We start from the raw sequence: 115,343 nt of genomic DNA on the forward strand, positions 1-115,343 counted from the left end.
AATCATTAAATACCTTTTCTTCAAACAAACTATCCGTTTTGCAGCCAATGACCAGCATATTGCCATCATCACCAAACTGCTTTTTAAAAGCCAGGTATTGTTTGTACAGTGGATTGTCAACAGGAATGGTTCGCACAAATTCGTAACTGATGTGCACCTGTAATGCGTGGTATAACATGAAAGCCGTGGTAGCGAACAATGCAATTAACAAAACCAACCGATAACGTAATACAAACCGCCCGAGCTTTTGCCACATGATAGTGTTATTGAATTTTACGAAAATGCAAAGAAACTTATTTTTTTGGGGGGGATGGGTATTTTTTTAAATGCTGTAAAGTTATCAGCGGTCAGCTTTCAGCAAAGCAAACATCGGAACTATTAGCTGTTAGCCATCAGACGGATACAATTCTTTAACTAAACACCTACTTACTACTTACCACTTACCACTATCCACTGTCTTCACTACTGACGGCTGAATGCCGATCAACTTACCACTTTTCTGGCTTAGCTTTATGCCTTATCATTCATCGGCATGGTTCACACCACAAAAGGCATTGTATTGCGCACTGTTTCCTATGGCGAAAACTCTGTGATCGTTCTGCTGTATACCGAATTGTTCGGGTTGCAATCCTATATTGTGAATGGCGCACGTACTTCTAAAAAAACTGCTGCAAAAAACAATTTATTTCAGCCGGCCTGTATACTGGAACTGGAAGTATACCATAATGACTTAAAGAACCTGCAGCGAATAAAGGAGGCCAGGTGGCACTATCTTTACCAGGATATTTTTTTTAATATGCCTAAAAATATGGTTGCCCTGTTTATGACAGAGCTCCTGCAAAAAGTTATACGGCAGCCTGAGCACAATCCCGACCTGTTTAATTTTATTGAAGACGCGTATATACAATTAGACAAAGCGGATATAAAAGTTACCGCCGGTTACCCGTTATTTTTCGCACTGCAGCTTACTTCGTTTTTTGGTTTCAGCATAAGGGATGATTACACGCCAGTCAAAAAAATACTGGACCTGCGTGAAGGAGAATTTGTGAAGCATCTCCCTCAGCACCCTCATTACTTAGAAGAACCGGCAAGTGCTGCCATATCACAACTATTAAAAGTAATGCAGCCCTTTGAGCTGCACCATATCGCTTTACCCCTGGCAGTAAGGCGAGAACTCCTTGGGTCCATATTACAATTTTACGCCCTGCATATACAGGATTTCGGCGTTATGAAATCACTTCCCGTGTTACAGGAAATATTGTCGTGAACCGCTTACTATTTTAAGACGGTAAGACGGGTAAGATGGTAAGACAGGCAAGATCGCAAGACAGGCAAGATAGTAAGATCATAAGATGCACCTTTCTGCCATCCTGCTGTCTTATTTTTAATCGTACAAATTTGACAACATTTTGCTATTTTTGGATACAAATGTCCTGAAAAGGGATTCTATATATAATGTTACAGAATTTGTGAGAGCGATTGAAAGTATTGAAAAAAGCGTTTATTTTATTTCAATATAGTTATTCTGGGTTTAGTTGTTATTCGTTTAGTGTATAACAATTTATTTATACAGGAGCCCAAAACCGGGCTGTTCCTCAACAGGATAATAGTGTGCATTTTATTTACTGTAACATCATTCCCTTTAACCAGGCATTATTATTAACTATTTAATATATGCCGAAATATGAGTTGTACAAGCTGTGGAACGGAAACCGGGGGTAAACCTAACGGATGTAAAAGCAATGGTGGTTGCAGTACGGGTGGTTGTAACCGGATGAATGTACACGACTGGTTAACCAATCTTCCTTTGTCTGATGAAGATAGCATGTGCCGGGTAATTGAAGTTTCTTTCAATCATGGCAGCAGAAAAGATTTTTACCGCAACAGTACCGTTCACCTGTTTGAGAAGGGAGATTTGGTGACCGTTGAAGGAGTGAGTGGCTTTGATACGGGAGAAGTGAGTTTATCGGGAGAATTGGTACGCCTGCAATTAAAAAAGAAAGGTGTTGAAGAAAATAATCCTGAAATAAAAAGAATACTGCGCAGGGCAGGCGATCGCGACCTGGAGCTGATGAAACAGAATAAGGCCCGCGAGCCACAGGCGCTGACGCGTGCCCGGTCTATTGCCAGGCAATTGAAATTAGAAATGAAACTTGCGGAAGTGGAATTCCAGGCAGATGGAAGAAAAGCTACTTTTTTTTATACGGCAGATGGCCGGGTGGATTTTCGGGAACTGATAAAAATATACGCTTCCGAGTTTAAGGTAAAGGTAGAAATGAAGCAGATTGGTGCGAGGCAGGAAGCGGCAAAAGTAGGAGGAATAGGCAGTTGCGGCCGCGAGCTCTGTTGCAGCACCTGGCTCACCAGCTTTAAAAGCGTTACCACTATTGCGGCCCGGTACCAGAACCTGAGCATTAACCAAACGAAATTAAGCGGGCAATGCGGACGACTTAAATGTTGCTTGAACTATGAACTGGATACCTATTTAGATGCGCTCCAGGGCTTCCCGGACAATGCCGATATATTAGAAACTGCCAAAGGAAATGCATTGCTTATTAAAAAAGATATTTTCCGCAACCTCATGTGGTATATATTGCCCGACAGCAATAAACAATATCCGCTTTCCATTGTTACTGTACGCAAAATAAAAGAAATGAACGCAAAGGGCGTAAAACCCGAAGCATTAGAAACAGAGGAACTGGTAAGCAGTAAGCCCAAAGAAGTGGAGCCGGATTTTGTAGATGTAGTAGGGCAAATTAGCTTGCGCAGTTTAGAAAAAAATGATAAGAGAAGGAAATTCAAACAAAGGGAGCAAAGAGATCAGCAGGATAGAAACCGCGGTAACGCCAAAAGTGCTCCACGCCCGCCGCAGCAACAAAACCAGCCGAGGCCAACGATCAGGAAAGACAGGGACAAAGGGAAAACGAATTAGGGTTGGCACAAAATCAGGTAATGATATCGTAGTGAGAAGTGAATAGGCAATAGTGAATTCACATCTCAACTCGTGAAAAGATAAACGAAAAACGATTCACCATTCACAACCTTTCACTTCTCACGCCAGCCTGCCGACTGGCAGGTTTCACATTTGACACAACACTATGTGATTGTGATCAGTTGATCGGTTGGATAGTTAACCGGGCTTACCTGTAACCTGCAACTTGTAACATTTTCCCGCTTCCGTTTTTATGTCCTTTTAATTTTATACCCTTTCCAACCATACCATGCTACCACAATAAAGCAAAGCAATGGTATAATATATGCCTGCGCCGTGCCCTTTTCCGACAATAGCCCCATAAAATAAGGCATTAGCGCTCCTCCTACAATGGACATGATCTGGAATGATGATCCTTTTTTGGTATGATGCCCCAGGTCTTTAACTCCTAAAGCAAAAATGGTTGGGAACATAATGGATTCAAAAAAGAAAACACTCATCAGGGAATATACAGACAGCCAGTCTTTACCCCAAACCACTATCACACAAAGAACAATATTGACCAGTGCAAAAATGGTAAGCAGCTTATTTGGCGCAACCTTTCGCATGAGTGCCGTTCCTACAAACCTGCCTATGGTAAAAAGCAATAAACTAATAGAAAGCAGATATGCCGCTTTTGAATTGTCAATTTCGTTTTTTGCCTCGGTACAATAATTTATAAAAAGAGCAGCTATACCTACCTGCGCGGCTACATAAAAAAATTGTGCAATAACGCCATATACGAAATGCGTGTGTTGAAACAAAGGTTTTTTATCCTGCAGCTTATCAGAAACAATTTCGCTTTCTTTAATCTCCGGTAAATAGGTTCTCCAGAACAATACAGCGATAAATAAAACAACTATGGCGATAATAACATATACTAATTTTACGGAATCCAGGTTGCCGCTATCCTTTCCGGATGCGTCATTAAAAAACACATTCGCGGCAATAATAGGTCCTATAAAAGAACCCACACCATTAAAGCATTGCGATAAATTGAGGCGGAATTCGGAGGTTTCGGGCTTGCCCAATACGGTTACATAGGGATTTGCAGCCGTTTCCAGGCAGGTCAACCCGGAAGCCAATATGAAAAGCGCCAATAAAAAAAAATCGAAGCTGGCCATTTGTGCCGATGGGAAAAAAAGAAATGCACCGGTTGCATACAATAACAATCCAAGGATGATGCCTTTCTTATACCCATATTTATTCATAAAAAGGCCTGCGGGCAGGGCGATTAGAAAATAGGCGCCAAAGTAAGCGGCCTGCAACAAAGTAGATCTTGCTTTTGTTACATTCATCGCATCCTGGAAATGTTTATTAAGCACATCTAATAACCCATACGCCAATCCCCATAAAAAAAATAAGCTCGTTACTAAAATAAGCGGGAATAAGTAATTCTTATCATTCCGGGAGGTTGTTGCAACAGGAGCAGAAGTTGAAGTTAAGGCCATGCAATCTTGAATTAAATATATAATTTATTGTAAGGATCTGTCTAAATGCGTATAACCACCATCAACATAAATAATTTGCCCGGTGGTATGGCTCGACCTGTTGCTCAGCAGAAACACTGTCATGTCTGCAATTTCCTCCGCTGTGGTCATTCTTTTTTCCAAAGGAATCTTAGATACAATTTGCGCCAGTTTTTCCTCCGGGTTGGGAAGCGTTTTTATCCAGTTTTCATACAGCGGTGTCCATACTTCTGCCGGCAGCACGGTATTTACCCGTATGGAATAAGGCAATAATTCAACAGCCCATTCCCTGGTGAGTGCATTAACCGCTCCCTTGGAAGCAGCATAACCCGATGTATTGCCCTGCCCTGTAACCGATACTTTAGACCCAATGTTTACGATATTGCCTTTTGTTTTTTTCAGGTAAGGCACTGCAAAATGAGCCAGGTTATAATAATGACTGAGATTTTTTTGAAGGGATTGGAAGAATTTTTCAGGCGATCCTTTTTCAAGTCCCACGCCATCGTTTATACCCGCATTATTAATTAAACCGTCAATCCGTCCGTATTTTTCAACAGCAAAATCAATCACTTCACTACAGGTTTCCGGAGCAGCGAGTTCTGCAGTAAAATAGCTGGCTTTCCCACCGGCTTTTATTATTTCATCTGCAATGGCCTGGTTATCTGTTTTATTTCTTCCTGCAATTACTACTATGCCTCCTTCTGCTGCAATGGTTTTGCTGATAGCGGCGCCAATGCCTTTAGCGCCACCTGTAACGATAAAAACTTTATTGCCAAGGTTCAGGTTCATATTGTGTATTTAAAATAAAAAAAGATTTTCAGCATCAGAGAGGCGAATGCCGCTGCCATACTCTTAGCTTAAGACAATCAGAGGTTGTAAAATTGTATGGCATTTAGTCCAAACACTTTCTCCCGTTCTTCTTCCTCATAGTTTTCCATATATTTCTCCAGCAAACTTTTCCATTGCACATACATACCCGAAACTAAAATAACCGGCCAATCGCTGCCGTACATTAGCCTGCCGGTACCAAAAGCTTCAAATACCACATCAAGATAAGGATAAAAATCGCCGGCGCTCCACTCTTTCCAGGCGGCTTCGGTAAATAATCCGGATAATTTACAATACACGTTAGGATGACTGGCAATTTCCTTCATCCCTTTAGCCCAATCATCAATGGCTTTATGCTTAATATCTGGTTTGGCACAATGATCAATAACCAGCTTCTGACCGGGAAACAACGACACAAACTCCATCGCAGGCTGCAACTGGTGGTGATAGATCAACACATCATACGTATAATTAAAAGCCTTTAATGCTTTGACACCACGCTGAAAATCCTTTTGCAGCAAAAAATCGTTGGGCTCACCCTGCACAATATGCCGGTAACCTTTTACAGCAGTATATTCCGAAAAATGCTGTAATCTTTCTTCCACGTTATCAGCCCGCAGATCTATCCATCCCACTACCCCTTTTATAAAAGGATGCGTTTTGGCCAATTCGCACAAAAAACGGGTTTCTACTTCCGACTGATCAGCCTGCACAGCTACACATCCGTCTACATCATTCCGCTTTAAAGTAGATTCTAATGTTTGGGGAATATAATCCTGCTGTAATACTTTCATATTATCCATCCAGGCATCCCGCTTCCTGTCGTATTTCCAAAAATGAACGTGTGTGTCTATGCAAGTCATAAAGTAGTAAGTGATTAGTGGTAAGTGATACCAAACAAGCCTGAACAAATTTATTTTACTTCAATTTTACTTTGTACGGATTTAGTTAACCCTACAATAATTTTCGTTACTTCTTCACAAAAGAATAGCAAATCATTCTTTTTTGACACTTCAATATGCTTTAATCGCTCTGCTAAATAACACATAGACTTTACTTCATTACTGGAATTTCCGGCTATTCCCAAAAAACACATAAATTCTCTTTTATGTTATAGCATCACAATGTACACCCTCACTTACCTCTTACCCTCTTACCTCTTACCTCTATTTGATATACCCCCAAAACTGTTCTGCCAAAAACCTGTTGCCATCATCGTTCATATGCACGCCATCTGTAGTAAAAATGCCTGAATTTTTATCTTCAGGATTATGCTTATTGATGTAGTCAATAATATTTTTATGCAGGTCTATAAGCTCAACATTTTTATTTTTAGCGATCCTGCGTACAATCTCTGCATATTTATTCAGGTCGCCGTCCAGTTCATTAACAAAGCCTTTTTTTTCACCAACCACCGTAGGCGTGCAAATCACTACTTTGGCGCCTGCCGCCTGTATTTTTTCAATGATCCGGTTGTAAAATTTCTCAAACTTGTCCGGATCTGTTCCTGTTCCAAAACTTCTTTTATGCCATACATCATTTATCCCCACATATATAAAAACCAGGTCGGGTTTTTTAGACAATACATCCTCCTCCAGCCTTAAATAAAGATCATACACTTTATTGCCGCCAATGCCGGCACCCACCAGGTCAAAAGCCTTATCCCTGCCGTTTTTTACCAGCATTTGCTGTAACAAGGTAATATAGCCATTGGGCGCTACGCCTGCCTGAGTAATGGAATCACCGAAAAAGATAACTTTCTTTTTTTGCATAGTAAACGCAGATAAAGAAACTACAGCAAAAATAAAGGAGGAGTATAACAGTAAGCGTTTCATACAATTGTTATTAAAATATATACGACATTCTTCTTATTGTAATTCAAATATCTTTTCCATCATAACCCATTTTTCACCGGGTTTTGCCCAGGGCAGCGCCTGCTGAAAGGTCCACATAAAATTTTCCCACTCCTGTACCCTGGGGTTGCCCGCATCAGACGCGTTTTTTTGCTCAAAGGAAAAATCATTATTCACTTCCATTATCATGAACAGCCTGTTTCCGGTAAGGTAAATATCCATACCCGTAATGCCATCGGCCTTTATCCTTTCACGGATATCCGGCCATATATCCTGGTGTATCTTTTTATATTCAGCTATAACAGCAGGATCGTCTTTCAGGTCCACCGCCAGGCAAAATCGTTTCATGATTTTCAATTTAGCTCTTCCGTTAAATTATTTCTTCCAGCTTATCAATGTTTGTTTGGCCTGTCCCAAACCATCAATGCCCAGTTCCACCACATCACCGGCTTTCAGGTAAACAGGCGCCGGCTTTTGTCCTAACCCCACACCAGCGGGCGTACCTGTTGTAATAATATCACCGGGCAGCAAGGTCATAAATTCGCTGAGGTAAGCGATCAAATAAGGTATTTTGAAAATGAGGTTTTTACTATTGCCATCCTGCATGGTTTTACCGTTAACAGTAAGCCATAACCGAAGATTATTAATGTCTTTAACTTCATCGGGTGTTACCAGCCAGGGGCCGATAGGAGCAAATGTATCACAGCTTTTTCCTTTCACCCATTGTCCGCTTCTTTCCAATTGAAAGGCTCTTTCACTGTAATCATTATGGAGCATGTATCCCGCCACATAATCCATAGCATCTTTTTCTTCTACGTAAGAAGCTTTTTTACCTATCACAACGGCCAGTTCTACTTCCCAATCGGTTTTAATACTGTTTCGCGGAATAACCACGTTGTCATTTGGACCGGAAATAGCAGATGTGGCTTTAAAAAATATGATGGGCTCCACTGGCAATTGCATATTACTTTCTGCTGCATGGTCAGAATAATTAAGTCCTATGCAAATGAGTTTGGAAGGGCGCTTCAATGGCGCGCCCAATCTTTCACTATCAGGCACTACAGGGCAGGATGACTGGTTTGTTTTCAACCATTCTTTTAAACGGTTTATTCCTTCTGTATTGAAAAAATCTTCCGTATAATCTTCTCCAAAAGCAGAAACATCAATGCGTTTTTCATTTTCCAGCTCTATTCCGGGCTTTTCTTCTCCGGCCTTTCCAAATCGAATTAATTTCATATAGATTATCAATTTTTTGCGTGGACTAAACTACTCCCATTTTTAATGTGAGCCAAACCATTTTTTGTGCAAACGATTGAAAAGCTAACGGGCATTAGGATTTGAATTAATTTTAGGTCTTTGTAATATCAGCGAATATGAACAATAAACCAAACAATAAGATTCGTATCGTAACGTCAGCAAGCTTATTCGATGGTCATGATGCAGCCATAAATATCATGCGCCGGATACTGCAGAGCAAAGGCGCTGAAGTTATTCACCTCGGCCACGACCGGTCGGCACACGAAATTGTGGAATGTGCCATTGAAGAAGATGTGCAGGGCATTGCCCTTACCAGTTACCAGGGCGGGCACATAGAGTTCTTTAAATACATTAAAGATCTGCTTGATGAAAGCGGATGCGGTCATATTAAAATTTTTGGAGGCGGTGGCGGCACTATCCTGCCACAGGAAGCAGAGCAACTACATCAGTATGGCATTACAAAAATATATAGTCCTGACGATGGCCGAAAAATGGGACTGGAAGGCATGATAGAGGAGGTCATCCGGCATTGCAGTTTTTCACTCACGGCAGCGTCTGAAAGCTGGACTGATGCATTGCCTTTAGGAGAGAAGAAGGATATCAGAAAAATTGCCAGGGCTATTACCCTTGCGGAAAAAGGGGAAAGCTATTCAACTATTTTAGCGCATATGAAAGGTTCGGACCGGACTGATATTCCGGTTATTGGTATCACGGGAACGGGTGGCGCCGGAAAATCATCTGTAACCGATGAAATTGTACGCCGTTACCTGGGTGCTTTTACTGATAAAACCATTGCTGTTATTTCGGTTGACCCGAGCAAGAAAAAAACAGGCGGCGCTTTGCTTGGAGACAGGATAAGAATGAATTCCATTTCGGGACCACGCGTTTATATGCGTTCGCTGGCTACCCGCGAAGACAATACAGCCATAAGTAAGGTGGCAAAAGATGCGATAGCCATTTGCAAAGCAGCAGGATATGACTGCATTATTCTTGAAACAGCGGGCGTAGGCCAAAGTGACATGAGCATTGTAGATTATTGCGACTTAAGTGTATATATAATGACCCCTGAATACGGAGCGGCTTCCCAACTGGAAAAAATTAACATGCTGGATTACGCGGACATTATTGCTATTAACAAATTTGATAAAGCAGGGGCAGAAGATGCATTAAATGACGTAAGAAAACAATACAGGCGCAATCACCTGTTGTTTACAGCCGCTAATGATGAATTGCCGGTAACAGGGATATGTGCCAATACATTTAATGACAAAAGAGTGAATCATTTCTTTGGCTTACTGCTTCAAAAATTAAAAGAGAAAACAGGGGTGTTATGGGACGATGCTTTACCAAACAGTTCCCACGCTGAAGACGGAAGACAGGATGCAATTGTTATACCACCAAGGCGTGTTCGTTATCTCAGCGAGATCAGCGACAGTGTGCGTGCTTACAATGCCCGGGTAAATGAACAAAGCGATATTGCGTCACAACTCTACCAGCTAAATGGTGCAATTCAAATATTAAAAACACTACCTGAAATGAAATAAAGAAATTCCTACGCAAAAACAAGCACCTCAAAAAATAACAATAACTCATGCAATCCATATTACAAAAACAATACGAGGCACTCGAAAAAAAACTAAGTCCCGAAGTAAAAGAACTCATGGGCAAATGGAAAGAACTGAAAAATAAATACGAGGCAGATTTTTTTGAATATACTGTACGCGGTAAAGTCATTAAACAGCAAATCAATACCGTGTCTTTAAGCGGCACAAAAATTCCAAAAGTTGTTTTGCCTGCTTATAAAGACTGGGGAGATATTGTACAATGGCAAATGCAGGAGAACGTACCAGGTGAATTTCCCTATACCGCCGGGGTGTTTGAACTGAAACGGCAGGGAGAAGACCCAACAAGGATGTTTGCAGGCGAAGGCGGACCCGAACGTACCAACAAACGTTTTCATTATGTTTCTGCCGATCAGCCGGCAAAAAGGCTTTCCACCGCTTTTGACAGTGTTACATTGTATGGACAGGATCCTGCATACCGTCCCGATATTTACGGTAAAATTGGGAATGCCGGGGTTAGCATTGCAACGGTGGATGATGCTAAAAAACTATACAGCGGGTTTGATCTGTGCGATCCTTCCACCTCTGTAAGTATGACCATTAACGGCCCGGCACCGGTGATACTTGCATTTTTTATGAATGCAGCTATTGATCAGCAATGCGAAAAGTGGATAGAAGAAAACAAATTGTGGCATGAAGTAGAAAAGATACGAAAAAAGAAATATGAACATCAGCCTCCGCCTGTGTATTATAATCCTTCTTCTCCCGAAAGGCTACCGGATGGCAATAAGGGGCTGGGATTAAAATTATTGGGTTTGAGTGGTGATGAAGTATTGCCACGCGATGTGTATGAAAAAATTAAGGCCGAAGCATTGCAACAGGTACGTGGCACAGTGCAGGCAGATATACTAAAGGAAGACCAGGCGCAAAATACCTGCATTTTTTCTACAGAATTTGCATTAAAACTGATGGGTGACGTGCAGGCATTTTTTATTGAAAATAAAGTACGCAATTTCTACAGTGTAAGCATCAGCGGGTACCATATTGCAGAAGCGGGAGCCAATCCCGTTACCCAACTGGCATTTACCCTCGCCAACGGTTTTACCTATGTAGAGTACTACCTGAGCCGCGGCATGCATATTGATGATTTCGCTCCTAACCTTTCATTTTTCTTTAGTAACGGCATGGATCCTGAATACAGTGTGATAGGCAGGGTGGCAAGAAGGATATGGGCTAAAGCCATAAAATATATTTACCATGGCAATGAACGCTCCCAAAAATTAAAATATCATATTCAAACCAGCGGCCGCAGCCTTCATGCTCAGGAAATTGATTTTAATGATATACGCACTACACTACAGGCTTTATATGCTATTTATGACAACTGCAATTCATTACATACAAACGCATATGATGAGGCCATTACCACGCCTACTGAAGAAAGTGTGCGGAGAGCCATGGCCATACAGTTGATTATTAACCGCGAACTGGGCTCGGCAAAAACAGAAAACTTCATACAGGGAAGTTTTGCTGTTGAAGCATTAACCGATCTTGTAGAAGAGGCCATACTTGCGGAATTTGACCGCATTTCCGACAGGGGCGGTGTACTCGGCGCCATGGAAAGAATGTACCAGCGCAATAAAATTCAGGAAGAAAGTTTGCATTACGAAAGCCTCAAGCATTCCGGGGAGCTTCCTGTTGTAGGCGTAAATACTTTTTTAAATAAAAAGGGAAGCCCAACCCTGGTGCCTGATGAAGTGATCCGCAGTACTACGGAAGAAAAAGAACAGCAGATCGAAAATATGAAAGCATTCCAGAAACGAAATGAAGAGAAGTCAGCCGAAAAATTAGATGCGCTTAAGACAGCCGCAGGCAATAATGAAAACCTGTTTGAGGTACTGATGGATACGGTTAAATATTGCAGTCTCGGGCAAATTACCCACGCCCTGTTCGAAGTGGGCGGTCAATACAGGAGAAATATGTAGTTGTACAACTCTATTTTAAAACATCAAAAGTTGATCTGACCACTGGCCGAAAGCCCATGTAAATAAAAAATGTAAATAATTGATTATCAAAATAATATATACCTATCATGCCCAAAACCTTCCACTTTTAGACAATTCCAAATTTTATCCTGAGTCTCAATTGCACCCCTCCTTCCTAAGTGCCTGTAAATTGTTTTTGATTTTGTTTTCTTCTGTTCCTAATATTTCAGAAAAGCATCGTACAGCACCTGCATATAAGCCTTGCCGGTAGTAAGCAGGCTGTCGGAATGAAAGCTGGTGATTTCTTCCGAAGGATACATCAGCCTTTTGGCGCGGTTATCAAATATCAAAGTATCTTTCGCAGATAACCATGCAAATCCATCATCGAAGGTATAGAAAGCAAATGCGTTGCGGCCGGGGTTGAACAAATCATTTCCCCATTTAAAAGTAGTATCCTTTATTTGCAATTGTTTAAGAAGGGTAGGCGCAATGTCGGTTTGCGATCCTATGCCGGCAATTTTCTTTCCCCGATACGCTTCTTTTAATACCTCTCCAAAAAAAAGAAGGGGGATGTGATAACGCGCGGGTTCATTAAATCTCCTGTCGCGCGGGAGATGGTGGCCATGATCGGCCGCTAAAACGAACAGGGTATTTTTATACCACGCTGTTTTTTTTACCGCTTCAAAAAAAGCTCCCAGCGACCGGTCGGTAAAATAACATGCATTTTTAAATTGCTCGTTCTGGCTATTGCCCTCAAAAACAGTTGGCATAGGCACTGTGAAAGGCTCATGACTGCTTGAAGTAATGACGTAAGAAAAAAATGGCTCTGCCGGGTGCTGCATTTCCTTTACATATTTATCAAATAAACTCTTATCATCAGCACCCCATTTATTAAATAAGCCTGCATCAGAAAAATCCTTCAATCCTACAATACGGTCAAAACCCGCACGGTATGCAATCGTATTAAAACGCCCGAAACCCAGTTCGCCGCCGTAATAGAATGCATTATGATAATTTTCATTTTTTAGTGCCAGGGAAAAAAACGGCAAATGCTCAATTTTTTCGGGCTGATTGACAATGTTGGTTTGAGGTTGTGCCGGAAACCCACTCAGCATGGCTATAATGCCCTGGTCTGTACGCACCCCGCTTGCGTATATATCTGTAAATAAAATGCCTTCTTTGATCAGCTTACTCATATTGGGCGCCACACCACTGTCGCCGCCAAGTTCTGCAATAACATCGGCAGTAAAACTTTCTAACTGAATAAAAACAATGTTGGGTCTTTGCTGTGTTAATACAAACAGGGTTGAATCTTTGCTGTTCGTTCTGTATAAATGGCTAACCAGTTCAGTGGCTTCAGCATCTGGCAAATAGGCGTATATATTCTTTTGACCGCTATGGCGGTTCTTTAAAAAACTGCTGCTCAGATGCCAGGCCGTATTTACGGCTGCATGATTGGCGACAGGAAAAGAGCTGAAATAAGCCGTGCTTTCATTAATGGGTATTTGCTGCCATCCACCACGGATGGTTAAAAAAATGAGCCCTGCAACAGTGATTAGCTGAGCGGTATATGAAACTTTTTCATTGTTTATTAATTTGGCCGTGGGTATGCTCATCCGCGAAAGCAACAGCCTGTACAAGAATCCTGCAATAATAATTTCAGCCAGCATAATAATGAACAACAAAACCAATGGTGAAGATTTACTGGTTTCAATGGCTTCGGCCGGATGAGCAAGCATTGAAATAGCACGGTAGTTTAATTTTACACCCCAGTTTTCATAAATACCCAGGTCGCCGCCCGAAATGAGTATGGTTACCACAAGCAATACCCATGTGTATATTTTTAATGCCTTTTTAAAAAATGAAGCTTTTATAAGCTGCTGAACAATAAACAACAGCAGTGGTATAACAGCAAAATAGCCTGCCATGGAAAGATCAAGCCATAAACCATATACAAAGCTCTGTAATAAGCGGGTTGACCCGGCTGAAGAAAAACTGCTGTAATAGTATAGAACAAATACAAGGCGTTGCACAAAAAAAACAAGTACCCAAAAAAGGTAGTACCTCAGGAAAAATACAAATGGCGCCGTTTTTCGCCAGTTCAATAAAGGGCTATTCATGAATTCCTGCAATTCTTAACTTAAATTAAATATAAGCTTTGCAAATTAAGTGTTATTATGGATTTCTCCGGCTATTGTACGCACCGCATCGCACATGAATATAATTTCTTCTGGAACAATCCATTATACACCCAAATCACAAAAGCAAACCTGCTTACCCGCAGGCAGGACTGTCCATCCCTTACGGATAAACCTCAAACTCAAAATCCGGTAGAGGCTATCAGCTAAGAGCAGTAGAGGAAGAATATACATACTACCCCTGACTGCTGATACCTGATTCTACCCGTAAGCAAATTCATCAACCGTAAACCTTTGTATATCTTTGCGCCAATGCAACCGGCAAAAAAACAAAATATTCGTGATTTAGACCTGGAGGAAATACAGCAATATTTCGAAAAAGCAGGTGATAAAAAATTCAGGGCCAACCAGGTATATGAATGGCTATGGCAAAAACACGCCCATAGCTTTGAGGAGATGACCAACTTAAGTAAACCATTGAGAACCAGGCTAAGTGAAGATTTCAGTTTACCGGCTTTAACGATAGACGCTTCCCAGTTTTCGGCAGATGGCACCATTAAAAGCCGGTTTAAGACGGTTGACGGACACCTGGTGGAAGGCGTTCTTATTCCTACGGAATCAAGACAAACCGCCTGCGTATCTTCCCAGATCGGTTGTAGCCTGAGCTGCAAGTTTTGCGCTACAGGTTATATGGACAGAAAACGCAATCTGAACTTTGATGAGATTTATGATGAAGTGGTATTGATCCATCAGCAGGCGGAAAAAACATATCAAAAGAAACTGAGCAATATTGTTTTTATGGGTATGGGAGAGCCGCTGCTCAATTATAAAAACGTATTAAAAGCTATTGAACGCATTTCATCGCCCGATGGACTGGGAATGAGCCCCAGACGCATTACCGTTTCTACCGCAGGCGTAGCAAAAATGATCAAGCAACTGGGAGATGATGAGGTAAAGTTCAAACTGGCGCTTTCGTTACACGCAGCCAATGACAAAAAAAGGCACGAGATCATGCCTATCAACGATACCAATAATATTAAATCGCTGATAGATGCTTTGAACTATTTTTATAAGCAAACGCACAATGAAATTACACTGGAATATATTCTCTTTAAGGATTTTAATGATTCGCTGCAGGATGCAGATGAACTGGTAAAAGTATACCGGCAGATCCCGGCGGATTTAGTAAACATCATTGAATATAATCCTATAGACCTCGCCAGTTTTTCAAAACCCGATGAAGCTACTACTGAAAACTTTATGCAATACCTTGAAAAGAACAGGGTGAATGCAAGATTAAGAAGGAGCAGGGGAAAAGATATTGACGCCGCCTGCGGACAATTAGCCAACAAAGAAAAACATTGATCTTTCACAACCATTACTGTATTGTACAGTAAACTTTTTAACATGAGCAGAAAACCATTCGATAAATTCATTAACAAAGTAGAGAGCGGCGCAAAGAAAAAAGAAAGAATACGCCAGGAAAAAAAGAAGATCAGGGCGGAGAAGAATGCATATTTTGATGAGCAAAAAAAATTGGCGCGGGAAAGAAGAGCGGGGAATAAGTTCCAGGATACAAGTTCCAGGTTTCAGGGTGCGGCAGGCAAGGTGCAGGGCAGAGGGGCAAAGACAGAGGAGAGGGGGCAGGGAACAGAGGGCAGAGGACAGACGACAGAGGACAGACGACAGAGGGCAGGAGGGCCGGGAAGAAGTTCCGGTAAACAGCATTCCGCTGATAAAAGAGACAATAAAGGGTACAGGGCACAGGGTAGAGAGGAAAAGACAGAGGAGAGAGGGCAGAGGATAGAGGAGAGAGGACAGAGGGCAGGAGGGCCGGGAAGAAGTTCCGGTAAACAGCATTCCGCTGATAAAAGAGACAATAAAGGGTACAGGGCACAGGGTAGAGAGGAAAAGGCAGAGGAGAGAAAAGAGAGGACAGAGAACAGGGGGCAGAGGACAGGAGGGCCGGGAAGAAGTTCCGGGAGGCAAGACACAAGGCATAAGCCGGATGTGAAAAAAGAAATAGTACATAAAAACAATAGCAGCCAACGCGATAATACTAACCCGGCAAAGATTTTAAACAAAAGAACGGCTCAGCCAACACAGAAACCAATACCCGGTAAACCATCTTCAGCCAATGGCGATCCGGCTAAAGATCAAATGCCCTTAAACAAATTTATCGCATGGAGCGGAGTTTGTGGCAGGCGTGAAGCGGCCGATCTGATTAAAGCCGGCAAAGTGATCGTAAACAACCAGGTTATTAAGGAGCCGCCTTTCAGGGTAAATCAAAGTGATAGCATAAAAGTAAATGGCAAAAAAATAACCATACAAAAAAACCTGGTCTACATCCTGCTTAATAAACCCAAGGATTATATTACCACCACCGATGATCCCGAAGGACGTAAAACGGTAATGGACCTGGTTAAACGGGCAACTACGGAAAGAGTATTCCCGGTAGGACGGTTAGACAGGAACACAACAGGTGTATTATTGCTTACCAATGACGGAGAGCTGGCACAACGCCTTACCCATCCCAAATATGAAGTAAAGAAAATTTATGAAGTTCGGGTAGACAAACCCGTTACCAAGCAGCAATTGGATAAAATTGCCAGTGGTATTACGCTGGAAGACGGATTTATTCAGCCGGACGCCATAGCTTACGCCGACTCAAAAGACAAAAGCATTGTGGGCATAGAAATTCACAGCGGACGAAACAGGATTGTAAGACGCATTTTTGAACACCTGGGATTTAAAGTAAAAAATCTTGACAGGGTGATGTATGGCATCTTTACCAAAAAAAATGTAGACAGGGGTAAATGGCGCCTGCTCACGGAAAAAGAAATCCGTTTATTGAAACACCTGAATACTTCTTTCGCTAACAAAAAATCTTCCTGATACTATCGTGCAAAAACTAAAACCGGAAATCATTTTCGAAAACGATGCTTTTGTGGCGATTAACAAACCGTCTGGCTTATTGTCGGTACCCGACAGGGAGGGAAAAGAAATCGCTCTAAAGCAATTATTGCAACAGCAATACGGACAAATATGGACAGTGCACCGCTTAGATAAAGATACCAGCGGCGTCATTGTATTTGCAAAAGATGAGATCACCCATAAGTTTTTATCAAAGCTGTTTGAAGGAAGGGAAGTAGAAAAATACTATACGGGCCTGGTACATGGTGTTCCTTCCGCGGAAAATGGTTCAGTTGATGCAGCCATCATGGAGCACCCTGTAAAAAGGGGGCTGATGGTAATCAATAAAAAAGGCAAATCTGCGCTTACAGATTTCACACAATTAGAAAGTTTTGGCAAATTTTCGCTGATGCAGTTTCGCATACATACCGGCCGCACGCACCAGATACGGGTGCACATGAAACATATCGGCCACCCCATAGTGTGTGATCCTTTGTATGGGAATGGTGAGCCTATAATGTTGTCATCCATCAAGAAGAAATTCAATCTTTCAAAAAAAGAAGAAGAGGAAAAACCATTGTTTAACCGGCTTGCATTGCATGCGGAAAGATTACAATTCACCGATGCCAAAAAACAAAAGCATAATATAGAAGCCCCACTCCCCAAAGATATGCGGGCCTTTTTACAGCAATTGAGAAAATGGAAAAGCTGAATGCTCCGCCTGTTGCCCCTTCTTCCCGGCTTGCTGTTCAATTTGCATGAACAGCACCCCGATCTTTTACATTCCGGGACATTTTGTGTATTGATGAATTTCCACTTTTAGTAAACAGGCATCCCCGTATAAATGGTAATGTTGCTATTGATAGCAGTAAATAGTAACCGTTAATAAAAATTAATTCATCATGGATAACAAATCAGAAGCCGGAGCGCTGGATGTGCGGGTGCTTATTCCTATTGAAAGACATAAAACATTAATACAACGCTTCAGGGAACTGCCTGTTGACGATAGCTTTATCTTTATCAACGATCATGATCCTCTTCCACTCTATTATGAATTCCGCTCCATTTACGGAGATGTGGTAGGCTGGGAATACCTCAACCGGGGTGGAAGAGAATGGAAGGTGAAAGTTACCCGTACGGAAGCTTCGCAGGGCAGGACATTTACGGATATATCTACCCTGCTCGATCTTCGGAAAGCTCATGAAGGGGAGTGGAAACAAATTGTATTCCATCGCTATGGCATGATGGAGCAGGGCGATACGATGGAGATCATCGCTGAGAAAGACCCTAAAGACATTCATGGAATTTTCGTTAATAAGTTTGAAGGAAAGCATTCCTGGATCTACAAAAAGCAGGAACCCGGTGAATACGTTGTGCACATTACAAAAAAAGTGAAGAGTGGTCTGGGAGAAGATGGTTTCTCGGTAGTCAATGAGTTTGACATCCGGCCCTTTCCACCAACAGAACGTCATGAAATGTTTTATAAAGCCTTTGCCGATATACAACCGGGGGAAGCTTTTGAATTCATCAACGACCATGATCCGAAACCGCTTTATTACCAGATGGAAGCAGAAAGCAAGGAACCTTTTAAATGGGAATACCTTCAGAAGGGACCCGAAGAATGGAAGGTGCGAGTGATCAAAACAAAAGGATAGCTGCTTGCCGCCGGCAGGTTGGTTTCTTGTAATTTGCTATCTGGTGCTTTGTATTTGCTTCGGATTTCGGACTTCCGGCTTCGGATTTACTTTATTTGTCATTGACAGTGCAGCACACGCCACCCTATTCGTCATTGAGCAGACCCCTTCGCCTGCCTGCCGGCAAGCTGCCTCAGGGTGACAAGCGCTAGTGCGTGGTTGAGCTATAGTACCAAAGCTGAAACATTATTCCCCTGCCTGTCATGCTGAGGAACGAAGCATCTAAGAAATGATCATCTGTGCAGCGCATGCTACTCCATTCGCCACTGAGCAGACCCTTCACTGCCTCAGGGTGACAAGCAGTGGGTTGTTTAATTAGTTTTGTTGTAAATGCTCGATACGGTTACTACCGACCTGCGGATAGTACTATGATGCTGAAGAATGAAGCATTTGTATCCACCTCGTGGACAGACTTTATTTCTCTTTTGTTTTTTGTCACTTTTTTTGCGGAAAAAAAGTAACCAAAAAAGCCCCGCCCGAACGACGTTCAGTCGGACGGGCGCCGGAAAACCCAGCCTGCCGGCTGGCAGGGGATACCCCTCGTTTTCCGGGAGGAGCCCTGATGGAACTTTTGTGCTGCTGTGATTTCAACTTCATTTCGCTGCTGCTTTCTCATTTTTCAATAGTCCGCACCATCGCTATTATATTTGAGCATTGAAATTGCGTTTCGTTTCGGATGTTGGATTTGAAATTTTAAATTTATCCGCCCCGGCGGACAGGCCTGCCTGCCGGTAGGCAAGTTTGTTTCTTGTAATTTGCTATTCGGTGCTTTGTATGGCTTCGGATTTATTTTATCTGCCATTGGCACGAAGCTCGCCTGCCTGCAGGGAAGCATCTGTGCAACATATCCGAAATACTAAGCGCTGCAGGTTACGCAACCTTCTTCCATACTGCACGACTGCCCCGCTGTTTCGCTTTCGTCAATCATTTGCGTGCCTGCCGCATTTACCAATGGCTCAGCCATTTTGCCTCCCTGTTTCTCTACCGTAAACTGCACGGCCTGCGAAGCAGCCTTGGTACGCAAATAATACATGCCTGTTTTTAATCCTTTTTTCCATGCATAAAAATGCATTGAGGTAAGCTTGCCGGCATTGGGGTTGTCAACAAATAGATTAAGCGATTGCGACTGGCAGATATAAGCGCCTCTTTCGGCCGCCATATCAATAATAGTACGTTGTTTGATTTCCCAAACGGTTTTATATATTTCCCTGATATGACCCGGTATTTCTTCAATTTTTTGAACAGAGCCATTGTGTATCATGATCTTGTTCTTCATATCATCGTTCCACAAATTCAGCTCTACCAGGTCTTTCAGCAAATGTTTATTTACCACCACAAACTCCCCGCTCAAAACACGGCGTACATAAATATTAGAGGTATATGGCTCAAAGCATTCGTTATTTCCCAGTATCTGCGATGTAGATGCGGTAGGCATTGGCGCTACCAGCAAAGAATTCCTAACTCCATGTGTTATTACTTCATCTTTAAGCCGGTACCAATCCCAGCGCATCGTAGGTTCTACACCCCACATGTCAAATTGAAATACTCCTTTTGATACAGGAGAGCCGGCAAAAGTTTCATAGGGACCCTGTAGTTTAGCCAGGTCTTTACTGGCAGTCATAGCTGCGAAATAAATGGTTTCAAAAATTTCAGCGTTCAGCTTCCGGGCTTCTTCACTTTCAAACGGGAGGCGTAATAAAATAAATGTATCGGCCAGTCCCTGTACGCCCAGTCCTACGGGGCGATGCCTCATATTTGAATTCCTGGCCTCTTCCACAGGATAATAATTATGATCTATGATCTTGTTCAGGTTTTTGGTTACCTCGTAAGTAACCTCATACAGTTTGTCGTGATCAAATACGCCGTTGTTTACGAATCGTGGTAAAGCAAGGGAGGCCAGATTACATACCGCTATTTCGTCGGGAGAAGTGAACTCCATTATTTCGGTACAAAGATTGGAACTTTTAATAGTGCCCAGGTTTTGCTGGTTCGATTTCCGGTTAGCGGCATCCTTGTACAATAAGTAAGGCGTACCGGTTTCAATCTGTGCATCCAGTAAGGCAAACCACAGGTCCTGCGCCTTCACTGTTTTTCTCCCCCTTCCTTCTTTTTCATATTGTTCATACAGATTTTCAAAGGCTTCACCCCAGCATTCATGCAGGCCCGGCGCTTCATGCGGACAGAATAAACTCCAGTCTCCATTGGCTTCCACCCTTTTCATGAACAAATCCGGTATCCATAAGGCATAAAACAAATCTCTTGCCCGCATTTCTTCCTTGCCATGATTTTTCTTCAGATCTAAAAATTCAAATACATCTGCATGCCAGGGCTCAAGATAAATGGCGAATGCGCCTTTTCGTTTACCCCCGCCCTGGTCAACGTAACGGGCTGTATCATTAAACACACGAAGCATGGGAATAATGCCATTGCTGGTTCCGTTGGTGCCGCCAATATAGCTGCCCGTAGCGCGGATATCATGAATGGATAATCCTATGCCACCGGCACTTTGAGAAATCTTTGCCGTTTGCTTCAGCGTATCGTAAATGCCGTCTATACTGTCTTCCTTCATCGTTAATAAAAAGCAGGACGACATTTGCGGCTTTGGTGTTCCCGCATTAAAAAGCGTTGGCGTGGCATGCGTGAACCAGCGTTCGCTCATTAAATGATAGGTTTTGACAGCGCTTTCAATATCATCTTTGTGTATGCCAATAGCCACACGCATATACATATGCTGCGGACGTTCCACAACCTTGCCGTCTATGCGCAGCAGGTAAGACTTCTCCAGGGTTTTAAATCCGAAATAGTCAAATCCATAATCACGGTCATAAATAATAGTAGAATCAAGCAGTTCAGCATTGTCATGAATTACTTTCCAAACATCATCGGCGAGCAAGGGGGCCGCTTTACCGGCTTTTGCATCTTTGCAGGTATACAATAACTGCATGGTATGCGAAAAACTTTTGATGGTGTTTTTATGCAGGTTGCTTACCGCGATGCGACTGGCAAGCAATGCATAATCCGGGTGTTTTACCGTAAGTGAAGCGGCTGTTTCCGCAGCCAGGTTATCGAGCTCTGTGGTGGTAACGCCATCGTATAATCCTTCAATCACTTTTTTTGCTACATCAATTGAATTTACAAAGCGCCTGTCTAACCCGTAGCAGAGCTTTTCAATACGGGCGGTTATTTTATCAAATTTTACGGATTCTCTCTTTCCGTTTCGTTTTATTACCTGCATGGTGTGTGTTTTAATAAATTAATATTTCAATGTGAAAAGTGAAAAGACAGAGGGTGAAAGAGAAATACAGCTTCTACGTTCTTTCAACCATTTTGGTTAATAGTGCAAAACAGGAATTAAGAAGTGATCTCAATTCATTCAACGCATCCTTACTTAAATAATCAAGGTCTACCATTGCCTCGGCTGCCGCATCAATTTCAATTACTGATCCACAACTGATTTCCCAAAACCGTTTAGGTTCTGCTGCTGATCTTCCTGACGCACCTTCATTAATATTCAACTTAACTGAAAGCGCTGCCCGCCTGATCTGCTGAACAAGATTAAATTTTTCTTCCGGAGGAAGCTGTAATGTAATCCTGTAACAAACTTTCATTAACTGTCGGGAAATAGTATATACCTGCAGGTTCTTGTGACCAGGATTTAAAAATATAGGTTAGTATTTTGAGGTGAGGAAGTGATCGCATTAAAATTACAAAATACTTTTCGACGAAACCCTTCTCCCCTCTCACTTCTCACTTCTGATCTCTGACCTCTGATTTCTCCCTCTCACCTCTTACCCCTCCCCTCCTAAAAATCTTCTTCCAAACTAAAGGCCTGCGCCTCTTTGCCTGCGCCCAGCACACCGGATTTCTGGTAGTCTCCAACGCGTTTTTCAAAAAAGTTGGTTTTGCCTTCCAATGATATCATCTCCATAAAATCAAAAGGATTGGCAGCATTGAATATTTTATCATATCCCAGTTCCACCAGCCAGCGGTCGGCCACAAACTCAATGTATTGCTGCATGAGTTTTGCATTCATGCCAATAAGCGCAACAGGCAAAGCTTCTGTTATAAACTCTTTTTCTATTTCCACAGCATCTTTAATAATGCCATGCACATCCTCCTGCGATAATGTATTGCTGAGCATACTGTACAACTGGCAGGCGAATTCGCAATGCAGTCCTTCATCACGGCTTATCAATTCATTGCTGAAAGTAAGTCCCGGCATTAAACCCCTTTTCTTCAGCCAGAAGAGCGAACAAAAACTACCGCTGAAAAATATGCCTTCTACCGCGGCAAAGGCCACCAGTCGTTCAGCAAATGAACCGTTTTCAATCCAACGCAGCGCCCATTCCGCTTTACGTTTCACTGCCGGTATGGTTTCAATAGCATGAAATAAGCGGTCTTTCTCTACAGGATCTTTTATATACGTATCAATCAGCAGCGCATAGGTTTCCGAATGAATATTTTCCATCATGATCTGGAAGCCGTAAAAGCATCGGGCTTCCGGCAACTGCACTTCGCTCATGAAATTTACCGCAAGGTTTTCATTTACGATACCGTCGCTTGCAGCAAAAAAAGCCAGCACATGCGAAATAAAATGACGTTCGCCATCATTGAGGTTAGCCCAGTGCTGCAAGTCGCCACTGAGGTCAATTTCCTCTGCCGTCCAGAAACTGGCTTCATGTTTCTTATACATTTCCCACAGTTTGGGATAATTGATAGGCAGAATAACAAACCTGTCTTTGTTTTCTTTCAATAAGAGTTCTGTTTCCATGTAACATTCGTTTAAGAAATGAAAAATAAAATAATAGGACTAACGAAGACAAGGCAGGAGAAGACAAGATTACATATAGCGATAAAGATGCCTGACCCACCCTTGCTTTTCCTCCGAAAGCAAATAGTGAAACAATGCCGCCTGGCAGGTCTTCTGGCTTGGTTTACTGCTGAACACCTTCCCGTGGCGCCGGGGCGCCACAGTGGTATGAAGATTCAGCAAGTGAGAGGTGAGTAGTGAATAGTGAGTGAGAAATACACACCGACTTTTACCTACTGCCAACTCACAAACCTTACAGCTACGGGGATAGCACCGGATTTACACCGGCTTCCCTTTTAATCTGCTACAAAATAATTTTGTATTTGAACCAATGCGGACATCAAATATAGAAACGAAACAACCGCTCTACAGAAAGACTTATCAACAGGTGTGCAAAACCATCAGGCCCGCAGGAGGAACGCCGGCAGAAGCCATCTAACAAAACTTTGAGGAATCATCTTACTGTATTCTTTTACGGTAGCCCTTGTTGGCAAAGTTTTTGTCTGGATTTGGGCCGGAAAAGAATTGACGCAATTTTAATTGGCATCCGGAACAGTAGAGAGCAGGCAAAAACAAACCCAAAATAGATCGAACAACTATGCGCACTATACTTTTTATACTCACATTTTTTATATGTGCCACAGGCATCGGGCAAAGTGACGCTCAAAAATTAATCATTACACCGCTCACCAAAGACTTTTACATCTATACCACATTTGGCGATCCCGGAAACGGGTCCCTGTATCCTGCCAACGGAATGTACCTGGTAACCAGCCAGTGCGCTGTTTTGTTTGACACACCCTGGGACACAACCCAGTTTCAGCCACTGCTCGACAGCATACAAACGAGGCACAATCAAAAAGTGATCATGTGCATTGCCACACATTTTCACAGCGACAGAACAGCCGGGCTGCATTATTACAAACAAAAGGGCATTAAAACGTATACGACAAAACATACGGACGACCTGCTGAAAGAAAAAAACGGGCCCAGGGCCGAGTTTTTAATTTATGGGGATACCACTTTTAATGTTGGGCGATACGCTTTTGAAACATTTTATCCCGGCAAGGGACACAGCCCGGACAATATTGTACTCTGGTTCGGCAGGGACAGCATTTTATACGGCGGTTGTTTTATAAAGAGCATTGAAACCAACAGTCCGGGCAATTTGTCGGACGCCAACATTACCGAATGGATAAGATCCATAGAAAATGTTCAAAATACATTCGGAAACCCGGCTTTTACCATTACCGGGCACCAAAGCTGGGCAAGCAAAAAATCTTTATCCCATACCTTAAAGATTTTAAAAGAATACAAAAGCGCAAACAGCAAATAAGTCCGCTACAGCAGGGCTTGCACAGCCTGAACAAAAGGAGATCATCGCGAACTGAATATTTTACCTGTTAAAAAAATAGCCATGGTATAAAATTATGCCTATAGCATTATTCGATATGGGTAAAGGCTATACTTTATTTTCGAAAAGTGATTACAAAAACACCAGGCATGCGCATTACGCCATTGAAGTGGTATGCTGCACAGATGGCGCATTTCTATAAAATGTTCGGCATCTATCCTTTTTTTGTGCTGAAAACTTAGCAGGTTTATACAAGTTTCCCGTTTCCTGTTTATGGAATTTTGCTGCATCGTTTCAGGAAAGATTCAAAACTAACCCCTGTTGTATAAACCAGGTCATTTATGAATAACCATTGTTGCCGGGCAAAGTGTTCAACCACTTTGCCGGCGGGCAACATCCCGGGTGCGGAGATGGCTGTGTGCCCGGTATTTATTTATGTATAGAAGCCTTTCCATTTTATTGCACAGCCTGTAAAATAAACAAAGGCAAAGAAAAAGAAGATGACATAGGTAACCACCGAATGCGTTGAGAATACAGTATTATCCTGCAAAATAACGTACACCGCGAAGGAAACCAGCATCGCTGTGCTCAGCGTGGAAAGCATGAAATTGATTTTCCTGATATCTATAAGCGCTGAGAAGATTAGATATCCTGCGGATACCAGCGATGCAAATGATAAAATAAAAGCGGAAGGATCGCCTTTTACACCTGATCCGATTCCCATCAGTAAAATAAAAAACATAGGCAACGCCAACTTTTCGCCAACCACAAGAATACAAAAGAAGCTTATAGCAGTACCAATTTTAATAATGGATAAAACCGTATTTGACATGCGTTGCACTTTATATTATCCCCGAATTAAAGGTAGTCGTTTTGTTTGAACAGGATATTCACAGCCTTGCTATTGAACGTACGGCAAAGCCCAACGCCTGTATATTTTCCCTGCATGCTTTTGACCATCACCGCCCGCAGCGTGAAGGGAAATGCCTGCGGGATTTTTGTAAGAATAAAATAATCTCCTTACCTTGAAGGAGCATTGATCCATCATTCTACAAACAGCCTGAACCCGTATTTTCATCATTCAGCGTCTTTTTTATGTACCCGTATGCAACGCCTGTTGTGGGCTATGCAGCCGCATGACTGTGACTGAGATGGCGAAGCGCTGCCCGCTTATCCGCGTATAAGGGCGGCTTAGAAACGTTTAAAAACGGATAGGAGAAATTGTACTGGTGCTGTGACGTTTGAAAACTGCCCTTTTGGTAGAGCACTAATCAGGTTACCGGGTAAATTAAATTTAAAGTGATGACCAGGTAGGGGGAGGAAATATAAATGTTGTATGCAACCTATAGGACCACAGGTTTCTTTTCGTGGTGGGAACATTATACAGGAAAGTGTTTTGTTTTTGTAGGGTTGTTGGGGTTGACAACATGTAAGAAAAGATTAGGATTGACATTTTATGACAATAGGAGCAGTTAGAATTTTATCATTTTTAAAAAATAGCCAACTTTCAAATAATATTGATGTTGATATTGCTGTTGGCGTAAACCTGACCGTAAGTGAAGTAATACACTTTGCTTCAAACCTTGAGCAAGAGAAATACATTATAGATGTTAGCAATGAATATCAACAAAATTTAGGAGTAAAATCTTGGCTAATAACGAATGAAGGAATTATTAAATTAAAAGAAATCGAATCTATTCCCCAAAAAGAAAAACTTGATAAAATATCAAAATCAGATGGGACATTTATTTGCAGACCAGCAAACCAAGATATTACTCCAAAAGCTTTTGAAGTTAATCCCGTAGTAATGGTAGCGGGATTTGAAACACCAACTGAAAGGAGAATGCTTTGGATGATTGCCCATTACCCATATTTATTAAACTCTTTTTTCTTAGACGACTTGGGTAGAGATAGCTTAAAACTGAAACATTATATAAAGCAATCGGAAGATAACATAGCTTATTATATAACGATAAAAGGGCAACTTCATAGGCTGACAAGTCATCCACAATGGATTTTTATTCAGCTTTTATTAGCCGCATTTTTAGCATTGATTGTAGGGATTATTATAAAAAAATGGTAATAATAAAAGCGATAAATATCAAAATAATGCATGCCCATGTGGATAATCGTTTATTTCTCTCTATAACTTCATATCTGAAGTTTTTGTATTTTGGCTAGACAAAGCGTAAATAATGATAGTACTTCAAGTATGCAGGTTGTGACAAAATGTTTTGTTGGACGAAAGGCTGCATACAACACGCTTGGCAAAAATGCGGGCAGGACGGAATACGTTCGTCGACTTTTGGTTCTTCGTTTTAGCTTTTGTTCCGGCGGAATGCAGTCGGCAAAAATTATAACTTGTACTTTAAGTAAATAATCAACTTCGGTAGCCCGGCAGGACGGATCGCTATTACCCGCACTTCGCCAACCTGTACCGTTATGTGTCACCCTATTGAACATCCTACACATATACAAACACCCATGACTTTGCCGACACGACCCCACGCTATTTTTAGCACATTGCAAGGCGCACAAACCTTGACACAAAGCAAATCCCGATTACAATCGGGACAAAGAGCTAAAAATGCCAACGCACAGCCCACCCACCCTGGCTGACGAATATCTATCATCATTTGTTCGACACACTTCAGCAATAAATCTTTATTCAGCACCCAAGCCCACCCACCACCCAGCGGACGGAATTCTTTTGAGCTGCATCTCAACCATCAACAAAATAACTACTGTAGACAGCCCAAAAGTTCAACACTATCCTTACTTTGACAAAGACCTATAATTCATCCATCCAATTGAGACACTTTTATATTTTAACTTGTATATTTGACAAAAAAGTCCAAAATAATTTGTCTAAATGAATAACGAAACATTTGGTGAATACATAAAAAAAGCAAGAGAGGCAATAAAACTGCCTCTCCGAAAGGTAGCTGCACATCTTGATATTGACACTTCAACATTGAGTAAGGTTGAACGAGGCGACAGACCGGCATCGCCAGACTACTTGCAACCTCTTGCAGAAATTTTAAAACTGGACATAAAAGAAGTTCAAACAAAATTTATCGCAGACAAAATCAGTAAAGACTTTGGAGGAATGGAACATTTAACAGAAGGATTAAAAGCAGCGGAAAAACAAATTAAAAAATCAAAAAAGTAGATGGCAACCAAATTCTTTACAAATAAAGACAACAATACATTAATAAGTAAGTTCGAAGGCATTTTCACAAATACCCAGGTTCATTATTTTGATGCGTTGGTAGGTTTTTTTAGAGCATCTGGCTATTTCAGAATAAGACCATTGTTAACCAATACATCAAAAATCAGAATACTTGTTGGAATTGATGTTGACCATTTGATAAGTGAAGCAGCAAGAAAAGGACTTGAATTTAATTTCAATACTGAAGTTACAAGGGAAGAATTTTTGGCAGAACTAAAAAACGATATACAGAGTGCATCATACCTTAGGAAGGTAGAAGAAGGGATTTTACAATTTGTAAATGACATTATTGAAAACAAAATTGAAATTAAAGCACATCCCAGCCAAAAGCTCCATTCTAAAATTTATATTTTCAGGCCTGAAAATTTCAACGAACATCATTCAGGCTCAGTAATTACAGGTTCAAGTAATCTTTCTGAATCAGGACTTGAAAGAAACTTCGAATTCAATGTTGAACTACGGGACTTTGATGATGTTGCCTATGCTTTAAAAACATTTAATGAATTATGGCTGGAAGCAATTGACATATTACCATCTTCAATTGCAGCCTTAAAAACAGAAACTTATTTGAATGAAGATTTTACACCGTTTGAAGTTTATATCAAATTCCTGATTGAATATTTTGGAAAAAGCATTGAGTACGACCCTGAATCTGTTTCTGATTTACCAAAGGGCTACAAAAAATTACATTATCAAATTGATGCAGTTAATGATGGCTACAATAAATTAATGCAACACAATGGGTTTGTTTTAGCAGATGTTGTGGGATTAGGCAAAACAATTATTGCAACTATCGTTGCAAAGAAGTTCTACTTCTCCAACGGTTACCGGACAAAAATATTGATTATTCATCCGCCAGCATTAAAGAACAACTGGGAGAGAACAATCAGAGATTTTGAAGTTCCAAACGTAACTTTTATAACCAACGGAAGTTTACATAAAATTACTCACCCTGAATACTATGATTTGATTATTGTTGATGAAGCCCATAAGTTCAGAAGTGATGAATCTGATATGTTCAACTTGCTGCAAAAGATTTGTAAAACACCAAGAAAAAACCCGGCGCCTGATGGCAGCAAAGAGAAACGGGTAATCTTAGTTACTGCAACACCTTTAAATAATCAGCCAGCAGATATAAGAAATCAATTATACCTTTTTCAAGATTCAAAAACATCAAGTTTAGAAATTGGAAATATTCAACATTTTTTTAGAAGGCTAATCGATGATTATGATAAACTTAAAAAGCAAAAAGATAAATCAATAATAGCCAAAGAGGTTAAACGTATATATGATATTATCCGTGTAAAAGTTTTAGAACCTATTATTGTTCGCAGAACAAGAACCGACATAAGAAATACTGAAGAATATTGGAACGATATAAAAGCTCAGGGTTATACGTTTCCAGATATTGAACCACCCAAACAAATTCTTTACCAAATGAATGAAGAGTTAAGTGATTTATATGATGAAACCCTGAACAAGTTAAAAGATACTAAAAATGGCCTTCGATATTTCCGCTATCAAGCCATTAAATATTTACCTGTAGAAATAAAGGAGAAATTTTTTAATAAAAATGCCGACATCATTTCTGATTCCTTGGCTAAAATAATGAAAACCCTTTTGGTAAAGCGTATTGACAGCAGCTTTGAAGCTTTTAAAATAAGTTTGAAGCGATATTATGACGCTAATACGGCAATGGTGAAGATGATTGAAAATGGCAGAATTTACATTGCCCCTAAATTAGGAGTAAGCGAATATATTCTTAACGATGATGAACAAGCATTACAAGACATCTTAGCTGAATCTGATGACCCGGATTTGATTCAGGCATTTTCTGTTGAAGAATTTGATAGCATATTTATTGAAGGTATCCATCACGACCAAAAAGTATTGGAAAAGCTGTTTACTAAATGGAAAGAAATAAAACAAGACCCGAAATATGATGAATTGGTTTACCGGATAAAAAAGGAATTGATGGATAAGTCTATTAACGACAACGGAAAACTAATTGTATTCAGTGAATCTAAAGAAACAACAGATTATTTAGCTAAACGGTTGAAGAAGGACAACTTCACAAGACTTATTTCAGTTGACAGTTCCAACCAAAAAGATTTAACCGATATCATAGAGGCAAATTTTGATGCTAATATAAAACTCGAAGATCAATTAAATGATATTGACATTATCATTACAACTGAAGTATTAGCTGAAGGTGTAAACTTACACCGTTCAAATATTATTTTGAATTATGATATTCCATGGAATGCAACACGACTGATGCAGCGTATTGGCCGTGTAAACCGTATCGGAACGCCATCTAAGAGAATTTATATTTATAACTTTTTCCCTACTTCTAAAACAGACAGTGAAATTGAATTGAATAAAAAGGCTTACATAAAATTGCAAGCATTTCATTCTGCATTAGGTGAAGACAGTCAAATTTATTCAGACGAAGAAGAATTTGGAACGTTCGGCCTTTTTGAAAAAGTGCCAGAGGAAGAAAGAGATGAAAGATTAGTCTTTTTGAATGAGTTAAGAAAATTCAGGGATGAGCAGCCTGAATCATATAAACGTATCAGAGATAAAATACCAAGAAGAGCAAGAACAGGCAGAAGTGACAAAAGCAGAAAAGACACTTCTTTGGTTTACATCAAAAATCAAAAAAGAGACAGCTTCTACTATATTGACAATGGTTTGAAGTTTGAAGAACTAACCTTTATTGAAGCTGCCAGGATATTTAAAGCACATATAACCGAAAAGCCGGTTAAACTTCATCATTCACACCACGACCAAATTGGCATTGCGTTACAAACGTTTCGTGAGGAAGAAAACTTGGCCGCGTTAGGTGACAAAGGCAAAGTAAAACTGGGGCCAAACGACCAACGAGCCTTAGATTTTATTCACCCACAAATAAATTTAGATTTTGTGAGCAATGATGAAAAAGAAATTTTAAATGCTGCTAAGTCTGCCATTATAAAAGGTAAGTTCCAAAAACTACCAAGAGAAATAAACAAACTGGCAAAGGAACGAAAAACACAAAGCGATGAAGCCAAGAAGAACCCGAATATTAAACCCATGAGTAATGTGGATGCGTTTCAGCGGCTAATTAAAATCTTAAAGGCCTACCCATTATTAGATGTATTGAGAGAAGATGAGCAAGAAGCAAAACCGAAAAAGATTGAAACCAAATACAATGCACCACAAATAATCATTTCAGAATCATTTGCAGGATAATGACAAAAGAAGAATTACACGATAAGCTAAGAGCAACTTACAAAAGGGATAACTGGAAACAGATTGTGAATGACATTTTCCCTAACCGTGAGTTTTTTGCTACCGAAGAATCTGTTGAAGTAACAACACAATCACAACGGGATTTAACGCAAAATATCATTCGGTTTGGTAACATTAAATTAGATGACGGCAATGCTTTGGCTTTATATGAAGTGGAACTAAAACCAAATGCTTCTAACGTTTCCCGAAATAGAGTTGGCTTACGTAATTTAATTACATCAGAAGTTATTCCCGGCATCGTTGACGGGGCATTAATTGTATATCACCAAAAAGAGCATGACGATTGGCGTTTTTCTTTTTATTCAAAATCTAAGTACTGGGATGATGAAGGCAATGAGATAAAAAAAGAAACACATCCCAAACGATATACTTATGTTTTAGGTGAGGGCGAAACCTGTGTAACACCGAGAGAACGTTTTTGGCATTTGGTAGAGAAAAGAACCCGAACGATTAAAGATGTGTTAGAAGCCTTCTCAGTTGAAAAAGTATCGAAAGAGTTTTTTGTAAAATACAAAAAACACTATCAAGCCTTTGTAGATGAATTAATGAAAGAAGATAACTTTCATGCCAGGGCTATTTTTGGAGCTGATGCAAAGCTGGCCCGGGATTTTACAAAGAAAATGCTTGGCCGGATAATTTTCCTGCAATTCCTGCAAAAGAAAGGCTGGCTGGATGTTGCCATTGATAAACAGTACGGTCAGGGAAACAAAAGCTTCGTAGCAGAATTTTTCTCAAACAACAATAATGATACCTTTTACACCACTTGTTTAGTTCCGCTTTTCTTTGAAACACTCAACAACCCGAAGAATGAAGTTTTTAAAGTAACCGGAACAAAGTTTCCTTACTTAAATGGAGGTTTGTTTGAAAGGGACGAAATTGAGAAAAAACCAAAAGCAGATTTTATTGTTTTTAGTAAAATGCTTTTTGAAAATCTATTTGCCTTTTTAGGAGAATACAATTTTACCATTGATGAAAGTACACCTGACGATTTAGATATTGGTATAGACCCGGAAATGCTGGGACATATTTTTGAAAACCTGCTGGAAGACAATAGAGAGAAAGGTGCATTCTATACACCTAAGCTCATTGTGCAGTATATGTGCCAGGAAGTGCTGATTCAGTATTTGGAATTACACCTGGGCAAAAATGCCGCTATTGAAAAATTCATCCGGTACAAAGACCGGGGCGATGAAAATGATAAACATAATTTCATCCGAAAAAACGCTTCAAAAATAAGCCGGTTATTAGACGATGTGAAAATTTGCGACCCGGCCATTGGTTCGGGTGCATTCCCTATGGGTTTGCTGCAGGAAATATTTCATGCAAAGCTTGCATTGGATTGGACATTGTTAGATAAAAAAGGCGATGTAAAAAGAGCTATCATCCAAAACTCTATTTATGGTGTAGATAAAGACAAAGGTGCTGTTGATATTGCCCGTTTGCGTTTTTGGTTATCGTTGATTGTAGATGAAGATGTAGAAGAAGGAGAAAAGCCGCAGCCATTGCCCAACTTTGACTACAAAATTATGCAAGGTGATTCTTTGCTGGAAAGCTTTAAAGGCTATTCATTAAATTACCATGAGGTACAACAAGAACAGGGGCAAAAGGATTTGTTTAATGTGGAACAACAAATCAATATTTTCAAAAAAACCCATACCGATTTAGCTGCATTAGAGAAAGATTTTTTTGACCCAAAGAACAACCACCGTAAAGAAGAAATCAGGAATAAAATAGACGAGCTGGTAGCATTTAGTATAGAACAGTCTTTTAAAGATTTAGTAAACGAGAAGAAAAAAAATGCTGCCGCACTTAATAAAAACATTGCTCCCAAGGGTTCTAAAGAAAGAGTGAAACAAGATAAGGTTTTAGCGAAATTAGAAACTGAAACTGAGCAAATGCAACAGGCTTTAAAAGACATAAAGCCATTGTTGAAAAAAGATGAAAAACCCTGGTTTTTGTGGCACTTGTTTTTTAAAGATGTATTTGATAAAGGCGGCTTTGATATTGTAATAGGCAACCCGCCTTACATACGACAAGAAAGCATTACCGATATTAAACCTTATTTAGAAAAAATTGACGGCAAGCCAAACTACGAAGTGTATAACAGCACCAGCGATATCTACACTTACTTTTTTGAATTGGGGCATAAAATATTGAAAGCAGATAAGGGTGTATTCTCCTATATCTGTTCTAAAAAATATACCCGCGCCAAATACGGACAAAATCTAAGAAAATATTTATTAAGCAAAACCCAACTGAGCGGTTATGTTGATTTTAATGAGGTGCAAGTATTTGGAGCTACTGTAGATACTTCAATTATATTTTTTCAGAAAAAAACTAATGTTATTTCTGACTATACTTTCTTGTTCTGCCAAGTCGGTAACGATATTCAAAAGAATGAGCCTCTAATCGAGTATCTCAATAGAAATGGCAGCCGATATGATAGAAAATATTTGAATGATGACAATTGGACATTTGCTGATAAGCCCAGCAATACGCTTATCGAGGACATACGAAGCAAAGGACGAAAGCTCAAGGATTGGGATGTAATAATAAATTTTGGAATTAAAACTGGGCTTAACAAGGCCTTTTATATCAATGGTGAAACAAAAGAAGACTTAATCAGAAAGGATTCTGCAAGTAAAGAAATTATTTATCCAATACTCAGAGGAAGAGATATTGGCAAGTATGAATACAAACACAATGACGTTTGGGTAATTTTTACAAAAAGAGGAATTTTAATTGATAAGTATCCCGCTGTAAAAGAGTTTTTATTTGATTTTTACGAAGACCTAAAACCAAAAGAAACAAAGCAAGATAGGAATGGAAGAAAACCAGGTCCTTACAAATGGTACGAAATTCAAGATAATGTGGCCTATTATAAAGATTTCTTGAAGCCAAAAATCGCATGGATTGAGTTATCTGATAAACCGCAATTAGCCTTCGATGAAAGTGGCTTTTTTGTTGATGCGACATGTTTTGTAATGACCGGGGACCACATAAAATATCTTTTATCGATTCTCAATTCAAAACTTTCAGATTGGTATTTTAATTTTAATACTACGAGTTCTGGTGTGGGCACAAATAGATGGAAAAAAGCTTACATCGAAAATATTCCAATCCCCGAAATCCCGAAATCTGAAATGCGACCATTTGAAATATTGGTAGATTATGTCACCTTCATTAAAAAATACGAAGACCGAATAAGTCCATACACCCCAAACGACCACATGGCAGCCAACTTTGAAGAACTGATTGATGCCTGTGTGTACGAGTTGTATTTTAAAGAACATATGCAGGAAAAGGAAATTACAGTTATAAAAGAAGTAAGCGAACTCTTACAACCTATTGACCACTTAGATGAAAAAATACAGGCAACAAAAATTATCAGCATCATCAATAAAGTGTATGATGAATACAAAAGCACCGATAATATTATCCGCAGGCGTATTTTAGATTTCCCTGTAAAAAGTGCCGACATCATCAATGTAATCCAAAATGGCTAAAAAATATTTACATAGCATAGAGTTGCAAAACTTTAAAGCGTTTCCTGAATATGAAATCATCAATATTGAAGGGAAACATGCCATTATCTGGGGTGTAAACGGAAGCGGTAAGTCTTCTGTATTTTGGAGTTTATATACTTTTCTTCAATGTGCAGGTAAAGCAGCCGATGATTACAAAAAATATTTCGATGGTGGCGACCAGGATTTAAAAAACATTTTTGGCGGTACTACCGCCCCATTTGTAAAACTTGCTTTTGCAGAAAAAGATGCAAAAGGTAATGTGCTTCCGGCAACAAAAGAAACATTTGTATTAGACCTTGCAACTGATACAGATACAAGAAAGGAATTAATCCGTTCTTACTATCTGAGCAGCGAATTTATTTCTCACAGACTGTTGCTTAACTTTTCAAATTTCCGAAACAGTCAGGCTCTGAATCTTTGGCCATATTTTGAAAGAGATATTCTTCCTTTTTTTAGCAGTAAAGGAAAAAATTTGTATGACTTACTGAAAGAGTTCAGGGAAAAAATTAATACTGAGACTACCAAGGCGCTCAACACAATGAGAGATGATTTTAACAATGGGTTACAGGATTTGATTCTGCCGTTGGTAAAAGTTAATACCGGCAAAGCTCATAATGTGCTGACAGAATATTACAATGATAATCTTTCGGAAAAGAAGGAATTTTCCCAACTTGACATATTTAATCCCACCCTTTTAGATTATACTGGCAGCAAGGGCAAAAGAGCCGTTATTAATCCTGAAATTACCCTGAAGGCAAAATTTGGGAGGACAGCAGCAACACTAACTGACATTAACAAACCTCATATTTTTTATAATGAGGCAAGAATTAACGGGATAGCCTTAGCTATTCGTTTTGTGCTGATGGAAAACCGAACCAATAAAGCCCAAAACAATTTGCTGTGTTTAGATGATTTGCTGATAAGCCTTGACATGCACAACAGAAGAAAGGTAATAGAATTGTTGCTTTCAAAATACACTGCGGATTATCAGTTGCTATTATTTACCCATGAGAAAGGATTTTTTAATGAATTTCAGCGTTCAGTAAAAAATAATGAGAAGGATTGGAAGGCAATCATTTTCAGAGAAACACCCATTGATAAAAATCCAAAGGTTGAAGAAAAAGGAATCCAGACCTATTATGATAAAGCCAAAGAATTCTTTGACAACAACGAATATGAAGCTTGTGCATTGTTTTTAAGAAAAGAAGCAGAAAGACTTTTAGCAAAAGTGTTTGATCCAGCATTGGATTTTGTGTGGCGTTCAGATTTGTTATTGACCTTAGGAGACTATGTTGGCAGAGCGAGAGGAGAAGACAAACAAGATATTTCAGAACTTAAAAAAGCAGTTCTAAATCCGAATATTACAGATGCAGCGTTGAACAAAATATTTGACGATGCTATTGCTGGATTAGGAACAACAATTCCAGAAAAGAAACTGAAAAGTCACATTAAATCTTTGAAGCAAAGCATAAAAACTATGAGGACGAATGCCACAACTAAGGATAAACTGAAAGTTGTGTTAGACAAAGTTGATGCTGCAACCGGAAGAACGCTTAATCCAGCGGCACATTTTAACGAAGAACCATTTTTCAAAGATGAAATGGAAGAAGCATTAAAAACTATTGATGAATTGAGAAAAGCAGTGTAATAATGAAGTGCTATTATAATTGCATAAAATTCTAAACCAATGCCCGAACAACAAAACATAGAATACAAACAAAGCTGGCACGATGATTATCTGAAATGGGTTTGCGGTTTTGCCAATGCACAAGGTGGTGTAATATTTATTGGAAAAGATGATAATGGTAAAGTAGTTGGCATTAACGATTACAAAAAACTGATGGATGAAATACCCAACAAAGTGAAAGACCTGATGGGTATTTTGGTTGATGTAAACCTGCATGAAGGAAATGGCTTGTACTTTCTTGAAATTATTACGCAGCCCTATGCAGTGCCTATTTCTTTACGTGGCAGGTATTATTACCGCAGCGGGAGTACCAAACAGGAATTAATTGGCGCAGCACTCACCGATTATTTGCTTCGCAAAAGTGGTAAGACATGGGATGAGGTTAGCGAACCCACAGCTACCCTTGATGATATTGACGATGCCAGTTTAAAATCATACATAGCAGCTTCACTTCATGCAGGCAGAATTGCAGATGTGGAAGGGTTGAGCAAAGCAGATTTGATTGCCAAACTTCGTTTGACAGATAATACCAGTAACATTAAAAGAGCTGCTATTGTTTTGTTTGGTAAGAACCCGGCAAAGTTTTTTAATAATTGTGTTGTAAAAATTGGCCGCTTCGGAAAAGACAGCAGCGACATTAGATTCCAGGAGACAGTGGAAGGCAATATTGTTTATTTACTGAAAGAAGTGATGGAACAATTAAACCGGAAATTTTTTACCCGTGCTATTTCATTTGAAGGTATGCAAAGGATTGAGAAAGGTGAATATCCTATTGCAGCACTTCGTGAAATGTTACTCAATGCGTTGGTGCATCGAAATTACTTAGGTTCTTCGGTGGTGCAGATGCGTATGTTTGACAACTACTTTAACATCTGGAATGAAGGTGAATTGCCTGCCGGTATTAGTCTGGATTCACTCAAACGGCAGCATCCATCACGACCAAGAAATTTGCTGATAGCTGATGTCTGTTTCAAAGGCGGCTATATTGATGCATGGGGAAGCGGCACATTAAAGATTATCAGTACCTGCAAAGAAGCAGGATTGCCCGACCCCGAAATCATTGAGCAGGATGGTGGCATATTAGTAACCCTGTTTAAAAACAAGTATAGTGCAGACCAGTTGCAGAAATTGGGATTAAATGAGCGGCAGGTAAAAGCGGTACTGTATGTGGTGGAGAATGGAAAAATCACAAATAGCGATTATCAGGAGATGAATAAAATATCAAAAAGAACTGCAACTAATGATTTGACTTCACTTGTAACAACTTTTAATTTATTTGAAAAGTCGGGAACTTTTGGTGCAGGAATCTCTTATCAACTAAAAGGGCAATAATAGGGAAAATGGGGCAATGATAGGGCAAAAAAGGGGCAAAATATTCGACTCAAACGACTCATGAAGGACTCATAATTGACTCAATCCGATGTTGGCTCAGTTGGCTCAATATATTGGCCGCTTCTATAACGAAAAGAAATATGGATGAAAATTTCTCTAATCAAATTCAACTCTTCAAATCTGTTTTTAAAGGCAGAGAAGATGTATTTGCGGTTCGTTGGGAGAAAGAAACTAAAAGTGGCTATATACCTGCCTATTTCTATGACCCGTATATGTATCGGGCTCATAAAATAAAGGGTGGCACTTTCCAGAATTATAAAGACAAAGCCTACCTGAAACTTACTGATAAAGAAATTGCAAAGCATCTAAATGGCGAACAACTTATTGGCATTTATCCTTTGCTTTCAGATAACTCATCGTGGTTTTTAGTTGCCGATTTTGACAAAGAAAATTGGATAGCCGAAGCCAAATCGTTTATAAATTCTTGTGAGGCTAAAGGGCTTCCTGCAAATTTAGAGCGTTCCCGTTCGGGAAATGGCGGTTATGTATGGCTATTCTTTGAACAACCATATCCGGCAATAAGAAGCAGGAAACTTTTCATTTCAATACTTGAAGCGTCAGGAGCATTTTCTATGTTCGACAAGAGTTCCAGTTTCGACCGATTATTTCCCAATCAGGATTTCCTTTCGGGTAAAGGTTTAGGAAACCTGATTGCTTTACCGCTTTTCAAAAAAACATTTGAACAAGGGAATAGTTGCTTTATTGATGCAGACACTTTAGAACCACTAAAAGAACAGTTTGAATTTCTGAAAAATATAAAGAGGATTTCCATTTCAGAATTAGACAAATCTTATCAGTTAGTTTCGACATCTGTATTTCTACTCCACCTAAAGCAAACAATGGGAAGCCTTCAATTGCATTAAGCAACGAAGCAAGAATCAGTCGTGAAAGAATGACAACTCCATTAATAAATTTCCTGAAAGAAGAATTAAATTTTGCAAGCACAGAGTTTATCATCAAAAAGAAAATAGGTAAAAATACTTTCGGGACTGAACGCTATTTCAAATTTGTAGGAGAAACGGAAAACGAAGTTTTTGTTCCAAGAGGCTTCATTGGAAAATTAATTCGTTTTTGCAGGGAGAATACAAAGGGTTTATTATTTGGAAAGATTTATTGGAAGAGCAAATTGTATGACACAACAGCCAATAATTGCATCATGACTTGAAGACAATAGGCGAAGTGTCTAATAGCCAACGCACCAAGTCAGGCACATTTGCAAGGCACACAAAGCCGACACACAAAAGCCAATCCCGAAAGCCATCGGGACAAAAGAGCCTGCCTTGTTCCTACGCTTCCGGGACACACCCTGACACGGTAGATACATACCTTCAATTTAAGTTACCAAGACGAAGGGCGCACATACAACTGGGGGTTTGCTGCTATGCTGGCTGACGAATAAATCCTGATCTTTTTGTTCATCATCGGCAGCGGTTCGGTCAAACGTAATTCTATTGGGCTTCAGTTCCGGGTTGCTTCTATACATGCTTTGGCAACACAAAAGGATGACGATGCTCACGGGTCAGCATTTCGTTCGCTTCTGCATCGCTGATGAATTGCATCTTCACCCGATCAAAATCAAGACTGCGCCCCAAACGATAAGATATATTGGCCAAATGAATAAGCGCGCATGAATAAAAACCTTCGCGGATATCGCCTTTCGCAACACGCTGATCATTGGCGCGTATGGCATTGATAAAATCCTGGTAGTGATCGCCCAGTCCGCTTCCCTTTTCGCCCGGCTCACGGTCTTTTCCCATAAACGTCTCCCATTCATTCACATTCTTGCTCATAAATCCCCTGGATCCATAGAACAGGTTGCCCACCGTATTGTCGGCGCTCATCATGTAACTGTTGCCCGCCTGCGGCGTTTCGCTTTTTACTCCCTCGCGGTTGGTGATCCAGTGCCGCACTTCAAATTGCAGGATCTTTTTTTTATCGCCGGCGCCGTTGCTATTGGGGAACTCAAATATCGCCATCATATCGTTGGGCGTTTGCTGATCGTCATCAAACATAAAATGGCCGCCCACAGCCGTTATTTTTGAAGGCAGGGTAACGCCAAGGCCCCAGCGCGCAATATCCATTTCATGAACGCCCTGGTTGCCTATATCTCCATTGCCATAGTCCCAGTTCCAGTGCCAGTTGTAATGAAAGCGGTTTTTGGAGAATGCCCGTTTGGGCGCGGGGCCCAGCCACAGGTCATAGTCAACGCCGGCGGGAACGGGCTCATCCGGTGTCTTACCAATGCTGTCGCGCCATTTGTAACAAAGCCCCTTTGCCAGGTACACCTCGCCCAGCTTCCCGGAATGCAGGAAGCCTGCCATGGTTTGCGCGCAGGGATTGCTTCTTTGTTCAGCGCCATCCTGAACAATAACCTTATACTTTTCAGCCGCCTCCACTAATTTCTGTCCTTCATAAAAATTATGACAACAGGGCTTTTCCACAGATACATGTTTGCCCGCCTGGATGGCCCAGATAGCGGCAAGGGCATGCCAATGGTTGGGCGTTGCTATTGAAACCGCGTCAATATCTTTATCTTCATAAAGTTTTCTCAGATCGGTATATGTTTTGGGGGCGGGCAACATTTTACCGGTAAAATGTTTTTTGATCCGTTCGTTAAACAAATTACTGTCTACATCGCATAGCGCACTTACGCGGGTATCTTTTAACCCGGAGTAGGCTGCGATATGATTCTGTCCCATGCCGTGTATTCCTATTACTGCAACGTTTACCCGCTCATTGGCGCCAAGGATTGAAGCATACGATTTGGCGCTGAGGGCTGTACTGCCCATGCCTATTCCGGCCGCGCCCATGATGGTTTTTTTAATAAACTCTCTTCTTGCTGTCATCTTTTAAAATTAATGCTTAAAAACGAATGCCCTGTTTTTTCCGCGGATTTTCAATGGATAAAATCAAATCTGTTTTTTACACGACTTCACGAAACGGGCTGCTACTGCTTAAACCCGGCATCGCCTGTATGTAAAACCATTTTTGCTTCCAGGATGGATTCATCCGGCATGGGTTCGAAAGGCGTATAGCAGGAAGGATGCTGCTCTTTGTAGGGTTTGTTTTTTGCCAGGTTGAAGGTAGATATTAAGGACCACCTGGGCCCGGCGCTGGTATTTTTATCGGAACGGTGCAGCAGGTTGCAATGAAAAAATAAGGTATCGCCCGGTTCTAATTCAACATAAACCAACTCCAGGCGCTCCAGCGCTATATTTACCTTTTCCATATCAGCCCCCTTCTGACCTCCCGTTGTGCCATGTTCTACCCTTCCCATTAAATGAGATCCTTTTAAAACCTGTAAACAACCATTTTCACGGGTGGCTTCTGTTAACGCAACCATTACGCTGATCATACAGGGAAATAAAAACCCATCGCTATACCAATAACCATAATCCTGGTGCCATTCCCAGGCGCCGCCAACAAAAGGCTCCTTTTGCATGAGCTTGGTATGAAAATGAGCCGGTTCGCCATTCAGCAATAAGGATACACCGTCGGACATCCTGCGCGACCGGGCAAACAGGCTGTAAATATTATCGCCCAGGGTATACCATAAAGCCAGCTTGGTGCTGTTGCCATCCTTGTCCTTTCTGCCATAAGTGTTGCGTTGGATAACCTCATCATTTTCCGCAGCCTGCATCAAAAGATTAATTTCATTTTTTGTATAGAGTGACTTCACGATTGCATAACCATTCAACTCAAAAGCAGCTTTATCTGCAGCAGACAATTTTATAAATTGTTCCATCTTATTTGATTTTGTATTTAGAATTGGTCGTTTAAGTTGTGGATTGCTTTGTAAATAATGATTTTGTTGGCAACTTTCATGATTTTTTGTTTCACGAGACCCAGAGCCCTTCGAAAAAGGCCGGCGAGTTTCAACCATTTATTTGCACTAAAGGCTGGTTACCACCTAGTTGAAACCAAAAGTTCTCTAATATCAACCTTCAGATAAATTATTTCCCCGGCGGGTCATCTGGGCTTTACTATTGAATGCATAGTGGCACCCCGGCGAGACCAAAAAACACGGACTTAAGAAAGAAAAATGTAAATTTAAACAACAAACGACAGCACCAGGGGAGCAATAACCACCCTATCGCGGAACTTGGGGACAGAAGCGAATTCATAATTTTTATCCCACGAGGCTATTAAGACCCACAAAAAGAGTTTGTAAATATAAAAATTTATGCACTCTAAAGACTGATCATCCCTTGGTTGAAACCAGAAGTTCTCTAATATCAATCTTCAGATACCTGGCAATTTCATAAAGGGTTTTTATGGAAGGCTGTTTGCTATTGGTACACCAGGCCGAAACAGTTTGATCCGAAACCTTAATTTTTTTTGCCAGTTCGTTATTGGCAACACCTCTTTCAGCCAATACTGCTTTAATTCTGTTGTAGGAAATTTTACTCATTAAAATAACGGATGTCAGCAAATATAATCACACCGTAACTAATTGATTTTTAGTTATAATTAAACTATTTAATTAATTATTTTAATTATTGTATGTATAAATTATGTTATTAGATTAATTTTAGTATATTTGTAAATAGGCTAATTAATTTTTAGGGTTTAATTTATTTTTGCGATACTTCGAAAATAATTGGAAGCATTCGCTTTGAGTCTCGCATTAGAAACGTCGGAAATTTCAATGTCACGGGATGATAAGTAGGATGCCCACGCTACGGCGTGGGCTCTTCTTATACGTGGCAAGGCCTCCGACGGCCTCTAATGCGGTAAGTTGAGTTCCGCGCCATTTTTTTTATATGGCGGTACCATCATCTTAAAGACCATACCATTCAAGGCCATTAATGTTGGAAGGATGCATCAAACTGCTGCTATAACATTCGTTTCTTCTGCACCATATACAAATAATGGTGCAGGCTACCAGCCTGCACAGTTGCCCGCTTTTTATCACTCCTATATCCTGCTGTTCGCCTGTAAGCCAAAGAACCCTGTGTAACCATTATGCAATGGGCCTTTACGGGCTGTGCGGATGGTTGCTTTTTTCTCTTGTTTTCTCATGTTTTATAAAAACCGCCGGCCCGGGCCCGTTGCGCAGCATATTTATAGTATAACTCTTCTGTTCATCATTCAATTTTCCGCTATGAGAAAATTAAAATGCGGGGCACTGGCATTGCTATGGCCGGTTATGAGCTGCTTTGCACAAAATGCTCCGCCACAAATAAAGCCCCTTACCATTGGCGATACTGTGCCCGACCTGGTGTTGACCAATGTAATTAATTACCCCGTTTCTGAAATCCGATTATCTGATCTGAAAGGAAAGCTGGTGATACTGGATTTTTGGGCTACCTGGTGCGGGGCCTGCCTGGCTGGTATTCCCAAAGCTCAAGAGCTACAAAAGCAATTCAAAGACAAGGTTCAGATTGTGCTGGTAAATAGCGATACCAGCGAAAACGCTGCAAAAGTTGCCACTTTTTTAGATAGGCGAAGTAATAAAACCGGGCAGAAGCTAACGCTACCCTACGCCGTTCAGAACGCCATCTTTAATGACTATTTCCCCCACAAAGAAGTGCCGCACTATGTATGGATAAATGAGGCAGGCAAAATAAACGGCATTACAACTGCTGATGAAGTAACCCCGGAAAATATTTCTGCTTTCTTAGAGGATTCTTCAAAAATACTTTATACTAAAAAAGACCACCTACGCTTTAACCCCGATAAGCCTTTGCTCATTGATGAAAATGGCGGCGATAACCCAACAGGGTTCATCTATCGTTCGATTTTTACAGGATTTAAAGAATATTTAGGCGCATCATTAGGAAGTGTGTTGGAGCAAGAAGATAAAACGATACGTTATTTCATTTTAAATTCCAACCTGTCTGTTTTTCTTCAAATTGCCTACCGGGAGATTTTTAAGGATTACGGGCCAGAAAGAATACATGTGGAAACTCCCCGGTATTCAAGAGAAAGTATTCTTGACCCTGCAATAAGTCAGCTTCCTGAAAACAGGTTTTGCTATGAAATCATTTTGCCAACAGTTTCGCAGGATGAAATTAAAACGTATTTGCAGCAGGACATTATGCGAACTTTCGGGATTACAGCAAAAAGTGATAAGCGAACACTTGATTGCTATGTAATGAAAGCCGGAAAAGCTGCACATAATCTTCGCACGAAAGGAGACAACTCAAATATTGATATTGCTCCGACCACTTTAAAAAAGCAGATCACTAACCAGCCTATTAACGCATTAATCAATGTATTGCAGGCAACCTTCGGTTCGGCAGTAGTTGATGAAACTGGTATTGATTACAATATAGACATTTCTTTTCCTTCTGATTTTCTGGAATACAGTAGCTCCGATACAAAAGCTTTTTTGGAGAAAAAAGGTCTTACACTATCTCCATCTAAGAAAGAACTGGAGGTAGTGGTAATTACAGATAAACAATAACCATTTAACCACTCAAACTGCATTCAAATGAAAAAGTATATAAAACTGTCAATGCTTATGCCCTTGCTACTAAGCTCTTTGCTTTGCTTAGCTCAGGTAGTACAGGATAAGACAAGTGTCATAAATGTCAAAGGCAGGGTAGTTGATGAATCGGGCAATCCGGTATCAGCAACTGTAACTGTAAAAGGCACTACAATTGCCACTGGCACAAATGCCGGCGGCAACTTTGAAATTAAAAATATTGACGTTAATTCGATACTAACCATTACGGGTGTTTCAATAGAAACGCTGGACTTCCCGGTAGAAGGAAGATCCGATCTGGGGATAATAAGCATTCGCCCAAATTTCAAGGCTGGGGAAGAAATAATAGTGGAAGCCAACACAGGATACCAGCGGGCAAAGCCAAATGAACTTAATGGTTCCATTGTGGTCATAGACAATAAGACACTGAACCAGCAGGTTGGAACAAATATTTTGAAACGTCTTGACGGGGTTACAAGTGGACTGTTGTTTACCAACAAGCAAAATAACAACCTTGAAAGTGACTTAAATATTTCTATCAGAGGATTAAGTACAATCAACGGGCCTTTGAATCCAATTATAGTATTAGACAACTTTATTTATGAAGGGAGTATAAATAACATTAATCCGAATGATATTGAATCAATATCCATCTTGAAAGATGCAGCAGCAACATCAATTTATGGGGCACGGGGAGGAAACGGTGTAATAGTTATTACTAGCAAAAAGGGCAAATTTAATCAGCCTGTTAAAGTTAACTTTAATAGCACTGCAATTCTCAGTGAAAAACCTGACCTATTCTATCACTCACAAATATCTTCCTATGATTATATAGACGTGGAGCAATTCCTATTCCAGAAAGGATTCTACAACAGCCAAATTAATTTTTCTTGGTACTATAGGAAACCATTTTCACCAGCTTTGCAGACTTTTGTTGACAAAGACAATGGGTTAATAAGTGCTGAGGATTATACAGCACATATAAACGAACTAAAGAGCTACGATGTACGCAATGACTATGAAAAATATCTTTATAGGAAAGCACTTACACAACAATATTCAGTAAACGTAAGAGGTGGATCACAGACAAACAATTATAGCTTTTCAGTGAATTATGACAGAAGTAAAGGCTCACTGCACGAGCAGTTTAATAAACTTAATATTCATATTCAAAATACTTACCAACCACATAAGAAATTACAATTAACTCTGGTAGCGTACTACACAAATAGTCTATCAAAATCAGGAAAACCTTCATCTGTTCAACTTGACAGCAAACCAATACCATACTTACGGCTTGTTGATGATGAGGGTAATGCCGAACCCATAGCACTATATCATTCAGGATATACAGATACCATCGGCATGAGTAAACTTCTCGACTGGAATTATTACCCTTTAGATGACTACAAACACAATACCCTAAATACCCGTATAGAGGATATAGTTGCAAACATTGGGATTAACTACAAGTTGATGCCGGGAATGGACATAGACCTTAAATACCAATACCAGCGGCAAAGGAACGAAGCGAATAGGTATGCAGATATCGAAAGTCTATATGCACGGGACTTGATAAACCGGTTTACACAAATTGATCATACCAGTGGAACTATAAAATACATTGTTCCCAATAATGGGATCCTAATGCTGTATAATAACATAGTAAATGCTCAGAACTTTAGGGTACAGGCTAATTACAACAGACAATGGGATCAACATACCGTAAATATCATTGCCGGATTTGAGGTGCGGGATATTATCCGCAATGGGAATAGTAGTACTCACTATGGGGTTAACAAAGACCCTCTTACTACTGCTAATGTTGACTATATTAACCAGTATCCAACTATACCCTTTGGAAACTTAGGAACTGTTTTAGGTGCTCCCACAATATCCCTCACAACCAGCCGCTTTATTTCTGCATATGCAAATGCCTCTTATATTTTCAAAAGCAAATATCAGCTATCAGGAAGTTTACGAAAAGATGGCGCAAACATATTGGGAGTAGCAACCAATGATAAATGGAAGCCTCTTTGGTCGGTAGGGGTAGGCTGGAATTTGTCAAAGGAGAGCTTCTATCAATCTACTCTATTTCCCTCGCTAAGACTACGGGCCAGTTATGGCTATAGTGGGAACCTCGATATAACAAAGACCGCATTGCCCGTGGCTGCCTATGGAACCAATCCGATAACCAATCTACCATATACACAAATCTCCACTCTAAACAATCAAAATTTACAATGGGAGGAATCTCGGCAGGTAAATATTGCCGTTGATTTTAAAATAAAAGATGGAACTCTAATAGGGACAGTTGAGTTTTATACAAAAAAAGGAAGCCAACTGTATGGATTGGCCAACTATGACTATACCACTTGGGGATATTTACAGCAAATCACAAAAAACATTGCCGGAATGGCTGGCAGAGGCATTGATGTTTCTTTGACCAGCAAGAATATAAACAAAAAAATGAAATGGTTTACTGAACTTCTTTTCAACTATAATGAGAGCAAGGTTACGGAATATTACTCTACAGATGCTGAACAGGGAACTGGTCTTTTAGGAAATGGGATGACTATTACTCCCGTTATAGGAAAGCCTCTATATGCAATTGCGGCCTACCGCTGGGCTGGGTTAACCAATCAGGGAGACCCACAAGGCTATTTGAATAATCAGCCATCAACAGACTATGAAAGCATCTTATATTCCACTTACACTGATGGCATTAAGAACAACTCCAGCATAACTTATATTGGCTCCGCTGCACCAGTAATCTTTGGTTCTATAATAAATACTTTTGCTTTGGGTAAACTATCCGCATCTATTAACATCTCCTATAAATTGGGTTACTATTTCAAAAAACCCTCGCTCTCATATGGCACTCTGTTCAACTATGGGATTGGGACAAAGGATTATAGTATTAGGTGGAAGCAGTCCGGGGATGAAAATATTACCAATGTGCCAGCAATGGTCTATACTGATTATCCGCAATTTTCTTCCAGGGATGATTTTTATAACAATGCTGAAATTAATGTGTTACGAGCTGATCACATTAGATTACAGTATATCAACATAAACTATCTGATTAGGGAATCTGGGCCAAACTCAAGGATTGGACTAAGAGCTTATGTCAATTTCTCCAATTTAGGAATTTTATGGCGGGCAAATAAAGAAAGTATAGATCCCGATTATCCTTATTCTTTACCGCTTCCCAAGTCTTATGCAATTGGATTGCAGGTGACATTTTAATCACTAAAAAATTAGAGTTATGCAGATCGCTCACAAGCATTATAAAACATTAGGTATAATAATCGTTATTTCAACAACTCTGTTTACTTCTATGTCTTGTAAAAAATTTCTCGCTGAAAAACCTGATGCTTCGTTAACTGTGCCAAAAACACTAACGGAGTTGGAAGGTTTGTTCAATGACGCAGAAAGGATGAACTTTAATCTTACACCATCAATGGGCGAATCTTCCGCTGACGACTATTTTCTGTTGCAAGAGACCTATGATGCTCTACCGACACAGTGGCAACAGGTCTACAGTTGGTCACTTAAAGAATATCGCTTCCAAAATGATTGGAGTGCAAACTACATTCCGGTTTACAATGCTAATTTTGCCTTAGAATCGCTGTCAAAAATTCAGCGCACAGCGAGTAATGAAAGACAATGGGACAAAGTCAAAGGATATTCGCTCTTTTTTCGAGCTTACAGCTTTCTGAACCTTGTGTGGATATTTTCAAAAGCGTATGATTCTTCTACTGCAAGCACAGATTTAGGTATTGTTCTGAGGCTGGGAGCGGATTTCAACCAACCATCCCACCGCTCATCTGTAGAACAGACTTACCATCAAATTATAAAGGATACTAAAGAGGCGGCCAATTACCTTCCCGAAATGTCATCAAATGTACTCCTACCCTCAAAAGCAGCATGTTACGGTTTGTTGTCACGAACATACCTTTCTACGCGCCAATATGATAGTGCTTATAAGTATAGCGATTTGTGCATTCAGTTGACAGATGATATTCTTGACTATAACACGATTCCGGTTACCGATGACATACCTTTCCCGAGACTGGATAACCCCGAAACTATCTTTTACTCGGAAATGAATACATTTAACACAAACCACTACTCGTTCTCCGGATTTGTAGATTCTACGTTGATCCGCCTCTATAATGCGAATGATCTAAGATTAACTGCATTTTTTAGTCCACAAAATAATTTACATAGGTTTAAAGGAGCATATACCGCCAATAGCATTTTGTTATTTACAGGACTTGCAAATGATGAAATCTTTTTAATTAGAGCAGAGTGTTCTGCAAGAAAGAATATGATTAGTGGGGCAATGAATGATTTGAATACTTTAATGAAGAAAAGATGGAATAACGATTTACCCTATTTGGATTTTATCGCCATCGACAGAGAACACGCAATTACTCAAATATTGGCAGAGCGCAGGAAAGAATTGTTGATGCGGGGAATACGATGGAGTGATATAAAGAGATTAAATAAAGAAGGGAGAGAAATTATTCCTAAAAGACTAATAAATGGAAATGAAATTTCGCTACCGTCCAATAACAGTCGTTATGCATTACCTATTCCAGCAGATATAATCAGTATCACAGGTATGCCTCAGAATTAGCCTTTTTACATGAAAGAAGCAGGAAGGCTTCCTGCTTCTTTATTTACTCTTTGCTACGTTTCGCACCCGATTTTGTTGAAAGTCGTTTAATTAGCCTTATTGTAAATTGTCCCACCACCTGAAGGAATTGCACTCACGTAGTGAACACTGCCGGTATATAATGAGGCAGTAATAGAAAAAGACGTGCTTAATGTGTTATCAGGATTGATAAATGATGGGTTATCAGTTACCTGCATTTCGCACGCCTTTTGATTTACATTTGTGGGACAGTTTTGCGAAGTTGTTACATATTGCCACTTACTTTTGTCTTCTACATTTGGTTTTGAATAAGGATTCGATGACGGAGGATTGTACCTAAACAGTTTGGTAGCAAATTTTTTCTCAGGCGCTTTAAAAGATATGGCTGCAAAAGCCAGTGCTATGGCAAATATGCCAAATAAATAACGTGTCATGATGATCGTTTTTAATTAAGAAATGGTTTTGTGTTTGAAAATTCTATTGTTTTTTAGGTGGAGATTTATTCATCATTCCTTTATGTTTATTGTATAATAAAATGCTGGTTATAGAAAGAACAATCAGCGACAGGTTAAAAACGATATGCTGCCTCCACGATAACTCAGCCAATACCCCACCACAGGTACAGGGAAGTTTCGGCATATAAAGAATCATATACCCAAGATATATTGTAAAAGCTGTGATTACTGTTGCTGATACCCACAACCCGATACGGCGAAATGCAGGTATAAACAATAGTACTGCAATAGCAAACTCAGTTACTGGCAACAGCCAGGCAATTATACCTGCTAAAGGCTTCAATAAGACGGATTGACTCAATGTATATCGGAATTGCTCATAATCCATTAGCTTACTCCAGGCTGTATATAAAAAAACAAGTAATAACGCCCCGCATATAAAATCAGCCGACAGTATCTGCCAGTTAATTTTTTTTCTCCACTTGTATTTGAGCGTAATTCCCACTTTTCTATTTGATAAGGTTAATAATATCTTCAACAGCGCTTGCCACTATTCACTATCCCATCCGTTCCGGGAGCTGCTATTGATTTACGCTGATGTAAAATTCTATATCCTCAGCGAGGAAACATTGTATAAACAGGTTGTATTGTAAATTGTATATTCAGACCTATTGATCCTCCTGGTTTCTTTTGCGGAATGCCTGGGGCGTATACCCAAACCTGGCTTTAAAACATTTTATAAAATGAGGCGGATCTGAAAAACCCATGCGCAGCGCGATGGTATATACGGAAAGCTTTGTAGTTACAATAAGCTTCATGGCAGCCCGCAGCCTCTGCTCCTGTATATAACGATGAATGGGCTTATTGAATAAAATACGAAACAGCTTCTTCAGCACGGCAGGGCTCATGTTGAAATCTTTTGCCATAGCGCTTATGGTAATGCTGTCGCCCAGTCCGTTTTCAATATACGCCGCAAATGTTTCTTTGTTTTTTTCGAAATGGGCCGGCTCAGGTAGCGGCGATTCAAGATGGCGGGCGCAAAGCGACAGCAACTCCTTTACACGCGCCTGCAGGTACAATTTTCGTTCCGTACTTTCATGAGTGGATGCTGTAATTTTGAAGACCAGTTGGCGGATGCGGTGGTTAATGCTGCCTACCCGGAGCCGGAAACCATTGTTCGACAAGGAGCGGGCATAATGGAGCAACTTGTACACCGTGGCAAATTTGCCTGCCAGTTCACGTAAATAAGAAATATTCAACTGCACTAAAAACCATACATGCTCGCCCTGCTCAAACCATAGCTTATGCCGGCCTTTGGGAAGATACAGCAGTTGATAAACATTCTTTTCGATTTTCCATGTATCTGCTTTCACTTTCATATCGGCCTTCCCTTTAAATGGATAAACCAGGTATATTGTCGCCCGGGGGTTGAGAGCGAAAAGGATCGCTTTTCCCGGCATAAAAAAACGTATCTGCTCAAACTCCAAACCACCCCATTTGCTTTTCTGCGCTAAATAACTTCCAAATTTTCCCTGGCAATAAGTGGGTAGTGAAAATGGTGTGCGCCATTTTTGTAATGGTTCGGGTATGTCGTACCCGGTAACAAGGCTCTCGGCAGCCTTATCGCCAGGAAAATATTGCATAGGAAAAGCGTTTGTTGGCAGGGCAAATTCATGATTTTTTTTTCGTTTTATCAATTGCATCCTTTTAAGCTACCTTATAAGGCCGCTTATAAAAATTTCATCCAGAAATAATTACAATCTCAAAAAAACAGGTTATGATGGAGTGTTGTGAGAACGGATGCTCTTCCTGTTTGCCAGCTTTATTTTTCTTAAAGCCGAAAGCATGTCATTAAGAATTTGTTCCACTTTGTCAATAACATCAGGCGCGGATTTTGAAATACTGTTTTTAAGGTGCTCATCAGAGAACTCATCACCGGGGTTCTTTCCTACGGTTACAACATTTCTTGCCATAAATTGGGTAAGCTCACGCATGCTCTTTATGCGAAATATACCGGTTTCAATAAACAATCTGATGATCAATCCCAACTGGCTGATGGTAAGGGTAGTTACGATCTTTCGCGTATCTCTTCCATTACCGTTTCCGTTCAAAAAAAATTGTTCCTTCCATTCTCTCTTTTTAAACTTAACAAGATCGTGGAGATTATCGCGAAGCATAGTGGAAACGGGCTCCCGTTCATGGTTCCAGGCATATCCCGCTACAGGTTTTAACCTTTCAAAGAATTTCCCGGCACGCGAATAGCTGTAAATGGCATCTTTGCCGGCAGGCATTTTCTGAATTACCCAATTACGGCAGAATTTATAAAAGACAAGACGATTAAAGTTAAGCCTGCACAGGTTCTCTATCAGTTGCTTGGTAATATCCAAAGGATATTTCCGGTGTTTTGTACGCCCGGCCTCATGGATTATCATCTTCCCGATATCACGCATCATATAGAGCTGGCCGTAAGTAAGCGATTCACTATCTGCATTCAGCAAAAATTCAAAGCTGTTTGTTATCAGCCTGCATAAATGAATGTCTGGCTTCAGCAGTTCCAACCCGTCATCTATAAAAGGAATCGCCGCCCGCAATTCATTTATAATCTCCTGCTGAGTTGAATATGCTGCCGGGACATCCATTCGCATATCTTCGGCAAAATGAACTTCTACTATTTTCAACAGGGAGTGTATTTGGCACAAGGCCTCATTATACAACGGCCATGTGGCGTTTGCTGTAAGTCTGCGTTTATGCATCAGCATATACTGATGCAGCCTGCCGGTTATGTCAAGCAAATGCATTTGATGGTAGCGGATATACCGTCTCCGCATTGCTTCGGAATAATTGCAAAAAAGTACGGAAAGTAATTTTTGTTCGGCCTGCGTACGCTCCTGTTTCATTTGGGCTATCAGCGGCTGCAAAACATTCGTCTCCGGTTTATCGTTGTCGTCAAGCAACTTCAAAATGATGTTTTCTATGCGTGATAATTCATATTGCATACGGTAAGCTTTATTATCAAAATTAATTGTGCAGCCACCCAAAGAAATACCGGCTACTTATATACGTCACTTTAATGTGCTTGCTGATATATACAATAAGGTAGTTGGTATAAAATATTTTTGGGAATGATAAGCCGGGTAAGCCTTTGCCAGGCCATCCTTAACCACGGCAACCTTCAGCACCCTCTGCACGGCAATACACCATTTCGTATAGTGCAAAACATTTTTTGCATAACAGTTTTTCCCGCTCTCCAGATTAAAATGAGGTTTGAGGTGTAAACAACACAGTTGAATCGTAAACCATATTGTAAACACATTAAACTGCCGCATCATGAACAAAAGTGAAAGCATCTTCGGTATTTCTTTCAGTATTGAGGAAGTTAAAGACATGTTTAAGAACACAAGCTCAGCTATATATGAATTGCTGAGCGGGGAATCCTGTATTGTTGTTACTCCGCCCTTACCGCCGGGAACGTAATTGCAATACCGCATTGAGGTTTTGTTTCACCAGGAATCTTTAACAGGATTCCTTTTTTGCGGGTGAGCACCTGTTTACCTGGCGTTTTCGATTTGGACTTATTGCATATGCTTCCACTTTCTCAGTGATTTTAAAATAACCTGTATGAAGAACAAAGAATACCTGGCAAAAAGAGATGAACTGGTTTCTTTTTTTTCCGGGGACAACCATTTAAAAGATGATGAAAAGCTGGGCATCCAGTTCAATCTTGTAAGTGCCAGCCTGCTTAACTACCTGCCCGAAATAGCGTTTCCCCATCATGAGGATATTTATAAAAACATTTTGCTTCATCAGCATCTCAGCAGGCTTGAAGAATCATTTTATGGTGCGCTGGATTATGTAACCTGCGAAAACTTAAACAAGGATATACGATCGGTGCTGCGATATAAGCCTTCTATTATCTGTACTTTTCATACCGGCTCGTACCGGGTAATTAATCTGTGGTTAACCAAACATAATATCCCGTACGTGCTGGTTATTGCCAGAAACGTGATTGCCGCCCAGGGCGACCGCTTTTTGCAATCTTATAACCAACTGCCAGGTTCACATAAAGCGCATTCATTTTCATGGATTGATGCCGAATCGCCATCGTCGGGGCTAAAAATGTTACGCGAAATTAAAAACGGTAAAAATCTCTTACTGTACATAGATGGCAATACAGGCTCTGGCAGTAATACAATGAGTAATCACAATCATTTGACAATTGATTTCTTCGCCCGCCAGATCTTTGCAAGGAAAGGCATTGCGCTCCTGGCGCATATTGCACATTCGCCCATTATAACCGTGGCTTCCTACCGGAAATCCATAGCCGATATAAGACTTCGTTTCTTTGATCCGCTTTTTCCTGACGCAAAACAGGAGCGGGCCGCTTTTGCAAAGGCAACCACTCAAAAAATATACAATATGGTTGCGCCCATAATAAAGGCCCACCCCCACCAATGGGAAGGCTGGATGTACCTGCATAAATCGGCCCGTATCACTGTCACTGATGAAAAATTAGCCGGTAGCGCAAACATGAAACCAGTTGCCTGTGAGCGTGTATTATTCAATTCTGCAGGATTTGGTATATTTAAGATAGAGGATAATGCATTTTTATTCCAGAAAAACAATTACAGGTTTTATCCTGTTAATAAATCCTTGTATCATTTATTGTCTGGCTGCATGTTGCAACCCGTGAGCAGAAAAAATATTGAGTCCGGCTTATTTTCCCTGTTATACGCAAAAAAAGTGCTGGTGAGCGTTTAACAGCCTGTAAAGCAATTTATATGCAAACGATAGTTTATGCATCTATTTTTCAAATCGGGATATAAGAAAATACATCCTGCTGTTATTCATACCTGCGCCTGGATAGCTTATACCGGTTATATTTATATTGCCAATTACCTGTCTAACCCGAAGTTGAGGATAATTGATACCATCACATTTCTTATTCCCTATTATATTACTTTTTATGTAGTGCTTTATTTCCTTAACCTCTTTAAAAACAGGGGCCTTGCCTGGAGCATTGCGTCTTTTTTTATTGTTTTTGTGTTAATGTCGGTGTTCGGCTATTGCTTTATTTACTGGCTTTTGCCGTTAATGGGTTTAAAGCTTTACAAAACAGGGGATTTCCTTCTTTTCCTGCAGGCGGCTGTATTGGGATATGTGCAGTTCTTCACCTATGCCATGCTCTATTTTTATTTTTATAAAACCATCAGGAAGGAACGCGAATTACGAAAACTGGAAGAGGAAAAATCAAAGCTCGAACAACAGAAAATACAGAAGGAACTGGAAAATGCAATATTGAAACAACAGGAGCTAAAGGCAAAACAGGAAAAGCTGGAGTTTGAATATGCTTTCCTGCGATCCCAGATCAACCCTCATTTTCTGCACAATACGCTGAACATTCTCTTCTCGCAGGCAATGAAAGTATCGCCCGACCTGGCCGATAATATCGGGAAACTGAGCGACATGATGCGTTATTCAATGGAAAGCATGGAATACAAAAGCGGCGTTGTCTCCGTTCAAAAAGAATTAGACAACCTGCAAACTCTGATAGAGATCAATAATATGCGCTTTGCCCAAGCGCATGCTGTAGACTATTGCGTGGAAGGCGAAGTGCAGGGACAGCTTGTGCCCCCGCTTTGTATGATAACGATTGTTGAAAATGCCTTTAAATACGGTGATAGTAAAGATGCTGCCCACCCCGTTCAGATAAAAGTGAAGCTGCGTACAGGACAGGTTTATTTTTTTTGTCGCAATAAAAAAAAGAAAAATAATATCGAGCTTTCCTCCCATAGCATAGGAATAACCAACCTCACTAAGCGCCTTGATGCTGTATTTAAGGACAGGTACAGGATTGAAACAACCGATGAAGAAATGTTTTATACTTTCGAGTTAACCATAAACACCACCTGATATGATTAAATGTGTAGTAGTAGATGATGAATTACCGGCTATTGATGTACTGGCAACCTATATCAACCAATTGCCCGGCATTGAACTGGCGGGGACTGCCACAAATCCTTTGGAAGGAATTGAAATCATTAAGCAAACGCATCCTGATGTAGTGTTTTTGGACGTTCAGATGCAGGAGATGAACGGACTTGAATTGATGCAGCTTCTTGACAAAGAAACACTCGTTGTATTTTGCACCGCCTATTCGGAATTTGCAATAAAGAGTTATGACCTCCGCGCCGTGGATTACCTGATGAAACCTATTCGCTTACCGCGCTTTATGCAAGCCATTGAGCGTGTAGCTGATATGATGTCAGCCAAATCAACCATCGTGCCGGAAGCGATCCCGGATGATTATCTTTTTGTAAAAACAGAGCATAAAGGGAAGATGATAAAAATTGACATGCAGGATATTGATTTCGTAGAGGCGTTACGTAACTACGTGGCATTTTACAGGGGAAAACAGAAAACACTGGCTTATATTTCCATGAAAGAACTGGAAAACCGTTTACCCAAAAGCCAGTTCGTCCGTGTGCACAAATCCTTTATTGTGGCAATAAAACAGGTCAGCTCTATGGAATACAGCGAACTTATACTGAAGAATACTTCAAGGCATATCCCGATCGGTAATAATTACAAAGCCCTGTTTATGGATCTGTTAAAAGATAAGTTGCTTTTTTGGGGAACGGTTGCAAGCATAATGTGCGAAGGGACCGGGTAGCAGCAGTTTTGTAAAAAACCTTTTTAAACGAAGGCGGTAAATGTCCCGCGAGATCCCTGGGCCCCGCGAAAAAACCTATGATTGCCCGTACAAAGGCTTCACAATTTTGATATCTGTAAAAATCATTGCAACAGCAGCCGGCATTCTTTCAGCAGTGCTTCTTTATCTATGGCAGCAGTGCCCACAATTTCGCATACCAGCCCTCCGGCTATATTGGCTGCTTCCGCCATCAGGTGAACGTTGCGGGTAGCGGCATACACCAGCGAAGCCACCGCTATCACTGTATCGCCGGCGCCGCTTACATCGGCAATATCGCGGATATGTGAAGGCACAATGGCGCCTTCATCCTTTTGCTTATAAAAAACACCTTTTTCGGAAAGCGTAATTAAGGAAATTTGATGACCCAGCTTTTCGGCCAACGCATCATGAATATCGTGGAGTAATTTTTCATTCACTTCACCGGCAATGATATTCAGCCCTTCCATCGCTTCTTTTAAATTGGGCTTAAAAATATCTACACTTTTATAGGCGAAAAAGTTTTTACGCTTGGGGTCAACGGCAGTAATGATATGGTTGTGCCTGCACAGGTCAATTACTTTTTGTATTACCAGTTCCGTAAGCACCCCCTTGTTATAATCTTCCAGAATAATTACCTGCGGCTTTTCCTGCGCTATATAATGCTGCACGGCCAGTATCAATCTGTTCTCATCCTCATAACCCAAATCATCGGTAACTTCATGATCCAGCCGCATCATTTGCTGGTTGCGGCCAATAACGCGGATCTTGTTGGTAGTGATTCTTTTTGAACTTTGCAATATAAAACTGGTATCAATGCCCTGCTGCGCAAACATTTTTTGCAGGGCATGGCCATCATCATCATTACCCGTTACTGATATTACCGATGCCCTGGCGCCTAAAGAACAAATGTTCAGCGCCACATTGCCTGCTCCGCCTATACGGTATTCTTTTTTATTTACAGCCACAATAGGCACGGGCGCTTCGGGCGAAATACGGTCAACCTTACCCCACATATAGGTATCCAGCATAACATCGCCCACAATACCTACTTTTATATTTTTAAAGGATTCAAAAAGATTTGCTATATCGTTCATGCCTTAACGGATTTGGAATTTGAGATTTTAGATCTGAGATTGAGGCAGCAATCAGATTCAGCGCTCAACCCTCAGATTTGGATTTGGAAAGTTTATTGTTTTTGATTTCTTGTTTTATTCTTCAGATTTCAAGCTTAAGGCTTCGGATTTGTCAATTGAAATTTCTTTGGTTCTTGTCTTTTGTCATTTGGTGCTTTGCATTCCTCCCTGCAACATGCAACTTGTAACCTGTAACCTGCAACAATTTCCACATTTTCAAATTTCCAAATTCTCAAATTCTCATCCTGCTCTTTGCAATATAATACACCGGTATTCCCAGTAAAATAATGCCCAGCCCCGGGAGCGTGTAGTTGCTTTCAAAAATCAGCAGCAATATGGCCAATGCTGTGGCTGCCAGTATGTAAACCATGGGCAGTACCGGGTAACCAAACGCCTTATAGCTGCGCGCAATATCAGGCCGCTTCCTGCGCAATATGTATATACCGGTTATGGTAAGCACATAAAACACCAGCACGCCAAATATTACCATAGCCAGCAAATCATTATAGCTCCCTGTAAGGCATAAGGCCGATGCCCATACGCATTGTATCCACAACCCGCGACCCGGAACGCTGAATGCATTTAATTGTCCCGCCCCTTTAAAAAACAGCCCATCCTTTGCCATAGTATAATAAATACGGGCGCCCGCCAAAATTAAGCCGTTGTTGCATCCAAATGTAGAGATCATGATCATTACCGCCACAATGAGCGAACCGTTGTTGCCAAAAATTTTCTCCGCGGCCGCCACACCCACCCTGTCGTTTGCGGCAAAAGCAATTTCATTAAAAGGCAACACAGCCAAATACATTACATTAGCCGCAACATAAACAATGGTAACAATAGATGTTCCCAGGAACAATGCCCTTCCTATATTTTTTTCGGGGTTTTTAATTTCAGCAGCAATAAAGGTTACATTATTCCAGGCATCGCTGCTGAATAAAGTACCTTTCATTGAAACTGCAATAGCGCCAAATAAAGCCAATCCCGACAGCAGCGTAGTAACCGTTTGGCCATTTACATTTGCAATATTCGAAAATTGCCAGGCATTTTGCCAGTTGGCATTCCATACTTCCGCTTTGGCGCCGGTTAAAAAACCAAATACAATTAAACCCAATAAAGAAAGGATCTTGGTAAGCGTAAAAGTGGTTTGAATGATCTTTCCGTTTTTAACTCCCCGGCTATTAATATAAGTAAGAAGAATAATTGAGATGATAGCCAATACCTGTGCTCCGGAAATTTTAAACCATGCAATATGAAATAATACATTTTGTTCGCTAAACGCCGGAATAAGATAGGCTGTGAATTTTGCAAAGGCAACCGCCACTGCGGCAATGGTACCGGTTTGTATTACGCCAAACTGCGTCCATCCAAATAAAAAGGCCACAAACGGATTGTAGGCTTCCCTGAGGTAAACGTATTGCCCGCCGGCTTTGGGAAACATGCCCGACAGCTCGCCATAGCTCAGGGCGGCAATTAAAGTAACTACACCAGCCAGTATCCACATCAGCAACAACGTTCCTGCTCCGCCTACATTACGTGCAATTTCGGCGCTCACAATAAATATACCCGACCCTATCATGGATCCCGCAACCAGCATGGTGGCATCCAATAATCCCAGCGAAGGTTTAAATTGTTTTGAGGTATCCTTCTCCATAAAAAAATCCCGGAACTTTCCGGGACCTGAAGATAATACATTCAATTGCTCCTGCCTGCTATTTTTTCTTCTCTTCTTTTTTATACATGGCATTCAACCCCGTAATCACATCTTCCGTAATATTAAACACAGGGTCTTCATACAAAAAGATATTCGCGTTTTTGGAATAAGAAAAAACATACGTATATCCCCTTTCCTTACAGTAGCCCGTTAAATAATCATTTATTTTCTTAAAAATATCATCGCGCATGATCATCGCTTCCTGCTGCACATCCTGTTCCGTTTTGCGGCGCTGGTTTTCCAGCACCTGCAATTGCTGATCATACTCTTTTTTAAAGGCGTCTGCTTCGGCCTGCGTAATGGCATTTCCCCTTTTCAAAAAATCTATCCGCCGCTTGTCCAATTGCTGGTAGGCTCCGTTCAACTGCCTGTCTAACCCGTCCTTCTTTTTTTCAAAAGATTCCATTTTGCCTTTATAAAATTCAAACCTTGCGTCTATTGAATCCAGGTCTACATATGCGATCTTTAAAGTCTTTGCATGTGAAGTATCGCCCGAACGCAGTTCGGTAAGCAGGTTGCGCAGCTTACTGGTATGGGTTTGCTGCTGGTAAAACAATATGCCTGCCAGAACCAAAGCGATTGAACTCAATATTATGGAGAGATACTTCATGCGTGTTTTTTTTGCAAATTATACAAATAACAAATAAGCATATTGCTTTTAAAGAACACTTAACAATAGTGCAAAAAACCAGGGTCAATAACGGCTACTTTCACGCTGCTGCCTGTTTCCGGACCCGTAATGATTTTGGAGGTTACCGGCAGCAGAAATTGTGGCATCGTTTCTTGCGTCGCAATCACTTCATCTGCAGTACCAACACATCAGCAATGCTTCCGTAAGCGTTAGTACCGACGGTGCTGTAATGGATTGCTCAGCTATTCATAATAAAAAAGGAGCAGAGATTGTGCTCTACTCCTTCCAGATTATTTTATCAAATTATTCTTCCTCATCAAAGCTCATGGCCTCACGGGTAGTTTGCAACAATTCGTATTCTTCCTTGCTGCCTACTATTACATTGTCAAACTCACGCAGCCCTGTACCAGCCGGTATAGGATGTCCGGTAATTACATTTTCTTTCAGCCCGAGCATATCATCCGTTTTACCCTGTATGGCGGCTGAGCTCAGCACCTTGGTTGTTTCCTGGAATGATGCAGCGGATATCCAGCTATGCGTACCCAATGATGCTTTGGTAATACCCAGCAATACTGGTTTAGAAGTGGCGGGATTGGCGTCCCTGAATTCTACCAGTTTTTTATCGCCCCTGCGAAGGATAGAGTTTTCTTCACGCAATTCGCGCAAACTTACAATTTGTCCTGCACGCAGTTTAGCAGAATCGCCGGGCTCCGTTACTACCTTCTTATCATATATCCAGTCATTCTCTTCAATAAATTCAAAGCGGTCTTCCAGGTCTTCCTCCAGGAACTTGGTATCGCCCGGCTCAACAATTTCAATCTTCTTCATCATCTGCCTTACAATTACCTCAATATGCTTATCATTTATGCGCACACCCTGCAGGCGGTATACTTCCTGAATTTCGTTTACTACGTATTCCTGTACTGCAAAAGGCCCTTTAATATTAAGAATATCGGCAGGAGCTGTTTGCCCGTCAGACAAAGGCGTACCGGCTCTTACAAAGTCGCCGTCCTGTACAAGAATTTGCCGTGTAAGGGGAACTAAGTATTTTTTTACAACGCCATCCTTGGCTTCAATGATAATCTCGCGGTTACCCCGTTTTACCACACCAAAAGAAACTACCCCGTCAATTTCAGAAACAATGGCAGGATTGCCCGGGTTACGTGCTTCAAACAATTCCGTTACACGTGGTAAACCACCGGTAATATCACGCAGCTTGCCCAATACACGTGGGATTTTAACCAATACCTGCCCGGCGCGAACCTCTTCTGTTTCATCAACTACAATATGCGAACCTACGGGAAGGTTATACGTTTTAATTTCCTTGCCTTCCACCAAAAGCATTGGTATCTTGGTCTTATCTTTTGTTTCAATTACTACTTTTTCCCGGTGTCCTGTTTGTTCATCAGCTTCCTCGCGATAGGTAAATCCTTCCAGTACACTGTCAAACTTGATGGTTCCTGCCTGTTCAGAAATAATTACATTATTAAATGGATCCCATGAACAGATAATATCGCCCTTCTCTACTTTTTGGCCATCTTTTACCATTAAAGTGGCGCCGTAAGGAATATTATTGGTAATGAGCAGCCTGTCATTTTTTACATCAATGATCCTCAGTTCACCTGTACGGCCAATTACAATCTGTATTTTTTCGCCCTGGTTGTTTTCTGCAGTTACCGTACGCAACCCGTCAAACTGCACAGTGCCATCGAACTTAGCGGCTAACTGCGAATCAACGGTAGCCGACCCTGCCACACCACCCACGTGGAAGGTACGAAGGGTTAACTGTGTACCTGGTTCACCGATTGACTGGGCGGCAATAATACCTACTGCATCTCCCCTTTGGGCAAGATAACCCGTTGCCAGGTTAAGTCCGTAGCATTTTACACAAACACCACGCTTGCTTTCGCATGTTAACACAGAACGTATCTCCACGGTTTCAATTCCGCTTTCTTCAATTGTTTTAGCAACTTCTTCTGTAATTTGCTCACCTGCCCCTATAATCAACTCATCTGTTACAGGATTGTATACATCGTGTACCGAAGTGCGTCCTAATATACGATCGTATAAAGGTTCTACTATATCTTCATTATCTTTTAATGCGCTGATGGCGATGCCCCGCAACGTGCCACAATCTTCATCATTGATCACCACATCCTGGGCCACATCTACCAAACGGCGGGTGAGGTAACCGGCATCGGCTGTTTTTAAAGCGGTATCGGCCAAACCCTTACGTGCACCGTGTGTTGAAATAAAATATTCCAATACATTCAGCCCATCTTTAAAGTTGGATAAGATCGGGTTTTCAATGATCTCTGATCCGCTGGAACCACTTTTACGTGGTTTAGCCATCAAACCTCTTATTCCTGCGAGCTGTTTTACCTGTTGCTTACTACCACGGGCACCCGAATCCAGCATCATATAAACAGAGTTGAAGCCTTGTTTATCTGTTGCCATTTCACGTATAAGCGTTTCCGTAACACGGGTATCCACACGCGACCATATATCAATGATCTGGTTATACCGTTCGTTATTGGTAATGAGACCCATGTTGTAGTTTTCCCAAACTTCTTTTACTTCTTCGGATGCTGAATCAACCAGTTCCTGCTTCAACTGAGGGATAACAAGATCATTAATATTAAAGGAAAGCCCTCCTCTGAATGCGGTACGGAAACCCAATTGCTTGATATCGTCAAGGAATTTAGCGGTTTTGGGAACATTGGTAATTTTAATGATGTCACCAATAATTTCCCTGAGTGATTTTTTGGTAAGTAATGCATTTATAAATCCTACTTCTTCGGGAACATGCTGGTTAAAAATTACACGACCTACTGTGGTATCAATGAGTTTCTTTTCCAGCTCACCGTTATCTTTGCGAAGTGTGGCTCTTACCCTGATATGTGCATGGAGGTCAACCTTATTTTCGTTGTAGGCAATAATAACCTCTTCTGCGCTATAAAAGCTCTTACCTTCTCCTTTTACCTTTTCTGTTTCGGTTGATTTCTTACCTTTTGAAATATAATACAAACCCAGTACCATGTCCTGCGAAGGAAGGGTAATAGGTGTGCCGTTTTGCGGGTTGAGAATATTGTGCGAAGACAGCATAAGCAACTGCGCTTCCAAAATAGCGGCGCTGCTCAGTGGAACGTGAACGGCCATTTGGTCACCATCAAAGTCGGCGTTGAACGCAGAACATACCAACGGGTGTAACTGTATCGCTTTCCCTTCTACCAATTTTGGCTGAAATGCCTGGATGGATAAACGGTGCAGTGTGGGGGCACGGTTTAGCATAATAGGATGTCCCTTAAGAATGTTTTCAAGGATATCCCAAACTATTGCTTCCTTACGGTCAACTAATTTTCTGGCGCTTTTTACTGTTTTTACAATACCTCTTTCAATGAGCTTGCGGATAATAAAGGGCTTAAACAATTCAGCGCCCATATCTTTTGGCAGTCCGCACTCATGCAATTTCAAATCTGGCCCTACCACAATTACCGAACGTCCCGAATAGTCAACACGTTTACCCAAAAGGTTCTGACGGAAACGACCCTGCTTTCCTTTAAGCACATCACTCAACGATTTCAATGCACGTCCGCCTTCGGCTTTAACCGCATTGGATTTACGTGAGTTATCAAACAAAGAATCTATGGCTTCCTGGAGCATACGTTTTTCGTTACGCAGGATCACTTCAGGCGCTTTGATCTCCAGCAGGCGTTTTAAACGGTTATTACGGATAATAACGCGGCGGTATAAATCATTCAGATCAGATGAAGCGAAACGGCCACCGTCCAAAGGCACTAACGGGCGAAGTTCCGGAGGTATAACCGGTATATACTGCATTACCATCCATTCCGGACGATTTTCAATTCTGCCGTTGGCATCGCGAAACGATTCCACTACGCTCAAACGTTTTAAAGCATCCGCTTTACGCTGCTGCGAGGTTTCAGTAGCGGCTGCATTGCGCAGGTCGTAACTCAACTGATCCAGATCAATTCGTCCGAGCATGGCATGAATAGCTTCCGCACCCATTTTAGCGATGAACTTCAGGGGATCATCATCAGGAAGGTATTGGTTGTCTTTAGGGAGATTTTCCAGTATCTCTAAGTATTCTTCTTCAGGAAGCAGGTCTCCCACTTTAAGATTACGGTCTTCGCGTATGCCCGGCTGTATTACTACGTATCTTTCGTAGTATACAATGCTTTCCATTTTTTTGGAACTGATGCCCAGCAGGTAACCGATTTTATTGGGAAGGCTTTTAAAATACCATATATGAACTACCGGCACTACTAATTTGATATGCCCCATCCTTTCGCGGCGCACTTTTTTTTCTGTAACTTCCACACCACAGCGGTCGCAAACAATACCCTTATAACGGATACGCTTATACTTACCGCAGGCACATTCATAATCTTTTACCGGTCCAAAAATTCTTTCGCAGAACAAACCATCTCTTTCGGGCTTGTAGGTACGATAGTTAATGGTTTCAGGCTTCAAAACCTCACCATAAGACCGCTCCAGGATGGCATCCGGGGAAGCCAGGCTGATCGTGATCTTGGAAAAATTTGACTTGGGGCGATTATCTTTTTTGATAGCCATATAGCGTTTATAATTTGTAGTTTGTTGTTTGTTGTTGCATGAATGCTGAACGGTTTATGAAATATTCATTCACCACCCATTGCTTACTATTCAAATTTCAACTCTAATCCTAATCCTCTCAATTCGTGCACCAATACATTGAATGATTCGGGCAATCCAGCTCTTGGAATGTTATCGCCTTTTACAATAGCCTCATAGGTTTTTGCACGGCCAATAATATCATCCGATTTCAGGGTCAGCAGTTCCTGCAATATGTTGGATGCACCATATGCTTCCAGCGCCCACACTTCCATTTCACCAAAACGCTGTCCGCCAAATTGTGCCTTACCACCCAATGGTTGCTGTGTAATTAAGCTGTAGGGTCCAATGCTTCTTGCATGCATCTTATCATCCACCATGTGGTGCAGCTTGATCATATAAATGATACCTACGGTAGCTTTCTGATCAAAGCGGTCGCCGGTTTCACCATCGTACAGGTAAGTATGACCGAAAGAAGGCAACCCCGCTTTATCAACATAGCCTGCAATTTCTTCAACGGAAGCACCATCAAAAATTGGTGTAGCGAATTTCACCCCTAATTTTTCGGCAGCCCATCCCAGCACGGTTTCATATATCTGTCCGAGGTTCATACGACTGGGTACGCCCAAAGGATTCAATACAATATCTACCGGTGTGCCATCTTCAAGGAAAGGCATATCTTCTGCACGAACAATTTTAGCTACAATACCTTTATTACCGTGGCGTCCCGCCATCTTATCTCCCACCTTCAGCTTGCGTTTTACGGCAAGGTATACTTTAGCCAGCTTCAATACACCCGCAGGCAATTCATCACCTATCGAAATATTGAATTTCTCTCTTTTGTATCTTCCTAATTCTTCGTTGAACTTGATGTTGAAGTTGTGCAGCAAAATGTTAACCTGGTTATCAATATGTGCATCACCCGTCCAGCCCAATGGGTTAATATTCTGATAATCCAGCCCGGTAAGATTTTTGGCGTTGAATTTGGCGCTCTTGCCTATCTGCATCTCACCAAAATTATTGGTTACACCGGCAGAGGATTTATTGTTCAACAACACCTGCAGCTTACCGATCAGTACGTCAAGCAAATCCTTTTCGTTCTGCTCATGTACTTTTTCCAGCTTATCAATAGCGGCCTTTTCGCGCACCTTCATGTTCTTATCTTTCTTGGCGCGCTGAAACAGCTTCTTATCAATTACCACACCTTCGGTTCCGCTCGGCGCCTTCAACGAGGCATCCTTGGCATCTCCTGCCTTATCGCCAAAGATGGCCCTCAGTAATTTTTCTTCCGGTGTAGGATCACTTTCTCCCTTAGGCGTAATTTTACCAATGATGATATCACCTTCCTTAACCTGAGCACCTATGCGAATAATGCCATGCTGATCAAGGTCCTTGGTGGCTTCTTCAGATACGTTGGGAATATCAGGCGTTAATTCTTCTTCTCCCAGTTTGGTATCGCGTACTTCGAGTTCATATTCAGAAATATGGATAGAAGTAAACAAATCTTCACGGGCTACTTTTTCACTGATCACGATAGCATCTTCAAAGTTGTACCCTTTCCATGGCATGAAAGCCACTTTAAGATTGCGACCTAAAGCCAGCTCACCATCTTTTGTTGCGTATCCTTCAGTAAGAAAATCACCGTTTTTAACGCGCTGACCCTTTTTAACAGCCGGGCGGAGATTGATACAGGTTTCCTGGTTCGTTTTCATGAACTTGGTAAGCCTGTAAATCCTGAGATCATCTTCAAAGCTCACTAATTTCTGCGCTTCATCTCTTTCGTAACGTACATGTATTTCGTTGGCATCCACAAACTCTACCACACCTTCGCCATCTGCATGTATCTGGATACGGGCATCCCTTGCCGCTTTTCCTTCCAGCCCGGTGCCCACAAAAGGCGCCTGCGGAACAATCAGCGGAACAGCCTGGCGTTGCATGTTCGATCCCATCAGCGCACGGTTGGCATCATCATGTTCCAGGAAAGGAATAAGCGATGCGCTTAAACCCACAATCTGGTTGGGCGCCACGTCCATATATTCTACATCTGTTCTTTCCAGTATAGGGAAATCGCCGGTTTGGCGCGATCTTACCATATCTTCTACAAATGTTCCGGTGCTATCCAGGGGAGCATTTGCCTGTGCTATTTTTGCCTCGTCTTCTTCTTCGGCGCTCAGGTAGTTCAGTTGTTTCATGTCTACCTTTCCTTCATGCACTTTGCGATAGGGCGTTTCAATAAAACCCATTTCGTTGATCTTGGCGTGCACACACAAAGTAGAGATCAACCCAATGTTAGGGCCTTCCGGTGTTTCAATGGTACACAGGCGTCCATAGTGGGAGTAGTGTACGTCGCGTACCTCAAAGCCTGCACGTTCACGGCTTAAACCGCCGGGTCCGAGTGCAGAAATACGGCGTTTATGTGTGATTTCACTCAGCGGGTTCGTTTGGTCGAGAAATTGCGATAACTGCGATGTACCGAAAAATGAATTGATCACCGAGGATAATGTTCTCGCATTGATCAGGTCAACAGGGGTAAATACTTCGTTATCCCTAACATTCATTCTTTCGCGGATGGTTCTGGCCATACGTGCCAGCCCCACACCAAACTGTGCAAACAATTGCTCACCTACCGTGCGCACACGGCGGTTGCTGAGGTGATCTATATCGTCTATTTCCGCTTTGGCATTTGTTAAACGAACAAGGTATTTGATGATCTCAATAATATCTTCCTTTGTTAATGTTTTTTGATCAAGCGGCTGGTGAAGGTTCAGCTTGCGGTTGATCTTATAGCGTCCTACTTCTCCCAGGTCATACCTTTTATCAGAAAAGAAGAGTTTATCAATAATGCCACGGGCTGTTTCATTATCAGGAGCATCAGCGCCACGCAACTGGCGGTAAATATGCTGAACTGCTTCCAGTTCGGAGTTGGCGCTATCCTTATTTAAGGTATTGTATATAATCGCGTAATCTCCGCTCACTTCCTCTTTCTGAATGAATACCCCTTTCACATCCATCTCCGATATCAGGTCTACTGCTTCAGCGTCTAAAACCGTATCACGTTCCAGCACCACTTCGTTTCTTTCAATTGAAACTACTTCGCCGGTGTCCTCATCCACAAAATCCTCTACCCAGGTCCTTAATACACGGGCGGCTAATCGTTTGCCTATATAAGGTGTTAATGCTTTTTTGTCTGCCTTTACTTCGTCGGCCATACCGAATAATTCCAGTATATCCTTATCGGTCTCAAATCCTATAGAACGCAATAAAGTAGTTACAGGGAATTTCTTTTTCCGGTCAATGTACGCATACATTACATTGTTAATGTCTGTAGCGAATTCCATCCATGCCCCCTTAAAAGGAATTACCCTTGCGGAGTAAATTTTTGTACCGTTGGGGTGCAGTGACTGTCCGAAGAATACTCCCGGTGAACGGTGTAGCTGGGATACAACCACCCTTTCTGCTCCATTGATCACAAATGTGCCGCGTGGCGTCATATAGGGGATGTTACCCAAAAATACATCCTGAACAATGGTTTGGAAATCCACATGCTCTTCATCGTTACAGCTTAAGCGTAACTTGGCTTTTAACGGAACAGCATAGGTTAAACCACGTTCCATACATTCTTCAATGCTGTAGCGTGGCGGATCAATAAAATAATCCAGGAACTCCAGCACGAAAATGTTCCGGGTATCCGTAATCGGAAAATTTTCCTTGAACACTTTAAACAGCCCTTCAACATTCCGCTTGTCCGGCGTTGTTTCCAACTGGAAAAACTCTTTAAAAGACTGAATCTGGATTTCTAATAAGTCCGGCGTTTCCGCTAAATGCTTGATTTTTCCGAAATCAATTCTATTGTGTGTAGCAACTTTTGTTGAAGACATAGTATAAAAAGCGCTTTTTATTTGGTTCAATGACGAAATACCCGCATCCCTCTGTTTTCGCTTGGAAACAAAAGAAATTAGAAATCAGTCACTTATAATTCAATTGAAAAGTCAAATTGTATCAGGCCCAATTTAAGGAGTGCAAAGGTACAGAATATAGGCATTATAACAAGCTTTTTTAAATTTTAACCTGTTTTTTTATACGCAGTGATTAAAATGTGGAAAAAATTAACCTTCAGTATCTTTGTATTAAAAATAATGCACATGTATTTGATGCCTGCTTCCTCTCCTTTTTGATACGCTAAGCGAATTGGTAAGCGCATATTTCAAAAATGCAAGCATGACGGTTTAAGGAAATTATTTAAATGCAGACATAACAGGTTTGCCACGCCACGCCTGAGGCATTTTTAAACCTAAAATGTAAGCAAGCGTTGCGGCGGTATCGTACGTAATAATTACATCCGTTATCTCATTTCCACTTCGCACTTCAGGTCCATTCATAATCCAGGGTATTAAAACCTCATCTGGTGATTTACCGCCGTGTCCTTTCCCCTTGCCGCCATGGTCGGCGCTTATGATCATGATGGTTTCATTTTCGATGCCGGCATCTTTAACGGACTGAACGATAGTGCCGATCCGGCGGTCCACCCTTTTCAATTCTTCATAATATGCAGGGGTTCTGTGCCCAATATTGTGTCCAACTCCATCCGGCTCGCTGAGATGGATAAAAGTCAAATTCGGCTTTTCTTTTTTAATAACAGATGCTGCTGTGTCTGCAAAAAAATCGCCGCCGGCTTCTTCATCATGTATTACAATGTCAACTGCCTTTTTTTCAAAAAGATAACCAATTCCTTCCCAGTTATAGATTACTGCTGATTTGTATTGTGGTTTTTGCTGCTTCAGCAACCCGAAAATGCCCGGAAAAACGCCGTACTCATTTGTTGCGGCAGAAGGTATCTCAGGCGTTTTACTATCCCATTCTGTATACCCATGTAAGGTGGGGCCGGCGCCCATTAACATAGATGCCCAGTTGACAGCGCTGGAGGAGGGCAATACACTAAGCGCCTTCAGGCTCCAGGATCCGGTTGACATTAATTGCTTCAATACAGGCATGTCGGCGTCCGGAACTGCGTATGCGCCAAATCCATCAATACCGATCAGTACTACGTGTTTGATTTTCTTTACCTGTGATTTTGACTGCAACACCCCTATGGTGCAAAGCAAAAAAAACAGAACTGTTTTTTTCATCAGTTTATTTTTATGTGAAAGTTTACAGCGATAGTTTCCTGTCGCTGATGATGGTGGGGAATCGTTTTCTTATCTTGTCCGGAACCGGGTCTCTGTAAATGGTTCTGCGCCCCTGTATGGTGAGCTTTCCGCTGCTTAGCGTTACAAATGCAAAAATGGAATCTTTAAAATAATGCGGGCCTTCATTGTATACGTAGGTGGCGCTGTTGATAATAAAATAATGAACGTTGTTGCGAATACCATACCGGTCGTCGTGATCGTGCCCCATAAATACGGCAACCACTTTCCCGTTGCTCCCGCTTTTCTCGGCATTTAAATTAGCATCATCAAAAATATCCAGTATCTCATCCGCATTTCCCAACTCATCAAAATAGTCGCTGATAAAAACCGGCTGGTGCATAAAAACGATCACGGGTTTATCATTGGCAAACAGATCCTTTTTCAGCCAGTCCAATTGTGGTTGGTCGGTAAAACTCCGGAAGGGTGACGAATAAGGGCTCCAATTTGAATTATCGTAATGCACCAGTGATTTATCCTCCTTTCTTAAAAAATTCCTGTCCATTACCACAAAATGATAGCCATCAAAATCATAAGAATAGTAGGGTTGAGCCATGCCCCACAGCGCCATAATGGTTTCCTTATTGCATACATCCATATCGTGATTGCCGAGCACATGGTATTTCGGTCCTTTGAACCTGTTCCATTCGGCCATTATACCTTCGGACTGCTGCGGCCTGCAAAAGTCGCCGCATTGCAGTATAAAATCAGGCGATATCTTCAGCACTTCGTCCATGAATGCTTTCAGCCTTGTTTCCTCCTTGTTTTTAAATTGCAGGTGATGGAGGTCTGATATGATACCAAAACTCACAGCCTTTCTGCTGTTACTGTTGTCTGTGGGAAGTGAAAATACACGCGAATGCAACAGGTTGCCTGCGCCGGCTGCTGCCAGTGTTTTTATGAAATTGCGACGTTGCCACATATTGCTTACATTATTATTGCTGTGTTATTTTCTAACCACTGCGTTTCATAGATCTGGCCATCGCACATTTCTCCAGCCAGCTTGTACTGAATGGATCTATCTTACCGAACCGTGCAACATTAAACTCGGAGAGGTCGAACACCGGTTCATTTCCTGCAGCCAACTCAGCAAGCGCCAGCCCAACGCCACCGCTTACAGCAATGCCCGCTCCGCAGCAACCAGATGCCAGCAAAAAATTATCAACACCGGGCACTTTACCCATTACCAGTTGTCCATCCGGCGTATAACCCGAAAAGCCAGCTATATAATACTTAATGCCAGTTTCGTAAAAAGCCGGGAAAAATCTTGCCAGCCGTTCCGCGTTTTCAGCCAGGTCATTCATCCCTTTGTCTTCACTGAAAACGAAGTGACTGATATCGTCTGGTATTTTGTCTGGTGAGGCGTATAATGATTTTTGTTCGCGTACCCCAAACAATAGCGCACCTCCTTCGGGCCGCGCATAGGCCTGGGCATCGGGTAATAACACCATGGGCCCATCTGCAGGAAAAATATCAGCCTTATCGGTTATCCAGTACTGGCTTCTTACCGGCGCCATGGGAATTCCCGTTCCGGTTTGCTTGGCCCAAATGGGCGCCCATGCTCCAGCAGCATCAATTACAACATCTGCCTCAATTGTTCCAAGGGATGTTTTCACACCCTGCACCGCGCCGGCAGCATATAAAATTTCCGTTACGGCACAACCCTGCATAATATCCGCACCCTGCTGCTTCGCGCACCGCGCAAAAAAAGTTCCCAGCAGGTAGGGATCACAGTAAGCTTCACCCGGCATGAAACCGATGCGTAAAGCTTCGTCTGCTTTGAGCCAGGGGCACAGCCGTTGTGCCGCTTCATGACTAAGATAATCATAGGGTTGATGGAACTGTTGTGCAGTATGCATTAACTGCTCCAGTTCCTTCACGCTGCCATCGCTTGCCGCAACATGCATCATTCCTACCTTTCTCATGTCCAGCGATTCTTCCAGTTGTTTTTCCATCTGCATCACCGCCTGGTAGGTCTCCAGTGCAAGCGGTATGTAGGAATGTTTTGATCTGACGATCGTCATCAGTGCGGCGGCCCTGCTGGTAGCTGCGTTGCATATTTCGTTACGCTCAATTACAATAACTTTTTTTCCCGGATGATTACGTGTGTAATAATAGGCAATGGAGCATCCAAATATGCCGCCTCCTATTACCACCACATTTGCTTTTTTTAATATTGCTGACACGATTATTGTATTTTTTGATTGATCAGCCACATTACATCATTACGGGCTAATTACAGAACCCTGAAGAGAACAAAAGGTGCAAAAGGAACCAATTAATTAAAGCATGAACATCATATACGATTACCCTAATGACATCACATCCGCTGCGTTGTAATCCGGACAGGCTCCATGCCGGCCGGCCACAAATGCGCCCATTTTACAGGCAAATTCCAACGTCTTCTGTATATCTGGCTGAAGCATGAACCGGGAAATGAAACCCGCTAAAAAAGCATCGCCGCTTCCAATGGTATCGGCTACCTGTACTTTGAAACCGGGGTGCTCAAAATAGGTTCCGTCATGTAAAACGGATGCGCCCTTATCACCCCGGGTGGTAATAATTGTATTCAAATGAAATTTTTGCTGCAAAGCCTGCATCTGCTCATTTTCACTGCCGGAAAGCGCATACCAGGCGCCAAGCAATTGTAACTCGTCTGTATTTAGTTTCAGCAAGTCGGCGTGTTGCATAAGGTATTCCAGCACCTTTTTTTCGTAATGCGGCTTGCGCAGATTGATATCTAAAATTTTATATGGAGCGGTTTCTAACAGTTCGAAAAGGGTTTGCGCCGATTTTTCATTCCTGGCCACGAGGCTCCCAAAAATAAAATATTCCGCCGCCGACACCAGCTTTTGCACCTGCATGCTGAAAGGAATAAAATCCCAGGCCACCGGCTGAATGATCTCATAGCTCACATTATTACCACTCAGGGTAGCAAGTACCGTTCCTGTATCGTATGCTTCATCTTTTTGGATAAAAGAAGTACCCAATCCCCTTGACGAAATAAATTGCAGGAGTTCCTCCCCTAAAGGATCATTTCCAACCCTGCTGATCATAGCTGTGGGTACCTGCAAATGATTGAGATGATAAGCCACATTCATTGGAGCACCTCCCGGCAGCCTGGCGTCCGGAAGTATATCCCATAAAATTTCTCCGAAACACACGGCTGTGAAATCGTTTGTACTCATGCGTTCAAATTAGGAAAAAAACAGGATAAACGCCCATATATGTGGAAATTACTGAAAACGCTTTTTTTGTAGCGCCTCTCAAGACTATAGGCACTTTCTTACATCCTTCACCTCAAACAAATATTGATCAGTTATAGCCGCAAGCTTACTATCATTTCTGATCTGCTATATAAATGCCGCTTACTTCTGCAGCGCTCAAAGGCTTGGTGTAAATCCTCACATCATCCACCAATCCGGCGAGTGCTTTGCGTGTATCACTTCCCGCATTGTACACTCCTGTGCCATCTTCCCAGATCGTAAAAGGATAATCATTGGTGCCGTCCCATAATGGCCCTTTCAGAATGTTGAGGTCAAAAGGAGTGGCTTTCGTATATTCTGTTCCATCAATATACACATGCAGCAGTTTGGCTGTTTGATCAAATACAACGGTTACCATGTGCCATTGATTATCGGCCAATGCAGGCGCCTGCGGCGCCATTTCATTTGCCCTCCAGTCCATGCGGTTGTCTACGCCTCCGGCATCACCGGTAACTTTAACCAGCCAGCCCCTGCCCGGCGATCCCGGACCGGTATATTCGAGTGCGCCATCAGTGGCTACCAAAAAGCCGGGGTTACCACCGCTGTCCCAATCGGAATTGCCAAACAGCACAGGGTCTGAACCAATAGCTGCCAGTTTTGTCCAGAAGCTAAAGCTGAAACTTTGTGTCAGCGTTGGTCTTAATAAGTCGTGTTTAGGTAATACAGCATAAGATCCTGCACCAAATGATGCCACTCTTCCTCGTACCGGATCCGTTACAAAACCCACTTTGGCAGTCGCCTTTGACCCCTGCATAGCGTCAAACCGGTTGCCGCTCACATCAGACAGATCATTATCCATGGGCAGGTATACCAGCAGGTTGTTTCCGCTGCCGCTTGTGGTGGTAAAGCTCCAGGAAGCAGGCGTTAAAAAACCTTCGAAAGCTTTACCGTTAGCATCCACAATACTCCCGGCATCTGCCAGCACATAATAAGCTGTACCAAATTCAAGTGGAGTTCCCAGCATTACGGTTACCGTTTTACCATCAATGGATACAGATTGACCGCTAACAGGGATTTCAGCTACCTTCACATCTCCGGCGCTCTCAAACACACTAATATTTCCAGTACCTTTTTGTACATCAACAGCAAATGTAAGTCCCAGTGTAAACAAGGATGCGTCTGTGCTACCGGGCAGCGGATTGATGGCACTCAACGCCAAACCACTGGTACCTACGGTTTTAAAAGTCCATGCCGATCCGGCCGACATACCTATATACTCATTGCCCAACAGGTCGGTAACGATTCCTTTGCCCAGGGTGACGGTATAAGACTCATCTGCCCCCAGATCCACCGGCGGATTAATGGTCACTACCCGGTTGTCTTTATCAATTGTTACTGCATCTGATTCAACATCTATACGCAGGGTATCAGATTCACCCATAATCACCACTTCACCTGCTCCTTTTTTTACATTTTCACTAAAGGTTACTATCAGGTCACTGTTTACGGCAACGCCTTCTACCGCCGAAGCGGGGTTATAACTTACAACAACCGGGTTACCCGTGTCAATGGTGTGGTCGAATTTTTCTTTACACGATACGACCAGCACAGTACTCAGTACTGCCATTACAACTGGCAAAAAGTATAACCTATTATTATTTTTCATCCGTATATTTTTTGAATTTTTGAATTTGGCCGGTGAGACCTCTTGCATCCATTTTATTCTTTATAATGTCCTTATCCCGCATTATTGCCGGGCGAGGGTTACCTGGAAATTTCCTTTTCCTGTTGCTTTGGTATCGGTATTCTCCCATCCCATATAAAAGGAGAGCGTCAGTGCAGAGGAGGTAACCTTTACGCTAAATTCATCCAGAGGTTCCACCCCCACTACATTCACCATGGCGCTGTCCTGGGTTCCGGTAACAGTCCACGTTCCGGCGCCGGCATTGCCAAATACGATCGGGCAATCCCTGGCAAGGAACTTCGACGGATTGCCGGCATCATCCGTGGTAAATACCAGGCGCATCCCCCCAAACACTTCCGGTGGAACATTGTCGGGTGTAATAACATTACTGGGAATGGCCCAGGTACCAGCGAGCCGGCCTGAGACCAGTTGCTCCGGGGTCAGCACCTCATGTTTTAATTTGTCTTTTGTACAGGATGCTGCTCCTGTAATTCCTGCAACAAGCAGCACTAACAAAAATTTTGCATTCAGTCTCATTTCCTTAATTTTTTATCTTGGCACTTTAAATAAACGGTAGGGAACATTGGATTTCAGCACACTTCCTTCGAGCCCCCAACTGGCATCGGCACGGATCCCAAAATGGCTGAGCACATTCACCGCAACATCTGTAAGTCCGATCGGATAGTACGGGTGGCGCTCGGTGGCAGTACCCACCAGTTCACCATTGTTGCCTTTGCCGCTGTAATCTTTCACTATAGTGCCTCTTACTTCATCCATTTTCAGGTAAAGATTCAGCGAAGCTTTGTTGGGATGGTTACTGTTTTCAATATTGCGGAGGTACATGTAGTCTTTGATCGTTGCGGCAGACAGAACATCCGTCCATATTCTTACTTCATTTAGAGAACCTGCCCAGTTGGGTGCGCCGCCGCTGTAAGTTTGCGTCCCATCCTGTCCCAGGCACATGTAATCATAAGGTGAAGCCATTTGGTCTGCATCTTTATAAGTCAGCACTGATTCATTTACTTTTTCCCCATCCTGGTATATTGTACAGCGTTTTGTTTTATCAAATGTAACTGCCAGGTGATGCCAGTTTCCGTCTTCCAGCGGTTTGGAAGAACCAATGTCATACCGTTCCGTTTTTTGGTTGGCGATATTGATCTTCCATGTTGACCCGCTCCTGCAAATGGTAAAGCCAGGCAAGCCACCTGAATCCCAGTTCTTATCCCCTATAATGGAGGGGTCACTGTTGTTAGCACCAGCTTTCGCCCAAAATTCGATGGTGAATTTGTTCATTCCCTGTAAGGCTGTTCCCCTTATAGGGATACGCACATACGTCTTGTCGCCGGAAGCCGCTTTATTCAACGTTAAAATATTATCCGCATTTTCACGGGGGGCCAGCGCCGTACCGATCAGTTCTTTTTTGTCCATTTCTGCTCCCGAGAAAATAATCGGTACATTAATTTCTTCCGGTGTGGTGCTTTGTGGCGTTCCAGACTCTGTACCTCCGTGGGTAGAAGCCAGGAAAATATTCCAGTCTTCATTTGCAAAATCTGTACGGGACTGAATAGCAGCATGTAACCCTGCAACATATTCATCAATCTTCTGAATCGCCTGCACATAGCGCGCCTGGCGAAGCTGGAAGCCCACTTCTCCCCCTACATCAGCCGGACTGCTGAATTGCACGAATACAGCGCCCATATCTGCCTGCTTGAGCAGTTCCACCGATTTATTATAAACTTCCTCATCGGAAGCATATTGAAATTTATAATCTGCAGCAGCGTTCAACAAGCTGTTTACTTCCATAGTGCGCGCCACGGATGCTACGACTACCGAAGTGAGTACAGACTTGATGCGCGTGACCACCGAAGGATATTGCGCAAAATTGTTCCCCGAAAAAGAATTATTTTCCGTTACGCCATGTTTATCCGACGAAACGCCCGTCAACATGGTGGACCAGCCGGAACTGGTATAGGCAGGAACGCCGCCATAACCGCTCATGCTATAGGAACCGTTTGCCTTGAGCGCGCCAATACCCGGGGTGGCGGCGTAATCAATAGCGGTATTAATAATACCATCTACGCCAATCACCAGTATCTTTTTGGTTTTAGTTTGAGCAGCAACAAAACTGCCTTCCATCAGCAAAACAGCCAGTGCCAGGCAGCCATATTTAAACAAGTATTTCATTCGTATATTTTATTTTTTGTTTGGTCGAATGCCCGCCTGACCCGACGGGCAGGGAACGCCTTATATACATTCCCTTGTGTGCGAAATATTTTCATGGGCGTTTCATCCACGTGTTTTTTATTTGTATAACCGAACTACATAACTGCCCGGAATCCCTATTACAAAGTTGAAATTGTAGGCCTCATAGCTCACCTGTTCCACGCCGCCGACTTCTGTTACCATTTTCCAGGTTGCATAGGTATCCGACTGCTTTACCGGGAAATTCACATTCCAGATCTCCCCGTCATCGGTATCATCCACAAAAGTGCCCTTGAATCCTGCAGCGCGATCTTTGGTAAAGTCAATATAATCACCCGGAAGCGGCTGACCATCGAGGTATCCCACAAAACGAATTTGATTGGGCGTATCGCCCACACGTTCTATTTCCGGTTGCTTGGCCATCCCCGGCGACCAGGATAGTATATCGGTCTCTTTAAATTCCACAACAAGGGCATCTTTCAACAACCTGACGCCCGATTTGTTAGATACCTGAATATCAAAATGATATTCCCCTGCAGGAATCCTGTTTCCCTCCTGTATTTCCAGCACACCGGTATACTCATTGATGCCCACGGCGGGAACCATTACGGTATCCGACTTCAGCGCCAGCTCTTCCGCGCTTTCATTGCCAACAATAGCTTCTTTATAGCGGATCACAGGAATTTCATCGCTTAATGCACTAACCGGTTTTCCGCCGGGTTCCCGGATCTCCGCAATTTCAAACTTCAGGGGCAGTGTGGAAGTGGAAGGCTGAAAATCCCCGATGTTCTGCTGCAACCCGGAAATCGCAAATTGTTTCCTGTTTTTATAAATAATGTCCGGAGCAATACTACCCTCTTGCGGAATTTTAGTGCAGGCGCCGGCCAGCAGCATGGTAAACCCAAGCACTGCTGTCAAAAATCGGAATATCTTGTTGTTGTGTATCATCTCTTTCCTAATTAAATCCAAAAATGTGTGAATCAGCAGCGAGCACATGCACTATCCCGTTGGTAGAGCGCAGGTCTGCGGTTTCAACCTGTACAGATTGGTACAGTTCTGTGCCGCCGGGCATACCTTTGTTGAGCGAAAAGATGATATACTTAGCGCCCATATTCACATTCCCCAGGTAATCATCCTGTACGATATTAAAACGCGCTTTGGCGCCCCCATAAGTGGTATCATAACTATAAATGGTGGCCAGTTCGCTGCGCACGATTTGTTTGTCGGGAATAATATAGTTTTTAAGGATGGCTTCAATTTTTTCCATATCCTCCGCCGGAATCCCGCTGAAGGTTTTAGGCCGCTTTTCCGGATCCGGGTATACCAGGTTAAAAAAATTATGAATGGAATAATTCTTCGGAGCCAGAAAGGTGGAGCCATTGGCATTCACAGCCGCTTCCAGCCCGGTGAGGTTGATTAGTGTGACCAACGTATCAAACACTTCAGGACGGCTTTTCAGGTAATCCATGGTAGACATACCGAGGGTAGTTGTTTCGTCAGGATTCAACGTGCCGCCGTCCGCAAAATAATCCTTGCTGCATCCGGTAGTAAACACCACACTTACAAGCGCCATTGCGATTATTAATTTCATTCGTTATCTTTTATGTTTTTAATGGTCGAATGGAACTCCGCATATACATCCCCCTGTGTGAAAAACTTATCACGCTTCGTTTCATTCGTATATTTTGTTTATCATTTTTAGTTTAGTCTTGAGTTTTCAGCTATCAGCCTCCAGCTTTCAGTCTTCACATTTCACTTCTCACTATTCACCATTCACCTTTTCACTTCTCACATTTCACCTCTCACTTTCACGCATTCACTATTCACTCCTATTGGTTGAACTGCCAGTAATAAGTCTGCTCCATATTGGGATTGTTGGCAAAAGCTTCGTCGCTCACGGGGAAAAATCCGGCGCCATCCTTTTCTCCCTGAGCGGTGATATACGGATTAAACTCGTGCAAACGGCCCAGTCGAACTAAATCATACACACGCTGAAATTCGCCAATCAGCTCCCTGCGCCTTTCTTCCAGCACTTCTTCAATAACGATAGCCTGGTCGTCTCTGGTGAATACCGGAATCCCTGCGCGGGTACGCACAGCATTCAGGTTTTCCAATGCAGCGGGCACATTGCCAAGCCTTGCATCCGCTTCAGCTTTCAGCAGCAATATATCTGCATACCGGAAAACAGGCACCGGCGCTTCCATCAGGCTATAGCTGCGGTCTTTCACCTTTCTGAATTTGGCGAACATAATCGCTCTTTCCCCATTGGCCAGCGGATCCGCCAATACGGGTCTCAGCTCACTGGCACTTACCGAAAAATCAATGCTTTCAAAAAATGCCGGTACTCTTTTGTCGGACTTATCCCTGGCATAGTCAGGATAGATCTCTAATATTTTTGACTTCGGTACGGCCAGCGACAAATTGCTTCTGTCGGTATAGGGGTTGGTGAGATAATAGGTCATAATATGTCCATAGTAATCGGCATATTCCCCTTTCTTGATATCATAATACATTTCTAAGATCACCTCTTCCGACTCCCCGGCATCAAATAAATTCCGGAACTGGTCAATAGGCACCAGTTTAAAAGTATTGGAACCGATGATTTCTTTCATCGCATCGGAGGCGCCCTGGTAATCTTTTAGCCACATCAACGCATGGGCTTTCATTGCGAGTGCCGCACCTTTGGTGCCTCTCGACATGGACTCTTTTATGGTCCCTTCATATTTCCATGGCAGGTCCGGTATGGCTATATCCGCTTCATCCACCACCATTTGCATCACTGTGTTGAGCGGTTCCCTGCCCAGTGGCTTCACATTACGGGATTCCAGGTTAATAGGAACGTCTCCCCATATCCGCGCTGCATAAAAATGCGCCAATGCTCTTAGAAAATGGGCTTCTGCCAGTAACTGCTTTTTTTTATCCGCTGTCAGCCCATCGGTAATCTGGGGAATTTTTTCAAGCACCAGGTTGCACTGTTCAATAGCTCTGTAAAAAAGCCTCCAGTTGGTCATCGGTTCCAGCTCTGTTCGCTGAATTAAATGGTTTTGAAAACCGGCCCCCCAGTCTCCGTCATCATTCGGCGTAATCCAGTCTCCTGAGCGGGAATCACCCCAGAAATAATAATCGCCCCAGGATCCGTTACGGGTTGTTGCCGGCGTGTCATCTTTGGTTAACCCCGACAGCGCCCGGCGAAAAATCGCGAAAGCCGCTGCTACCGCACCCTCCGCATCGGCTCCTGTTTTCCAGGCCTGATCTTCTGTTACGGTATTGATCGGCAACTGGTCCAACCACTTTTTGCAGGACTCCCCCATAAGGGAGAAGAGCGCTATACAAACAATAATGATATTTTTATTTTTCATTCGTATATCTTTTGTTTTTTTAATGGAACTACGCATGCATGTTCTTTGTTTGAAAAATTATCATGCTTCGTTTCATGTTCAACTGACTTTATTTTGCCTGAATCATAATGATCATAGTAATTATTATAGTGAAATGGAAACGCCGAACAACAGCATCCTTCGCATGGGATACCCGCCTGACATGTCAAAACCATCAATGGTAACCAACTCAGCATCCGGACCACTGTACTTTTGGAAGGTCACTAAGTTATCCGCCGTACAATATATCCGCATTCTTTCAAAGGGAAGGCGCTGCATGATCTTCTTGTTAAACGTGTAAGACAGGGTGGCAGACCTGATTTTGAAATAAGAACCGTCTTCTATATACTCCGAATCATAATTGATCACCTGGGTCGCATCGCTCCAGGGATTGAGTGCAGGATACCTCGCATTATCACCGCTTTTTTCCCAGATGGAATATTTGTCGAAGTTGGGGAGCGAGCCGCTTCCCGCAAAAGCCTTACCCAGTTTGAGCCGGTCGAGCAAGGCAGTATTAACAATGTCTCTGCCAATCACAAAAGTGGCGACCAGGTTAAGGCTAAACTGTTTATAGGTGAAATCATTGGTCCAACCCCCGTTCCATTTCGGATTCGGATCGCCTGAATACACTCGGTCCGACACATCAATACGATAGTCGCCGTCCTGATCCCTGAAATTACGATCGCCCACCTGCAGGGTCTTGCCCTGCAATCCCAGCAGTTTTTTCCCGGTTTTGGGATCTACCGGTACCTGGTCTTCCGCCTGGTAAATACCTTGTGATTCATAGAAGAAGAAACCGTTGAGCGGAGCGCCTACCCGGATAATAGAGCCAAAGTCCTGACCTGAAGTGCTGGTTTTAATGATATCGGCATTGCCATCGGGAAGCCTGATGACACTGTTTTTGTTATAGGCAAAGTTCAGGTTGGTATTCCAGGTAAAATCACTGCCGAATCTCATGTTGGTATTGACGGTAAATTCCAACCCGCGGTTCAATACATCCGCCGCATTGCGGTATACCTCGTTATAGCCCGATGTAGTGGGCAGGGCAGTAGATAAAAGCAATCCCTTGGTTAATTTTTCATATGCATCAAAAATAACCTCCACCTTCCCTTTGAATAAGGTTAAATCTACACCGATATTGGCCATGTTGGTTTTCACCCAGGTAAGATTGTCGTTCTTAAAACCATCATACCAGGTAGGTGTAAATCCTGAAATACCCCCATAAGCTATCTCTATTAAAGAATTATACTGGTCGAGTGAGCCACCGTCCATGATGCCCAGGGCCAGGTAGTTATTATCCCAGGTGGTGCCGGACAATCCATAGCTACCCCGGATCTTACCGTTCGTTAACCAGCCTGCGTTAGCAAAAATATCCTCTTTATAGAAATTCCAGCCTGCTGAAATAGATGGGAATACGCCCCAGCGGTTGGCCTTCCCGAACTTAGAGGAACCGTCTGTACGGATAGAGGCCCCCAGCAGGTACTTCTGTTGAAAATTATAATCGAGGCGGCTGAAATAAGACATCAGGGTGCTGGCGCCATAATTGCTGGAGCCGATACTATTACCCTGCGGCCAGTTCACAGATTGCGACAACGTAGGTGATGCACTAACACTATTGACGGAGGTAGTTTTTGCCTCTGTTTTTTCCATACTCTGCCCCAGTAACACGCTTAAGCTGTGCCCGTTTCCAAACTTAGGTGTATAAGTCACCGTATTCTGGAACAGCAGGTTTTGGTTTTCACCGGTGGCGCTCAGGTTAGTCGCTCTCAGGGTGCGCCTGGATTCAGAATAAGTATCCTGCATGACCCGCAGGTATTCCAGGCTAAGGCTGGCTTTATAGCTCAGGTTCCGGGCAAGATTAAGGGTAGCGTCAGAGCTGAAACGTACCCGGTCATTGAGATTAGAAATATTACCAGGTTGGTAAACCTCCGCTCCTTTTACCAGCGGGTTATCCGGTAGCGGCAACAGCGAAGAATAGCCGGAGGACAATCCGTCCGGGTTCCTGCCCTGGTCGGTACGTGAAACGGCCAGCGTATTATTAATGATCAATTTATTTTTTAAGGCATTGAAACTGGTACTTGCCATGAGGCTGTAGCGTTTGAAGCCGGTATTGAACAGAATACCTTTGCTATCCATATAGCCCATGCTGATACTGTATTGACCAAAATCGCCCGCCCCGCGGATGGAGGCATTGTAATCTTGTGTAACGGAGGTGTTATACAAATAGCCCTGCCAGTCGGATGAGTTGTTGTAGAATGGGTTGGTCACATCGGTGTACATCGCCGGCATAGACAAGCCGTAGGGTGCGTACAGGTCATACAGGCGTTGTACCTGTTCCCGTTCTTTGGTGCCACCGGCCACATCCCGCAATTGCGGTACAAAATTGACGCCGGTGCGAATATTGAGATTGATCTGTGGTTTTCCTCTTTTTCCCTTTTTGGTCGTGATCAGGATCACACCGTTGGCCGCCCTGGATCCGTAAATCGCCGCGGCAGAGGCATCTTTGAGCACCACCACATCTTCTATGTCGCTGGGGTTGAGGTCTGCCAGCACATTGGTGCTGGTTACAGCAAACTCACTGCTCATTCTTGAAATGATGGGGATGCCGTCAATTACATACAACGGCTCAGAAATGGCGGAAGCATCGCCACGGCTTACGGCTGCCAGCCCCCTGATGATGATGGCGGGCGTTGCACCCGGTTCCCCGGAATTCAACTGTACATTCACCCCTGCAACTCTACCCTGCAGCAACGAACCGAAAGATTCTGCTGCCTGTCCTTCCGTGATCTTGTCCATTTTGATTGAGGTAACAGAACCTGTAATTTCCTGCTTCACCTGGCTTTTATAACCTGTAACGACTACGTCGCTCAGGATTTTATTTTCCTGGGTCAGTTTGATCGAGAGATCCGCCGCTTTTCTAAACACGATTTCACGGGACTCAAAACCCACGGATGAAAAAGTGAGCGTATCGCCCACGCTCACCCGCAACCGGAAACTTCCAGCGGCATTGGTAGTAGCGCCGGTATTTTTACCTTTGATTCCTACCGAAGCACCGACAACCGGTTTGCCATCGGAATCGCTGATTTTACCGGTCATTACGGATTGCGCAATGCCTGCTACGGACAGCATCAGTACTGCAAAAAGCAAACAGACCCCTTTCATTAATGCCTTCATTACATTTGTTTTTTCGGTTCAATTATTTATCAACTCCATTAAGGAATTGCCCAATAAGCATTCTGGCTCCATCCATTATCCTTAATACTGCTGGCTGACAGCGGCCAATAGGCAGCGCCTTTTGTTACATCAGCTTCTGTAAATGCGGAAATATAGGAGGGTACTTCACCAAATCGGATCAGGTCAAACATGCGTTGTCCGGTACCCACCATAATGCGTTGTCGTTCCAGCAGGAGCGCGTCGCCGAAAGTCTCTTCAGTTAAAGCACTATAATCCTCTGTGGCGCCGTTTGCTGCTTTGATAAGCCATTCTTTGGCTTCATCAAAGCGCTGTGAGCGCCAGGCAGCCTCTGCAAACAACAAATTGATCTCCCGTACCGGCAACAGATCAACCTTACTGGCATCCTGAACGATCAGCGTAGCGCTATTGCCGGAGATATTAAACATACCGGCACGGCGGGCATCACCCTCCGGATAAATAGCATTGAATGTAGCCAGGGGCATGCTCAGGATACCGGCGCTCAACGGAGCTTCCGGAATCTCCGTGCGCCGGTCTTCGCCGATCGCCAGGCCAAAGCCAGACAAACTATCCGCCGTGCTGCTGGTAAAAGTATTGGTCAGCACATCGTAGGCGCTTTGTCCGTTGCCAAGCCACAGATGTTCCTGGGCCAGCAATGACGTCACAGCCGTTTTGTTAAACCGTACGGCTGTTAAGGCGGTACTTTCAATGCCATCATCGTTGAGCAGCAACCAGGGCAAAAGCCGTTGCGCTTCTGTTGCCCATACGATAGACTGGGCAACCACTTCTTCGCTGGTCAGTTGAGCTCCAAAATTATTTCGTTCGGCTGAAGGAACAGGGCCCCAGATCCGGGCCAGGTAGAAATAGGCCATGGATTTGAGGGCCAGTGCTTCGCCTCTGTATACATTATACTGGTAGGTACTGAGAACGCCTTCTTCCGCCTGCTCTACAATGTCCAGCACATCGTTGGCATCCTTAATCACATCATAGAAGTAGCCCCAGTCGGAGAGTTGGACCAAATTTTGGTCCGTGGCTGTCAGTTGCTGGCTGGCCACTTGTTGCTGGAAAGCAACCGCCACCTTCAGGTCTCCCGCCCGTGCCTCACCATACATCATCCAGGCATAGTTGGCCAGCAGAGCCCTCCTGAGGTCTACATAGCCTCCGATCACGGACTGTTGAATACGGGGTGCAGATTGATAATAGCCTTCCTCCACCGTGCTGTTTTCCTGCTCAACGGTAAGGCTCTTACGGCAGGAACAAAGGAGCACTATTGCCAGCAGGGATATGAACTTCCAATGTTTCATCCAATGTGTCATGTTGTTCATTTTTAACATCATCATGCTTAAAAAACCACTTTAATACCCAGCGCTACCGAAGCAGGCAGGGGTGTTCCTGTATACATCAGGTCATACCTGCGGCTACCCGTAATATTTTCTTCCGGGTTGATGCCGCTGTACCGGGAAAGGGTCAATAAATTGTCACCACGAACAAATATTTCCAAATCGCTTAATTCCACTTTTTTAGATACCGAGTTCAAATGCCAGGAAACCGCAGCCCTGCTCAGGCGCACAAAACTGCCATCTTCGATGGTTCTGATCCCCTGGTAAACGCTCCGACCGTCGGCATCTTGATTAATTAAATAGTAGGGTGTCTCCGCGTTTTTGAGGGGAAATTGGTAATTGACGCTCTCTGCATCATAGCGGCTGTTGAAAGATTCCGCTGCAATATCCGATCCCCAGGCGTAGGTGAGGGTAAAAGCTGCAGAAATATTACGATAACGCAATGTATTCGTAAACCCTCCAAAGGCCTTTGGTTCACTATTACCGATTGTTTTTGCCTGGCTGCCTTCCCAGGCAACCAGGGAAGTGACTGCAGCACCTGAAAGCGAGCCGAGGTGGGCGAGGCTGGTAGTCTCGATATTGTCAGGCAATTCTTTTATTTTGTTGTGGTAGAAGGCAATGTTCAGGTTGCTGGTCCAGGAAAAATGGGTGGACTGTATCCAGGCGCCATCAATGGTCACTTCAACACCCGATAACCCGAGTGTGCCGCCCGTTTCATATTTATAGTCAATCCCACTGATATTAGACAGGTATCGCTGATAGGTGAAATCGCGGTAGGTTCTATTAAAATAATCAACAGAAAGGTTGAGTACCGAACCGAGTGCAACCGTCACACCAGCATCAATCTGGGTCACGCTAATGCTTTTGGCACCGCTGAAGGCAGGATACAACTGTCCTACACCCAGGTAATTGCCGCCATAATAATCTCCATAGCCATCTAATTGTCCGCGATACACTTCCGGTCTGCTCAACACGCCCGTTTTCCCGATGCCGGCATTGAGTTTTACAGGTATGTTGAGGCTGTTTTTCAAATCATAATGGATACCCAGCGCAGGATACCAGGCCCATTTCTGGTCGTATAAGGAGCTGCCGTCTGCACGAACCACCATGTTGACATCCAGGTCTTTTTTGTACTTAAACTTCCAGGTTCCGTAAAAGGATAAGAGCTTTTCGGTATTATGATTGGATAATGCGATCGTTTGACTGGCATTGTAGCCTGTCACCACTTTTACAAAGTCCGATCCACCGTTTTCCATACTGCGTTGTCCGTTCACGGAGGTGAGCCGGTCATCTGTATTTCTGAACTCGTTGCCGAGCGTCATATCCATTTGCAGCGCATCGGAAAATTCATGCAAATAGTTTGCAGAAGTATTCCATGTGATCAACTGTCTTTTATAGGCGGCACTGGACGCATAAATATCACCGTCCAGCAGGTTGGAGGGAATATATACATCACGGCTGGCGCCTTCATAAGAGAGGCCTGCAACTGAGCGGATGGTAATGCCGTGCCCGGCTATGTAGGCCAGCGCCATAGAGGACACGAGCCCGATATTCCGGTTCTTATCCATAAAGAACGCTTCATCGCCAACAACGGGCAGGGTCAAATCACGGCTGTATTCTCCTTCATAACGCCCGTTCCGGCTGGCGAGCGCCATATTATTATAGAAATGAGCGGAGAGGCGGTCGGTAATATTATATTTCGCATTCAGAAATAAGGATTGGCGCCCAAATCCGGAACCCCTGATAATACCTTTATCCTGGTGATTGGAAAGCCCAAACAGGTAGGAGCCGTAACTACCCGCGCCATCCACGATCAATGCCTGATCGTGCACCATGCCGCCGTCACCATATACGGCTCTGCGGCCCATTGTGTTAAAGTTGTAGAAGGCATCCCTCCTGTAGTCCATGTTTTGCAGAAAATTGACCCCCGCATAAGCACTACCCCGAACATGAATAGACCCGGGCTGCCCTTCCTTCATAATAATATTCAAGGCTCCATTAGGGGCCTGCACACCATAAGCGGCGAGGCGGTCAATATCTTTAATTACATCAATGCGTTCGATTTGTTCGGGAGAAAAATAAGTGAGGGGGTTGATGCCTGTTACATTGGAGGGACTGGCCACCATAGGAACGCCGTTGATGAGAATGAGGGGCATGGTAGATTGATCAGTTGGATCAAGGCTTATTCCCCGAACATTAAGCGTGGATTGAGCGCCAGCCGTACCCGACCAGCTTTTTACCCTTAACCCGGCTATGCTTCCCTGTAAAATGTTCTCCAGCCCGCTTCGATTGGACAAGATCATACTATCTACCCTCAGAGAATCCTGAGCCCATAAACTCATCGCGATACCAAAAGACACGAAAAGAAAAAATAAGGTTTTCCCAGCAGGTTTTGGTAATAATTCCATAATTATTATTTCTATGTTTACTTAATCTTTGGTACGTCCCTGCATCAACTGTTCGTGAACAAAGCTGAAGAAGAACTCATTATGCAGTTTCTGAATTATTTAGTAATAATAAACAAAGTTTACTATTACTAACTATTCTTACATTAAAAAGTTATCCACAAAATTTGTTAATTTGCTCAACTGCCCTTACTAAGCATTATTGATAGTTTAGCAATTTTAAACTTTGTTTATTAACGATATATTTTGTTAAGATTAAGCTTTTGTAAAGCTTAAGTTTCTGGAGTATAATTTTGTAGGAGCAGCGGATAGTCCTTTTTCTTCAGACATTTTATTTTGTGTTTCAAACAGTTAGATAAGCGATTGTTCGGGTTGTGCACCGGCAGAACTACCCTGAAAATAAAATATATCGCCAGAAAAAAAAATTTGTAGTATCTCATTACACCTCGCTGAGGCTGTATTGCGTCTTTCTCCTGCCTGCAATACCAGTGCAGTAAAAGGCTCCGGCGATATAAAATTTAAATACTTACACAAAAAAATTATCCAATTTCTCTGGGGTTTCCTATCCACCCGCTGCAACCCCGGGGGGCAAAATTGGCATTAGCGATGTTATAATATTAATTACAATTACCGGTCACCCTCTCAAATGATAGGCTTTAGGCTGCACAAAAGCACGTATGCCATGGTAAGACAATGTTGAACCCAGTCCTGAATTTTTACGTCCCGACCAGGGAAGTCCCGCACTTACCCTGTCGCAACAGTTCCAGTAAACGGTGCCTGTGTTCATTTGCTTCATCACTGCTTCAGCCCGCTCAAAACTTTTAGAATATACTGCGGCAGTTAATCCGTAAGGCGTATCCCTCATTAATTCAGACGCTTCCTTATCATCCTTTACCTTTTGAATACCTATAACCGGCCCAAAAGATTCCTCTGTCATTAATTTCATTTTATGACTTACATCCACCACCACTGTTGGTGGGAAAAAATACCCTTTTCCACCGGCAGAATTTCCGCCCAGCAGCACTCTAGCACCATTGGCTTTTGCATCCGCTAACTGCTGATTAAGAAAAGCTACCTGTTCTTTTCTGCTCAACGGACCTATCTCCGTTTTTTTATCAAGCGGGTCTCCAATCACTAGTTTTTTCGCATTTGCAACAAAAGCATCTACGAACTTATTATAAATTTTTTCCTGTACATATATCCTTTCCACAGCGCAGCAACTCTGCCCATTATTATATACGGCTCCTTCCAATGCTGCTGCAGCTACAGCTTCTACATCTTCCACATCATCCATCACATATAAAGGGTCCTTACCACCCAGCTCTAACTGAACGGGAACCAATTGGGAAGCGGTATGCTCAGCTATATACTTTCCGGTACGGTAACTGCCTGTAAAAAAATAGCCATGTAATGGCAGTTCGAGTAATGCCTGCCCTGCAGGGCCTTTGCCGATTATTACCTGGAAAACATTTTCGGGTATGCCCGACCGGTATAGAAGCTGTTGTATATGCAAACCTGTTAACACAGCATATTCAGATGGTTTATACAGCACAGCATTCCCACCAATAAGTGCGGGCACAAATACGTTTACACCTACAAGATAGGGATAGTTCCATGCAGAAATATTGGCAATAACCCCCAAAGGTTCATACACGATCTTTTCCCTTGTAGCATCTTCTTCAGTAATCCATTCTTCGGCCAACCATTTGGCGGAATTTTTTATAAAATATTCTAATCTTTTCCGGGCCCCGTTCAGTTCATTATACGATTGCTGGAGCGGCTTACCCACCTCCATAGTAAGCGTTTCCGCCAGTTTTTCTTTTTCAGTATCTAAGAGTGCATAAAATTTTTCGATGCATGCAATTCTTTTTTCCAAAGGCACTGCAGCCCATTCAGACTGGCCATCTTTCACCAATTGAAATTTTTTTGCAATCGCTTCGGGTGAGTCTTCTGCTATTTCCTGTATCACTTCTTCAGTAGCGGGGTTAATGATCTGCATATGAGTTTTTTTTAAGGTGGAGGGTGTAAGGCGTAGGGTAGAAACGGATGTTGCAGGTTGCAGGTTGCAGGGTACAGAATTTCGGGTTCAAACTGGTGCGGTTTTCAATTTTTCAACTCCCGTTTTTCACTTTTCACCGCGTGAAATGATAAATGTGAAACATCTCACCTTTCACTTCTCACCTCCACATTTCACTATTCACCGCTCACCATTCACTACTCACCTCTTCTCCTAACTTATAACCTGCAACTTGTAACACTTTTTACTTCTTACCGCTTGCCTCTATAAACGCTTCCCTGATATTTTTTACAAAGTTACTGTCCTGATCATTCATTCGCTCAGGATGCCATTGCACAAGACATAAGAAAGAAGCCCCATCCGGATTTTTCCTTTCCAATGCTTCTGCTATGCCATCGGGCGACAAAGCCGAAACAATGAGTCCGTTGCCAATTGCATCGGCGCTCTGGTGGTGATTGCTATTTATCTGCGCTGCTTCATGACCAGTGATCTGGTGCAGCCATGAAGCCGGATCTACCTGTATGGAATGATAACGGTCTGTATCATCGGGCAGCTTGGAATGATTGAATTTGCCCCAGCGGGGAATATCAGGAATAAGCGTACCTCCAAAAAATACATTGGCGATCTGCAATCCCCTGCAAATACCCAGCACCGGAACAGCATTGCCTTCAGTGTATTCCAGTATTCGCCATTCAAATTCATCCCTTGCTTCACTTATATCATCTTTATAACAATATTCATACAGATCCGGACGATTGTAAAAACGCGGATGCACATCCTCACCTCCTGTAAGCACAACGCCATCACATGCTTTAATATCATCCAGGTTATTTCGGGCAGCGCTAAGCTGTACTACTTCCACATTATGGCCATGCGCCAGTATCCAGTTGCTGTAGTTGGCATATTTACTGCAGTCTGTAACCCCTATAATCAATTTTGAATCCTGCATTACAATGCTTTTAAATATAACTGCTTAAAATCTTCCCTGGATACCGGCTTTGGATTATTGGGATGAGCAAAGTCGGCAAATGCCAGGTCGGCCAGGGTTTCTATATGCTCTTCTTTTACGCCAATATCGCGCAGATGGTGGGGTATTTTAATTTTTGTATTCAAATCAAATAAATACTGCACCACCGCTTCGCCGGTTTCTTTTGGCAATTCAAGGGTACGGGCTATACGGCGAAATTTATCCTCAAACCCCGCGATATTGAATTCCATGCCGTAGGGAATATTAACCGCATTGGCCAACCCATGGTGCGTATCCAATAAAGAGGAGAGCGGATGTGCGAGTGAATGCACTACACCCAAGCCTTTCTGAAAAGCGATAGCGCCCATCATGGAGCCCAGCAGCATTTTACTTCTTGCTTCAAGGTCGGGTTTATTGACAGCCCGTTCAAGCGATTCATGAATGAGTTTCATCCCTTCCAGCGCTATACCATCGCATAAGGGATGATAATTTTTTGCCAGTAAAGCTTCCATATTATGGGTTAAAGCATCCATGCCGGTAGCCGCCGTAATAGGGCCGGGGATATCCATCGTCAATAAAGGATCTGCAAAAACGATCCTGGCCATCAGTTTGGGAGAGAATAAAATTTTCTTCTGATGGGTATCGTCATCAGAAATGATAGCGCTGCGGCCCACTTCACTGCCTGTTCCCGAAGTAGTGGGCACCGTTATAAAATGCGGCACATCATTGGTAACGTACACATCGCCGCCAATCAAATCATCGTATTTAAAAAGATCTTCGCGGTGATGAACGCGTAAAACAATCGCCCTGGCCACATCGAGCCCCGCGCCCCCGCCAATGCCTATAATACTGTCTCTGCCGGTATTGTCCCAAACTTCCGTACCCTTATATACATCGGATTTTACGGGGTTTTTATGAATATCCGAAAATACTTCAACCGCTATACTGTGCTTACGCAAATCTTCAACGATATTTTTAAAGAAAGGCAGTTGCGCTACATTGGGGTCGGTAACAATTAAAGGCGCTTTTAAATTATTTGTTTTTAAATAAGCCGGAAGCTCCTTAACCACGTTCGCGCCAAAACGTATAGTGGTAGGAAAATTAAACTGATGGATTTTTTCGAATGACATATATCCAATTTGAAATTTGAGATTTAAAATTTGAGTTTGTGAACCGGATAAAACCGGCAGGCATAAACGCACTAATACACGGAATTACACAAAGAGCTTTTTAAACAGTTTCTCACCGCGGGTGCAACAAATTTCCCTGAAACCTGGAACCTGTAGCTACTTACCCTTTATCACTTTTCTTCCTTACATCCTATCCCTTCTTTCTTAAATGATCTCCAAATACCGCTTCAGTTCCCAATCCGTAACCACTTTGGAGAATTGCCGCCATTCCCATTCCCGCGTTCCCGTAAAATGATCTACGAACTGTTCTCCGAATAATTCTTTTGCAACAGGCGATTCTTTCATAGCCTGGGTAGCCTGCCATAAGTTAGCGGGGAGTACACCATTTTTTTTATCTGCATAACCGTTGCCGGTAGTAGCGGGTATTTGCAATTTCATTTTTTTTCGGATTCCATACAATCCTGAAGCCAGGCAGGCAGCCATGGCCAGGTATGGATTGGAATCGGATCCTACTACTCTCGTTTCCAGCCGGGTTGATTTTTCACCGGTTGGCAAAGCCCTTAACGCGGTAGTGCGGTTATCAATGGCCCAGGTAAGGGTTGTGGGCGCCCAGGCGCCTTCTACCAGGCGTTTATAACTGTTAACCGTAGGCGCATACATAGGAAGCACATAGGGCAGGCAATACAGTTGCCCTGCTATATAACTTTCCATCAATGGGCTGATACCGGTTTTGCTTTTTTTATCGAAGAAAAGGTTCCGTTTGGCATCGGGCGACCATAAACTCTGATGTACATGCCCGCTGCAACCGGGTAAATTTTCGCTGAACTTGGCCATAAAGGTGGGCAGTATGCCATGCCGGTGGCCAATTTCTTTTACGCCGCTTTTAAACAATACAGCCCTGTCGGCAGCCTCCAGTATACCGGAGTACATGATGGCTGCTTCATACACGCCGGGGCCGGTTTCGGTATGAAGCCCTTCAAGCGGTATATCAAACTTTTTCAGCAGATCGAAGAGATCGTTAAAAAAAGCGCTTTTTTGTGAAGCCCGCAATACAGAATAGCCAAACATGCCATTGGTGATGGGTTTCAGGTCGCGAAATTTCCCTGCATACAATTCATTTGAATTATCTACCAGGTTAAACCATTCAAACTCCTGTGAACAAAAAGCAATAAACCCTTCTTCTTTCGCCTGCTGATCTATTCGTTTTAATAAACTTCTTGGGCATACCCGCGTGCAATCTCCCTTGCCGTCATTAAAATCGGCCAAAAAAAACGGCAGATCGTTTTCCCAGGGTATCCGCCGGTAGGTTTGAATATCTACTACCGCAGTAGCATCGGGATAGCCCGTATGCCATCCTGTAACAGTAGCATTGTCGTATGCAACATCGCCTGCATCCCAGCCAAATACCACATCGCAAAAGCCAAAGCCGGTGTCTGCAATAGATTTGAATTTATCAAAACTAATGACCTTACCACGCAATATCCCATCCAGGTCTGTTATGGCTAATTTTACTTTTTGAATATGCTGATCGGAGAGCTGCTGAAGGAGTTTAGTTGTTGTTAATTTCTGCTGCATGCATGGATTGTTTTACAAAAAAATGAAACCAAATATAGCTGATAAGAAGAATACCAAAGTAAACCATGGCAACAGCAATGTTAAGGGTGGTCATAGCGATCAGCGAAATTATGGCAATTATCAAAGCAATAACAGGGAAATAAGGATAAAAAGGCACCCTGAACGGACGCGGCAGGGACGGCTCTCTTTTACGCAGCACCACAACAGTAATCATTGAAAAAATATATAAGGTAAGCGCACCGAAACAGGCTATTGTGATGATCTGCCCTGTTTTGCCCGTAAGCAATGCAATTATGCCGATAACCATATTAATAAGCAATGCATTGGCAGGGGTTTTAAACCTGGAATGAATGCTGCCAAATGCCTGTGGAATGTATTTTACTCTCCCAAACTCGAATGTAGCGCGCCCTGCGGCAAGTATAATGCCATGAAAGGAAGCTACCAAGCCCATTAATCCGATGGTAATAAGGAGATGATAAAGCCATCCGCTGTCGCCTGTTATTTTTTCAAGGGCCAGCGGAAGGGGGGAATCGGAAGGTGGCGCACCGGGAGAAGGATATACGATTGCCTCCCAGCCTGCCACACCTACGGAAGACAGAAAGGTTAATATACACAATACAATGAGTGTAAGCAGGGCCGACCCAAAGCCCAGTAATACATTACGTTGCGGGTTGATGGCTTCTTCCGCCACATTGGCTACTCCTTCAATGGCCAGAAAGAACCAGATCGCAAAGGGAATAGCAGCCCACACACCCTTCCAGCCAAAGGGAAATGCATTCTGCTGAATATGCTGAAACTCAAAATGCGGGAGGGTAGCGCCTGCGAAGATCAGCAGTTCAACCACAGCCAGTATGGTGATAACCAGTTCAAAAGTAGCGGCTGCTTTAACACCGTAAATATTAAGCGCCGTAAAAATAATATACGCGGTTATGGCAATAACAGTAACGGATACCCCTGGAAAAAAAATATGAAAATAAGCGCCTATAGCCGCCGCAATGGCCGGAGGTGCAAATACAAATTCTATGATCTGCGCCATACCTGCAATAAATCCAGCGTCTTTTCCCAATGCCCTGGTGGCATAATCAAAAACACCTCCTGCTTTTGGAATGGCGCAGGCCAGTTCGGTATATGAAAAGGTAAACGTAATATAAAGGACAATAATAAGCAGGGTAGCAAGCGCTAACCCGTATGTGCCTCCCGCTGCAAGACCCAGGTTCCAGCCGAAATACATGCCCGATATAACATATCCTACGCCCAGCCCCCAAAGCATTAATGGGCCTAATGTACGGGGTAAATGAGATCCGGTTGAGGGTTGCTGCGAAGTAGAAGGCATAACTGAACTTATCGGCTCAAGATAGGTAAATATGCTGAAATTTTTATAACTTGAAACCATGAAAAACACCCTGCTCTGCGTGCTAACGCTGGGCTGCATTTCGTATATACATGCGCAGCCGGCGACCCGTTATGATGTGCTGATCCATGAGATCATGGCAAACCCTTCTTCATCTCCAGGGCTTCCCGATTTTAAATATATAGAGTTATTCAATGCTTCCCACAATGCGTATAACCTCAATGGCTGGCAAATCAGCAATGGAAAAAGCACGGCGTTTATCAAAGCTGATTTTGTACTGCAACCCGACAGCTTTATTCTTATTTGTGCAACCAATGCTTCAACAACACTTTCTCTTTTTGGCGCCACCATAGGAATTACCAATTTTCCTGGCTTGAATATTAATGGCGATATGCTGTTGCTGCGTTCAGGTGATGACCGGCTCATTCATGCAGTGGGATATAATAAAAGCTGGTATGCCAACGAAGTGAAAAGCGATGGTGGCTGGTCGCTGGAAATGATAGATACAAAAAACCCATGCAGCGGTGGCAGTAACTGGAAAGCCAGTACCAATGCTAAGGGTGGAACACCAGCAGCGCCCAATTCCATAGCCGGCGATAATAAAGATGAAACAGCACCTCAACTCCTGCGCGCTTATGCAGCAGACAGTATTCATATCCTGCTTGTATTTGATGAAACATTAGACAGCTTACAGGCATCGGTGAAAGAAAATTATGTATGCAGTGATGGCATTGCTATTGAGATAGCTGAGCCACAAGCGCCTTTATTTAATAGTGTAAGGCTAAAGTTAAATGCACCACTTTCAAAAGAAAAAGTATATAGCCTGCACGTTAAAAATATTGTGGATTGCAGTGGCAATATGACCAGTAATGAATCTTCTGCAAAAGTTGGAATGTCGCAAATGCCAGCCCTTTCTGATATTGTTATTAATGAAATATTGTTTAATCCTCCCACCGATGGTGCAGACTATATAGAATTTTATAACCGCAGCAATCACATTATCAATGCCAAAACATTGTACGTTGCCGGCAGGAATGCTTCGGGCAACTTAAGTACATTAAAGCAGGTAAGCACAGACGATATTTTAATTTTTCCAGGAGATTTTATTGTTGTAACGGATAACGGCGTTGCGGTTAAGCAACAATACCTGGTTAAAAGCCCAAACGCAATTATCGAAATACCAACCATGCCTTCTTATCCAAATACCTCCGGCACCGTGGTATTATTAAATACTTTGGGGGAAGTAATTGATGAACTCCATTATGATGAAAAATGGCATTTTGGCCTGGCGACCAATTATAAAGGAGTGGCATTAGAAAGAATAGATTACAACGAACCCACGCAGGATAAAAACAACTGGCATTCCGCCGCAGCCAGCGCAGGTTATGGAACGCCCACGTATCAAAACTCACAATTCAAAGCCAATGAGCAGCTACAGGGTGGGATCAGTATCAGTCCCGGCGTTTTTTCGCCGGACAATGACGGGCATGATGATTTTCTCACTATTGCTTATCAATTTCCCGAGCCCGGTTATGTATGCAATATTACCGTGTTTGACGCCCGCGGCAGAACCATCCGCTACTTAGTACGCAATGGCATTTGCGGAACCGAAGGTTATTTCAGGTGGGATGGCATAGATGAAAAAAATCAGCATACCGGTATGGGCATTTATGTTATACTAACGGAAGTGTATAACTTAAAGGGGAGAACAAAGAAATTTAAACAGGCAGTGACGTTGGCGAGGCTGAGATAATAAAATTAAGCCCGAAGCTGGATCCCGCACGTGCGGGACGAAATCCGAAGGGAATACAAAGCACCAAGAAACCAAAAAACAAGAACCAAACTAAAGGGTAGGCAGGCCTGTCCGCCGTGGCGATAAAATTCAAACCTGTCCGCGTGGCGGGTATTAAATCCGAAGCTGAGTTCTGCACGTCTGTGACGAAATATTGTGTGTGGAATGAGACCCCGGCGAAAGCTGAGCGTCAGGGTCCCATGGCTGTTCACAAGGACTTTTTATGAAAAACCCTCCCCCGACAAAAAAGCGTAGAAATAACCCAGCGTTGCAGTAGCCATCCAATATTTTTCCGTGCAACGGACCTCATTCTTTTAGTGTCAATATGAAAACGGATTTTAATGCGCCCCGCTATTATACTATATATTTCATTGTTATCCGGATTCACTTCGTGTAAAAAAGATAAGCCTGCTAAATCGGAATTACAGGCCATGATAGCATGCAGTATGACGAAAAAGCTCGATTCAACAGCTATTACAGCTACATTAAATGGCTCATGGATATGGAAGAAACAATCCATTGCTAATACCAGCGAATTTAGGAATGCAGACAAAGACATCAAAGTAACCTTTAATGCCGACTCGACTTTCTCCTTAACAGAAAATTCAAACATTACAATGCATGGTACATGGAAATTAATTTATCACCGGGAAAACGAATATAGTATTCGAACCGATCAATATAATCAATATGTGGGAGGCTTTGTCTATTTTTGCGATAATCAATTGCTATTGGTTAATAGTTTTGTTGACGGCGTTGATAATCTTTTTGAAAAGTAGATTTGGTATAGATTCCTTACAAATGAACATACTCCGGCAAATTGATTATACTAACGCGTATAACAATATAATGGTTATCTTCTATCCAAATTTCTGCAAGTCAATATCCATTCTACAATCTTATAAATCCTGATCGTGAACCAACGGCAACTTTTTTTACAGCATGTAGCACAAACTTCAGATGCACCATTAGCGCTGGAAATTGTTAAAGCAGAAGGCTCCACATTATGGGATGCAGATGGAAAATCATTTATTGACCTCATTGCCGGCATAAGCGTATGCAATATTGGCCACAGGCATCCGGCGGTAACAGAAGCTATTAAAAAACAGGTGGATCAATACCTGCATTTGCTGGTGTATGGCGAATTTGTTGAAACACCACAGGTTGCTTACGCACATTATCTTACCCAACATTTACCGGGTTCGCTCAATTCCGTATACTTCACCAATTCGGGCGCTGAAGCTACGGAGGGCGCTATGAAATTAGTCAAACGCTATACCAGCCGAACGCAAATCATTGCCTTCAATCAATCTTACCACGGATCAACACAGGGCGCATTAAGCATTATAGGAGATGAATACTGGCGTAATGCTTACCGGCCTTTACTGCCTGGTATTTTGCATTTAAACTACAATTCATTGAATGACCTTGAACATATTACTACAGCAACCGCCTGCGTAATTGCCGAAACCATACAGGCAGAGCGGGGCGTAATTGCACCTTCCAAAGCATGGATGCAGGCCTTGCGAAAAAAATGTACAGAAACTGGCTGCCTGCTTGTATTGGATGAAATACAATCTGGCTTTGGGAGAACCGGAACGCTATGGGGGTTTGAACAGTTTGGAATAATCCCTGATATAATTTTGCTTGGCAAAGCGCTGGGCGGCGGAATGCCTTTGGGCGCCTTTGTTGCTGATAAGAAAATCATGCGGAGCCTTACCAGCAACCCTGTTCTCGGGCATATTACTACATTTGGCGGGCACCCGGTAAGCTGTGCCGCCGGACTTGCCGCTATGAAAGCATTGCAGGAAGAAAATATTACTGGTGGGGTAAAAGCAAAGGAAAAGCTTTTTCTTTCCTTACTGAAACATCCTCAAATTAAAGCCGTACGTTCAGCAGGATTACTGATTGTCGTTGAATTTGAAAGCTTCGAAAAAAATAAGACTATTATTGATCTTTGCATCGGATCAGGTGTATTAACAGACTGGTTTTTATTTGCCCCTGAATGTATGCGTATAGCTCCTCCGCTGAACATCAGCGATGAAGAAATCATTAAAGCCTGCGGGATTATTATTGATGCCATTAACAAGGCATAAGACCATTATTCCTGCATTACCGGCAATATAATATGACTGCTGTGCGCCGCATCATGATAAATGCGAATGGCAGCTTTTTTAAAATCTTTCGCATCCATACCGGGTATATAGCCAAATTGTTGCGGATTTCTGTCTACCAAAGGAAACCAACTGCTTTGCACCTGCACCATCACCCGGTGCCCCTTTTTAAATGTATGCGCTACTTCATTGAGATTAAAATCAATTCTTTCAATTTTATTTTTCACAAAGGGTTCCGGCTTATCGAAACTGTTCCGGAATTTTCCGCGAAACACTTCCGCTCTTACCATTTGCTGGTAGCCGCCCATGGCAAGCGAATCTTCCCCGGATATTTCCGCAGGCAAATAAGATCCTTCCGGCCAAACATCAATTAATTTCACAATAAAATCTGCGTCGCTGCCGGTGGTAGTTACAAAAAGACGGGCGCCAATTTCGCCTGTTAATGTAATATCCTTTTCAAGTGCGTCTGTTTGAAAGGAAAGCACATCAGAACGCTGTGCTGCAAAACGCTGGTCTTCCGCCATATATTTATTATTTCGCCGGCTCCATATTCCATTGGTATAAGGCACGGGGTTACTGGGGTCACTTACATATTCGCTCCTGCTGTTATTTGCCGTGGGTTTGCGCTCTGACATTTTTCCTCCGGCCTGTAAATAAAACGGTACAGGTTTACTGTTCGCCGGCGGCCAGCTATCGTAATGCTTCCATTTATTGGTGCCCGTTTCAAAAACTGTTATTTCGGGCTGATCAAAACTGCCTTTGTCTTTCAGATACAAATTAAAAAATTTTGTTTCAATCTCATCCTGGTAGTATTTGTTCAGATCATCGCCAAAGCGGTAATCAGCAAAGGATTTCCACGATGGCGCCGCCCAGCCGCCATGTGTCCATGGCCCCATTACAAGCCGGGTATGATTACCGGGTGATTGTTCCTCAATAGCCCTGTATGTTTTTAATGATCCGTATAAATCTTCCGCATCAAACCATCCGCCTACAACAAGCACAGCAGGTTTAATGTTTTTAAGATGCTTGCGGATATTCCTGGATTGCCAGAAACTGTCGTAGGTATCGTGTTGTATAACCTGTCTCCATGTGCTGTTGGTACCACTGAAATAAGAAGTTGTATTGGCATTTTTCAATGGACCAAGATCAAGGAAAAAACGGTAAGCATCTTTATAGTTTGTTTTGAAGAATGGGCGATAGCTCTGACTATCCGCTGCAAGAGGGCCATCAAAGCCACTGTAGAAGCTAAAATTATCAAGCAGGAAAAAAGCGCCGTTATGATTACAGTCGTCACCCATAAATTCATCCGACATGGGCGCCTGTGGCGAAACGGCTTTTAGTGCAGGATGCGCATCGGGCAGCGCTGCGCTGGAATAGAAGCCCGGAAAAGAAATACCATACATACCCATACGTCCGTTATTACGGGTATGCTTTAACAACCATTCAATGGTATCGTAAGTATCGCTTGATTCATCCACATCATTGTTTGATTTTTTTACATCAACGGCAGGCGTCATTTCACGAAACTTTCCTTCACTTTTATACCGCCCCCTTACATCCTGGTATACAAAAATGTATTTCTCTTTCATAAGCGAAGCATTGGGACCCAGGCGGCTACGGTAATTGTTTTCACCATAAGGGCTGCACGAATATGGCGTGCGTTGCATAAGAAGAGGATATACCTCACCTGTATCCCTGGGCGTAAACACAGCAGTATATAGCTTTATCCCATCCCGCATGGTGATATATCGGTCTGTTTTTTGATAATTTTCCCTGATCCATGCAGAATCTGTGAGTACCTGGCAAAAAACAAAGACCGGTGAAAAAAAGAGAAACAGATAAACAGGTATGCGGCGCATGCTGTATTGGGTTTTGAAAATAAATGTAATACATTCACACTTTCAGGAACAAATTAATTATGAACGATAATAAAGCGGTCATCAAAAAATTTTACAGCTCCTTTCAGCGGTTGGATGCCGATAGCATGAACGCGTGCTACAGCGATGATATCATTTTCAGTGATCCTGTATTCAGCATATTAAAAGGTGAAGAAGTAAAGGCCATGTGGGAAATGCTTTGTGCCAATGCAAAAGACTTTTCGCTCGGCTTTTCCGATATTGAATTGTTAGATGAGGAATATGCTACCTGCAAATGGAAAGCTACCTACACGTTTTCCAAAACGGGGCGTAAAGTAACCAATAACATAAAGGCCTATCTGCGTTTAAAAGACGGAGCGATCATTGAACATAGCGATGCTTTCAGGCTGAGTACCTGGCTGGCCCAGGCTTTTGGATGGAAAGGCATACTATTTGGCTGGACAGGATTTATGAAAAGAGCCGTACAAAAAAACGCCAGGGAAAACCTTATAAAATTTATAGAAACCAAATACCCGGTTCAACACACATAAACCGTTCAGTTCATTTCTACGGTCTCGCTTTTAACTATAATGTGATACAGTTTAATAGTGAGTGCATGAAAAAGTATTTTAGCATTGGCATTTCTTTCAATGTAATACGATGCCTTATCCAGCTCTTCTACAATGGCCTGGTGCTGGTGCAGTGAAGCGATCTTATTTAGCCGCTGTGCAAAATCTTTCTCTGCATCGGGCAGTTGAGCGCTTAATCCGGGTATGAGCTGCAAGCGAATGCTCTGTTCAAGCAAATGATTGAAATAACGTAAAAATTGTTTTTGCTTTTCCCTTCCCTGCCGGCTTATTTCTTCAATCCATTTTACCTGTGCAATAAAATTGGTTTTTATAATAACATTTAGCCATTCCCGTAATATTCCCTGCCAGTCATCGCCTGAATGCTGCAGCAATTGCAAGGCTTCATGATAATTGCCTTCACTTACCAATGCTATTTGCCTTGCTTGCTCCGGCAAAACTTTTGCTCTTTCCGTTAATGCGGCTTCAATATCTTTTATATCCAGTGCAGGAACCTTAACCAGTTGCGTACGGGAAAGGATGGTGGGGAGTATAAGACTTTCATTTTCCGCTACCAGCAGAAATAAAGTATCCGGCGGAGGCTCTTCTATTAGCTTAAGTAGTTTATTTCCGGCATTACCCAGGTACTCGGGCAACCACATGAGCAAAATTTTATACCTGCTTTCAAAACTTTTCAGGCTCAGCTTGCGAATAATATCATTGCATTCATAAGCAGTAATATTACCCTGCCGGTTTTCTGCTCCAATGAACTGCAACCAGTCGTACCCGTTACCATATGGATATTGCTTTATAAATTCCCGCCATTCACTGCTATAGTCAGAACTCAATGGTTTATCACCACTTTTTTTGGGAACTACAGGATATGAAAAATGAATATCGGGATGGACCAAACCGGCTGCCTTTGACCAGGCGGGTTGCTGTTGCATCCATTCATCTGCCCGCTGCCAGCTTTTATTTACAGGTGCTGTATAATTTATTTCAGCATCAGTGTCACCAAAAAGAGATACGGAAGCACCGGCGGGAACATTAGAATTTGTGTATGAAAAGAGACTTACATAATTGGCAAATGCCAAAGCCAGAGGTAATGCGCCGGAGCCTTCTTTACCTAAAAATAATAAAGCATGACTTAAACGATTCTGCTCTACCAGTTGTAAAAGCTGTTGTTTTACATTTTCCTGCCCTATAACATCCTTAAATAACATGGGCGCTAAAATAAGCATTCCGGCGAAAGTAAAAGCGGATGGTTATCTTCATACCCCGTTATTCATTGTATTTATCGCCCTTTCGGGTTTATAGCCTTTTTTTATTGTCTCTCCAAACTTTTCCATAACCAATGCAGCGCTCCCAATCAATTCCGCTTCATAGCCCAATGTAGAAATACAAATTTCTGTATTAATGGCAAGCCGGGGTATACAATGTTCATTGAGTGCCTGTTGTATGGGCGCCTGCCATATTTTACCAGCCAGCGCTCCCCTTCCGCTCAGTACTACAATTCCGGGATTAAGCAGGTGAATTAATATAGCGATACCTCTTCCTATATTATAACCTGCTTCCGACAACAACTCTATGGCAAAACGGTCGCCTTTACCAGCCGAAAAAATTATCGTTTCGGCATCTTTTTCGAGGTCTTCCTCCCTGCCCGAAAGTAAAGTTTTTAATACCGTTACCCTCCCCGCCTGTATACCCTCTTTTGCTTTTTCCACAATTACAAAAAGTGAAGTTTCAGTTTCCAGGCAACCGCTTTTACCGCAACTGCACAACTTGCCGTTGTTAAAAAGCGGTATATGACTAAATTCTCCCGCAAATCCATTATCCCCTCTAAAGAGTGCGCCTTCTAATATCATTCCCAGGCCCACGCCCCATCCAATATTAATAACCATAGCATTTCGTCTGTTGCGGGCGGCACCAAACTTTAATTCCGCCAGGCCTACTATACCCGAATCATTTTCAATATAAGCCGTAAGCTTTGTGCGCTTTGCTATATAACCTGTGATGCTTTCACCTTTTGTTTGCAAAAAACTATAATTAAGTCCCTGCTGCGCATCCACAAATCCGGGCATGCCTATGCCAATGCCCGCAATCTTAGTCCTGCTCACCCCCGACTGTTCAATAACATATTCAATTTTGTCGGTTAGTGCCGATATGGCCATTGGGTTATCCGCCAACCGCAGTTCAAATTTTTCTACCGGCCGCACATGCTTATTTTGCATATCCATAATGGCGATCCGCGTAAAAAATTGGTCCATAGCTACCGATACGGTATAAAGAATATCAGGTTTGAGCGAATACATTAACGGGCGGCGACCTCCGCTTGAAGGAGCGTACCCGGTTTCAATAACTATACCTTCTGCAATAAGCTCATTCAATATTTTAGTGGTAAGCGAAAGACTTTTATCTATTTTATGGCTTAACTCGGCACAGGAGAGTAAATTGGAAAAGTAGAGTTGCCTGGTGATTTTTTTCTTATAAGATTGACTTTTAGCGGCCATACAAATAAATGAATACCATCGTTTTTAATAATATACAGTAAGTTAATACAAGTTTTTTAATAAAGTAATAAACCCTTTGTTCATATTCCTCACTACCGGTTTCCATTCATTTATCAGTAAGTATTTATTTTGCTTATGCTTCCTGTCCCATCCATATGGCGCCGCCAATACTGTTGCGGCGGGCTCCGGTTACCGATGACAATACATTATTTTCCTCTCTCCAGCGAAGCACCCCTATTAAAGCCATCACCAATGCTTCTTTATACTTAACCGTTTTTTCTTCAGGGATTACCAGTTCAATATTCAGAGGTTTTATGTGGTACTTCAATCTGCCGGTTAAAAAAGTATTGAATGCCCCTCCGCCTGTTACCAGCATTTTTTGGGGGATTTCATTTTCTGCCATCCTTTCTTTTATTTGTTCAACAGCAGCTTTAATCTGAATGGCAATATGTTCTGCATAAGTACACAGCGCGTCTTCCAAACTGCATCCCTGCTTAACCACCAGTGGATATACAATGTCATTTCCAAAAGCATTGGAGAGCGATTTTGGATAATGCTCTTTATAAAAAGGCAACTCATTTAAAGCGTCCAATAGTTTGTGATTCACTTTGCCGGTTGCTGCCATTTGTCCCCCTTCATCATATGCTTTCCTTACCTGCAACACAAGCAAGTTCAATACCCGGTTGGCAGCACAAACGTCAAAAGATATATAAGTATCAGCAGTGTGCGAAGATATATTAGCAATACCCCCGATGTTTAAACAATAGTCAAATTCACCAAAAAGCAGTTTATCTCCTATAGGTACGATAGGCGCTCCCTGCCCACCTAAAGCTACATCTAAAGCCCGCAATTCACTGATAACCGGAATGCCCGTTTCGGCGGCAATAGCTGCCCCATCCCCTAATTGAGCGGTCATTTTTTGCGGCACATGAAAAGTTGTATGCCCGTGAGAAGCGATAAGCTGCACCTGGTAGTGCAATTGATGTTTATTAATAAACGCATTTACCCCACTGCCCAGGTAATGCCCGTATTCGGCATGCAATAACTGGTAGTCCAAAGCATTAAGCTGTATGGAAGATTGTAATTTGTTTATCCATTCCGCAGAGTAGGGATAGCACTCCGCATGTACTATATCGAAATTCCATTTCCCGGCGTTTTCATGAAAATGAACGAAAGCAATATCCAGCCCGTCTAATGAACTGCCACTCATAAGGCCAATAGCTCGGTAAATCATTAAAGAAATTTTAGATTACAAATTACAGCGTTTAGATTTGTTGCATAAAACTATTGATTTACACGGAACTATTGGTAACCCAAACAATGTTTTATGGTTATAAACCTTAGTGCGGAACATTCTTTAGTGAGCAATTGGATAAGCGAGTTAAGGCACACGGATATCCAAACAGACAGAATGCGTTTCAGAAAAAATTTAGAAAGAACAGGTGAAGTAATTGCCTACGAAATAAGTAAAACGCTGGAATGGGAAGAAAGGGATATTCCTACCCCTTTGGGTATATCTGTGTGTAAGGTCATTAAAGAACAACCAATACTGGCCACCATTTTACGTGCGGGGCTGCCTTTGCACCAGGGCGTGCTGAACTATTTTGATAAGGCGGATAATGCATTCGTATCTGCTTACCGGAAACATCACAGGGATGGCTCTTTTGAAATTAGCATTGAATATGTTTCCTGCCCCGACCTGGATAACCGTGTGTTGATCATTTCAGATCCTATGCTGGCTACAGGTGCATCGCTGGTTAAAACACTACAGGCTTTAAAAGCGGAAGGCCAACCAAAGGAAATTCATATTGTTTCGGCAATAGCCTGTACCGTGGGCATTGAATTTGTGCGCAGGGAAGAACCTGGTGTAAAAATATGGTGTGGCGCCATAGATGATGAGTTAACAGCCAAAGGATATATTGTACCCGGATTAGGAGATGCAGGAGACCTTTCATTTGGCTCAAAGACGCAATCTTAATTCAAATATTCGTAACTTAACAAACAATTCAACCAGGATGAAAAAAGTCCTTGTACCACTGCTGCTTATTGTGTGTGTTAGTACGTATGCACAGGACCCGCATTTTTCGCAGTTCTTTTCATCACCCTTAACATTGAACCCTGCTTATACCGGCAAATTTGACGGCACTTTTCGTGTAGCAGGCAATTACCGCAATCAATGGCCCACCATCAATAACGCTTATACCACGGCAACCGCTTCAGTTGATTTCGCATTGCTGCAAAACCGCATTCCCGAATTTGATACCTGGGGAGTAGGTATTATGGGATTGAACGATCAGAGTGGTAATAAAATACTCAATAACAATTTCATTTCACTTTCAACGGCGTATCATAAGGCGTTAGACGAAAATGGATACCATACCCTAACCGTTGGTTTCCAGGGAACCTATGCCAATAAGCGGCTCGACATCAGCAAAGCTACTTTTGAGGACCAGCTTACTTCCTTGGGATTTACAGGCGTTACCAGCGAAGTGTTTAACACCGGTAATGTTGCCGTAAATTATTTTGATGTGAACGCCGGTTTGCTCTATAGTGGCAGCACCAACGGCTATAATAATTTTTATCTGGGTGTATCGTCCTATCATATCAGCCGGCCGAAAGAATCCTTCCAGGGAGGTAATTATATTCTTAATCCCCGGCTCACTGTTCATGGCGGAGGTTATATTCCCATTGGGCGCATCACCACTTTTCATGGCAGCTTTATACATCAGCGGCAGGCAGGTGCTACCGAAACTGTTCTGGGAGGCGCAATTGCCTTTAACCTGAGTGATGATGAAGAAATAGAAAGTAATTTATATACAGGGTTATGGTATCGTTTTGGCGATGCTTTTATTCCGTATGTGGGTATTGAATTTTCCGGATTCAGATTGGGTTACAGCTATGATATTAATAATTCTTCACTGAGCACTGCCTCCAAAAGCAGGGGCGGAAATGAAATATCACTCATTTTCATAAGAAAACCATCTGATCCTTCAAGAAAAAAACTGGGTTGTCCTAAGTTTTAAGAGATGCCTTTCAAACGCACAGGAGGATCATAACTGTTCAAGCAACTCTACCACCTTTTCGCTTTTTAAAATAAAATAACCGAGGCGGTCATTGCTTATGCCATCTTTTAACTGGTAACTGAATTCCAGCTTATCATTGCTGATATTGGTTTCAAAATATTTAAAGGAAATGGTGGGATAGACTTTCATTTCGTCTCCAATTTCATAAAGGTGTGTTGAAAGAATGAACAGGGAACCTTTAATGCGGATCAATCCTTTAATTACTGCCAGTGAACAGCGCATGGCATCCTGCATATTTGTTCCTTTAAACAATTCGTCAATCAGCACCAGCCATTTTTTTCCATTGCTGATGGTGAGTATTGTTTTTTTTATGCGCTGTACCTCATTAAAAAAATAACTTTCGCCCTTTACAATATTATCTTCAACATTAATATTGCTTAAAATACCATCAAATAAAGAAAGCTGCAGCTTTTCTGCAGGAACACCCATGCCCAGATGTGCCAGGTAAACAGCCACTCCAAGCGATTTGATGAATGTACTTTTACCCGCCATATTGGCCCCGGTTAGAAAAAGAAAGTTGGTTTTTGGTGATAATTCTATGTCGTAAGATACCGGTTGTGGCAGGAGAATATGATATATTTTATCCGCTTTTACAAATGGCTCATCAGAAACAACAAATTCAGGGAAGGTTAAGCGGTAATGCTGAACCGCCCTGGCCATTGAATACCAGGCATCCAACTGGTAAAATATCTCACTCAATTCGTGAAGCCGTGTTTTAAAAGCATTGCGCAGAAAGTAACCATAATAAAGATTTTCTTTTATAGAAAAACTTTGTCCCGGTTCCTTTTTCAATAGCTCCTGCAGTTGCTGATGCAGCAGCAGTGACCGTATCCTGGAGGCAAACAATTGTAATTTGGCCGGCGCCTGGGGAGCATCAATCAATACGGCCAATTGCTGCATTCCCCAAACAAAATCACGGAAATGTGTAACCGAATACCGTACCAGTCCATAATCAACACTATGTAAAGCTTTGTACAGCCGGGTGTTGAAAAAATCCGTTGAATGCGGTATAGGATCAAGCGCCGTATCATAAAACCTTTCCATCATCATCATAGTGCCGTTGGTAATGGAAGTGGGCCATTGATCTATACGGGATACGATAAGCTGTATTATTTTTTGGGTATCCAGTATTTTGTTTAGTTCTTCAAAAGGTTCACGCATCATCCAGCGCAACCATTCTTTGCCACCGCCAGTACGTGTAAAATTGAGTTTATGAAAAACGGAAAACTCTTCCTCAGCATTGAAGACAGAAAGGTCGTTATATGTGGTTTTATCTATCTGCATGTAATATAAGCACCGGTCAAATCCTGTTAAAATCAGGCATGTTAAATATCAATCTACCGCTCAAATAACAATCTCATGCCCTTATTAGATTCATTCCATACCGCATTTCCATAATTTTCGTAGATCAAATTGCCACTCACGAACGTATGGGTAATGCTTGCAGGAAAAATAAACCCTTCAAGAGGACTCCATCCGCACTGATACAAAAGGTCTTCGCGTTTTACTGTTCCCGGGCGATTCAGGTCGGCTACTACCAGGTCGGCCCAATACCCTTCGCGAATATAGCCCCGGCCGGATAGCTGGTAACAATCCGCTACCGCATGGCTCATTTTGCGCACAATTGTTTCCAAACTAATTTTCCCCTGTTTGTAATAATACAACATCAGCAATAGCGGGTGCTGCACCAAGGGCAACCCGGCATGCGCATTTTCATATTGTACATCTTCTTTCAAAATAAGCTTCCCCTTATCATCCCTGGAATAGCCCTTTTCGGATAAAGTATGCGGCGCATGATCTGTAGCAATCACATCAATCCTGTCGTCTGACAAAGCTTCCCATAATGCCTCCCTGTTATGCGGCGCTTTAATAGCAGGATTACACTTGATCAGGTAACCCAGGCGCTCGTAATCATCAGCGGTAAAATGCAGGTGATGGACACAAACTTCACAGGTTATGCGCTTTTCTTTCAGCGGTTTAAGGTTACTGAACAATTGTAACTCTTTAGCTGTTGAAATATGCAGGATATGCAGTCGGCTGTTGTATTTTTTGGCAAATTGTATAGCAGTGAGCGATGATTCAAAACAGGCTTCTTCATTGCGGATCAGCGGATGATCTGCCGCTGTCAAAATGCTCTTCTCTTTCTTTATCCTTTCGTAATTGGACTTAATAATTTTTTCATCTTCACAATGCGTGGCAATCAGTACTTCACTTTCCCGGAATAGTTTATCAAGCGTGAGGTAATTATCTACCAGCATGTTGCCTGTACTGGAACCCATGAAAATCTTTACGCCGCATATCTTATCGCTATGCTGGTTCACTTTCAGCACCTCATCTGCATTATTATTGGCAGTGCCCATGAAAAATGAGTAATTCGCCAAAGCCGTTTTTGCAGCGATGCCATATTTATCTTCCAGCAAATCCAGTGTAAGCGCATTGGGAATGGTATTGGGCATTTCCATAAAGGAAGTAACTCCTCCGGCTACGGCTGCTTTCGATTCAGAATAAATAGTGGCTTTATGGGTTAGCCCGGGCTCTCTGAAGTGCACCTGGTCGTCAATTACGCCCGGCAGCAGGTATTTGCCCTCCCCGTTAATTTCTGTGACGGCAAATGTTGCCTGAATGGCAGTGCCTATTCTTTCAATCCTTCCATCCTTTATTAAAACATCGGCAGCAGCAATGGAATTTTCATTAACAATATTGATATTCTTTAAAAGATAATTTGTCATAGCAGGTAAGTGTTCTTAAGTATTTTGAAAAACGACACGATGATGGTGCTTTTGTGCTACTTGTGATTTCAACTTAATTTCGCTACTACTTTCTTATTTCAGTAGCCGTACTATAGCTATTTCATTCCGGCGTTGAGATTGGATTTCATTTCGGATTTCGAATTTTAATATTCGTATTTGAAATTTATTTGGTTCTTGTAGTTTGCTATTTGGTTCTTCGTATTCACCCGGATTTATCATGCAATTTAAATGAATACCTTTATTTTTACCTCCCTAATGCTATTTTCCACGGTAAAATTCCAATAACCTGTTTCAAAGATTTTTTTTACCCAATTATGCTGATAATGAAAAAACTGTTCATAGGCTTATTTGTATTTTACGCTCCCTTTATTGTTCAGGCACAACAACAGGGGAAAATGGAGCTTGATCTCGAAAAGATATGGAGCGGTCACTTCGATGAGCGCAAATATGTTGTACACCTCATGAATCAATCGCCCCGTTTTGCGTGGATCCAAACGGATACAGCTTCCGGGCCGCAGGTTATTCTATCGCTCGATTTTAATACCACCAGGATCGTAGATACGCTTTTTTCCAACCAGATCAAACGGGAAACCGATTCGTTGCCCACTACATTTACCTATTTCCAGGATTTTGGTTTTTCACCCGATGACAATAAAGTGCTTATCCGCACACAAATTGAGCCTTTATATACCATCTCGGAAAAAGCTTTTAATTATGTATGGGATATTGATAAGAAAATATTAAGGGTTGTTTCCGCTAATGGGAAGCAGTTATACCCCAGCTTTTCACCCGATAGCAAACGATTGGCTTATATTATTGACGCCAACCTGTATATTATGGATATTGAAAAGAATACGACCATGCCCGTAACGGTTGACGGATCAGCAGGCCAATTTTTATATGGTATGGCAGATGCGTTATACGAGAACGGTTTTGGAATGACGAAGGCGTATGACTGGAGCCCCAACGGGAATTATATTGCCATGCTGCGGTTCAATGAAAATACAGTTAAAAACTATCCATTAACAATATATGAACGGCCTTATGCCGAAATCAGAAATCAGCGTTACCCTTTAGCCGGCGAAATGGTACCCGATGTAAAAGTATTTGTGTATGATATCAATAATAAAATTTTTGTTCCAATAGATGTTGGCGTCAATCCCGATCAATACATTACAGGAATCAAATGGAGCCCTGATAATAAGACTTTATTTGTGCAACGCCTGACAAGAAATCAAAAAAGATTAGAGTTGCTGAAAGCCGATATTGTTACAGGAAAGACCTCAGTGATCTATACGGAAGAAAGTCCCGCTGATTATGTAAGGGTTTACCCGGATAATATGCACTTTATTAAAGAAGGCAGATCATTTTTATGGAAGAGCGAAAAGGATGGATATACTCATTTGTATGAAATAAGCAGCGATTCCGCTACCGCTACTTCTTTAACCAGCGGCAACTGGGAAGTGATTAGCGTGGAGGCGATTGATGATACACACAATGAGATATACTATTCATCGAACGAATCGGGCTCAAGACAAAAACAATTGTACAAAATAAATTACGATGGTAAGGAAAGAACAAAGCTCACCTCCGGCGATGGTTATCACGACACCTGGATAAGCAACGACAAACGATTCTTTTTTGATGCATTCTCTTCTTTAAACGAGCCGCCGGTTTACCAGGTAATTTCCACCATAGGAAAGGATAAGAAAAAGTTGATTGAAAACAAAGAGCTGAATGACCGGCTTAACGATTATAAGATCCCACAGGCATACTTTTTTACTGTGCAGGCCAATGATACCATGACGATGAACGGCTGGCTGATCCGCCCCTATAGCAATACAAGAGGAAAACTACCACTCGTACTATATGTTTACGGCGGCTCAACCCACCAGGAAGTTTTGGACAAATGGGACGATAAATTTACACTCACTATGCGCTGGCTGGCTAACCAGGGTTATGCGGTAGCCTGTGTAGATCCCCGAGGTACGCCGGGTAAAGGAAAAGCGTTCAGGAAAATCAACTATAAGGCGCCGGGCGATATAGAGATAGAAGACCTGCTAAAAGTAAAAGATCATTTGGCGCGGAACTACCGCATTGATTCGTCGAAAGTAGCGGTTATGGGATGGAGTTATGGGGGATATCTTGCCGCATTGGCGCAAACCAAATATGCCGGCCGTTTTAAAGCAGCCGTAGCTATAGCGCCGGTTACCAACTGGCGGTTTTACGAAAATGTATATGCCGAACGCCTGCTTTCCATGCCCAGTGAAAATGCAGAGGGATATAAAAATGCCTCTCCTGTAAGTTTTGCAGGTAACTATAAAAGCGGCCTTTTTCTTGTTCATGGAACTGCAGATGATAATGTGCATCTCCACAACAGCATGGAGCTGAGTAAGCAGCTAACCAACGAAAGAAAAACCAATTTTGAGCAACATTTCTATACGGACAAAACACATAACCTCAGCGATGGAACGCCCAATATTCTTAGAATGAGCCTGTATACAAGGATCAACGATTTTTTAAAGCGTGAGTTAAAATAAAATGGTATCCTCAAAGCACTGGCAATTAAAAAAGCATCGTTATGGTTGCTGCTTTTTCCTGATGATTTTGTTCTGCCTGCTTCCGGGTGTACATCTGCTGTACGCCCAAACCGATAAACCTTATCATCTTAATGGGAATGCCACACAGGAAGATTGCAATTGCTATACCATTACAAACGACAAAAACGATCAGTCCGGATCTGTATGGAATATCAATAAAATTGATCTCACCCGTCCATTCGATTACCATTTCAATGTATTTTTAGGCTGCCGCAATGCCGATGGGGCCGATGGTATTGCATTTGTGCTGCAGCCACTGAGCACCAGCATAGGCACAACGGGGCAGGGATTGGGCATACAGGGTGTATCGCCCTCAGTGGCAGTGGCTATTGATACGTACCAGAACACAGACTTCGGAGATCCGCACTATGACCATCTGGCCATACATTTAAATGGCGATTTAAATCATAATACCGCTAACAGTATTGCGGGACCCGTAACGGCTTTGGAGAACAATGATAATATTGAAGACTGCAAGTGGCATATTATACGCATAGCCTGGGACCCTGCTGCTGCCATAATAACGGTTTACATGGATGGCAAAGAAAGAATGCATGCTACTATAAATCTTGTGCAAAATGTTTTTCACGGCAATCCTATGGTTTTTTGGGGATTTTCGGGCGCAACAGGCGGAGCAACCAATCACCAGCGCTTCTGTACATCACTGAACCCTTCCTTTTCACTTGCAGAAGACCAGATCACCTGTTATCCCGAACCGGTTTTATTCCGCGATAGCTCTACTTCCTTTGGAGATATCGTTAAATGGTTCTGGGATTTTGGCGATGGCACTACCGACACGGTAAAAAATCCGGGCATGCACAGCTACCCTCAGCCGGGCAACTATACTGTAAGCCTGAATATCGTTGGCAACGATGGTTGTATTTCCGATGCCTTCCGGCAACAGGTGGTAGCCGGATCAAAACCAATAGCCGACTTTAATTTTAAAGACCCGCCTTATTGCGATAATAAACTCATTCCCTTTAATGATCTTTCAAAAGTGGAGTTTGGTACAGTTAATGAACGGAACTGGGTTGTAAACGGAACTCCCATTCATAATCCGGAATCTCCAATGCAGCGTCAATTGCCATTAGGCAGCAACAGCATCTCACTTGAAGTAAAAACCAAAGAAGGCTGCATATCTGATAGAACAGAAAAAGTGATCAACATACAACAACATCCCGATATCAGCATGCAGGAAGCTAGGGATGCCTGTAAAAACGAACCGGTTCTTTTTGTTGCAGACAATACCAACCCGGCACTGCCTGTACAGCAATGGCACTGGAACTTCGGAGATAGTACAACCGGCAACAGCGCATACGCTACCCACGCCTACAATGATGGCGGAACATATATTGCAAGTGTTTACGCCCTTGGTCCTGGCGGCTGTCCTTCGGATACTTTGAAGCAGGAAGTTTCCATTTTTGCCACTTATGCCTTTGCAGGAAATGACACGATTGCGGCAACGGGGCAACCCATGCAACTACAGGCATCCGGTGGTGATTTTTACAATTGGATTCCATCATCCGGGTTAAGCGATGCTAATACCTCAAACCCCGTAGCAACAATACAAAATGATATTACTTATGCGGTTACAGTAAGTTCTGCTACCGCTGGCTGCCCTACAACAGACAGCATTTTTATTAAGGCATACAAAGGACCTGCATTTTATGTTCCTACCGCTTTTACTCCCAACGGGGATGGCAAAAATGATGTATTCCGTTTTGTTGCAGCGGGAATGACGGCCATACATTATTTTAAAATATTCAACCGTTATGGCCAAATGGTATACAGCGCTACGGATCCCTCCACCGGGTGGGATGGAAGTTTCAATGGTAAGCGCCAAACCACCGACACTTATGTATGGATAATTGAAGGAAAAGATTATTTGGGGAATAACATAAAAAGAAAAGGAACGGTTGCACTCATAAAATAGGGCAACCGGCTAAGTGCAAGGAAAGGAGTGAAAAAAATTGCCTTTCGCCTTCTTACTTTCACCATTATTTCAGTCTGCTCTTATTTGATCAGCCTTAATGTAAACGGGTAACGATATAATTTCCCGTCGTTGGCCTTAATGGTAGCTACAATTACCAGTATCAATGCAATGATGCCAACGATCCACAATAAAAAAATACCAATAATGGTAATAAACAATACGATGCAGGCAAGGGTAACCGTTATCTGGAAATTAAGGGATTCCTTTGCATGCGCAGCAACAAATTTAGACTCATCTTTTTTTATCAGGTAAATAATCAGTGGCGCAAATAACCAAACCACTATAGTGAGTATATGTGAGAGGATGGCCAATGTTTTTTCGTCGCTGGTAGGCGTTACAATGGGTTGTTCATCTGTTCCCAGGAATGCGTTTTGTTGTTCCATACAATTTTATTTTGTACGGAAATATAATTCAATTCGCAGAAATTTCATAATCTATTCGCCCCGCAGTTCATTGCGATTTCATGCTACGTCAACATGTTCTCTTGTATATTGGTGCATTTTAAACAGGAAATGATACAACTGCTCCATGCCTTTTATATCTTCGTGAATGAGCAGGAAATTTCTTCCCGTTTGCTTTAGCCTTGCTTTGTGGGTAACCGTTTGCACAAACTGCAGCATCTTATTAAACGTGTCCGATTCAAAATAGGGCGAGTCGGGGTTATTGATAAAATAACACCTTAAGGTTTCCTCTTTCAGCACCATTTTTTCAAATCCGAGTTCTACCGCCAGTCTCCGGCAACGTACAGTAATAAACAGATCTTCCACCTGCTGGGGTATGGGTCCAAAACGATCGGCCATTTCGGTGTGAAACTGCTGCAGATCTTCGTCATTATCACAATTGTCTAACCGGGTATATAACGACAACCTTTCATTAATACTCTCCACGTAAACGTCGGGGATCAGTATCTCAAGATCGGTATCAATCGTACAATCCTGCACAAAATCTTCCTGTTTCTGAATCTCTTCTTTAAATACTTCCCTGAATGAAGTACGTTTTAATTCCCTGATCGCTTCATCTAATATTTTCTGGTACATTTCAAATCCTATCTCGGCCATAAAACCACTCTGTTCGCCACCCAGTAAATTACCGGCGCCACGAATATCAAGGTCCCGCATGGCGATCTGGAAACCGCTGCCCAGTTCACTATGCTGTTCCAGTGTTTGCAGGCGCTTGCGCGAATCATCCGGCAACGTGCTTACCGGCGGCGCCAGCAGGTAACAAAAAGCTTTTTTATTGCTTCTGCCTACGCGTCCCCGCAACTGGTGCAGGTCACTCAGTCCAAACTGGTGCGCATTGTTAACAATAATGGTATTTACATTGGGAATATCCACGCCACTTTCTACAATATTGGTAGATACCAGCACATCGTACTTATGCTCAATAAAATCCAGTATCCGTTCTTCCAGTATATGGCCTTCCAATTGCCCGTGTGCTACGCCTATACTCAAATCGGGACACAGACCCTGTATAATGTTAGCCATTTCATTCAACCCCAGCACACGGTTATGAATGAAAAATACCTGCCCGCCTCTTTCCGTTTCGTAGTATATCGCGTCACGGATATTGTCTTCATTAAACACCTGTACTTCTGTTTGTATGGGCTGCCGGTTAGGCGGAGGCGTATTAATAATGCTTAAATCACGTGCACCCATCAGGCTGAACTGCAATGTTCTTGGAATAGGTGTTGCCGTTAGTGTAAGGCAATCTACATTGGTTTTAAGCGTTTTGATCTTCTCTTTATGCCCAACGCCAAACTTTTGTTCTTCATCTATCACCAGTAATCCCAGGTCTTTAAACTTCACTTCTTTTCCCACCAGTGCATGCGTTCCTATAATAATATCAATTTTACCTTCCTGTAACTTTTTAAGCGTTTCCTTTTTCTCTTTGGATGATTTAAAGCGATTGATATAATCTACCGTTACGGGAAAATCCTTAAGCCGGTCTTTAAATGTTTTATAATGCTGAAAAGCAAGAATAGTGGTAGGTACAAGTATAGCGGCCTGTTTATTATCGCAACAGGTTTTAAAAGCAGCGCGAACCGCTATTTCTGTTTTGCCAAAACCCACATCGCCGCAAACCAGCCTGTCCATAGGATGCGGCACTTCCATATCTTTTTTCACATCTGCCGATGATTTGCTTTGATCGGGCGTGTC

The 115,343-nt window shown here is 42.3% G+C and carries 84 protein-coding genes, 1 pseudogene and 1 riboswitch (2 of these 86 running past the window's edge); of the genes and pseudogenes, 34 read left to right on the forward strand and 51 right to left on the reverse strand.

Translation table 11 applies throughout. The features are described 5' to 3' along the window. Nucleotides 1-256, reverse strand: partial view of an efflux RND transporter permease subunit gene (locus FRX45_RS15575; RefSeq protein ID WP_152269369.1) — the beginning only. The gene continues 2,084 nt to the left of window position 1, outside the view; the window shows 256 of its 2,340 coding nt (coding positions 1-256); it begins with the start codon at nt 254-256; its stop codon lies beyond the left edge, outside the window. A 276-nt stretch (nt 257-532) separates the two neighbouring features. Here FRX45_RS15575 and recO point away from each other — a divergent pair, with 276 nt between their 5' ends. After that, nucleotides 533-1,267, forward strand: coding sequence for a DNA repair protein RecO (recO, locus tag FRX45_RS15580; protein WP_152269370.1), 735 nt, complete (start codon nt 533-535; stop codon nt 1,265-1,267). 417 nt (nt 1,268-1,684) lie between these two features. Continuing rightward, complete coding sequence (locus FRX45_RS15585) at nt 1,685-2,932, forward strand: PSP1 domain-containing protein (protein WP_152269371.1); 1,248 nt, start codon at nt 1,685-1,687, stop codon at nt 2,930-2,932. Nucleotides 2,933-3,183: 251 nt separating this feature from the next. Here FRX45_RS15585 and fucP read toward each other — a convergent pair whose 3' ends face one another. From fucP to FRX45_RS15620, 7 genes and pseudogenes are all read right to left on the reverse strand, one after another. Continuing rightward, on the reverse strand, nt 3,184-4,422 hold the full coding sequence (fucP, locus tag FRX45_RS15590; RefSeq protein WP_152269372.1) for an L-fucose:H+ symporter permease: 1,239 nt from the start codon (nt 4,420-4,422) through the stop codon (nt 3,184-3,186). 24 nt (nt 4,423-4,446) lie between these two features. Beyond that, nucleotides 4,447-5,229, reverse strand: a complete 783-nt coding sequence (locus FRX45_RS15595; protein ID WP_152269373.1) for an L-fucose dehydrogenase — start codon at nt 5,227-5,229, stop codon at nt 4,447-4,449. A gap of 77 nt (nt 5,230-5,306) precedes the next feature. Next, nucleotides 5,307-6,131 carry an amidohydrolase family protein gene (locus tag FRX45_RS15600; RefSeq protein ID WP_152269374.1) on the reverse strand — a complete coding sequence of 275 codons (825 nt, stop codon included), beginning with the start codon at nt 6,129-6,131 and terminating at the stop codon, nt 5,307-5,309. 50 nt (nt 6,132-6,181) lie between these two features. After that, nucleotides 6,182-6,367: pseudogene (locus FRX45_RS23855) on the reverse strand (four helix bundle protein); the annotation flags it as partial. A 67-nt stretch (nt 6,368-6,434) separates the two neighbouring features. Next, a complete protein-coding gene (locus FRX45_RS15610; RefSeq protein WP_152269376.1) occupies nt 6,435-7,103 on the reverse strand; it encodes an SGNH/GDSL hydrolase family protein in 669 nt (222 codons plus the stop codon). A 33-nt stretch (nt 7,104-7,136) separates the two neighbouring features. Next, nucleotides 7,137-7,469 carry an L-rhamnose mutarotase gene (locus FRX45_RS15615; RefSeq protein ID WP_152269377.1) on the reverse strand — a complete coding sequence of 111 codons (333 nt, stop codon included), beginning with the start codon at nt 7,467-7,469 and terminating at the stop codon, nt 7,137-7,139. Nucleotides 7,470-7,496: 27 nt separating this feature from the next. After that, the gene (locus FRX45_RS15620; protein ID WP_152269378.1) at nt 7,497-8,357 is read right to left on the reverse strand and encodes a fumarylacetoacetate hydrolase family protein; all 861 of its coding nucleotides are present in this window, start codon (nt 8,355-8,357) and stop codon (nt 7,497-7,499) included. Nucleotides 8,358-8,494: 137 nt separating this feature from the next. Between FRX45_RS15620 and FRX45_RS23605 the strand changes: the two genes are divergently transcribed. Then, nucleotides 8,495-9,922: a cobalamin-dependent protein gene (locus FRX45_RS23605; RefSeq protein WP_226805410.1), complete on the forward strand. Its 1,428-nt coding sequence runs from the start codon at nt 8,495-8,497 to the stop codon at nt 9,920-9,922. Between the two features lie 47 nt (nt 9,923-9,969). Beyond that, complete coding sequence (locus FRX45_RS23610; RefSeq protein ID WP_226805411.1) at nt 9,970-11,925, forward strand: methylmalonyl-CoA mutase family protein; 1,956 nt, start codon at nt 9,970-9,972, stop codon at nt 11,923-11,925. Nucleotides 11,926-12,143: 218 nt separating this feature from the next. Here FRX45_RS23610 and FRX45_RS15630 read toward each other — a convergent pair whose 3' ends face one another. Then, entirely contained in the window at nt 12,144-14,045 is a 1,902-nt protein-coding gene (locus tag FRX45_RS15630) for an LTA synthase family protein (protein WP_152269379.1), read from the reverse strand. Between the two features lie 57 nt (nt 14,046-14,102). On the opposite strand from FRX45_RS15630, the gene FRX45_RS23325 reads away from it, so the two are divergent. The 5 genes from FRX45_RS23325 (at nt 14,103) to FRX45_RS15650 (ending at nt 18,631) form a co-directional block, all read left to right on the forward strand. After that, nucleotides 14,103-14,273 (forward strand): hypothetical protein, encoded by a 171-nt coding sequence (locus FRX45_RS23325; protein WP_193311724.1) that lies wholly within the window; start codon nt 14,103-14,105, stop codon nt 14,271-14,273. Between the two features lie 102 nt (nt 14,274-14,375). After that, nucleotides 14,376-15,428 (forward strand): 23S rRNA (adenine(2503)-C(2))-methyltransferase RlmN, encoded by a 1,053-nt coding sequence (gene rlmN / locus FRX45_RS15635; RefSeq protein WP_152269380.1) that lies wholly within the window; start codon nt 14,376-14,378, stop codon nt 15,426-15,428. Nucleotides 15,429-15,470: 42 nt separating this feature from the next. After that, complete coding sequence (locus FRX45_RS23615; protein ID WP_226805412.1) at nt 15,471-16,958, forward strand: pseudouridine synthase; 1,488 nt, start codon at nt 15,471-15,473, stop codon at nt 16,956-16,958. 7 nt (nt 16,959-16,965) lie between these two features. After that, nucleotides 16,966-17,688: an RluA family pseudouridine synthase gene (locus tag FRX45_RS15645; protein ID WP_152269381.1), complete on the forward strand. Its 723-nt coding sequence runs from the start codon at nt 16,966-16,968 to the stop codon at nt 17,686-17,688. Between the two features lie 190 nt (nt 17,689-17,878). Further along, nucleotides 17,879-18,631, forward strand: a complete 753-nt coding sequence (locus tag FRX45_RS15650) for a DUF2249 domain-containing protein (protein WP_152269382.1) — start codon at nt 17,879-17,881, stop codon at nt 18,629-18,631. An 895-nt stretch (nt 18,632-19,526) separates the two neighbouring features. On the opposite strand, the gene FRX45_RS15655 is transcribed toward FRX45_RS15650, so the two are convergent. From FRX45_RS15655 to FRX45_RS15665, 3 genes are all read right to left on the reverse strand, one after another. After that, a complete protein-coding gene (locus FRX45_RS15655; protein WP_152269383.1) occupies nt 19,527-21,905 on the reverse strand; it encodes a ribonucleoside-diphosphate reductase subunit alpha in 2,379 nt (792 codons plus the stop codon). Nucleotides 21,906-21,978: 73 nt separating this feature from the next. Further along, nucleotides 21,979-22,335 (reverse strand): four helix bundle protein, encoded by a 357-nt coding sequence (locus FRX45_RS15660; RefSeq protein WP_152269384.1) that lies wholly within the window; start codon nt 22,333-22,335, stop codon nt 21,979-21,981. Nucleotides 22,336-22,472: 137 nt separating this feature from the next. Next, the gene (locus FRX45_RS15665) at nt 22,473-23,441 is read right to left on the reverse strand and encodes a ribonucleoside-diphosphate reductase small subunit (protein ID WP_152269385.1); all 969 of its coding nucleotides are present in this window, start codon (nt 23,439-23,441) and stop codon (nt 22,473-22,475) included. A 126-nt stretch (nt 23,442-23,567) separates the two neighbouring features. Then, nucleotides 23,568-23,829: riboswitch (cobalamin riboswitch) on the reverse strand. Nucleotides 23,830-24,078: 249 nt separating this feature from the next. Between FRX45_RS15665 and bla the strand changes: the two genes are divergently transcribed. Beyond that, on the forward strand, nt 24,079-24,816 hold the full coding sequence (bla, locus tag FRX45_RS15670; protein WP_152269386.1) for a BlaB/IND/MUS family subclass B1 metallo-beta-lactamase: 738 nt from the start codon (nt 24,079-24,081) through the stop codon (nt 24,814-24,816). Between the two features lie 94 nt (nt 24,817-24,910). Continuing rightward, nucleotides 24,911-25,036: a hypothetical protein gene (locus FRX45_RS23730; RefSeq protein WP_262884212.1), complete on the forward strand. Its 126-nt coding sequence runs from the start codon at nt 24,911-24,913 to the stop codon at nt 25,034-25,036. Nucleotides 25,037-25,267: 231 nt separating this feature from the next. On the opposite strand, the gene FRX45_RS15675 is transcribed toward FRX45_RS23730, so the two are convergent. Continuing rightward, nucleotides 25,268-25,666: a hypothetical protein gene (locus FRX45_RS15675; protein ID WP_152269387.1), complete on the reverse strand. Its 399-nt coding sequence runs from the start codon at nt 25,664-25,666 to the stop codon at nt 25,268-25,270. A gap of 624 nt (nt 25,667-26,290) precedes the next feature. Here FRX45_RS15675 and FRX45_RS15680 point away from each other — a divergent pair. The 8 genes from FRX45_RS15680 (at nt 26,291) to FRX45_RS15715 (ending at nt 39,131) form a co-directional block, all read left to right on the forward strand. Then, on the forward strand, nt 26,291-26,917 hold the full coding sequence (locus tag FRX45_RS15680; protein WP_152269388.1) for a hypothetical protein: 627 nt from the start codon (nt 26,291-26,293) through the stop codon (nt 26,915-26,917). Nucleotides 26,918-27,706: 789 nt separating this feature from the next. Next, nucleotides 27,707-28,006, forward strand: a complete 300-nt coding sequence (locus FRX45_RS15685) for a helix-turn-helix domain-containing protein (RefSeq protein ID WP_152269389.1) — start codon at nt 27,707-27,709, stop codon at nt 28,004-28,006. Then, complete coding sequence (locus FRX45_RS15690) at nt 28,007-31,300, forward strand: helicase-related protein (protein WP_152269390.1); 3,294 nt, start codon at nt 28,007-28,009, stop codon at nt 31,298-31,300. Continuing rightward, nucleotides 31,300-34,866, forward strand: a complete 3,567-nt coding sequence (locus FRX45_RS15695) for an Eco57I restriction-modification methylase domain-containing protein (protein WP_152269391.1) — start codon at nt 31,300-31,302, stop codon at nt 34,864-34,866. Before FRX45_RS15690 ends, FRX45_RS15695 begins: the two co-directional genes overlap by 1 nt. Next, on the forward strand, nt 34,859-36,535 hold the full coding sequence (locus FRX45_RS15700; protein WP_152269392.1) for an ATP-binding protein: 1,677 nt from the start codon (nt 34,859-34,861) through the stop codon (nt 36,533-36,535). Before FRX45_RS15695 ends, FRX45_RS15700 begins: the two co-directional genes overlap by 8 nt. 39 nt (nt 36,536-36,574) lie before the next feature. After that, a complete protein-coding gene (locus FRX45_RS15705) occupies nt 36,575-37,906 on the forward strand; it encodes an ATP-binding protein (RefSeq protein WP_152269393.1) in 1,332 nt (443 codons plus the stop codon). Between the two features lie 140 nt (nt 37,907-38,046). Next, nucleotides 38,047-38,829: a TOTE conflict system archaeo-eukaryotic primase domain-containing protein gene (locus FRX45_RS15710; RefSeq protein ID WP_152269394.1), complete on the forward strand. Its 783-nt coding sequence runs from the start codon at nt 38,047-38,049 to the stop codon at nt 38,827-38,829. 29 nt (nt 38,830-38,858) lie between these two features. Continuing rightward, nucleotides 38,859-39,131 (forward strand): hypothetical protein, encoded by a 273-nt coding sequence (locus FRX45_RS15715; RefSeq protein WP_152269395.1) that lies wholly within the window; start codon nt 38,859-38,861, stop codon nt 39,129-39,131. A gap of 310 nt (nt 39,132-39,441) precedes the next feature. On the opposite strand, the gene FRX45_RS15720 is transcribed toward FRX45_RS15715, so the two are convergent. From FRX45_RS15720 to FRX45_RS15730, 3 genes are all read right to left on the reverse strand, one after another. Beyond that, nucleotides 39,442-40,812: a Gfo/Idh/MocA family protein gene (locus FRX45_RS15720; protein WP_152269396.1), complete on the reverse strand. Its 1,371-nt coding sequence runs from the start codon at nt 40,810-40,812 to the stop codon at nt 39,442-39,444. A gap of 101 nt (nt 40,813-40,913) precedes the next feature. Further along, nucleotides 40,914-41,711, reverse strand: coding sequence for a phytanoyl-CoA dioxygenase family protein (locus tag FRX45_RS15725; protein ID WP_152269397.1), 798 nt, complete (start codon nt 41,709-41,711; stop codon nt 40,914-40,916). A 456-nt stretch (nt 41,712-42,167) separates the two neighbouring features. Next, on the reverse strand, nt 42,168-42,377 hold the full coding sequence (locus tag FRX45_RS15730; RefSeq protein WP_152269398.1) for a helix-turn-helix transcriptional regulator: 210 nt from the start codon (nt 42,375-42,377) through the stop codon (nt 42,168-42,170). A gap of 693 nt (nt 42,378-43,070) precedes the next feature. Between FRX45_RS15730 and FRX45_RS15740 the strand changes: the two genes are divergently transcribed. The 3 genes from FRX45_RS15740 to FRX45_RS15750 are packed head-to-tail and all read left to right on the forward strand — an operon-like array spanning nt 43,071 to nt 49,041. Next, complete coding sequence (locus FRX45_RS15740; protein ID WP_193311725.1) at nt 43,071-44,375, forward strand: redoxin family protein; 1,305 nt, start codon at nt 43,071-43,073, stop codon at nt 44,373-44,375. A 27-nt stretch (nt 44,376-44,402) separates the two neighbouring features. After that, entirely contained in the window at nt 44,403-47,645 is a 3,243-nt protein-coding gene (locus tag FRX45_RS15745) for a SusC/RagA family TonB-linked outer membrane protein (protein ID WP_152269401.1), read from the forward strand. Between the two features lie 19 nt (nt 47,646-47,664). Further along, the gene (locus tag FRX45_RS15750) at nt 47,665-49,041 is read left to right on the forward strand and encodes a RagB/SusD family nutrient uptake outer membrane protein (RefSeq protein ID WP_152269402.1); all 1,377 of its coding nucleotides are present in this window, start codon (nt 47,665-47,667) and stop codon (nt 49,039-49,041) included. An 86-nt stretch (nt 49,042-49,127) separates the two neighbouring features. On the opposite strand, the gene FRX45_RS15755 is transcribed toward FRX45_RS15750, so the two are convergent. From FRX45_RS15755 to FRX45_RS15770, 4 genes are all read right to left on the reverse strand, one after another. Further along, nucleotides 49,128-49,493, reverse strand: coding sequence for a hypothetical protein (locus FRX45_RS15755; protein WP_152269403.1), 366 nt, complete (start codon nt 49,491-49,493; stop codon nt 49,128-49,130). A gap of 43 nt (nt 49,494-49,536) precedes the next feature. Further along, nucleotides 49,537-50,019 carry a MauE/DoxX family redox-associated membrane protein gene (locus tag FRX45_RS15760; RefSeq protein WP_152269404.1) on the reverse strand — a complete coding sequence of 161 codons (483 nt, stop codon included), beginning with the start codon at nt 50,017-50,019 and terminating at the stop codon, nt 49,537-49,539. Between the two features lie 163 nt (nt 50,020-50,182). Continuing rightward, on the reverse strand, nt 50,183-51,211 hold the full coding sequence (locus tag FRX45_RS15765) for a helix-turn-helix domain-containing protein (protein ID WP_193311726.1): 1,029 nt from the start codon (nt 51,209-51,211) through the stop codon (nt 50,183-50,185). Between the two features lie 78 nt (nt 51,212-51,289). After that, entirely contained in the window at nt 51,290-52,510 is a 1,221-nt protein-coding gene (locus tag FRX45_RS15770) for a hypothetical protein (RefSeq protein WP_152269406.1), read from the reverse strand. Nucleotides 52,511-52,841: 331 nt separating this feature from the next. Between FRX45_RS15770 and FRX45_RS23330 the strand changes: the two genes are divergently transcribed. From FRX45_RS23330 to FRX45_RS15785, 4 genes are all read left to right on the forward strand, one after another. Then, on the forward strand, nt 52,842-52,988 hold the full coding sequence (locus FRX45_RS23330; RefSeq protein WP_193311727.1) for a hypothetical protein: 147 nt from the start codon (nt 52,842-52,844) through the stop codon (nt 52,986-52,988). A gap of 144 nt (nt 52,989-53,132) precedes the next feature. Continuing rightward, nucleotides 53,133-54,272: a lysophospholipid acyltransferase family protein gene (locus FRX45_RS15775; protein WP_152269407.1), complete on the forward strand. Its 1,140-nt coding sequence runs from the start codon at nt 53,133-53,135 to the stop codon at nt 54,270-54,272. A 36-nt stretch (nt 54,273-54,308) separates the two neighbouring features. Further along, entirely contained in the window at nt 54,309-55,424 is a 1,116-nt protein-coding gene (locus FRX45_RS15780; protein WP_152269408.1) for a sensor histidine kinase, read from the forward strand. 1 nt (nt 55,425) lies between these two features. Then, on the forward strand, nt 55,426-56,184 hold the full coding sequence (locus FRX45_RS15785; protein ID WP_152269409.1) for a LytR/AlgR family response regulator transcription factor: 759 nt from the start codon (nt 55,426-55,428) through the stop codon (nt 56,182-56,184). A 122-nt stretch (nt 56,185-56,306) separates the two neighbouring features. Here FRX45_RS15785 and FRX45_RS15790 read toward each other — a convergent pair whose 3' ends face one another. The 23 genes from FRX45_RS15790 to eat all read right to left on the reverse strand — a co-directional run bounded on the left by FRX45_RS15790 (nt 56,307) and on the right by eat (nt 93,905). Beyond that, nucleotides 56,307-57,296 (reverse strand): bifunctional heptose 7-phosphate kinase/heptose 1-phosphate adenyltransferase, encoded by a 990-nt coding sequence (locus FRX45_RS15790; protein ID WP_152269410.1) that lies wholly within the window; start codon nt 57,294-57,296, stop codon nt 56,307-56,309. Nucleotides 57,297-57,567: 271 nt separating this feature from the next. Continuing rightward, nucleotides 57,568-59,082, reverse strand: a complete 1,515-nt coding sequence (locus FRX45_RS15795; protein WP_226805413.1) for an APC family permease — start codon at nt 59,080-59,082, stop codon at nt 57,568-57,570. Further along, complete coding sequence (locus FRX45_RS15800; protein ID WP_152269411.1) at nt 59,048-59,659, reverse strand: OmpH family outer membrane protein; 612 nt, start codon at nt 59,657-59,659, stop codon at nt 59,048-59,050. The genes FRX45_RS15795 and FRX45_RS15800 overlap by 35 nt, the downstream gene beginning before the upstream one ends. A gap of 324 nt (nt 59,660-59,983) precedes the next feature. Then, nucleotides 59,984-64,276 (reverse strand): DNA-directed RNA polymerase subunit beta', encoded by a 4,293-nt coding sequence (gene rpoC, locus FRX45_RS15805; RefSeq protein ID WP_152269412.1) that lies wholly within the window; start codon nt 64,274-64,276, stop codon nt 59,984-59,986. 86 nt (nt 64,277-64,362) lie between these two features. Beyond that, nucleotides 64,363-68,172 carry a DNA-directed RNA polymerase subunit beta gene (gene rpoB, locus FRX45_RS15810; RefSeq protein WP_152269413.1) on the reverse strand — a complete coding sequence of 1,270 codons (3,810 nt, stop codon included), beginning with the start codon at nt 68,170-68,172 and terminating at the stop codon, nt 64,363-64,365. A gap of 357 nt (nt 68,173-68,529) precedes the next feature. Further along, complete coding sequence (locus tag FRX45_RS15815; RefSeq protein WP_152269414.1) at nt 68,530-69,420, reverse strand: alkaline phosphatase; 891 nt, start codon at nt 69,418-69,420, stop codon at nt 68,530-68,532. Nucleotides 69,421-69,442: 22 nt separating this feature from the next. Further along, complete coding sequence (locus FRX45_RS15820) at nt 69,443-70,399, reverse strand: metallophosphoesterase family protein (protein WP_152269415.1); 957 nt, start codon at nt 70,397-70,399, stop codon at nt 69,443-69,445. A 31-nt stretch (nt 70,400-70,430) separates the two neighbouring features. Beyond that, on the reverse strand, nt 70,431-71,663 hold the full coding sequence (locus FRX45_RS15825) for an NAD(P)/FAD-dependent oxidoreductase (RefSeq protein ID WP_193311728.1): 1,233 nt from the start codon (nt 71,661-71,663) through the stop codon (nt 70,431-70,433). Between the two features lie 120 nt (nt 71,664-71,783). Further along, complete coding sequence (locus tag FRX45_RS15830) at nt 71,784-72,665, reverse strand: carbohydrate kinase family protein (protein WP_152269417.1); 882 nt, start codon at nt 72,663-72,665, stop codon at nt 71,784-71,786. Between the two features lie 151 nt (nt 72,666-72,816). Then, entirely contained in the window at nt 72,817-74,349 is a 1,533-nt protein-coding gene (locus FRX45_RS15835) for an Ig-like domain-containing protein (RefSeq protein WP_193311729.1), read from the reverse strand. A gap of 81 nt (nt 74,350-74,430) precedes the next feature. Continuing rightward, nucleotides 74,431-74,904 (reverse strand): hypothetical protein, encoded by a 474-nt coding sequence (locus FRX45_RS15840; protein WP_152269419.1) that lies wholly within the window; start codon nt 74,902-74,904, stop codon nt 74,431-74,433. A gap of 12 nt (nt 74,905-74,916) precedes the next feature. Next, on the reverse strand, nt 74,917-76,551 hold the full coding sequence (locus FRX45_RS15845) for a LamG-like jellyroll fold domain-containing protein (protein ID WP_152269420.1): 1,635 nt from the start codon (nt 76,549-76,551) through the stop codon (nt 74,917-74,919). Nucleotides 76,552-76,668: 117 nt separating this feature from the next. Continuing rightward, a complete protein-coding gene (locus FRX45_RS15850; RefSeq protein ID WP_193311730.1) occupies nt 76,669-77,487 on the reverse strand; it encodes a DUF5007 domain-containing protein in 819 nt (272 codons plus the stop codon). A 37-nt stretch (nt 77,488-77,524) separates the two neighbouring features. Continuing rightward, nucleotides 77,525-78,160, reverse strand: coding sequence for a fasciclin domain-containing protein (locus FRX45_RS15855; protein ID WP_152269422.1), 636 nt, complete (start codon nt 78,158-78,160; stop codon nt 77,525-77,527). 238 nt (nt 78,161-78,398) lie between these two features. Beyond that, a complete protein-coding gene (locus tag FRX45_RS15860) occupies nt 78,399-79,964 on the reverse strand; it encodes a RagB/SusD family nutrient uptake outer membrane protein (RefSeq protein WP_152269423.1) in 1,566 nt (521 codons plus the stop codon). Nucleotides 79,965-80,051: 87 nt separating this feature from the next. Further along, nucleotides 80,052-83,120 (reverse strand): SusC/RagA family TonB-linked outer membrane protein, encoded by a 3,069-nt coding sequence (locus tag FRX45_RS15865; protein ID WP_152269424.1) that lies wholly within the window; start codon nt 83,118-83,120, stop codon nt 80,052-80,054. 38 nt (nt 83,121-83,158) lie between these two features. After that, complete coding sequence (locus FRX45_RS15870) at nt 83,159-84,454, reverse strand: RagB/SusD family nutrient uptake outer membrane protein (RefSeq protein ID WP_193311731.1); 1,296 nt, start codon at nt 84,452-84,454, stop codon at nt 83,159-83,161. 26 nt (nt 84,455-84,480) lie between these two features. Beyond that, the gene (locus FRX45_RS15875; protein ID WP_152269426.1) at nt 84,481-86,886 is read right to left on the reverse strand and encodes a TonB-dependent receptor plug domain-containing protein; all 2,406 of its coding nucleotides are present in this window, start codon (nt 86,884-86,886) and stop codon (nt 84,481-84,483) included. 631 nt (nt 86,887-87,517) lie between these two features. Further along, nucleotides 87,518-88,882: an aldehyde dehydrogenase family protein gene (locus tag FRX45_RS15880; protein ID WP_152269427.1), complete on the reverse strand. Its 1,365-nt coding sequence runs from the start codon at nt 88,880-88,882 to the stop codon at nt 87,518-87,520. Nucleotides 88,883-89,144: 262 nt separating this feature from the next. Continuing rightward, on the reverse strand, nt 89,145-89,849 hold the full coding sequence (locus FRX45_RS15885) for a gamma-glutamyl-gamma-aminobutyrate hydrolase family protein (RefSeq protein ID WP_152269428.1): 705 nt from the start codon (nt 89,847-89,849) through the stop codon (nt 89,145-89,147). Next, nucleotides 89,849-90,997 carry an iron-containing alcohol dehydrogenase gene (locus FRX45_RS15890; RefSeq protein ID WP_152269429.1) on the reverse strand — a complete coding sequence of 383 codons (1,149 nt, stop codon included), beginning with the start codon at nt 90,995-90,997 and terminating at the stop codon, nt 89,849-89,851. The genes FRX45_RS15885 and FRX45_RS15890 overlap by 1 nt, the downstream gene beginning before the upstream one ends. Before the next feature lie 204 nt (nt 90,998-91,201). Beyond that, entirely contained in the window at nt 91,202-92,572 is a 1,371-nt protein-coding gene (locus FRX45_RS15895) for a glutamine synthetase family protein (protein WP_152269430.1), read from the reverse strand. Beyond that, on the reverse strand, nt 92,547-93,905 hold the full coding sequence (eat, locus tag FRX45_RS15900) for an ethanolamine permease (protein WP_152269431.1): 1,359 nt from the start codon (nt 93,903-93,905) through the stop codon (nt 92,547-92,549). Before eat ends, FRX45_RS15895 begins: the two co-directional genes overlap by 26 nt. Nucleotides 93,906-93,963: 58 nt before the next feature. On the opposite strand from eat, the gene FRX45_RS15905 reads away from it, so the two are divergent. The 3 genes from FRX45_RS15905 to FRX45_RS15915 all read left to right on the forward strand — a co-directional run bounded on the left by FRX45_RS15905 (nt 93,964) and on the right by FRX45_RS15915 (nt 97,811). Next, on the forward strand, nt 93,964-95,676 hold the full coding sequence (locus FRX45_RS15905) for a lamin tail domain-containing protein (protein WP_152269432.1): 1,713 nt from the start codon (nt 93,964-93,966) through the stop codon (nt 95,674-95,676). 380 nt (nt 95,677-96,056) lie between these two features. Beyond that, nucleotides 96,057-96,494: a hypothetical protein gene (locus FRX45_RS15910; protein ID WP_152269433.1), complete on the forward strand. Its 438-nt coding sequence runs from the start codon at nt 96,057-96,059 to the stop codon at nt 96,492-96,494. Between the two features lie 135 nt (nt 96,495-96,629). After that, complete coding sequence (locus FRX45_RS15915; protein WP_152269434.1) at nt 96,630-97,811, forward strand: aspartate aminotransferase family protein; 1,182 nt, start codon at nt 96,630-96,632, stop codon at nt 97,809-97,811. Nucleotides 97,812-97,816: 5 nt separating this feature from the next. Here the strand turns inward: FRX45_RS15915 and FRX45_RS15920 are convergent, their stop codons facing one another. After that, nucleotides 97,817-99,688: a CocE/NonD family hydrolase gene (locus FRX45_RS15920; RefSeq protein ID WP_152269435.1), complete on the reverse strand. Its 1,872-nt coding sequence runs from the start codon at nt 99,686-99,688 to the stop codon at nt 97,817-97,819. Nucleotides 99,689-99,747: 59 nt separating this feature from the next. Here FRX45_RS15920 and FRX45_RS15925 point away from each other — a divergent pair, with 59 nt between their 5' ends. Next, complete coding sequence (locus FRX45_RS15925; protein ID WP_152269436.1) at nt 99,748-100,236, forward strand: nuclear transport factor 2 family protein; 489 nt, start codon at nt 99,748-99,750, stop codon at nt 100,234-100,236. A gap of 5 nt (nt 100,237-100,241) precedes the next feature. On the opposite strand, the gene FRX45_RS15930 is transcribed toward FRX45_RS15925, so the two are convergent. The 3 genes from FRX45_RS15930 to FRX45_RS15940 all read right to left on the reverse strand — a co-directional run bounded on the left by FRX45_RS15930 (nt 100,242) and on the right by FRX45_RS15940 (nt 103,995). Beyond that, nucleotides 100,242-101,492 carry a DNA polymerase III subunit gene (locus FRX45_RS15930; RefSeq protein ID WP_226805414.1) on the reverse strand — a complete coding sequence of 417 codons (1,251 nt, stop codon included), beginning with the start codon at nt 101,490-101,492 and terminating at the stop codon, nt 100,242-100,244. A gap of 30 nt (nt 101,493-101,522) precedes the next feature. Next, nucleotides 101,523-102,761, reverse strand: coding sequence for an ROK family protein (locus FRX45_RS15935; protein ID WP_152269437.1), 1,239 nt, complete (start codon nt 102,759-102,761; stop codon nt 101,523-101,525). 133 nt (nt 102,762-102,894) lie between these two features. Then, nucleotides 102,895-103,995 (reverse strand): anhydro-N-acetylmuramic acid kinase, encoded by a 1,101-nt coding sequence (locus tag FRX45_RS15940; protein ID WP_152269438.1) that lies wholly within the window; start codon nt 103,993-103,995, stop codon nt 102,895-102,897. A gap of 93 nt (nt 103,996-104,088) precedes the next feature. Here FRX45_RS15940 and upp point away from each other — a divergent pair, with 93 nt between their 5' ends. Beyond that, the gene (gene upp / locus FRX45_RS15945) at nt 104,089-104,739 is read left to right on the forward strand and encodes a uracil phosphoribosyltransferase (RefSeq protein ID WP_152269439.1); all 651 of its coding nucleotides are present in this window, start codon (nt 104,089-104,091) and stop codon (nt 104,737-104,739) included. Between the two features lie 37 nt (nt 104,740-104,776). Beyond that, nucleotides 104,777-105,784, forward strand: coding sequence for a PorP/SprF family type IX secretion system membrane protein (locus FRX45_RS15950; RefSeq protein ID WP_152269440.1), 1,008 nt, complete (start codon nt 104,777-104,779; stop codon nt 105,782-105,784). 27 nt (nt 105,785-105,811) lie between these two features. On the opposite strand, the gene FRX45_RS15955 is transcribed toward FRX45_RS15950, so the two are convergent. Together FRX45_RS15955 and FRX45_RS15960 are read right to left on the reverse strand one after the other, a co-directional pair. Beyond that, on the reverse strand, nt 105,812-107,128 hold the full coding sequence (locus tag FRX45_RS15955; protein ID WP_152269441.1) for a MutS-related protein: 1,317 nt from the start codon (nt 107,126-107,128) through the stop codon (nt 105,812-105,814). A 53-nt stretch (nt 107,129-107,181) separates the two neighbouring features. Then, nucleotides 107,182-108,573, reverse strand: a complete 1,392-nt coding sequence (locus FRX45_RS15960; RefSeq protein ID WP_152269442.1) for a dihydroorotase — start codon at nt 108,571-108,573, stop codon at nt 107,182-107,184. A 344-nt stretch (nt 108,574-108,917) separates the two neighbouring features. On the opposite strand from FRX45_RS15960, the gene FRX45_RS15965 reads away from it, so the two are divergent. Together FRX45_RS15965 and FRX45_RS15970 are read left to right on the forward strand one after the other, a co-directional pair. Further along, nucleotides 108,918-111,134, forward strand: coding sequence for a S9 family peptidase (locus tag FRX45_RS15965; protein ID WP_193311732.1), 2,217 nt, complete (start codon nt 108,918-108,920; stop codon nt 111,132-111,134). A 1-nt stretch (nt 111,135) separates the two neighbouring features. Beyond that, nucleotides 111,136-113,127 carry a lectin-like domain-containing protein gene (locus FRX45_RS15970; RefSeq protein ID WP_152269444.1) on the forward strand — a complete coding sequence of 664 codons (1,992 nt, stop codon included), beginning with the start codon at nt 111,136-111,138 and terminating at the stop codon, nt 113,125-113,127. A gap of 80 nt (nt 113,128-113,207) precedes the next feature. Here FRX45_RS15970 and FRX45_RS15975 read toward each other — a convergent pair whose 3' ends face one another. Then, complete coding sequence (locus FRX45_RS15975; protein ID WP_152269445.1) at nt 113,208-113,570, reverse strand: DUF4870 domain-containing protein; 363 nt, start codon at nt 113,568-113,570, stop codon at nt 113,208-113,210. Nucleotides 113,571-113,648: 78 nt separating this feature from the next. Beyond that, nucleotides 113,649-115,343: the 3' end of a transcription-repair coupling factor gene (gene mfd, locus FRX45_RS15980; protein ID WP_152269446.1), read on the reverse strand. It continues 1,710 nt past the right edge of the window; only the last 1,695 of its 3,405 coding nucleotides appear in the window; its start codon lies off the right edge, out of view; its stop codon occupies nt 113,649-113,651.

This window comes from Agriterribacter humi (genome assembly GCF_009192765.1).
Classification (GTDB): domain Bacteria; phylum Bacteroidota; class Bacteroidia; order Chitinophagales; family Chitinophagaceae; genus Agriterribacter; species Agriterribacter humi.

Coding starts and splice junctions, on each gene's coding strand:
- recO (WP_152269370.1), top strand. CDS start 533: ATGGTTCACACCACAAAAGGCATTGTATTGCGCACTGTTTCCTATGGC.
- FRX45_RS15585 (WP_152269371.1), top strand. CDS start 1,685: ATGAGTTGTACAAGCTGTGGAACGGAAACCGGGGGTAAACCTAACGGA.
- fucP (WP_152269372.1), bottom strand. CDS start 4,422: ATGGCCTTAACTTCAACTTCTGCTCCTGTTGCAACAACCTCCCGGAAT.
- FRX45_RS15595 (WP_152269373.1), bottom strand. CDS start 5,229: ATGAACCTGAACCTTGGCAATAAAGTTTTTATCGTTACAGGTGGCGCT.
- FRX45_RS15600 (WP_152269374.1), bottom strand. CDS start 6,131: ATGACTTGCATAGACACACACGTTCATTTTTGGAAATACGACAGGAAG.
- FRX45_RS15610 (WP_152269376.1), bottom strand. CDS start 7,103: ATGAAACGCTTACTGTTATACTCCTCCTTTATTTTTGCTGTAGTTTCT.
- FRX45_RS15615 (WP_152269377.1), bottom strand. CDS start 7,469: ATGAAACGATTTTGCCTGGCGGTGGACCTGAAAGACGATCCTGCTGTT.
- FRX45_RS15620 (WP_152269378.1), bottom strand. CDS start 8,357: ATGAAATTAATTCGATTTGGAAAGGCCGGAGAAGAAAAGCCCGGAATA.
- FRX45_RS23605 (WP_226805410.1), top strand. CDS start 8,495: ATGAACAATAAACCAAACAATAAGATTCGTATCGTAACGTCAGCAAGC.
- FRX45_RS23610 (WP_226805411.1), top strand. CDS start 9,970: ATGCAATCCATATTACAAAAACAATACGAGGCACTCGAAAAAAAACTA.
- FRX45_RS15630 (WP_152269379.1), bottom strand. CDS start 14,045: ATGAATAGCCCTTTATTGAACTGGCGAAAAACGGCGCCATTTGTATTT.
- FRX45_RS23325 (WP_193311724.1), top strand. CDS start 14,103: ATGGATTTCTCCGGCTATTGTACGCACCGCATCGCACATGAATATAAT.
- rlmN (WP_152269380.1), top strand. CDS start 14,376: ATGCAACCGGCAAAAAAACAAAATATTCGTGATTTAGACCTGGAGGAA.
- FRX45_RS23615 (WP_226805412.1), top strand. CDS start 15,471: ATGAGCAGAAAACCATTCGATAAATTCATTAACAAAGTAGAGAGCGGC.
- FRX45_RS15650 (WP_152269382.1), top strand. CDS start 17,879: ATGGATAACAAATCAGAAGCCGGAGCGCTGGATGTGCGGGTGCTTATT.
- FRX45_RS15655 (WP_152269383.1), bottom strand. CDS start 21,905: ATGCAGGTAATAAAACGAAACGGAAAGAGAGAATCCGTAAAATTTGAT.
- FRX45_RS15665 (WP_152269385.1), bottom strand. CDS start 23,441: ATGGAAACAGAACTCTTATTGAAAGAAAACAAAGACAGGTTTGTTATT.
- bla (WP_152269386.1), top strand. CDS start 24,079: ATGCGCACTATACTTTTTATACTCACATTTTTTATATGTGCCACAGGC.
- FRX45_RS23730 (WP_262884212.1), top strand. CDS start 24,911: ATGCCTATAGCATTATTCGATATGGGTAAAGGCTATACTTTATTTTCG.
- FRX45_RS15675 (WP_152269387.1), bottom strand. CDS start 25,666: ATGTCAAATACGGTTTTATCCATTATTAAAATTGGTACTGCTATAAGC.
- FRX45_RS15680 (WP_152269388.1), top strand. CDS start 26,291: ATGACAATAGGAGCAGTTAGAATTTTATCATTTTTAAAAAATAGCCAA.
- FRX45_RS15685 (WP_152269389.1), top strand. CDS start 27,707: ATGAATAACGAAACATTTGGTGAATACATAAAAAAAGCAAGAGAGGCA.
- FRX45_RS15690 (WP_152269390.1), top strand. CDS start 28,007: ATGGCAACCAAATTCTTTACAAATAAAGACAACAATACATTAATAAGT.
- FRX45_RS15695 (WP_152269391.1), top strand. CDS start 31,300: ATGACAAAAGAAGAATTACACGATAAGCTAAGAGCAACTTACAAAAGG.
- FRX45_RS15700 (WP_152269392.1), top strand. CDS start 34,859: ATGGCTAAAAAATATTTACATAGCATAGAGTTGCAAAACTTTAAAGCG.
- FRX45_RS15705 (WP_152269393.1), top strand. CDS start 36,575: ATGCCCGAACAACAAAACATAGAATACAAACAAAGCTGGCACGATGAT.
- FRX45_RS15710 (WP_152269394.1), top strand. CDS start 38,047: ATGGATGAAAATTTCTCTAATCAAATTCAACTCTTCAAATCTGTTTTT.
- FRX45_RS15715 (WP_152269395.1), top strand. CDS start 38,859: ATGACAACTCCATTAATAAATTTCCTGAAAGAAGAATTAAATTTTGCA.
- FRX45_RS15720 (WP_152269396.1), bottom strand. CDS start 40,812: ATGACAGCAAGAAGAGAGTTTATTAAAAAAACCATCATGGGCGCGGCC.
- FRX45_RS15725 (WP_152269397.1), bottom strand. CDS start 41,711: ATGGAACAATTTATAAAATTGTCTGCTGCAGATAAAGCTGCTTTTGAG.
- FRX45_RS15730 (WP_152269398.1), bottom strand. CDS start 42,377: ATGAGTAAAATTTCCTACAACAGAATTAAAGCAGTATTGGCTGAAAGA.
- FRX45_RS15740 (WP_193311725.1), top strand. CDS start 43,071: ATGAGAAAATTAAAATGCGGGGCACTGGCATTGCTATGGCCGGTTATG.
- FRX45_RS15745 (WP_152269401.1), top strand. CDS start 44,403: ATGAAAAAGTATATAAAACTGTCAATGCTTATGCCCTTGCTACTAAGC.
- FRX45_RS15750 (WP_152269402.1), top strand. CDS start 47,665: ATGCAGATCGCTCACAAGCATTATAAAACATTAGGTATAATAATCGTT.
- FRX45_RS15755 (WP_152269403.1), bottom strand. CDS start 49,493: ATGACACGTTATTTATTTGGCATATTTGCCATAGCACTGGCTTTTGCA.
- FRX45_RS15770 (WP_152269406.1), bottom strand. CDS start 52,510: ATGCAATATGAATTATCACGCATAGAAAACATCATTTTGAAGTTGCTT.
- FRX45_RS23330 (WP_193311727.1), top strand. CDS start 52,842: ATGAACAAAAGTGAAAGCATCTTCGGTATTTCTTTCAGTATTGAGGAA.
- FRX45_RS15775 (WP_152269407.1), top strand. CDS start 53,133: ATGAAGAACAAAGAATACCTGGCAAAAAGAGATGAACTGGTTTCTTTT.
- FRX45_RS15780 (WP_152269408.1), top strand. CDS start 54,309: ATGCATCTATTTTTCAAATCGGGATATAAGAAAATACATCCTGCTGTT.
- FRX45_RS15785 (WP_152269409.1), top strand. CDS start 55,426: ATGATTAAATGTGTAGTAGTAGATGATGAATTACCGGCTATTGATGTA.
- FRX45_RS15790 (WP_152269410.1), bottom strand. CDS start 57,296: ATGAACGATATAGCAAATCTTTTTGAATCCTTTAAAAATATAAAAGTA.
- FRX45_RS15795 (WP_226805413.1), bottom strand. CDS start 59,082: ATGCCATGTATAAAAAAGAAGAGAAGAAAAAATAGCAGGCAGGAGCAA.
- FRX45_RS15800 (WP_152269411.1), bottom strand. CDS start 59,659: ATGAAGTATCTCTCCATAATATTGAGTTCAATCGCTTTGGTTCTGGCA.
- rpoC (WP_152269412.1), bottom strand. CDS start 64,276: ATGGCTATCAAAAAAGATAATCGCCCCAAGTCAAATTTTTCCAAGATC.
- rpoB (WP_152269413.1), bottom strand. CDS start 68,172: ATGTCTTCAACAAAAGTTGCTACACACAATAGAATTGATTTCGGAAAA.
- FRX45_RS15815 (WP_152269414.1), bottom strand. CDS start 69,420: ATGAAAAAAACAGTTCTGTTTTTTTTGCTTTGCACCATAGGGGTGTTG.
- FRX45_RS15820 (WP_152269415.1), bottom strand. CDS start 70,399: ATGTGGCAACGTCGCAATTTCATAAAAACACTGGCAGCAGCCGGCGCA.
- FRX45_RS15830 (WP_152269417.1), bottom strand. CDS start 72,665: ATGAGTACAAACGATTTCACAGCCGTGTGTTTCGGAGAAATTTTATGG.
- FRX45_RS15835 (WP_193311729.1), bottom strand. CDS start 74,349: ATGAAAAATAATAATAGGTTATACTTTTTGCCAGTTGTAATGGCAGTA.
- FRX45_RS15840 (WP_152269419.1), bottom strand. CDS start 74,904: ATGAGACTGAATGCAAAATTTTTGTTAGTGCTGCTTGTTGCAGGAATT.
- FRX45_RS15845 (WP_152269420.1), bottom strand. CDS start 76,551: ATGAAATACTTGTTTAAATATGGCTGCCTGGCACTGGCTGTTTTGCTG.
- FRX45_RS15855 (WP_152269422.1), bottom strand. CDS start 78,160: ATGAAATTAATAATCGCAATGGCGCTTGTAAGTGTGGTGTTTACTACC.
- FRX45_RS15860 (WP_152269423.1), bottom strand. CDS start 79,964: ATGCGTAGTTCCATTAAAAAAACAAAAGATATACGAATGAAAAATAAA.
- FRX45_RS15865 (WP_152269424.1), bottom strand. CDS start 83,120: ATGAAGGCATTAATGAAAGGGGTCTGTTTGCTTTTTGCAGTACTGATG.
- FRX45_RS15870 (WP_193311731.1), bottom strand. CDS start 84,454: ATGACACATTGGATGAAACATTGGAAGTTCATATCCCTGCTGGCAATA.
- FRX45_RS15875 (WP_152269426.1), bottom strand. CDS start 86,886: ATGGAATTATTACCAAAACCTGCTGGGAAAACCTTATTTTTTCTTTTC.
- FRX45_RS15880 (WP_152269427.1), bottom strand. CDS start 88,882: ATGCAGATCATTAACCCCGCTACTGAAGAAGTGATACAGGAAATAGCA.
- FRX45_RS15885 (WP_152269428.1), bottom strand. CDS start 89,849: ATGCAGGATTCAAAATTGATTATAGGGGTTACAGACTGCAGTAAATAT.
- FRX45_RS15890 (WP_152269429.1), bottom strand. CDS start 90,997: ATGTCATTCGAAAAAATCCATCAGTTTAATTTTCCTACCACTATACGT.
- FRX45_RS15895 (WP_152269430.1), bottom strand. CDS start 92,572: ATGCAGCAGAAATTAACAACAACTAAACTCCTTCAGCAGCTCTCCGAT.
- eat (WP_152269431.1), bottom strand. CDS start 93,905: ATGCCTTCTACTTCGCAGCAACCCTCAACCGGATCTCATTTACCCCGT.
- FRX45_RS15905 (WP_152269432.1), top strand. CDS start 93,964: ATGAAAAACACCCTGCTCTGCGTGCTAACGCTGGGCTGCATTTCGTAT.
- FRX45_RS15910 (WP_152269433.1), top strand. CDS start 96,057: ATGCGCCCCGCTATTATACTATATATTTCATTGTTATCCGGATTCACT.
- FRX45_RS15920 (WP_152269435.1), bottom strand. CDS start 99,688: ATGCGCCGCATACCTGTTTATCTGTTTCTCTTTTTTTCACCGGTCTTT.
- FRX45_RS15925 (WP_152269436.1), top strand. CDS start 99,748: ATGAACGATAATAAAGCGGTCATCAAAAAATTTTACAGCTCCTTTCAG.
- FRX45_RS15930 (WP_226805414.1), bottom strand. CDS start 101,492: ATGCTTATTTTAGCGCCCATGTTATTTAAGGATGTTATAGGGCAGGAA.
- FRX45_RS15935 (WP_152269437.1), bottom strand. CDS start 102,761: ATGGCCGCTAAAAGTCAATCTTATAAGAAAAAAATCACCAGGCAACTC.
- FRX45_RS15940 (WP_152269438.1), bottom strand. CDS start 103,995: ATGATTTACCGAGCTATTGGCCTTATGAGTGGCAGTTCATTAGACGGG.
- upp (WP_152269439.1), top strand. CDS start 104,089: ATGGTTATAAACCTTAGTGCGGAACATTCTTTAGTGAGCAATTGGATA.
- FRX45_RS15950 (WP_152269440.1), top strand. CDS start 104,777: ATGAAAAAAGTCCTTGTACCACTGCTGCTTATTGTGTGTGTTAGTACG.
- FRX45_RS15955 (WP_152269441.1), bottom strand. CDS start 107,128: ATGCAGATAGATAAAACCACATATAACGACCTTTCTGTCTTCAATGCT.
- FRX45_RS15960 (WP_152269442.1), bottom strand. CDS start 108,573: ATGACAAATTATCTTTTAAAGAATATCAATATTGTTAATGAAAATTCC.
- FRX45_RS15965 (WP_193311732.1), top strand. CDS start 108,918: ATGAAAAAACTGTTCATAGGCTTATTTGTATTTTACGCTCCCTTTATT.
- FRX45_RS15970 (WP_152269444.1), top strand. CDS start 111,136: ATGGTATCCTCAAAGCACTGGCAATTAAAAAAGCATCGTTATGGTTGC.
- FRX45_RS15975 (WP_152269445.1), bottom strand. CDS start 113,570: ATGGAACAACAAAACGCATTCCTGGGAACAGATGAACAACCCATTGTA.